The following is a 115,343-nucleotide window of genomic DNA, read 5'->3' as shown; positions in this document are numbered from 1 at the left end:
CGGCGTCGAGAATGTCGATATCGCCCACGAGCACCCCCGGATCGGCGACCACCGCGGTCAAGATACGAACCAGCCTGCGGCCGAATGCCTGCGCGGTGGTTTCCTCGAAAAGTTCTGCGGCATAGGTGAATACCGCGGCGATCTCGCCGGGCTGTCCGCCCCCCAGCTGGCGCGGTTCGACGACAAGCTGCAGATCGAACTTCGCCGGAAGTTCGCCGGAATCCATTGCCCCGACGGTCAATCCGGGCAGTTCCAGGGTGGGCTGCTCCAGATTCTGGAAGGCAAGCATCACCTGGAACAGCGGGTTCTGCGCTGCCGAGCGACCGGGCACGACGGCCTCGACGACCCGCTCGAACGGGATGTCCGCGTTGGCGAAGGCAGACAGATCTGTCTCGCGGGACAGCTCGACCAGTTGGTCGAAACTCGATGTCCGCTCGACCGGCGTGCGCAATGTCAGCGTGTTGACGAACATGCCGACCAGCTCGTCGAGCGCCTGCTCGCCGCGACCCGCGATCGGGGTGCCGATCGCGACATCCGAACTGCCCGAGAGCCGGGTCAGCAGCACGGCCAGCGCCGCGTGCACGACCATGAACAGCGAGGAACGGTGCTCGCGCGCGATGCGGATCAGACCCTCGTGCACGTCGGCCGGAATGGTGAAGCCCACCGAAGCGCCGCGGTTGGACGGCACCGGAGGTCGCGGACGATCCAGCGGCAGTTCCAGCGTGCCGGAGAATCCGGCCAGCTGTTCGCGCCAGTATGCCAATTGCCTTGCGGCGACGGAGTTCTCGTCGTCGTCGGTGCCGATGACCGCGTGCTGCCACAACGCGAAGTCGGCGTACTGCACCGCCAGCGGCGACCAGCCGGGCGCTTCGCCGCCGACCCGCGCGATGTACGCGCCCATCAGGTCGCGGGCCAGCGGCGCGAAAGAGGCGCCGTCGGCCGAAATATGGTGTGCGACAAGGACGAGGAGATGATCGTCCGCGGCGCCGTTGGCGAGCAGCGCGATCCGCACCGGAACCTGCGCGGTGACATCGAATCCGGCGGACATCAGCTCGGTGACGCGGGCGAGGACATCCGCGGGCGTCTCGACCTGGAGTCCATCCGGCAACCCCTCGGCGACGGACAGCACCTCCTGGCGCGCCTGCCCACCGACACCGGTCGTCGGGAAGCGGGTGCGCAGCGATTCGTGCCGCACCAGCACATCCTCGACGGCCAGCCGCAGCGCGGGTACGTCGAGCGTGCCGGTCAGCCGGATCGCGAAAGGCAGGTTGTAGGCCGGGGATTCCGGAGCGATCTGGTTGAGCACCCACATCCGCTGCTGTGCAAGCGACAGCGGCACCAACTCCGGCCGGGCGGCTCGCGTCAACGGCGGACGGGCCGCGGCATCGCGGCCGACGCCCGGCACGATCCTGGCCGCGAGCGCGGCGACCGTCGTCGCCTCGAACAGATCCCGCACCGCGACATTGGTTTCCAGTGCGTCGTTGATCCTGGCGACGGCACGGGTAGCCAGCAGCGAGTTACCGCCGAGGGCGAAGTAATCGTCATCGGCGCCGACCCGCTCGACACCGAGCACCTCGGCGAACACGGCGGCGACGAGCTCTTCCGACTGCGTGACCGGGGCACGGAACGTACGGGCGGTGAACGTCGGCGCGGGCAGCGCCTTGCGGTCCAGCTTGCCGCTGGTGTTCAGCGGGAAGGCCTCGAGCACCACGATCGCGGCCGGAACCATATAGGACGGCAGGACTTCCGAGATCGCGGCGAGCAACTGCTGCTGCTCGAGCTGCTGCCCCGGACGCGCCACCACATAGCCGACCAGCTGATCGCCGGTCGCCGACGCCACCACCAGCGCCGCCGCCTGGCTCACCGTCGACTGAGCAAGCAGCGCCGTCTCGATCTCGCCGAGCTCGATGCGCTGGCCGCGGAACTTCACCTGGAAGTCGGTGCGGCCCAGATATTCCAGCCTGCGCGGGTTTTCGCGCCACACCACGAGGTCACCGGTGCGATACATGCGGGCACCGGACTCGAACGGGTTGGCCACGAACCGATCCGCGGTCAGATCAGGACGGGCAACATAGCCGCGCGCCAGCTGATCGCCCGCCAGATACAGCTCGCCGACCACACCCGCCGCTGCGGGACGCAGCCGCGAGTCCAGCACGTACACCTGGGTATTCCACTGCGGCAGGCCGATCGGCACAGTGGCGAGCTCGCCGACGCGCGCCGGCCAGTAGGTCACCGACACCGCTGCCTCGGTCGGCCCATACAGGTTGTGCACGGTCGCGTCCGAGACCGCGGCGAGTGCGGTCACCGTCTCCGGCGGCAGCGCCTCGCCGATCGCGAATACATCACGCAGCGTCGGGCAGGCGCCCGGTACGGTGTGCGCGGCGAAAACGGTCAGCATCGATGGCACGAAGTCGGTGGCGGTAACACGTTGCGAGGCAATCGTTTCCGCGATGTAGGCCGGGTCGCGGTGGCCGTCGTGGGTAGCCACCACCAGCTTCGCCCCGGCACGCAGCGGCATGAAGTAGCCCCACAGCGACACGTCGAAGGTGGTGGCGGTCTTCTGCAGGTACACGTCGGCCGGCCCGAACGGATACTGCGCGAGCATCCATTCCATCTGGTTGTTGATCGCCGCATGCGAGATCGCCACGCCCTTCGGGCGACCGGTGGAACCGGAGGTGAAGATCACGTAAGCGGGATTGTCCCGCGATACCGGGCGCAGCAGCTCCGCCGCGTCGATCGGTGCGCCGGAGAAGCCGGCCAGATCCACGGTGTCCAGATGCAGCACCGTCGTATCGTCGGCAACCGCAATCGCATCCGCGGTCGTGGTCAGCACACACACCGGCGCGGCGGTGTCCAGGATGTGCGCGATCCGCTCGCTCGGGTGATCCGGGTCGAGCGGCACATACGCACCACCGGCGGCGACGATCGCGTACATGCCGACGACCAGGTCCAGCGAACGCCGAACCGCCAGGCCCACCAGCGATTCCGCGCCGACGCCCTGGCCGATCAGCAACCGGGCCAGCTTGTTGACCCGCTCGTCGAATTCGCGATAGGTCAGCTCGGCGCCCTCGTAGGCCACGGCCACCGCATCCGGCGCCGCCGCGGCCGCGCGCCGGTACCCGTCCAGCAGCAGCTCCTGCGCAACCGGCTGACGAGTGTCGTTCCAGTCCACCAGGATTCGCCGTAGCTCCGTGGGCTCCAGTAGCTCGACCGTGCCAACGGTCCGGCGCGGATCGTCGGCCATCGCGGCAAGCACCTTGATCAGGCGCTGCGCGAACCCTTCCACCGTCGCCGCGTCGAACAGGTCGACCGCGTACACGAAGGTCGCCGACATGCCGCCGGGCACACCGTCGTCCTCGCGCGGCACGACGGTCAGCTCAAGATCGAACTTCGCCATCGCGACACCGAGATCCACACCCGACACCGTGAGCCCGGGCAATTCCAGCTCGGTCTGCGCCATGTTCTGGAAGTACAGCATCACTTGGAACAGCGGATGCCGCGCCATCGAGCGCGCCGGGTCGAGCAGTTCCACCAGACGCTCGAACGGCACGTCCGCGTGTCCGAAAGCCGCGACGTCGACCTCGCGGAACTCGCGCAGCAGTTCGTCGAACGACAGGTCCGGGTTGATATCGCTGCGCAGCACAAGGGTATTGACGAACATGCCGATCAGGTCGTCCAGCGCGGCCTCGCCACGGCCGGCGACCGGGGTGCCGATCGCGATATCCCTGGTGCCGGATAGTCGCGCGAGCAGCACGGCGAGCGCGGCGTGCACCACCATGAACAGCGTCGAGTTGTGGCTCTGGGCAAGTCGATTCAGCGCCGCATGGGTGTCGGCGTCGATATCGAAGCCGAAGCCGGCGCCGCGGTTGGACATCACCGCGGGCCGCGGGCGATCGGCGGGCAGTTCCAATTGCTCGGGCAGCCCGGCCAATTCATTGCGCCAGAAGGCGATCTGCTTGGCCAGCAACGATTCCGGATCGTCCTCGGCGCCGAGCACCTCGCGCTGCCAGATCGCGAAGTCCGCGTACTGCACGTCCAGGGGCGCCGGCCGCGACCCTCCGCCGCGCGCCCGATCGGAATAGGCGGAAATCAGGTCGCGGGTGAGCGGGCCCATGGAGAAGCCGTCGGCGGCGATGTGGTGCACGATGCACACCAGCACATGCTCGGATTCGCTCAGCTGGAAGACACGCAACCGGATCGGCGGCGCTACCGGCACATCGAATCCCGCGACGGCAACGCCGATGACGAGTTCGGGCAGGTTTTCCGAGGTGGCGGGCACGACCTCGAGCTCCGGCACCGCACGGGGATCGTCGAGCGGCAGCACGAGCTGAGTGCCCTCGCCGTCGACCTCCGGGTACACCGTCCGCAACACCTCGTGGCGGGCGACCAGGTCCCGGCCAGCGGCACGCAGCGCGTCGATATCGAGCGCACCGGACAACCGCACCGCGAGCGGAATGTTGTTGACACCGCTGGCCGGATCGAACCGATTGAGGAACCACATCCGCCGCTGCGCGTACGACAGCGGAATTGGTTCAGGGCGCGCCTGCGCCCGCAGCGCGGGCACGGCCGACGCGCCGGTCTCTTCCTCGACCCGCGCGGCCAGTGCCTCGACCGTGGACGCCTCGAACATCAATCGCACCGGCACCCGCGCGTCCATGGCGCCACCGATGCGCGCCACGGCCTGGGTGGCCAACAGCGAGTTGCCGCCGAGCTCGAAGAAATCGTCGTCGGCGCCGACCCGGGCCTCCGGGTCGTCGGGAGACAGCAGCGCCGCGAACACGTCGGCGACGATCTGCTCGACCCGCGTCGAGGGCGCACGGAATTCGCGCGCCGCGAAAACCGGTTCCGGCAGCGCCGAGCGCTCGAGCTTGCCCACCGGGTTCAGTGGAATCGAGTCCAGCACCATGATGGCCTGGGGAATCATGTAGGCGGGCAACATTTCCCCGACATGTGCGGCGAGCGCGGCGGTGTCCACCGCGACCCGGTTCCCGCTGTCGTCCATGCGCGGCAGCACATACGACACCAGCGCGGTCACCCCCGAGGGCAGGTCCCGCCCAAGGGTCGCCGCGAAGTCGATATCCGGGTGATCGCTGAGCGCGTTGTCGATCTCACCGAGCTCGATGCGCAGACCACGAATCTTCACCTGGAAATCGGAGCGGCCCAAATGCTCGATATCCCCGGATTCGGTGCGCCGCACCAGATCACCGGTGCGATACAGCCGTGCCCCCGCAGTGCCTGCCTCTTCGCCGAACGGGCTGGCCACGAACCGCTCCGCGGTCAGCCCGGGCCGGCCGAGATAACCCTGCGTGACACCCGGTCCGGCCACATACAGTTCGCCGACCACGCCGACCGGAACCGGGCGCAATCGCGAATCCAGAACGAACGCACCGATACTGGCGGCGAGGGCCTTGCCGATCGTGATCGGATCGCCGACGCTCAGCGGGTCGGAGGCGGTCATGACGACGGTGCCCTCGGTCGGGCCGTAGAAGTTGTACACCTTGCGGCCGTCGCGAACCCAACGCCCGATCAACTCGGGCAGCAACCGCTCGCCGCCGATCACCAGCGAACGCAGCTCGACCAACCCGGCCGGATCGACCGAATCCAGCGCCCCCGGCGTGATCATCACGTGGGTGACCCGCTCCCGGCGCAGCAGGTCGGCGAGTTCGGCGCCACCGAACACTCCGGGCGGCGCGACCACCAGCGTCGCTCCGCTGGTGAAGGTCATGAAGAACTCCATGATGGAGAAGTCGAAGCTCGGCGAGCTCACGTGCAGCACCCGTGCGTCGCCGGTGACCTCGAGCTTCTCCCGAACGCCCGCCACCGTGGACAGGCCGGAGTGAGCGACCGCGACACCCTTCGGCCGTCCGGTGGATCCGGAGGTATAGATGATGTAGGCGAGGTGCTGTTCGGTGAGCGTGCCGAGGCGGTCGGCGTAAGAGATGGGGTGCGCGGGTCGGGTCGCGATGCGTGCGGCGTGCACGGCGTCGTCGAGTTCGATCCAGTCGATGGACGTCCCGAGCACGGCGCGGTGCGCCGCGGTGGTCAGGCCGAGGGTCGCCCCGGAGTCCGACAGGATGTATTCGATGCGATCCGCCGGATAGGACGGATCGACCGGCACGAAGGCCGCACCCGTCTTAGCGATCGCCCACATCGACACGATCGACTCGACCGAACGGGTGATGCCCACCGCGACGAAGCCGCCGGGGCCTACGCCGCGGTCGATCAGTTCACGCGCGAGCCGGGATGAGGCCTCGTCCAATTCGCGGTAGGTGAGCTCGCGCTGGTCGGCCGGATTGCCGGTCGGGTTGAACCGAATCGCCACCGAATCGGCCGCCGACTCCACCGACGCGGTCAGCAGTTGCCCGAATAGTGGGGTGCCCGACCGACGACGGCGGCTTCCGCGGACAGATCGACGAGCACCATCCATTCGAGTACTTTCACCTCATCACATAGAGCACGGCCGCGCCGCCGAACAATCCCCCACCCCAACTCCACGGGCTTTGACGCCCCGAGTCAGCGCGGTTCGAGCAATCATATAAGCAATGCGAATCACCGAGCCGGGCCTCGGCTCTTCGCGGGCACCGGCCACGACATCGATAGGCGACCGTTCGACTATCGGGCGCAATTCGTCCTACGTCGCCGCGTTTACCCTATCCGTGAGGGAGTTCACAGCCAACCTCGGCGAGTCGCCTGAACTCCGGCCTGGAACCGCGTGCTGGCGCCGAGTCGCTCCAGCAGCCGAGCGGTACGGCGCACCACCGTGCGCCGGGACATGCCGAGCCGGCGCGCGATGGTGTCGTCGGTGGCGCCGAGGCCCATCAGCGTCAGAATCGCCTTGTCGCGCTCGTCGAGTTCGTCGGCGGTCGGATTCACCGAAATCGGTGCGGCCAGCGACCACAGCACGTCGAACGTCTTGACCACCAGCCGCAGGGCCGCGGAACCGTTGATACGCAGGCCCATCGGGTCGGGTCGCCGCTCGTCGGCGTGCAGGACCAGGCTGGCCCGTTCGTCGTCGCTGATGATGAGTTTGAACGGCGGCTCCGGCAGCGTCCGCGCCTGCGCCCCACTGGCATTGGTGGACAGCGCGTGCCGCAGGCGCTCCGAATCCTGGTAAATGGTGTCCTGGTAAAGGGTTTGGTAGCGGATGCCGTCGCCGATCCTGGTCCGCTTGAGCCGGAAGAGCCGCTGCTCGCGTTCCATGTCGCTGAGATACGGCCCGCGCTCGATCACCTTCACGGTGCTGCGCGCCGCGGTCTGCATCTCCTCGAAGTCCGCCAGCATCTCTAGGCGCTCGAACACCGGCACCACGGCGCCGTTGGCGCGCGGCGAGCGCCGCACCGACCGGAAGGTCTCGCTGAGTCGCGATGCGGCGGCATGCATGAGGTTGATGCCCTGCTGCCTGCGCCGGGCCTCGGCCTCCGACAACCACTCCGGCGCGTGTGCATCCCACAGCACCTCACCCTCGGGGGTGACGATGCGCTCGGCCGCCTCCAACTCGCACAGGACTTCCAAGAGCGTTGCAGCTTCCTCGACTGCAACGCCGAGATAGTCGGCGATATCGGCCAGGCCAGATCGCGGATGATGCACCAGCACGGCGTAGGTACGGCCGTGCGGTGATCCAGGCTCGAAGATGTCACCCAACGCGGTCACCGCCAGAGCCTAAACGACCGCTTGGTATCTGCGTGGTTCCAAATAAATCAGTGTGCCGACGGGCCCCACTGCAGCGGAACACCCTTCGCGGCCAGGTACGGCATGGGGTCGATCTTCTTGCCGTTCTGATCCCAGATCTCCAGGTGCAGGTGCGGGCCGGTCGAGTTACCCCGGTTGCCGACGGTGGCGATGACATCGCCCGCGTTCACCCGCTGGCCCGCGTGCACGAACATCTCGTTCACGTGGCCATAAACCGCGGTGGTGCCGTCGTCCTGCTTCACGCGCACCCACTGGCCGAAGCCCGAGGCCGGGCCCGCCTCGATGACGGTGCCGTTGCTGACCGAATGAATCGGAGTGCCGAGTTGATCGGCGAAGTCGAGGCCGTAGTGGAACTCGCCCCACCGGCTGCCGAATCCGGAGCTGATCTCGCCGGCGACCGGGCGCACCGCGGTGGAGGGGGCAACCTGGTGCTGCACGCCCTTCACGATGTCCTCGACCTGGGCCAGCGGGCCCGCGATCTCCGGCGGCAGTCCACCGATACCGAACGGTGCCGCGACCGGCGCGGCCACCGGGGTGGCGACCTGCGGTGCGGGGGCGGGCGCAACGTCCGCGACCTGCGGCGCGGCCGCCTTGGCCTCGGCGACCGGGAGCGCGCCGGTGCCCTTGAAGCTGATCGGGGCGGCGGCCTGATCGCTGTCGTGCCCACCGGGCAGCAGCGGGGCGGCGAGGGCCGGGGCGATCTGGGTGGCGGTGCCGAGCAATGCACCGGCGGCGACCGCGACACCCGCGGCGACCTTCACCCGTTCGGCGGCGGTCGACTCGGCGCGATGCCGCGTCGGCCGACCCGAAACACCGTCGCCCATCAGGCTCATCACGGTAATAGAACTGGGGCCTACACGATGCTGCGACAAGGCTGTGTCCTAGCTTCCGACCTACATTGGTCAACGAACGCCGCGCCCAATGCCGACCGTCTTATAACGATCCGGCATGTGAACTTTGTAACGTTTCAGTGTCCGTTGTGACGGGAACTCTACCCCGTCGTGACCATTCCGCAACCTTAGGTTTCTGACCGGCAGGTGAGGCCCGGGCAACACGTCCAGATGGACGACACTGGAACCGTGATCCTCGACGAACTGAGCATCCCGATCGTGCTGGCCCCGTTGGCGGGCGGGCCCTCCACTCCTTCGTTGACCGCCGCCGTTTCCGCAGCGGGCGGATTCGGGCAGCTCGCGGCGGGTTATCTAAGCGCGGTCGATACCGCCGCCCGCCTCGCCGAGACCCGCGAACTGACCACCGCGCCGTTCGGGATCAATCTCTTCGTTCCCGGTCCGCCGACGCCGCCGGAGACCTTCGCGGACTACGTGACCGAACTCGGTGCGGCGCACGAGATCGGTACGCCGAAATACGACACCGACGACTGGGACGTCAAGCTGGATCTGCTCGTCGCCGCACCCGTCGCGGTGGTCTCGTTCACCTTCGGCTGCCCGAGCGCGGCGGAGGTGGCCCGACTGCACGCAATCGGATCGGAAGTGTGGGTGACGGTCACCTCGGCCGCCGAGGCGCGCATCGCGGTCGGGGCGGGCGCTGATGCACTCATCGCACAGGGCGCCGAGGCGGGCGGGCACCGTGCCACGTTCGTCGACCGCCCGGCCGATGACAGCAACGATCCGCTCGGCCTGCTCGCGCTGCTGCAGATCCTCACCGCGACCGTCGACCGGCCGATCGTCGCCACCGGCGGCATCACCACCGGCGCTGGCATCGCGGCCGTACTCGCGGCGGGCGCGTCCGCCGCACAACTCGGCACCGTCTTCCTGCGTTGCCCGGAGGCGGGCACCAACCCGGTGCACCGCGCTGCGCTGGCCGCCGACACCCCAACCATGCTCACCAGGGCGTTTACCGGCCGCCGCGCGCGCGGCCTGCGCAATCGCTTCATGGACGAGCACAGCGCGACCGCGCCGAGCGCCTATCCGGAAATCCATTACGCCACAGCGCCGTTGCGGGCCGCCGCCAGCGCCGCGGGCAATCCCGACGAGGTGAACCTATGGGCAGGTCAAACGCACGCCCTCGCACCAGAGTTACCGGCAGGCGAACTCGTCGGCACCCTGGCCGCCGAGACGAAAACAGCTCTGAAGAGGGCACTTTCACGACGAATCCGGGCTTGTTGACAACCACTTTCGATTAGACTTCAAGGGCATCGCATCCACCCCACCCCCGGAGGAGAGCGCCATGTCCCTCGATGTCCCCACCGCCCTACTCGAACGCGCCGAAAGCGGCGAAGTCGACGACGCGGACTTCGTCGAATGTGTTCGGAATTCGTTGCCCTACGCCTGGGAGGTAGTGAGCCGCGTGGCCGGCGAACTGCATTCGGGCACCGAAGAATACACCGACAACGTCGTACCGCCGCCAGACGAAGTGGCTCGTGGACAACTGTTGCGCGCCATGGCCTCCGACGCCATCCGCAGCGGCCTCGAGCGGCATTTCGGCGTGAAACTCGCCTTCCAGAACTGCCACCGAGTGGCGGCCTTCCCGCTGTCGGCGGTGGGCGGCGAAACCTACAGCACGTTCATCGGAACCCGTGCTCAGCTGCTGAATCAGAGCCCGGAACTCCGTAACTGCTGACCCGCAACATCGCATAAGCCCGGCGCGGCAACACAATTCGCCCGCGCCGGGTGCGATGCTGCCCGTGTCCGCTTGCGTACCGCGAACGGCAACAACCCCACGTCGCCATCGCGGAAGTGGTGACGTGGGGCTTGCCGTTTCAGGCACTCAGGAGAGCGTGGTGACCGTGAGGTCGCCGTCGGCGTACTGGGCGCGCAGGCGCTTCTTGTCGAACTTGCCGACGCTGGTCTTGGGCACCTCCGCGATGAAGGTCCAGCGCTCCGGCAGTTGCCATTTGGCGAACTTGTCGGCCAGGAAGTCGCGCAGCTCTTCGGCTTTCGCCTTGGAACCCTCGCGCAGCACGATGGCGACCAGCGGGCGCTCGTCCCACTTCTCGTCTGGCACACCGATGACCGCGGCCTCGGCGACGGCTGGGTGGCCCATCACCGCGTTCTCCAGGTCCACCGAGGAGATCCACTCGCCACCGGACTTGATCACGTCCTTGGAGCGGTCCACCAGCGTCAGGTAGCCGTTTGGGGTGATCTTGCCGACGTCGCCGGTGCGCAGCCAGCCGTCGTCGAACTTCTCCGGATCGATCGCCGATCCGTCCGGCGAATGGTAGGAACCAGTGATCCACGGTCCGCGAACTTCCAGCTCGCCCAGGGATTCTCCGTCATTGGGCAGGATGCTGCCATCGTCGCCGACCAGACGCGCTTGCACGCTCGCCGGGAAACGGCCCTGCGTGAAGCGGTAGGCCCACTCGTCCTCGCCGGTCGCCCCAGCGGGCGGATGCGCGACACTGCCCAGCGGTGAGGTCTCGGTCATGCCCCACGCGTGCAGGATGCGCACGCCGTGCTTCTCCTGGAACGCCCGCATCATCGACGGCGGCACCGCAGCGCCACCGACCACGACCGACCGCAGATGCGTGATGTCCTGCGGCTTCGCAGCCAGGCCCGCCAGCACGCCGCCCCAGATGGTCGGCACCGCCGCGGCGAAGGTGGGCCGCTGCGCTTCCATCATTTCCAGCAGTGGGCCCGGCTGCAGGAAGCGGTCCGGCATGAGCACATTCGCGCCGGACATCAGCGCCGCGTACGGCAGTCCCCAGGCGTTTGCGTGGAACAGTGGGACGATGGCCAGCACATGGTCGGCCTCGGTGAACCCCATGCTGTTCGGCGAGCACACCTGCATGGCGTGCAGCCAGTTGGAGCGGTGAGAGTACACCACGCCCTTCGGGTCACCGGTGGTGCCAGAGGTGTAACACATTGCGGCGGGGGACTTTTCGTCGATCATCGGGTAGTCGTACTCGTCCGGCTGCGCGGCGAGCAGCTCCGTGTAGGAGTGCACCTGCACACCCGCGGGCGCCTCCAGCGCGGCGGCGTCGCCGTTGGCGACGATGACGTGGCGGACCGTCTTCAGGTTCGGCAGGTACTGGGCGAACATCGGCAGCAGCGTGCCGTCGACGATCACCACCTGATCCTCGGCGTGATTGGCCACGTAGACCAGCTGTTCCGGGAAGAGCCGGATATTGAGCGCGTGCAAGACCGCGCCCATCGCGGGCACCGCGATGTAGGCGACCATGTGCTCGTTGTTGTTCCACATGAACGTGCCGACTCGGTCACCGACGCCGATTCCCAACCCGCGCAACGCATTCGCCAGCCGGGCCGACTCAGCGCCCAGCTCGCGATAGGTCATGATGCGCACATCGGTGCCGGTCCAGGTGGACACGGTGGAATCACCCGCGAACGTCGATGCGTAGCGCAGCAACGTCGCCAGCGACAACGGCTCGTCCTGCATGGTGCTCAACATCGGAACTCCTTTTCCTTCGGTGGCTGGTCTAACGCACACCGACCCTGAGCCACATCACATCGGCGATGCTACCCAACGGTAGGCCCCACGCGGCAGGACGACCGGAAAACCGAGCACGGCCTATCCGGAGGCGGGTGCCATCAGTTTTCCAGGTCAGCGGAGGGCCAGATCACGACCCGGAACGCGTCGATGGACATGGACCATGGCGACCGGACTTGCCCGGCCGATAACCGCATCCCGGCCGCAGCAGCCTCGAGCCCTACGCCACTCAGCCAGCGTGCGCAGGGTAGGCGTGGACCAAAGCAGTATCCAGTTTGGGAACGGCGTGGGTGAGGGTGTGCTCGGCGCCGTGGGCCACGCGGTGGGCGTCGGCCAGGGTGGCGGTCGGGGCGACATCCAGCTCGACATCGGCGTGCAGGCGGTGGCCGACCCAACGCATCCGGAGGCTGCGCACCCCGAGCACACCCGGCTCGGCGACCAGCGCCTCCTCGGCGGTGGCCACCAAACCCGGCTCGACACCATCCATCAAGCGGCGGAACACATCTCGCGCGGCGGTCTGCAGCACCGCCAGGATGGCGACGGTAATCAGCAGGCCGACAATCGGATCGGCCAGCGGAAACCCGAGCGCCACCCCGCTGACACCGAAAAGCACTGCCAGAGAAGTGAACCCGTCGGTGGGGCTTGTTGTCGAGGTGTTCCGAATGCTGGCCGATCCGACCAGGGTGCAGGTGCTGTGGGCGCTGGTGGAGCGGGAGTTGTCGGTGAACGATCTGGCCGGATACGTCGGGAAGCCGGCACCTTCGGTATCGCAGCATCTGGCGAAGTTGCGAATGGCCAGGCTGGTCCGAACCAGACGGTCCGGGACGACGATCTTCTACAGCGTGGAGAACGAGCACGTTCGCCGGCTCGTAATGGACGCCGTCTACAACGCCGAACACGCGGGCCCGGGTGTGCCGCCGCACCACCGCGGCGATAGGGCGATGCTCGAATTGCCCTCTCGTGATTGGGCGGTGTCGGAATGAGCCACGAGCGCAACGATTTCCGCTGGCGCGGGCTCGATCTCGGACGCCATCACGACCCCGAGCCCGACCATGTCGAAGGCCATGACCATCCACACGGTGATGGGCACGGCGACGGTTCTGCCCACGACCACCACCACCCAGGTGGCCTGCGCGGGATCCTGCGGGAGATCTTTGCGCCGCACAGTCATGATGCTGCCGACAGTGTTGATGATGCGTTGGAGGCCAGTGCTATTGGGATTCGGGCGGTGAAGATCAGTCTGATGGTGCTGGGGTTAACCGCAGTGCTGCAGGTGGTGATCGTGGAAGTGTCCGGGTCGGTGGCGTTGGCGGCGGACACTATTCACAATTTCTCGGATGCGTTGACGGCGGTGCCGCTGTGGATCGCATTCGCGCTGGGTCGGCGGGCGGCGACTCGACGCTATACCTATGGGTTCGGGCGGGCCGAGGATTTGGCCGGGTTGTTCGTGGTCGTGATGATCGCGTTGTCGGCGCTCATCGCGGGGTATGAGGCGGTTCGGCGGCTCATCGATCCGGTGCCGATCCAGCACCTCGGGTGGGTTGCCGCGGCCGGACTGATCGGGTTCGTCGGAAACGAGACTGTCGCGTTGTATCGGATCAGGGTCGGGCGGCAGATCGGGTCGTCGGCGCTGGTTGCCGACGGACTGCATGCGCGGACCTGATCTTCCGCGAGAGGCGGACCCATTGGCTCATTAACTGCATTCATACGCAGATAATAGAACACATAGCCAGACTCCGACACCCGCTGCGCCCCCATCGGACCGGTACGCCGGCGACACCCCCTGCAAAGCCGCCGACAGACCGGTCCGCCCCAGTTCGAACAGCTCACTGTCTCAGTCGTCATGACCGACCGCGCCAGCCGACAGGCAGTCGGCCGCACGCCTGGCGGGGCACCGCAGAGCCCACCCGCGGCAGCATCACCTGGCAAAACAGGGCTGGTGGGCGCGGGAGCCAGCGGCTGGCGGTAGAACAGGTGGTATGCCTGTTGATCGGATGCTGCCGACGCTGGAGGCCCGGGATCTGCTCGAGCTGACTCGCGATATTGCCGACAAGGTGCTCGAGCCGCGAGTGGTCGAGTGCGAGAAGACCGGGACGTTTCCCGACGGGGTCTTCCCGGCGCTCGGTGCGGCGGGGCTGTTGAGCCTGCCGTATCCAGAGGAAGTCGGCGGTGGCGGTCAGCCGTATGAGGTGTATCTGCAGGTGCTCGAGGAGTTGGCGAGTCGTTGGGCCGCGGTCGCGGTGGCGGTCAGTGTGCACAGTCTGTCGTGCCATCCGCTGTTCACGTTCGGCACCGATGAACAGAAGCAGCGCTGGCTGGCGGACATGCTGTCGGGCGCAACCATCGGCGCCTACAGCCTTTCCGAGGCACATGCGGGTTCCGACGCGGCGGCACTGCGGTGCCGGGCCACCGCGGTCGACGGCGGGTACCGGATCACCGGCACGAAAGCCTGGATCACCAACGGCGGCCGCGCCGACTTCTACTCCCTGTTCGCCCGCACCGGCGAGGGCCCGCGCGGCATCTCCTGCTTCCTGGTGCCGCGCGACACCGCGGGCCTGGGCTTCGGTAAGCCCGAGGAGAAGATGGGCCTGCGCGCGGTGCCGACCACCACCGCCGCCTACGACGACGTCTTCCTGCCCACCGAGCGGCTCATCGGCGATGCGGGACAAGGACTTTCGATCGCCTTCAGCGCACTGGACTCCGGCCGTCTCGGCATCGCAGCGGTCGCCACCGGCCTTGCCCAACGCGCCCTCGACGACGCCGTCGCCTACGCCAAAGAGCGAGAAGCGTTCGGCCGCCACATCATTGACCATCAGGGCCTCGGCTTCGTGCTCGCCGACATGGCCGCCGCGGTGGATTCGGCCCGGGCCACCTACCTCGACGCCGCCCGCCGCCGCGATGCCGGACTCCCCTACTCCCGCCAGTCCAGCGTCGCCAAGCTGGTCGCCACCGACGCTGCCATGAAAGTCACCACCGACGCGGTCCAGGTCTTCGGCGGCTATGGCTACACCCAGGACTTCCCGGTCGAGCGCTACATGCGTGAAGCCAAGGTCATGCAAATCTTCGAGGGCACCAACCAAATCCAGCGCCTCGTCATCGCCCGCCAACTCGCAGGCAACTAACAGCGAAGGCCGCAGGCGCTGCCACGATGGCCGAAAGTGTTGATTTCACGTCCGGCGATGTCTTCGTCGGCCCGCCTTGGAACTTCTGCTCCAGCTGGTGTGGCAATGCGGCGGGTCGGATCACCAACAACTGGCCGGGCGCCACCGCGCTCTATCGTTGGAAGACAAAGTGTCGACCTCGCGGATTACGACGACGCGCAGGCCCCACGCCTGCCGTGAGCTAGCCGGATCGGCGCCCGGCTCACCCGCCACGAAGCTCAGCTCGGTCTAAACAAGCCCCCAGTAAACTGGGAGGCGACCTAAACCAAGGACGGAAGGCGCACACGATGTTATGGGTACTGATCATCGTCGTTGTTGTGCTGGTGGCCGGATTCGTGGTGCTGCGCGCGCAGCAGACCAAGCAGCGCGCGGCGACGGAGTTCGCGGATGCCGCCGCCGATGCCCGGCAGATGATCGAACGTCTCGGCGGCCAGGTCTACAACCTGACCGGCAGTAACGACGCCGCGAAGCAGGCGCTCGCGGACGCGTCGGAGCGCCAGATCGCGGCAGGCTCGCAGATCGAACAGGCCCGCACGCCCGCTCAGGCGCGGCTGGCCAAGCAGACCGCGATCGAGGGCATGTATTACATCCGAGCCGCACGCACCGCGATGGGCATGGATCCCGGCCCCGCGGTTCCGGTGCTGGATGGCCAGGACACCGCCGGTCAGGTCACCGAGAAGCGGACGGTCGAGTACGACGGCCGGGAAGTCGCGGCCTCGCCCAATCCGTCATCGGAAACCCCGAACTACTACCCTGGCGGCCGGGTCGCCGGGCGTCCGGTGCCCGCGGGCTGGTACTCCGAGCCGTGGTGGAAGCCCGCATTGATCGGCGGCGCGTGGGGACTCGGTTCGGCGCTGCTGTTTTCGTCGCTGTTCTCCGGGATGTCCGGGGTGGGTTATGACGCGCAGGGCTTCGAAAGTGGTTACGGCGACGGCTATCAGGACGGCCTCGACGCGGGCGGCACGGATCCCGGTGGGTACGACTCGGGTGGGTACGACTCCGGTGGGTACGACTCCGGTGGCGGCGACGGCGGCAACTGGGGCGGGGACAGCGGCGGTTTCGACTCCGGCGGCGGGTTCGACGGCGGCGGGTTCGACGGCGGCTTCTGACCGCGACTCGCCAGCGATTCTGATCCCCCGCTCCCGACCAGGTAGACTCCCGGACGACCATCCCAGCCCTCGTAGCTCAGGGGATAGAGCACCGCTCTCCTAAAGCGGGTGTCGCAGGTTCGAATCCTGCCGAGGGCACAGCATCGTCGCAGCTCAGCCACGTATTTTCCGGAGGTCTACGACCTCCGCACCCGATTGAGTACGCAGTAGCGAAATTGGCCCGTGCCAAGTTCAGCCTGCTCGCCACTTCCTCGAGGTCGTCATCGAACAGGTCGGCGTAGAAATCCAGTGTCATGCTCGGTAGGGGCAGAACCTCACCTTGGCAGGAGGCAGGATGTCCATCGGCCATCTCGTGTCGGTTGGGTGACGGGTCTGGGCAGCTATGACGCGACGCGTTATAGTTGGTAGGTGATCCAGTCGTTCAAGGACAAGGAGGCGCAGAAGCTTTGGACCCAACGATCAGCAACGAAGCTCGGCAACGTGCAGAGGGTTGCACTTAGGAAGCTGACGATGCTCAATGCCGCCGCGCAGTTGGACGACTTGCGAGTGCCGCCTGCCAATCGGCTGGAAAAACTCAGAGGCGATCGTGAGGGCCAGCACAGCATCCGCATCAACGACCAATGGCGAATCTGCTTCGTATGGGAAGCAGCTGGACCGCGTGACGTACAGATCGTCGACTATCACTGAGGAGGAGAGACCATGACGACCACGACACCACTGCCTCCGACCTCTCCTGGCGAAATTCTCGCGGAAGAGTTCATGGAGCCATTGCAGATCAGCCAGAACGCGCTTGCACGGGCGCTGGATGTCCCAGCACGGCGGATCAACCAGATCGTGCATGGCAAGAGGGCCATCAGCACACAGACCGCGCTGCTGCTGGCCAGGTACTTCGGTACCACGCCCGAGTTCTGGATCAACCTTCAGACGCAATACGACCTGGTACGTGAGCGCGAGAACCTCGGCGACAAACTCAGCCGGATTGCGCCTCGCCAGTCGGTCGCCTGTTAGTTGGAGAGTACGCACGGAGTACGCAGGACTATCGTGGATACCCGAATCTGACCAACGCCACCAACAGCGAACACGCAGGTCAGGCCGACTGGTCCAACTGCACCAACTCCCACCAACACGACAAACTGGCCACAAACCGCTCTCCTAAAGCGGGTATCGCAGGTTCGAATCCTGCCGAGGGCACGGCATAACCGCAGGTCAGGGACAATTTTTACAGCTCCTGACCTGCGTCGGGCGCTATTCGGGCACATTTGCTATCGAAACGCAGCGACCCTCGTCAGCCAGTCGGAGTCCAGTGAGCGGGGTGCTGGTGAGCGCAAGACAAGAGGCCCCCTCCCTTCGTGGCAGAGAGCCTCTTGTGTTTCAGGGGATCGGTTACAGGTCGTCGTCGACCGGGACCGCGCGGCCGTCGACCACCCTGAACCGGCCGTGAACCGCCTGTAAGTGTTGGTGATGGCCGGCCCGGGGCTGGCTGACAGGATCGGTGTCGTCGCCGCAGCCTGGTGTGACTCGTGAACCGCTTTGCCTCTTCGAGTGCACTTGCCGGGATCTGTCCATCGGTTGTGGTGGCGACGCCGGCCCGGTCTTGCTTCGGTGGCTTGATCAGAAGCCTGCCCGACCCCCCGTTGCCGCGGGGTCGTGGCCCATTACAGGCCTGCCTCGAAGTGTTCCTTCCGGGCCGACGCCGACCTACGACGTCGCCCATCAGGAGGACTTTCGCCGCAATGCCTATCGTCGCAGATCAGTACGAACTCGTCATCGGTGTCGACACCCACGCCGCCAACCACGCGCTGGCGATCGTGGCCACCGCAACCGGCGCCGCAGTCGATCAGGCAAACTTCCCGGTAAGCACGGCCGGGCTGGATCGAGCCCGAGCATGGATCACACGTCGGGCTGGTGAACGGGCCACCCTCGTCGTCATCGAGGGCATCGGCTCCTATGGCGCCGGCCTGGCCGAGCGCCTGATCGCGGCGGGGTTTCCGGTAGCCGAACCCTCCGCGATGGCGGCAGCGGACCGGCGCGGCACCGGCAAAACCGACGCGCTCGACGCGGTGCGCATCGCCAGATCGGTGTTGTCCGTCGATGTCGGCCGACTACGTCGACCACGAGCAGACGGACCCCGCGTCGCCATGCGCGTTCTCGTGATCGCCCGCGAACAGATGACGTGTGAACGCACGCGAGCCGTCAACGCGTTAACCGCTCTGGTCCGCACCGTCGAGCTGGACATCGACGCACGGAAACCGTTGACGGGCAGACAGATCCAAGCCATCGCCGCATGGCGCACACGCCCGTCCGACGACGTCACCGCGCGAACGTACCGGGCCGAGGCAGTGCGGATGGCAACCAGAATCCGAGCACTCGACACCGAACTGCGTGACAATCGCAAAAGCCTCGACGCACTGGTCCAAGCCACCACGCCGGAGCTGACCGCAGTGCCCGGCGTCGGCTCCGTCGTCGCAGCGTCGGTCATGATCGCATGGTCACACCCAGGACGAGTACGGTCCGAGGCAGCGTTCGCTGCACTCGCCGGAACGTCTCCGATCCCGGCATCGTCGGGAAACACGGTGCGCCACAGGCTAAACCGCGGTGCCGATCGCCGACTGAACCGGGCGTTGACCACCATCGTCATCGTGCGTATGCGCATCGACCCCGCAACCCGCACCTACGTTGCCCGCCGACGATCCGAAGGCCGCACAACCAAAGAGATCACGCGAAGCCTCAAACGCTACGTCACCAGGCAACTCTTCCGCATCCTCACCGCTGCCCACCAAACACCCAGCAAGGCTTGACAAATATAGAAGCATCCCGTACTCATCGACCACGGACCATGTCCCGTCGTGGTGTTCCAGCCATCCGGCAGGGCGTTCGTGATCACCCTCGGGCCAGTCAGTCACAGTTCCTCCCGAAGACCGGCCGCGACGCGCTCGGCGAGGTAGAGCAGGGCCGCGCGCTTGCGCGGGCACGGTGGTTCGCAGTCCTCGTGGATCGCGACGATGCCGCTGGCGCGCTGCGGTGTGATCGGGTGGATGCGGGGGTTGTCGCAGTGGTCGTCCCGGCGGTTCATCGGACGGTCCTCACATCAGGGATGACCCGTCCGGCATCGACGAGGGTCCAAAACGCGGCGTGCTTCGCGGCGCACAGGTCGGTGGGGCATTCGCGATGCCACTGCATCGCCTTGTGCGCCCGCTCCGGGGTGTACGGGTCGGTCGGTGCTCGGTGGGACGACTCGAGCTGCCACGAGTCGCCGCGCAAAACCCCCTCGGCCGCAACGCGAATCAGGATGTCGGCCGACATCACCGCTCCGGCGGGCTGGGTATCGTCCCTGTCGATCAGCCAGGGCAGTAGGTAGCGGACGGCCAACCATAGGGCGGCTACGGCCGCGACTACGACAATGGGTGCGATCGTTTGAGCTGGCATGGGGCGCGCCACCTTGGGGTGTCGGGAGTGCGTGTCGGGCGTCTCCAGCGTGTTCCGGCACAACGTGTCCAAGCGACGACGCACGCGGCGTCAATGCGCCAATATTCAAGGCGACATTTAGGCGTCAAAGACGTAGCGTAGCGACATGGGCAACACACCGAACACGGCGCTACGTGCGGCCCGAAACGCACGCCTAATGAGCCAGGACGACCTAGGTGGCTGGTGTTTTTCGTCTGGCGTTGACCGGCTGGGTGGGGCTCGAGTTGAATGACTGGGTGACGTTGGGACGGACGCCGGGGCAGGCTGATCTTTTTCGGTCGACTGTGCATTTCTGCGAGGGTCGGGTGGCGGCGGGCTCGATTTATGGTGTGTTGCATCGGGAGTGTGTCCGGTTGTTCCCGGATGAGATGTTCGCTGATCTGTTCACCGTGGTGGGGCGTCGGTCGGTGCCGCCGATGATCGTGGCGGTGGTGATGGTGTTGCAGCGGTTGGAGGGTTTGTCGGATCGGGAGGCGGCCGACCGGTTTGCGTTCGACGCGCGGTGGAAGTACGCGGCGGGGGGTTTGGATTTCGATTATCCGGGGTTCGTGCACACGGTGTTGGTGGATATGCGGGCCAGGTTGGCGTCCTCGGATCGGCCGAACCGGATCTTCGAAGCCGTGTTGGAGGTGGCGAAGGCGGCGGGGTTGGTGGGCCGCAAGCGGGTGTTGGACTCGACGCCGTTGTATGACGCGGTGGCCACGATGGACACGGTCACGTTGATTCGTTCGGCGATCCGGTCGTTGTTGCGGGTCGCGGACCTGGCGTTGGAGGCGGAGCTTCGGTCGGTGTTGCGTCGCGACGACGACTATGTGGCGGCGGGCAAACCGGTCTGTGATTACGACGACCCCGAGGCGCGGGAAGCGCTGGTCGACGCGTTGGCCACCGACGCGCGGGCGTTGTTGGCGGTGGTGGACGGGCGTGAGTTGTCGGCGGGGATCGACCAGGCCGCGAAGTTGTTGGCGACGGTGATCGGTCAGGATCTCGACGAGGACGTCGATGGGGTGTTCGGTATCGCGCGTCGGGTGGCGAAGGATCGGGTGATCTCGATCGTGGATCCGCAGGCACGGCATGGACACAAGACCGCCGCGCGGGGTTTCGACGGCTACAAGGGGCACGTCGCGGTCGATCCGGATTCGGAGATCGTCACCGCCACCACGCCTCACTCCGGGCAACACCGGTGATGTCGACGCGGCCACCGACCTGCTCGCCGAGGACCTGCCCCACCGCGCCGACACAGAGGTCGACGACGCCGACGAGATCGACGACGCCGACGAGATCGACGAGATCGACGAGATCGACGAGATGTGCGGTGACAGCGACGGTGGGGCACCCCGCGCCGACGGCGACGAGTGTCATACGGATGGCGTTGCCGTGCAACGGTTGTCGGTGTATGGCGACGCTGCTTATGGAGCGGGGAAGCTGCTCGAGGAGTTGGAGGACGCTGACGCGGAGATCATGACGAAGGTTCAGCCCCCCGCGTCGAGGGACGGTCGGTTCGCCAAGGATCGTTTCGTCGTCGACCTGGAACATGACACGGTCACCTGCCCCAACGGGATCACCGCGGCGATCCGCCCAGCCACCGCGGATTCCGGGAACAGGGTTGCCTCGTTCGGAAAGGCATGCGCCGGTTGCCCTTTGGCGACCCAGTGCACCAGCTCCAGCAAGGGGCGCAATGTGACCATCACCCCGTATGAGGCGCAACTCGTCCGTGCCCGCACCGCCCAGGCCGATCCCGCGTGGCGTGCCGAGTACCGGGCGACCCGCCCGAAAGTCGAACGCAAGATCGGGCATCTGATGCGACGCAAGCACGGTGGTCGCCGCGCCCGTGTCCTCGGCCGCGACAAAGTCGCAGCCGATTTCTCCCTGCTCGCCGCCGCGATCAACCTCGCCAGGCTCACGGTCCTCGGCATCGCCGGCGGCCCCGACCGAACCTGGACAACCGCGACCGCCTGACAGGCCCCGCCAAGAGCTATATCCGCAGCTGTCAAGACCCATCAGCCGCCCGCCCCCATGAAACCACCAATCCGCCGAGCGACCAGATGATCCCGACACCGTCCCCACACATCCAGGGACCATTCCATGGCATCGCCCACGCCACGGATTTACCGGCTCTGATTCACAAGGCCTCGTTTAACACCAACCACCTAGCGCGGGCACTCCGCGACGTGGGATGCACCAGCGCGACCAAGCGACTCGTGCAGCGGTGGGAATCGGGTATTACCATCCACCCGCGGCCGTCCCATGCCCGAGCCCTCGAGCGGGTCATGGGCCTGCCCATCGAAACGCTTGGGTTCGGCATGGTCATGGCCGGACATAGTTTCTCCAGTAGCGACGACGGCACTGTGGTCGAATCGGCGATTGGCGATATCTCCGCCGAGGTACACCCCGCGCACAGCACAGCGCGAGCGCAACAGAAGTCCAACGGCTACAACGGGGTCTGGCTGTCTCGCTACGAGTACTACTCCAGCGGCAGGGACGCGACGTTTACCGCCGTCCACTATGTCGTCATCCTGCAGCACGACGATCGTCTGACCGTTCGCAGTCTGCCCGGTTCGGCGTCGTCGTCGATGGAGATGGATCTGACCGTTGACGGGAACGTCGTAACCGGCACATGGTCGGAACGAACCGCCTCAGAGGGTTACTACCGCGGTGCCCGCTACCATGGCGCGATCCAACTTCTGATCGAGCTGACCGGTACCCGTATGGCAGGTAAGTGGGTTGGGTTCGGCAAGAGCTTCGACATCAACAGTGGACCGTGGGAACTGGTGCTACAGGACCCGTCGACAACGAAGGCAACCGTCGACGCATTCAACCGACCGCCCGAGTTGTCCTAGACGGGCGACCCTAGCGAAAAACGCCCCCCAGCATCGCTGCTGACCCGAAAATTGAAGGTGAGGTAACCGCTTGGCCGGGGTCAGGCGGCTCCTTCGATGGGGTCGAAGCGGATGGTGAATCCCAGGGCGTTGGCTTGGCGCACGATGCGTCGCATGGCGCGTTCGGGATCCAGGCGCGCGAAGTAGTCGCCGCCGAGATCCTGGTAGTCGACGTCGTCGGTGAGCATGTGCCAGACCGCTGCCAGGGTCGAGTGTTGCAGGGCGACAAGGGCTTTCTGCTTGCCTATTCGTGGCGCGAGCCGACGGTATTTCGCGCCGAGATAGGTGCCGTCGCGGGTGCGGGCGGCGGCCAGTGCCGCGGTGCCCAACGCACCGGTCAGCCACCGGTCGCCGTGGCGGGTTTTGCCCGATCGGCGTTTGCCGGCGGATTCGTGGTGTCCGGGGCATACCCCAGCCCATGAGGCGAGGTGTCCGGCGGTGGGGAATCGGCTCATGTCGGCGCCGGTCTCGGCGATGATGACCTCGGCCACCCTCCGACCGACTCCGGGGATGGTCACCAACTGGTCAATCGTGCGGGAGAAAGGGCGCATCTGCTCCTCGATCCGTGTCGAGAGTTCCTCGATCGTCGCAGACAACTGATCGATTCGTTCCAGATGCAGCCGGCACAGGAAGGCGTGGTGTTCACCGAAGTTGCCGGTCAACGCCTCGACCAGTTGTGGGATCTTCGGGCGCATCCGCGCTTTGGCCATGTCGGCCAGCACCTGTGCGTCCTGCTCGCCGGCGATCAACGCGGCCAGCATCTGGCGGCCGGAGCGGCCCAGGATGTCGGTGGCCACGCTGGACAGTTTGATCCCGGCGTCCTCCAACTCCTTCTCCAGCCGCTGCGCCTCCCGGGTGCGTTCGGCCGTCAGCGTGGTCCGGTAGCGGGTCAGATCCCTCAGGTGCCGGATCGGTTCGGGTGGCACGAACGAGGCCCGCAACAGGCCACACTCACCCATCTGACACAGCCACGCCGCATCGGAGACGTCGGTTTTGCGGCCGGGCAGACCCTTGGCGTGGGAGGCGTTGACCAGGATCACGTTCAAACAGTCCTCCAGCAAGTAGAACGCCGCCCGCCAGTAATCCCCGGTCGCTTCCATCACCACCAGGGTCACCTCCTGCTCGACCAGCCAGTCCCGCAACTCCAGCAGGGCGTTGGTGGTCGTGGCGAACATGCGGATCTCCTGGTTGCGCGAGCGCTTACGTTTGCTCACGCTCGGTGTCCGCACGCACGCCTTGAGATCCTTCTTGCCGATGTCCAACGCGGCGCACCGCTCATGCAACAACTCCACGAACATTCCTCCGGAAACCGTGTCCTGCCAGGGGCGTCCGCCCGGAGGAGCCACAGGGATCTGAAGACTCTGATCCGCGTGCTCATGGCAACAATCGACAACTCCTGTCGGTGGCTCCCGAACCGCCATGCTGACCGACGAACTCGAGGCATCAAGGAAAATTACGGGGTTCCGGGACGAACGCGCACCCATTTTCCCGCCTCCACGGCGGGCCAGCGAAGCGGCCCGGGATGCTGACCGGAAAATGACCCAAGGTGACCAGGCGTGGCGAAGCCACCCGGCGCAGCGAAGCGGAGCCGGGTCATGTTGCGGTTGTTTACTTGTGGGTTCTGCTCAGGCGGCGGTGGCGGGCTCCAGGGTGACGGAGAAGCCCACTCGCCCGCGGCATGCAGCACATCCACGCCTCGCGCATCGCAGCCCTGACCGGCACCGACCATACGGTGGTGGCCCAGTGACCGCCTCAGCGGCAGCCGACCGACCGGACAACAATAGTCGGTGGCAGTCGCCGATCGATCCGGACCGCTATGACACGACACCCGCGCTGCGGGGCTCGGAGAAGGATGCGATCGCCGAACTCGGGCGCGACAACCTGCGTCGGCTGGCTCGTCATGATCCCGCCGCGAGGGGATGGAGGCAGATCGGTCGGCTGTTGCGGCCGCTCGACGAGGCTGCTGCCGCACTGCAGGCGCCTGCGACATCCGACCGTCGTCGGGCGGTGCTCGACGACGGTTGTGGTGTTGCTGCGCTGCGCGGAGACCGGCCGCGCCTTCTGGTCGTGGACCGACGAGGAATGGGCCGGGCTCATCGGCGCGGACCTGCACGAGTTCCGCGCGGCGATGCCGCACTGGGTCGACGACGCCGTGCGCCCTATCTGGTCGCGCACGCGTTCCTGCTCGGTGGCTTCACCGCGTTCTACCGGCTGGGCAGTTTCAGCCGACTTGCCCTGGCCTGGCACATCTTCGGCCGCGACCTGGTCGACGCCCGAGATCGGGCGAATTCGCTCGGTGCTGGCCGGCTGGGGCTACCAGTTGGGCCGCGCCGAGGACACGCTGCTGCCGACGATCGCCTGCCTGGTGTTGCTGCTCAACCGCAGCCCGCATCTCGAGGACTTGAGCACGGAGCTGTTCGAATGGATTCGGCGTGAGCGATTGCTGCCCGCCGAACGGGCCAACACCTTGTATGCCATGCAGCGGGCTGTCGCCGAACTGAGCTTCTGCGATCCGCCGCAGCAACGGACGGGCCGACACTCGGCCCGCGCCACCGGCGGCGCGCCGGAATGGGCCCGCTGGGTCGAACGCTGGCACGACACCTCGACGTTACAGTAACTCCGCGCGTTCGCGGCAGCATTCGTTCCACGCTGCTGCGAGTCGGCCGATGGTTGGAAGCCGAACACCCTGAAGCCGCCGATCCCACCGGATTGGACCTGACAGACCTGCGCAACCCGGATCGCCGCACTGGACCGGATGAAAGTCGGCGACTACGTTCAGCGCGTTATCGGGCTCAACGACCGCCTCGGCAAGCCGCTGGAAGCTCCCACGAAAGCGGGCCAGATCGCCGCGATGCGCCGATTCTTCCGGGACTGCCAGGAATGGGATTGGCTGCCAAGGCGTTTCGACCCGCAACGCGCGCTGGCCGTCCCGCACAGCATCGCTGCTTTGCTCGGCCCCGATCCCCGAGTCATCGCTGATGATGTCTGGGCGAAACTGATGTGGGCCGGGCTGAACCTGCACGCCGAGGATCTCCCGCAGTCCCACGCCGGGAACTTCTATCCGCTGGAGCTGGTTCGCGCGGTTACCTTGACCTGGCTGTTCTCCGGGCACCGCAGTGACGAGATCGCGCGGCTGCGCGTCGGCTGCATCCGCTGGCAACACGCGTCCTGCCAGTGCTTGCGCACCTTCCGCAGGTCGACCCTCCCTCGGGCGAAGGTGTTGAGCGGCCCGTAGTCGGCGTCCGGGTGTGGTGTCGTCGCGGACCTGGGCGACCAGCCGCGCCAGCGTCGTCACCCCCGGCAGCAACACGTCCCGCTCCCGCAGCCACCCCACCGCGTCCGTGAAGATCGCCTTCGGACCCGGACGTCCACGACCGGGCCGCCACCCACGCCCGCAGCTCCGCCTCGACCGCCGTGAACTCCTTCAGCCCGTAAACCCGCCGGATCTCCCACTGGTGATCCAGCTTCGTCTTGGCCCGCTCGGTGTACCGCTTCACCTGCGACGGATCAGCGATCCCAAACTGCTCGGAGACAAAGTCCAGCACCCCCACCGGCACATCGAGGGGATCCTCCAGGAACGCCCCGATCCAGCGAACAGTTACCAGTTGCAGGCTGAACCCGAGTTTGATGTGCTCGCCACGGCGGCGATCGATCAGCGCGCGGTCCTCATCATCGAGGAAGAACACCCGCTCCAAGTCTGCCTGCGACGGAACCCCCGCGTACCGGCCATAGGCCGGTGCCTCATCATCAGTCAGGAACTCAACCGGCATACGCCGCAACGTAGGGCGGACCACCACACAGACGACTCGGAGTCACTCAACCCGTTACAAGATCGACCCCTCAACGACACGCCACCCGCATCCGAACGGTGGACGGCGGTAACTCCGCCCGACCCGGCTCGCTAACGCCGTTGGCCGTGGGACTGTCAAGTTTCCGGTGTAACTGATTGATTGCTCGGTTACTTTCGTGCGGCGGACAGGCGTCCGTCGAAGGTGATCTCGAAGGCGTTGAGGGCGTCTTTCCAACGGTTGGACCAGCGTTTGCGGCCTTTGCCGGTGGGGTCGAGACTCATGACCGCGAGATAGACGCATTTGAGGGCGGCCTGCTGGTTCGGGAAGTGGCCGCGGGCGTTGACGGCGCGGCGGATGCGGGCGTTGATGGACTCGATGGCGTTGGTGGTGCAGATCAGGGTGCGGATTGCCTTGTCGAACTGCAGGAACGGCACGAACTCCGCCCATGCGTTGGTCCACAACCGGATGATCGCGGGATACCGTTTCTCCCACTTCTCGCTGAACTCGGCGAACCGGTCGAGCGCGTCGGACTCCGACGCCGCGGTGTAGACGGGTTTGAGGTCTTTCGCGATCGCGGACCAGTCCTTGCGAGAAGCGTAGTGAAAGCTGTTGCGCAGCAAGTGAACTACACAGGTTTGCACGATCGTTTGCGGCCACACCGCGCTGATCGCGTCGGGCAGGCCCTTGAGTCCGTCGCACACCATGATCAGGCAGTCGGCGACGCCGCGGGTCTTGATCTCGGTCAGCACCCGCAGCCAGTACTTCGCGCCCTCCCCGTCGCCGTGCTCCCCGGCCCACAGCCCCAGCACCTCTCGGGTGCCTTCGCGGGTCACCGCCAACGCGACATAGATCGGCCGGTTGGCGACCTGGCCGTCGCGGATCTTCACATTGACCGCGTCGATGAAGATCACCGGATACACCGAGTCCAAAGGCCGGTTCTCCCCACTCGCCCATACCCTCGATCACGCGGTCGGTGATCGTGGAAATCGTCTGCTTGGAGACATCGGCGCCGTATACCTCGGCCAGGTGCGCGGAGATCTCACCGTGGGTCAATCCCTTGGCCGACAACGACATCACCATGTCATCGACCCCCGACAGGCGGCGCTGGCGTTTCGCTACGAGCTTCGGGGCGAAGCTGCCTCCGCGGTCGCGGGGCACACTGATCTCGACCGGGCCGGTGTCGGTCAGCACCGTCTTGGCTCGCTTGCCGTTGCGGGAGTTCTCCCCGTCACGGCCGGCCGGGTCGTGCTTGCCGTAGCCGAGGTGGTCATCGAGTTCGCCTTCCAGCGCGGACTCGATCACCGCCTTCGTCAGCTGCCCCAGCAGCCCGCCCTCACCGGTCAGCCGCAAACCGTCAGCGCGGGCGCGGTCCACCATCTGCCGGATCAGGTCACCCTCCGGCGGCGCCGCTCGGGTCGCGTCCAGCTCGGCTACCATCTCCTCATTAATCACATAAGTCACAGTGAGCTCCTTCTGTCTCAGGAGTTACACCGTTTACCGTACAGTCCCTTGGCCGTTCGGTTGTTGGTCAAGGGCCGTGTTGGCCGCGGGACCGTGATCGAGGCGGCGGACTTGCGTCAAGAAATTCAGCGAAAGACGTTGTCTTGATGCTGTTCCGGCTGGTTACCGGCGTGGCGTTGGGGTCTACCCATACCGGGCCTGGCTTTCGTCGGCAGGTCCTTTCGCTTTGGTCGGCATGCTGTCCAAGCAAAGGGGTGGCCCGCTGGCCGCCGGTTGAACCGTGGCCGAAGTTCAGTTGCGGGCGCCGGCCGGGGCGGGTAGCGCATCGAGCTCGGCCAGCGCGTCGGCGGAGAGAGTCAAGTCGGCTGCGGCCGCGTTATCTTCCAGGTATGTCGGCCGCTTGGTGCCGGGGATCGGGATCACGTACCGGCCCTGGGCTAGGGTCCAGGCGAGGGCGACCTGCGCGGGCGTGGCACTGAAGCGCTCGGCGACCGCGCATACCCGCGCGACGATGGTCTGGTTCGCGGCAAGTGTGTCGGCTTGGAACCGCGGGTTGACGCGCCGCCAGTCGCCCTCGGACAGGTCGTCGACGCTGCGGATCGCCCCGGTAAGGTAGCCGCGGCCCAGCGGCGAGTACGACAGGAACGCGACGCCGTTGATCTGGCAATACGGCACCACCTCGGCAAGTGCGTCGCGGGTCCACAACGACAATTCGGACTGGACGCTCGCCACCGGATGGACCCGCGCGGCCCGCTCGATCTCCATGACGGTCACCTCGGACAACCCGATCGCGCGGACCTTGCCCGCCTGGACCTGCTCGGCCATCGCGCCCCAGGTCTCCTCCAACGGCACGTCCGGGTCGACCCGGTGAAGCTGGTACAGGTCGACATAGTCGGTGCCCAACCGGCGCAGGCTGGCTTCGATGCTTCCCCGGATGTGTTCCGGGCGCCCGTCAAGGCTGCGGGACTGCGTGGGCGAGCCCGGCACCAGCCCGACCTTGGTAGCCAGGATCACCCGGTCGCGGCGACCTGCCAGGGCCCGCCCGACCAGCTCCTCATTGGTGTACGGACCGTAGGCGTCGGCCGTGTCGATCAGCGTCACACCCAGCTCGATCGCGCGATGGATCACCCCGATCGACACGGCGTCATCCCGGCCGGTCGGGTCATAGGCGTGTGTCATACCCATACAACCCAGCCCGATCACGCCGATCTCCGGTCCCTGCTCGCCGAGCGTCGTGGTACGCATCCTGACTCCTTCCTCGAGGCACCCCGGCCGAGCCTGCCCCCGGCCGATCACGAAACAAGCCTCTCAGCTAGAGCGCACTCCAGGTCAAGCTCAATCGGCTGTAACGGGTCTCCGGCGCCAGTAGCTGCGGCAGCCGCACGGCGAAGGGCGCATCCGGGCGATCGTCCGAACGATGTGCCAGGTTGGGGTACCCCAACCGAGCACGAATGCTGATGATCATCGGCCCTCATTCGCGGTCGAATTTCCGGACGTAGTTCATCGGTTACACGCCTTTCGGGCCGCGCCCGTCGGGGTCCCGGTAGAAACGGCGCGAAAAACAACACATTTGACCCAGCCCCAGATAACGGAGTCGCTTCGCACACGGTTGAGGCGGTCGCCGCAGGTTGGCGCGCAGGCTGCCCCGGATACCTGGCTGACTGGGGCAGCTCTCATCGAGCCGCAGGGGCGCTGACCAGCTGATATACCGAACCTCGTTGTTTTCCGCGCCGTTTCTACCGAGACCTCGACTGCCCAGAACAGGGTGGACCTGCACGAACTGCGGCACCCCAACTGTCGAACTCGGGCTTACGGGCCCGTCAGTGTGTGAGGGCGGTCAGGTCGAGTTGGCGGAGGCGGTCGGGGTTGGTGAGTAGATCGAGGGCGACGATTTTTCCGTTGGTGATGGTGAAGGCCATGACCGCGTTCGGCTGTCCGTCCTGTGTGCTGATGAGGCCGGCGGTCCCGTTGACGAGTACGGGTTGCACCGATGGGGAGAGCCGGTAGAAGGTGAGTGCGCCCCCTGCTACGGCTGCGGCTCCGCGGACGACCTTCGATCCGCCTATGGGTAGTGCGCCGGTGTCGGCGCGCAGGATTACGTCGGGGTCGAGGACGGTGAGGAGCGCGTCGAAGTCGCCGTGACGTGCTGCGGCTAGGAATGCGTCGACGACCCGGCGTTGTCGGGGCAGGTCTGTGTCTGGGGCGGGGGCTCCCTGGATCCGGCCACGGGCGCGGCTGGCCAGTTTTCGGGCGGCTGCGGGGGAGCGCCCGACGATCGGGGCGATGTCTTCGTATGGGACGGCGAACATGTCATGGAGTACGAACGCCAGCCGTTCGGCGGGGTCGAGCGATTCCAGAACCACCAGTAGTGCCAGACCGATCGAGTCGGCCACCAACACCTCGTGTTCCGGGTCGGCGCCGGTCTCCGGGCTGACGATCGGGTCGGGTATGTGGGCTTCTAGGGGTTCCTCGCGGCGTGCCACGCGCGAGCGCAGCATGTCCAGACATACTCTTCCGACGACTGTGGTCAGCCATCCGCCCAGGTTCACCAGATCGCTGGCGTCGGAGCGGCTTAGCCGTATCCAAGCTTCCTGGACGGCGTCGTCGGCCTCGCTCAACGAGCCGAGCATCCGGTACGCCACAGCCTTCAGATGGCTGCGATGAGCCTCGAATTGTTTCGCGAGAAAGTCTTCCTTGCCCACAGTCACAGGTCCTCCCGGATCGTTTCGTCACTTCATTGACGAAACCGGCCCTGCCGATGTGACCGCCGGACTCGGCTGTTCAACCGGTCTTCTCGCTCATCGGTCACATTCGTCGGTCCCGATACGTCATAGCACCGGGGGCAACCTGAAGATCGAAAGGAAGACCAGTCATGGAATCACGTTCGACCACCGAGGAGAAGCCGATGCGTTCTCGTCTGTCCAACCCCATGCAGCTCGTTCCCGAACTGGCAGCCGTGTCCGGGGCACTGTTCAAGGCCACCAGCAACGGCGCGGTGCCGCAGACCACGATCAGTCTGATCCAGTTGCGGGCCGGCCAGATCGTCGGTAACACCTATCTGACCATCTTCAATTCCGACAACCTGCGTAATGCGGGAGAAGAGTCCGAGGAGAAGATCACCGCAGTGGCGACCTGGTGGGACGCGCCCTATTTCACCGACGCCGAGCGTGCCGCGCTAGCGTTGGCCGAAGCCGTACTCCAGCCGGCCACGCAGGCCGAGAGAGTGTCCGACGAGCTGTTCGCCTACGTGTCGGAGTACTACGACGCCCAGGCGCTCACGACCCTGGTGATCGCGATCGGGCAAGTGAACTTCTTCGCCGCGCTTGCCACGGTCGGCAAACCACTGGCCGGCAAGCCTGCGGCCGAGCAGTGGACATGAGACGGGCCGGCTAGGTTTCCGGTATCGCGGGGTTCGGGGAGGTCTCGAATGTGGCTTTCCCGACCTCGCTAGCGCGCCGCGCGTGAGCCGCCGTGGGGGCTTCGACCAGGTGGCCTATACCCCGAATCGGGGTCTCGGTAAAACGGCGCGGAAAACAACGAGGTTCGGTATATCAGCTGGTCAGCGCCCCTGCGGCTCGATGAGAGCTGCCCCAGATATCAGCCAGGTATCCGGGGCAGCCTGCGCGCCGACCTGCGGCGACCGCCTCAACAGTGCGCGAAGCGACTCCGCGACAGTATTTGGGGCTGGGTCAAATGTGTTGTTTTTCGCGCCGTTTCTACCGGGACCCCGACAGCAGCCAAGGTAGGCCTAAAAGCCGCCATGGACTGTTCCAGAAGTCGTTCCATACGACACCGTTCCAGAACCGCAGCAGCACAATGATTCCGGAACGATGGATCCGTAACGTCTCACACCAAATGCGAAAACTTCGCGTCAGATGCGAACGTAATCACCGCTGGTCAGGCGTGCCCACCTCACAGCCAGGACATCACCGTTGCCCCTAATGAGTTCTGGGAGTAGGCCATCGGGCAGACTCCTGGTTGGTAGCCACTGGTAGGTGAGCACTCTTTGCCCCTGGACTTCGAGTCCTGACGAAAGAGCGTGCCCCTGCCGGTCGGCCGGATGGATGGATCACTGCTGGGATGTCGTGCCCACCGCGTACTCGTGCTGGTGTGAGCACTGTTTCATTAGGTCGCTGATTCCTCCGGTGGGCTGCTGATGCTCGGGACCGCACACGGGAGCAGGAGAAGCGTTGCGTCTGTTCGTTGGAGATGACTGGGCCGAAGACCACCACGATGTGGAGATCCAGGACGAGTCCGGCCACCGGCTGGCCAAAGCACGGGTGAGCGAGGGCGTGGCGGGCATGGCTCGGCTGCACGCGATGATCGCCGGGCAGATCGGCGAGACCAACCCCGACAATGTCGAGGTACTGGTCGGGATCGAGACCGACCGCGGCCCATGGGTGAACGCCCTGGTCGCCGCCGGATATCAGGTATTCGGGGTCAACCCGCTGCAAGCCAAGGCCTACCGCAAACGGCTGGGAGTCTCCGGCGCCAAGAGCGACCCGGCCGATGCACACCTGCTGGCCGACATGGTCCGCCTCGATGCCCACCAGCTGCGGCAAGTTGCTGGGGACAGCGCCACCGCCGAGGCCATCAAGGTGATCACCCGCACCCACAAAACCCTGATCTGGGAACGGACCCGCCACACCCTGAGGTTGCGGCATGCGCTGCGTGACTACTTCCCCGCCGCGCTGGAAGCGTTCACCGACCTGGACGCCCCCGACACCCTGAAGCTGCTGACCCTCGCCCCGGACCCCGCCTCGGCCGCGGCATTGACCATCACCCGGATCAGCACCGTCCTCAAACAGGCCCGCCGCCACGGCGTCGCGGGCAAGGCCGCCAAGATCCAGGCCGCGTTGCGCACCACCCAGCTCGGCCAGCCCGCAGTGGTCACCGCCGCCTACGCAGCCTCGGTCCGGGCCCTGGCTGCGGTCCTGTCCACTCTCAACGAGCAGGTCAAGACCTTGGAAGGGCAGGTGGAGGCGCATTTTGGGGCGCACCCGGCCGCTGAGATCATCACCTCCCAGCCAGGGCTGGGGACGATACTCGGTGCCCGGGTGCTCGCAGAGTTCGGTGACGACCCCGACCGCTACGCCTCGGCCAAGAAACGCAAGAACTACGCCGGCACCTCCCCGATCACCGTCGCTTCCGGCAAACAGAAAGTCGCCCTGGCCCGCGTCGTGCACAAGGACCGGCTCATCGACGCCCTCATCAGCCAGGCCTCGATCGCCATCAGCAAATCCCCCGGAGCCCGCGCCTACTACGACAAACAACGAGCCCGCGGCCTCGCCTACAACGCCGCCCTGCGCCAACTCGCCAACCGCCTCGTCGGCATCCTGCACGGCTGCCTCAAAACCCGCACCCTCTACAACGAAGCCACCGCCTGGCCCAACCACCCTCAGCCACTCGCTACTTGACATCAAAACTCCTGGGATGTCTTTCCGACGTATTCAGTGTCATACCTCAAGGACCGCGTCGGCGAGGCGGTCGACCTGGTCCGACGATGCCACTGTGGGGTGGAAGATCAGTTGGTCGAAGCCCAGATCTCGGTAGGCGTGCATGGTTTCGCGGGCGTCCTCGGCGGAGGTGAGCATGTCGGCCGCATTGAGTTGAGCGTATTCGGGGATGAATCCGTAGTAGCGGGTGAGGTGATCCCGACCGGCCTGGGTGAGGTCTTCGTCGCCCAGGGCGAAGTTGACCGAAGCATGGATCCGGGGGCTGCCGAGGCGGCCGGCGTCCTTCCATCCGGCTCGGATGCGGTCGGCGAACGCCGACTGGGCCGGATAGTCGCGCAGTGCCCCGGCGACCCAGCCTTCGCCGACGGTGACAGCTCGCCTGATCGTGGCTTTCGACGTCCCGCCGAACAGCAGCGGAATCTGCACGGGCGCTGGGCACAAGGGAGTGTCACCGGCGACAGGTTCACCACACCATGCGCGTTGCATGACCTCGACCTGCTGGTCAAGGAGGCGTCCGCGGTCGGCGAAATCGACTCCCGCAGCGGCATAGTCGTCTTCGCGCGAGCCGACCCCGATACCGATGGCGAGGCGGTTGCCGGCGGCGTCGGCCAGGCTGGCCAGTTGCTTGGCGAGCACTGCCGGCGGGTACAGCGGTGCCAGCAGGATATTGGTGACCAGTTCGAGGTTCGTGCTGGCTCCGGCGGCGATCGCCAGCCCGACGATCGTGTCCAGGCTGGGGTAGGCGAGGCGATCGACGGTGGCGACACCGGCAAATCCGCGTTGCTCGGCGCGGCGGACCCATTCGCCCAGGACGGGCCTGGGGACACCGGCGATGTGGTTCGGTAGGCCGATTAGGACCTTCATTGGAATTCCTTTGGTGTCGTGGCATTTCGTCGAGTTCAGGTATCGCTTGTAGCCGGGGTCTTGGCGCGGGTGAACAGCGCGAGCGCCTGGGTGGACGAGTTGATCAGGGCTCGAGCACGTAGCGACCGCGCACCCCGCCCTTGGCCATGGCTCGGTGGGCGTCGGCGACCTGGTCCAACGGCACGACCGCATGCACTCGGGTCGGCAACCGGCCGGACGCGGCGCGGGTCAGCAGCTCGCCCAACCGCGGACCGTCGGGCTGCGTCACCAGCGCGTTCACCCTGATGCCGCGGTCGGCGGCCGGCACCATGTTGGGTCGGACGCCGACGAAAGTTCCGCCGTCGCGGACGAGGGCCAGGCCCCACACCTGCTGCGGCGTAGCGTCGACGATCGCGTCCCAGCCCGGCTCGGCGTGAGTGGCGAAGTCGGCGCCGAGACCGCGCACGAACTCCTCGTCTGTAGCTCGGGCCAGGCCGGTCACCTGCCAGCCGCGGTCGGGCGCGAGCGCGGCCACGTTCGCCCCGATCGCCCCGGCCGCGCCGGTCACCAGCAGCCAGTTGCCATCGGCGGGCGAGTCGCCGAGCAAGTCGACGATCTGCGCTGCACCCAGCCCGTTGAGCGGCACCGTCGACGCCGCGACCAGGTCGAGCCCGTCGGGCACCACGGCGAGACCGGCGGCAGGCACGACGAGCTGTTCGGCATAGGTGCCGAAGTCGCGGTCGAAACCGAGGACGACACCAGCGACCCGGGTGCCGACGGCCAGGTTTACCTCGGGACCGGCGGCGCGCACGGTGCCGGCGAAGTCCCAGCCCAGGCCGGTGTAGTGGGGCTGGTTGATGAGGCCCATGTCGTGGAAGAAACCGCCCACGACCCCGAGGTCGGTGGGGTTGACCGGTGCTGCGGCGACCGCGACCCGAACCTCGCCGGGTCCGGGCTCGGCGACGGGAACATCGATGATCTCGATCGAGTCAGGTCCGCTCGGGGTGCGGACGACGGCGGCGCGGAAGGTGGACATGCTCATGGTTTCACTTCTCCTGGCTTGTGTTCGGCGCTTGACCCGCTCCATTATGGAGTGGTAACTCTCTGACGGGGAGTACGAACTTCGAAGTGCGTAAGCCACCCCTCGGTAGGAAGGAGCGGTCCATGCCCACAACGACGGCGGCCCAGAAGCGGGTACAGGCGCAGGCGGACTACGACGCGTTCCTGGCGGGCTGCCCCAGCCGCCAACTACTCAACCGGATCTCCGACAAGTGGGTCGCGCTGATCCTGGCCGCGCTCGGCAGCGACGGCCCGCATCCCGGCAGCGACCGCGTCGGGATGCGGGGATGCGGTACTCCGAACTGTCGCGTCGGCTGGCCGGGGTCAGCCAGAAGATGCTCACCCAGACACTGCGCTCCCTAGAACGCGACGGCCTGCTGACCCGCACCGTAACCCCGACCGTGCCGACGACGGTCACATACGAGCTGACCGACCTCGGTCTCTCGCTCCACCACCTGATGCGCGGCATCAAAGACTGGGCAGAGGCGCACATGGACGAAGTACTCGCCAACCGTGACGACTACGACACCCGCATCATCTGAACGCTCCAATCTCGGCCATCGCGGGATACCGACCCTCGATCCGGCCACATGCCGGTCGGCCGGCTGCACTGTGCTCACGGCCCAAATGCTCGACGGACGGCGGCCACGGACCTCAGTTCGGGGCCGACTCCTGGACGTTCGCGCGCCCATTGAGCGGGCATTCGACGACGTGGCCGGTGAGGTGTGCCGCAGCTCCAGGAAGTGGAAGAACACCGTCAGCGCGGCCGCGCGGCCGGTCCGGGTCGACGGCTTCGCATCCCGCAGCACCTTCCCGAAATAGGTGTCGGCGTCGCCGGGCTGCATCTCCCACAACGGCCGCCCGAACCAATCGCGAATCAGCTCGAGGTGATTGACGTCGTTGCGGATCGTGGAGTCCACCAGCCCCGCGGAAGCACGGGCCAGCACGAACCCGGATAGCACGTCGGTCTCGAACGCAGCGATCTCGTCCTCGGTCGCTGGAGCCCGCAGCTCCCGCAGGTCGCGCACTGCCGCCAGAGCCAACCCACGCCTCCTTGCCTTCACCCACAGTGAGAAACCGTCGGTCCGATCGCATTCCGGTCGGCCGAGGCGAGAACACTTCAGTAGGAGATTCGGCGCTGAGGACGCGCGGGATGGCCCAGGTCCAGGCCGGAAAGGGCGGAGTGAGAGAAGTCGGATCGGTCAGGAACTCATCGACTGTTGGTTAGCCGTTCCCGGCCGACCGCGCGCCGAAGCTCGTCCGGTGTTTGGCGGCTGGGTCGGATCGAGTGCAGAGCGCGATGTTGTTCGGCGCGACCCGACCGGGTGTCGCATTCTCCGTCCGAGTTCGCCGAACCTGACGATTGTCGCCGCGGTGCCGCGGCATCGGCCGATGTAATGGTGGCGTGGGTGTGACCGGTCCCCGATGACGGAACCACCCGGTTTTAGAGCCAGGTTGTTTTCGATCCGTATTCAGTTGATGCCGCAGGCCACCGGGTGGTGGCTGTGGCTGCAGCGGGCAGCGTACTCGGCCGGGGTCAGATAGCCCAGCGCCGAATGTCGATGTCGTCGGTTGTGGTCTACCTTGTAGTCGCCGATGACGACGCGGGCTTCGAGCAGGCTTGTCCAGTGGTTCCGGTCGAGGCATTCTTTGCGCAGCCGACGGTTGAACGATTCGACGAATCCGTTATTCCACGGCGTGCCCGGTGGGATGTAGATGATCCCGACCCGGTTTGCGCAAAACTGTTGCAGCGCATGGGAAATCATTTCCGGCCCGTTGTCCATCCGCAACACCGTCGGCGACCCACCATGAGTGGTGAAGACCTTCTCGAGCTCGGTGACGAGCCGCTCGGCGGTGATCGAGCGTTCAACCAGATGCAATAGTGATTCACGGGTGTGTTCATCGACCATCGACGCGATCTTCACCGCTCTGCCGTCGATGGTGGAATCGAACTGAAAATCCAACGCCCACACCACCTTCGGTGCATCCGCATCGACCGGCGGCATCGACGAAACGCCGGCCCGTTTACGCGGCTGGTGCTCACGCACCTGCAGCCCTTCCTCCCGCCAGAGCCGATGCACCTTCTTCTTGTTCACCGAGCTGCCCTCGTCGAACCGCAACCGCGCCCACGCCCGCCGGAACCCGTGACACGGGTTCTTCGTAGCATACGAGCGCAGCCAGGCCCGCAAACCGGCGTCCGGATCATCCGGGGTCTGCGCGAGGGGCAGCCGCCGATACGTCGAACGAGCAAGCCCAACGACCTTGCACGCGAACCGTTCCGACACGCCCTTCACTGCTGTGAGCATGTCGACGGCACGGCGCTTGGACGCTGGGCTCAGAATTTTCCCCGGCTGATCTCCCGCAGGGCGTCCTTTTCCAGCTCCGCCTCGGCCAGCAGCCGCTTGAGCCGGGAATTCTGCTCCCGCAGCTCCTTGAGCTCCTTCGCCGCATCGGTATCCATACCGCCGTAAGAGCGGCGCCAGTTGTACAACGTCGCCGCCGACACTTCCAGCTCTGCGGCGATCTCCTCGCCCGACTTACCGGCCGCGGCCAGCTCATCGGCACGGCGCAGCTTCCGCACGATCTCCTCCGCGGAATGCCGCTTCCGTCCTCCAGCCATGATCCCAATCGTCCCTTCTGGCCCCTACCAGGGCCAACAGGACTCTAATACCGAGCGGTCTCATTCATTGGGGACGGGCCAGGTGCTGTGAAAGTGTCGGCCCCTGCAATTGGCCGATCTTCGACGACGGCGGGGCGGGCGACGCGTGCAGATGGGCGTCGCCACCGTTCATGTCGCTCCGTCCCCATCCGCCGGATCGGGGCGATTCGTGGGCGCCTCAGCGGCCCTCGAAGAACGCGCGCGGAACCTCGACGAGCATGGTGTCGATCTGTTCCTTACTGACGCCGCGTTCGAGCACGTAGGGGAACACGTCGTCGAACACGTGGGTGTAATGCCATTGCGGCAGGGCCGCCATTGCGGCGGGTTCGATCCAGTCGAGGTAGCAGCTCGCGTCCTGCGAAAGCACCATCCGGTCGGTGTAGCCGCGTCGCACCATTTCGATGAGGGTGTCCGCGCGGGCCTCGAAGGTGGTGTCGAGGTTGATGCCGAAGCGGTCCATGCCGAGGACGAAGCCGGCCTCGGCCAGTTCGGCGAGGTGATCGCAGTCGGTGGTGTCGCCGCTATGGCCGAGCACGATTCTGCCGGGGTCGACGCCTTCTTCGTCGCACATGACGCGCTTGACTTCGAGGCCGGTGCGGGAGCCCGGGTGGGTGTGCACGGTGATCGGAACGCCGGTTTCGAGGTGGGCCTTGGCAACCGCGCGCATGACCCGTTCGACTCCGGAGGTCGGCCCCTGCTGGTCGATCGCGCACTTGAGCATGCCTGCCTTGACCCCGGTGCCTGCGATACCGTCGCGGATGTCGCCGATGAACATGCCGACCATGGGGTCGGGGACCTCTGCGCCGACGATCGCGTTCAGGGCCGGGCCGCGGTAGTGGAAGTAGAACGGGACGTCGTCGTAGGTGTAGACGCCGGTGGCGACCACCAGGTTGACCGGAACCTGGTCGGCGATCTGCTGAATCCGCGGGATGTAGCGGCCGAGCCCGACCACCGTCAGGTCGACGATCGTGCGTACGCCCGCGTCGTAGGCGCCGCGCAGCCGCTGCACGGCGTCGGCGATACGTTCTTCTTCCGAACCCCATTCGGCCGGGTAGTTCTGGTGGATGTCCCCGGTAAGCACGAAGACGTGCTCGTGCATCAACGTCACTCCGAGATCGGCGGTGTCGATAGTTCCGCGGACGGTTTCGATCTGCGTCACGGTGGTTGTCTCCTTATATGGGGCAGGGTAAAAATGGGCTTCCGACAGCGAGTCCTGCGTTACCGAGTCGGAGACGGAGTCGGTCAGCCGCCGACCTGCCGCCCGGACCACACGGCAGGGTCAACTCCACCCGCACGTTTCGCTCCGAAACCGGAAGAGCGCCGATGAACACCAAAACTAGTGTAGGAGAACGCTACTGCGCATCAGCACAAGATTCGAGCATCGAGTCGATCCCGGTTGCCGATTGGCTCGTCGAGGGAGCCCACGGTCCGATGGCGAGGCTCATGACCTCAACCAACGGGCGGGCTTCAGTCGGTGCGCTGCACCGTATAGGCGAGTCGAAATACAGTCCGGCGCAACCGCCTACCCGGTAATTGGATCAAACGCATATTTCGCTGCGGTGAGTATTTCATGACGTCTCCTTTGCACACTCGCTTCGAGCTGCGCATGTGAGACATGCTACGAACTGAACTGTGAGACAGACCATATTTCCGTTGGTGTGCCCGGAAACGCGGAGGAGTCGTGATCAGGGCGGGTTGGGGCTTGCTGTGGCGCGGACTGGCCGTGTACGGCGGTGCCGTGTTGGCGCGGAATGCATGGTTTCGAACGAAGCATGAGTGTCACGACCGTGCGACTGCGGTCACGAGATGGGGCGTCGCCGAGTGACCGTCACCGTTCGGAACTCGTTGTGCTATCGATGTGGGCTCAGCGGCTGTGAACCTCTCTGGCACACGGCTCTCGGGCTGCGGGTCGGGCGAAGTATCGGCACGAGGTGCGGCCTTCGGTCAGCACAGGCGGTCCCAGCCACTACATGTCCGCCGATGCCAGTCCGAGCCTGTGCTCTGGCGCGCACGGTTCGCTGGGGTCGAGTCGTGGCCTGAAGACCTATCCTTTCGTCACCTATGCCCTGCTTGTGTTGTTATGGCAGCAGCACGACACGTCCACGTTGTCCCCCTTGTTCGACAACGGTATGAGCCGCGTGGGCTTGGTCGAGTGGCAAGGTTTGGGCGACCCGTAAGGTGAGCTGTCCGGTGTCGACGAGTGCTACGAGTTCGGAGAGTCGAGGGCCGTCGGCGAATACCTCGGCGACAAGGACTTTGGTGGCGCGGATCGGTGGCGGGGCGAAGGGGCGGACCAGGGTGATGAATGTTCCTTCGCCGCGCAGGGCATCGTGGGCTTTGATACCTAGGATAGCCGCGTCGATGACTGCGTCGACACCGCCTGGCGCCCATCGTCGTACGGTGGGACCGAGATGTTCGGTCGAGGTAAGTACCTCGTCAGCGCCGAGATCGCGAACCAGATCCTCGTCGCCGAGGCGTACAAGCGCGATGGTGCGCAGCCCGCGGATCGCCGCGAGTTCGAGGACGAAACCTCCTACCGCACCGGCCGCGCCGGTGACCAGCAGAGTTTGTCCGCGGTGCAGTTCGGTGAGTTGCAGGGCCCGGTCCGCGGTCAATGCGTTCAGCGGGAGTGTTGCCGCTTCGATCAGCGATACTGTTGTAGGTGCGGCCGCCACGGCGGACTCGTCGAGGATGACGTGCTCGGCGTGTGCGCCGGGGGCGAACAGTAGGTCTCTGAGCCCGACCACTGGATCACCGAGGGCGAACCGGCGAACACCCGGGCCGAGGGCATCGACGTGTCCTGCCACATCCCAGCCGAGTCCGACGATTGGCGCGGGTGCCATCATTCCCGCGTCTGTGAGGCGTCCCGCGCGGGTGGACAGGTCGATGGGGTTGATTGACGATGCCGCGACGCGGATACGTAGCTGTCCCTGGGTCGGTTCCGGAAGGTCGATGTCGACAAGTTCGAGGACCTCGGGTCCACCGAATTTGCGAAGAATTATCGATTTCATACAGTCGAACGTAAATTTGACTTGCTGCCTTAGGAAGTAGGTACTATCAGGTGCCTTAGGGACCAAGGAGTTCAGATGGCTACGACTACGGCGGCCGTTCGACGGGAGATTGAGCGGTCGCGCTATAACGCGAACTTGCTCGAGTGTCCTGGGCACCAAGTGCTCGCCACCATCAGCGACAAATGGGTCACGCTGATTCTCAGTGCTCTCGCCGACGGACCCCTCCGCCATAGCGAACTATCCCGAATCGTTGCCGGAGCCAGTCAGAAGATGCTGACCCAGACTCTGCGTAAGCTCGAACGCGAGGGTTTGCTGACCCGCCGGGTAACCGTGTCAGTACCCGCCCGCGTCGATTACGAACTCACCGCTCTGGGAATCGGGCTACTGCCGATCCAACGAGCGATCAAGCAGTGGGCCGAGTCCAACATCGACGAAGTCCAAGCAGCCCGCGACCGCTTCGACGAGATCAACGCGTCGAGCCATGTGGGGCCGGCGGGGATCAGCTGACGTGCCATTGCTGCAGTGGCGATCGCCTCGAAAGCGACAGTGAGCCTTTTTCATCCTTGCTGAGTAGCGCGGAGTTCGCGGTCTTGTAGAACATGGATGGCCTTGGCGAGTTGTCCGGTCTTGTGTGGGCAGCAGCGGAGTTTCCGCAGGATGCGCCAGCTTTTGAGCTGCGCGTTGGCCCGCTCTCCGGGGCCGCGTAGCTTCGCGTGGGCACGGTTGAACTGCTTTTGCGATTCGGGCTTGTTCTTGCCCTTGTACGGAGTCAGCAGTGCCTGCGCACCGTGATAGCCCTTGTCGGCCAACACAATCCAGCCGCCGCGTTCCAGCTCGTAGAGAATTCTCCAGATCCATGCCGCCTTCATATCGTGCACGCTGCCGGGCAACGCACCCGATACCCACACGATGTCACCGTCGGGTGTGGCGATGACCTGCACGTTCATCCCGTGGTGACGGTGTTTGCCGGAGTAGAAGGGCCGGTCGGCGGCGACCCGGTCGATCGCGATCAGGGTGCCGTCGAGGATCAGATAGGCATGCCCGGCGGTCTTGGCGTGCTGCAATGCTTTCCGCAGTGCCGGCGCTCGTGCGGCCAGCAACTCGACGGTCTCGGTGACATACCGCCACGCGGTGGCCGTCGATATCTCGAATCCGGCGCCCAAATCGTTGTAGGTTTCGCCTTTGCGCAGGTAAGCCAGTACGAGCAGGGCTTGCCGGCCCGGGTTGAGCCGCCGCCACACCGAGCCGATCCGGTGGCGGTGGCGGCGGATCACTCCGGCCACGTAGTCGAGGGTCTGGCGTGACAACGGCAGCGCGGACCGGTAGAAAAGCATCTGAAGCCCTTGGTGTACAGCGATTTTGGTCGACAGCTGATATACCAGGGGCTTTGCCGTTCACGTCGGCGCCACGCCGCACCAATCCGCCATGGCGACAACAACTCTCGGCTGAGGATGAAAAAGGCTCAGTGGCACCAGTGGTAGGCATACAGCCAGCCGACCGCGAGACATGCTCACGAACCTAGCTCGTGCGACCTGAAAAATGCGGTGTCGTATGGAATCTGGTCGCAGTTCGTGCTACCACCGTGGGCGTGACGGTGCGGTTCTCTTGGCGCGTCACCCGGCGAGGGCGCCGATCTTGGTGAGGTTGTGGGCGAACACTCCGTATCCGCACCAGACCGCCGCTCCGGTGCGCCCGTCCTGGCGGCTGTGGTCCCAGCCGTAGCCTCCTCTGAGGTGGCCGATGCGGCCCTCGGATCCTGTGCGCCACTTGACCAGTCGCCAGAAGCTGTGGCTGTGGTCGACAGCTCGCCGGGCCGGTGAGATCTTGGCCTTGCGTGGAATGGTGGACTTATGGACCGGCCGCGCGTCCAGATCATGCAGGCTGACCAGTCGATCCGCACCCGGCGGGCAGAACACCGTCGTTGGGGTGGCGGCCTGGTGGCTGTGGCGTGATCATGTCGTGTTTGTGAGTGGCGCAACGGGTTTGGCGGTGTCGGGTGGTGAGGGTGTGGACGGCGGCCGGTGGCAGCGGGAGTTCCTGGATCTGACGCGGGTATCGAGTCGCGGTTCGCGCGGGTGGAGATCCGCCGCACGGCGGTGAAAATGCTGGCCGGATGGTGTCGGAGCTGCCGAACAAGAACTGCTGGACGTTGCGGAGCAGGCCGGGGACACCGGCCCGGGTCGGATGCAGCACCTGCTGTCGGCGGCCGCGGTGGACGATGATGGTCTGCGAGATGACCTGCGCGACTATGTGATCGAGCATTTGGGCGATGCCGATGCGACGCTCGTGGTGGACGAAACAGGCGACATCAAGAAAGGTGTGAAATGCCGAGATCGGCATTTCACACCTTATGACGAGCCGACGGTAATGCCGAAGTGCGGCTGGGAGATTGGTTGTGAGGTTGCTGTCTGAGGCTGGTTGAGCGGCATTTCGTGGTGGTGGGTCCGGTTCGTGGTGTCTCTGGTCGATGAGTCCCATCGACGACAGGAGACGACCATGGACTCTCGAAGTGGAGCACGGCGCTGGGGACCGATCATCGTGGATGGCCCGCTGGCGCCGTTCGCCGACGGCTTGCGCCGCGAGCTGGCTGGTCAGGGATATGCCCTGGACACGGTCGGCGATCACGTGCATCTGTTGGCGGATCTGAGTGACTGGCTGTCGGGCCGGGGCCTGACCGGCGCTGGACTGACGAGCGAGGTGGCCGGAGAGTTCCTGCGCGACCGGCGCGCTCGGGGCCTCCGCATCGGAGTGACCGTTCGCGCGGTCGCGCCGATACCGGGGTATCTGCGCCGTTTGCGGGTCGCCCCACCGCATTCGGTGGCCGCTGCGGTCACGCCGCAGGATGTTCTGCTGAGCGAGTATCGCCGTTATCTGGAGTCTGAACGGGGGTTGTCCGTAGGAACGGTCACGCACTATCCGCGGTGCGCCCGGCTGTTCCTGGCATGGCTGCCTGGTCCGTGCGAGTCGTTGCCGGGGTTGTCGTCGGGCCAGGTCACCGGTTACGTCATGCAGTGGGCACAACGCCGGGAACCTCGCCCGCCGGACATGGTGACACTGCCGGCGTTGCGGTCGTTGCTGCGTTTCCTGCACGTGGCCGGGCATGTTCGGGGTCTGCTGGCTGGCGCGGTCCCGGCCGGTCGTGCCCATCCTGGTCGGCTGGGGGTGCCGCGGGCGGCGTCGGCTGACAGTATCGGGGCCGTGCTCGCGTCGTGCGACCGTGACAGCGCGGTCGGGTGTCGCGACTACGCGATCGTGTTGTCGTTGACGCGTCTGGGGTTGCGCGGCGGCGAGGTGGCACGTCTCGAACTCGCCGACGTCGGCTGGCGAACCGGAGAAGTGATCGTCCGTGGAAAGGGCGGCCGGGTCGATGTCCTGCCGCTGCCTGGTGATGTCGGCGAAGCGTGGGCGCAGTATCTGCTGCATGCGCGGCCGAAGACGACCGCCACCACGGTGTTCGTGACCATGGTCGCGCCGTTCACAGCCCTGGCGACCTCATCGGTCACTCAGGTTCTGTCCCGCGCTTGCGCTCGTGCCGGTGTCGCCCGGTTCGGGCCCCACCGGATCCGGCATGCGGTGGCGTGCGGTCTTCTCGATGCCGGAGCGTCGATGGAGGAGATCGGGCAACTGCTGCGCCACGCTCACGAACGCACCACGGCGATCTACGCCAAGGTCGACCAGGCCCGGCTGGCCGAGCTGGCCCGGCCATGCCCGCAGGGAGCCCCCCGATGACCATCCGGACCCGGGTCGAGGACTATCTGGCGATGCGCCGCGCGCTGGGCTACCGGCTACACGCCGAGGGCCGGATGCTGCTGGACTTCGCCGACCGGCTCGACGCGACCGGGCAGCGAACCATCACCGTGTCGACGGCGCTGGCCTGGGCGATCGAGTCGAGAACCGCGGCACCGGCGCACTGGTGCCGCAGGCTGGGCGTGGTGCGAGCCTTCGCCCGTCACCTGCACACGCTCGACCCGAGTTGCGAGGTCCCTCCCACCGACCTGCTATCGGGTCCCGCGCACCGGCCGACGCCGTATATCTACACCGACGAGGAGGTCGCCGCGCTCGTGCACGCGGCGCAGACCATCGCCGCACCGATGCCAGCGGCTACCTGGGGTCCCGGTAGTAATCGCGCGGAAAACAACGAAGTTGGCTGGACCAGCAGTGATGGCGGATTTTGATGCTCCAGGTCCAGTCGAAACGTCTTGAGCAGGTTGCATCCGATGCCGCGTCCACGGCGCGTGGTGCCTCGCCTCACACTGGCCGTTCGAGCAATGGGGCCGGTTCCTGCCCGAACACACCACCGCAGCCAGCATCCTCGACAACCGGAGTAGGTGCGGGTTCCTTCAACCGGATTTCGCTGGTGTCAACGCATCTCAGCAGCTCTCGGCCCGTTCGATGGCCTGATCAGACATATCCGGCAATCTGCGAGTTATTACAGGAATCCTGGAGCAGCTGCTGTAATCTGCGACACCATGCCGGATTCCGGGACACGCCCACTGTCGCTCGTTCCGGCGGCCACGCCCGATGGCGATGAAACGTCTGTGGAACCGATCCTCGAGCCGGGGCTAGCAGATGTTGTCACGCTCCAGCGGCGCAAGGCCGCCGAGGTTACTGCCGACGACGAGCAGAGTTTCTTCCTGGATACAGTCGCTGAGTATCAATGGGCCAGGGACACAGCGGGTTTGGCTGCTGCCACGCTGGATGGGCTGACCAAGCCGATCATCGAGATCTGCCAGTACTACGGTTTGGTGCCGTGGCAACTGACCCCACGCCAAGTCGACAAGTACTTCGCGGGTGTCGGCAAGCGGGCACGCTCGACGGTGCGCCGCAAGATGACCCTGATCGACAGCTACTTCGCCTTCCTCGAGCAGCGGTATGCCGGTGAGATCGCCCGCAACTACGGCGTCGGCGTGGAGTCGCCGATCGACCCGTTCAACCGGCCGACCCATCGCGGCGACTTCGGGCTGCGGATACCGCCGTCCCAGCGGGCGACACGCGAATTCTTCGGCCGCTGGCGGGAATCGCTGCCGCAGTCGCGCAAGCCGGCGATCGCCCGCCGCGACTACGTCATGGGCAAGCTCACCTACATCTCCGGCGTTCGCGCCGCCGAGCTGTGCTCGGTGAGGATCGGCGACGTTCACTGGGAGTCCGGTCAATGGGGCCGATTCCTGGTGCACGGCAAGGGAGCTCGCGGATCCGGGCCTCGCCAACGCGAGGCTTATCTGTTCGAGGAAGGCCGGGCGCTGTTGTGGTGGTATATCGAGGAAGTCCGCGCCGAATTCTGCGACGACCCAGACGATTCCGAAGCCCCACTGTTCCCGTCCGAGCGGATCCCGCAGGCCGTCGCCGCGTTGAATCTGGCCACCCCCGGCATCGCGGTCACCCCGTCGACGTTCCGGCGGGCACTGAAAGCCGTCGGCCGCCGGTTTCTCACCGGCCCAGTGACCGAGCTGCATCCACATCTACTCCGACATGCCTGCGCAACCCACAACTACGAGCGGGGAATGTCGCTCTGGGAAGTACAGAAATTATTGGGACACGATCGCCCGACCACCACTGTTTCCTACCTGGCCACCGCACACGCCGACCCGGAAACCGCGAGCCTGGCAGCAGCCGGGAGAGCGGTGCAACGACTCGTCATGGACAAAGGAACCCTGCGATGAAATGGAACCTGCGCTGGGCCGCGGCCAAACGCGACATCTGGCGGCCCAGCGAGCTGATGACCGTATTCGCCGAGGTCGGCTTCACGCCATCGCTGAGCAAAGTCGCCGCCCTCTGGAGCAACAAACCCACCACGGTCAGGCTCGATGACCTGGACAAGATATGCGCCGCACTGCAGTGCACGGTCGCCGATCTCCTGGAAGCCGAGCCCCTCACGACCGCCAATGAGCAAGAGCGGCAAACCAATCGGGCCGTCGGTGGGACGGATGAACCCGTGCGACCGACCGCCCGCCGCGGCGGGACCAAACGATCGATGCCGCCGAACTGACCCGTGACAGCGACACCGAGGAACTGGCCGATCGGGCAGTGCCCGGTCTGCCTGGGCTGGGGCGAGAGACGGCAATACACCACCTGCGCCCCCTGCGGGAAATGGCGCCGCGCCTTCCCAGAATGCAAGCCGTGCTTGCGATGTCGGCATCGCAACCATGTCAGCGACGAGGGACTCTGCCGCTCGTGCTTGCAAGTCCTGCGTGTCGACGATCCCGGATGGCTGCTCGATCCCGTGCCCGGCCGCCCGACGCAACTCACGCTGATCCTGCCGGAACTGCGCTCGTTTCGGGCCACCCCGATCGTTCTGCCCGCGAAGTGGAAAAACCCAAGTGCCGCAACGGGAAAACCCTTCCCCGACCTGGTGCCGACCCCGCAGCAACGACGGCGGCTGACCCCACGGCCTCCCGCGCCATCGATATCACCTCACCTGCTCGACCCCACGCAGATCATGCTGTTCGACGCCCGTCGAGACTGGAGTCGCTTCACCGTCGGTTCCCCCAATGCCCTGCCTGAGCTGACACCGGCAGCCACAGCCCTGCTCGAGGAGTTCCAGCAGCACGCACGAAACCACGGGTGGGGTCCGATGCCCCGCAACGCCGGGGCGATGACCTTGCGGGTCCTGCTGGGCTGGCTCGGCGCAGCCGCCCCCATCCCCGAAGCCGACATCCGTGCGGTCGCCGACCACCGCCCCAATTCCGCCATCCGACGCGTCCTGCAGTTCCTCGACGCTCACGGCATGGTCATCGCCGACCCCGCCCGCCAAGGCGACACCATCGAACGGGCCATCCAGCAGCGCATCGACACCCTTCCCGATGCCCTCGCCGATGAAATCGGTTGCTGGATAAGTGTTCTGCGTGGCGAAGGACGCCGACCACACCCACAATTCCCCTTCGCCACGATCCGCTCCTACCTGAACTGCCTGCGGCCGACGCTGGCCATCTGGACCGAGTCCGTCACCAGCCTGCGTGAGATCACCGGTCCCGACATCCAATCCGCCCTCGACCGGCAACCACCCGTCACAGCCCGCAACCTGCTCTCGGCCCTGCACAGCCTGTTCCGCGCCCTCAAACAAGAACGACGCATCTTCCGCGATCCCACCCGCGGGATCACCCTGACCGCGATGCGTCGCCTGCCCGTCCCGATTCCCACCGACCGCCTGCACGGTCTCATCGACCGCACCGAAGGGCAGATGGCCAAACTCGTCGTCGCCCTCATCGCCATCCACGGCCTGGGCAAACAAGAAACCACCCACCTGCAACTGAACGATCTCGACCTATCCGCCGGACGGCTGCTGGTTCGACGACAAACCCGACACCACACCGTCTACCTCGACGAACTCACCCACACCCTCGCGCTCGACTGGCTACACCAGCGGCGGCGCCTCTGGAGCCGAACCTCCAACCCCCACCTGCTGGTCAGCCAGGTGACCGCAGCCGATGCCACGCGCCCACCCGTCTCCCACCGGGTCATCGACATCATCTTCGAGCGGCTCGGTCTCACCCCATCCCAACTCCGCCGCGACCGCATCCTCGACGAAGCCGCACACACCGCCGACCCCGTCCACCTCATGCGCGTCTTCGGCATAACCGCCAAGACCGCCATCACCTACGTCCAAGCAGCCCACCCCGAACGCCGCTCCACCACACCCCGGTAACAACCCGCCGACGACCGCCCACATCCGCGAACCCGACCCGCTTCGACCACACACCACCCGACCACGCACGGGTTCATCGCATACCACCACCGAGAATCGGCGAACCCGCGCGCTTTCGCCTGCTCCACCACGCCACCGTCGTCATCACCGACGGCGACTCCTACCGCATGAAACACCGGACCAAGCGAGGTGAACGCCCCTGACCTAACCACCCCCACCCCCGGCAAGGGGGTGGGGACTTTCCCTGGCCACCGGCGGGGACTTCAACTTGGCCATTGACAAACCGCAGGTAATAGCCCCTTATCTAGTAACGCTACTGAACTGGGCGAACAGCGCCTCTCCAGGGAGGGTGACTCCGCGAATTATCTGCGGTAGAACACGCTCCGGCCGCTGCTCGGTCATAGCGAAACCGTTTAACGAGACTTTTCTCGAATCTGGTCACCGCCCCCCAGGACACACCGCGTCGACCACAACCACCGCAACCGACAGGAACCAAGGCACGATCACACTCACCCCGGCGTTGGCCGAGATGCAGCGTCAAGAGGACGAGATGCTGACGGCGGCGCTCAGAAGCAGAGGACTCGACAGCAACGGCGAACCGATCCGTACAACCGACAAAGGAGCGACCACGTGAACGCCTTGCCGACACAAGAGCAGATCTTCACCAACGCGGCGGCCGCAGCGCATAACGCGGCCGCAGCACTGTCGGACGTGCGCGATTGGCTGAACTCCGACTGGTCGGACCAGCAGTCGTTGACCGACGAAGCGGCCGACGCCCGCAGCGCGGTCCGCACCAAGCTCGAAAACCTCAAGGCAGAGATCTACGAGATGGAAGAGCAGCTTCGAGGCGTAGCGAAGAGCCTTCGCAGCGGCCGGTCATCCCCGGCGGACCTCTAGAGGTGGTTCATCATCGGATCGTCGTTGATGCCCGGGGCCTGCTGTATCGCGCCGAGGACCACGGCGGCCAAGTCGTCCGGCCAGTCTTCGGCCTCGATCAGGTGATGCTCGCCCGCGTACCACACCATGGTCAGGACTGCGGCCACGAGTTTCCGATGCAGATGCGCCCGCATCCCGGCATCACCGTTCCCGGCCGCTTCGGCGATCCGTTGATCCGATAAAGCGCCCAGCTCGGGACGCAAGGCACCGCGCCCGGCGAACACCATCTCCAGGCCCTGGCGTGCCCAATGATCCAGTAGCCGTTCGAATGTCTCCCAGTCCCGGCCGCCGGCCTTGACGTATTTGGAGAGCATCTGCGCGATCTCCCCGGCCTCGGTGATGGTCTCGGTGAAGGACCGCAGCAGCATGGCGGCCTGTTCATCGGTCAGATCACCGCTGCGCTTGGGCCCTCGAGCGTCACTCACCCGGTCACCGTAGCCATAGAGGGCCGCAGGGACAACGGATCCGGCGCGGCCCCTTTCTGTCGTATTCGGGTCCTCCCCCCAACCAGGGACGACGATCGGGTTCGGGAACGGGCACGCCTTCGGCCTGCCTCTCGATAGCCACGAGCTGATCGCTTTCGGCGCCAATTCGGTGAGTGCAACCCTTGCGAAAACGGCCGTTTCGGCGGCCTGACCGCCGATAAGGCCCGCCTAGCCGGATCAGGTGGCGATACCCCGACGACCCACCTCACATCGAAGACTGACCCGCTAACGAACCCGAGCCCCGTTGACCAGCAACGGGGGGCTCGGATCTTAATTTTCGGACGAATAATATTCCGCGCCGAATCAAGGTTCGCTCAGGGCCCCGATCACGTGTTCGATCGCGTCACGCGAGCACGCCAGCCGATGTTGTCGGCGGTCCAGTGGCTGGTCGGCTCCCACCCGGCGGCGTTGAGGGATTGCTCGGCGTCGGCGATCACGTCCGCGTCGTTGTAGGCGCCGACGAGGTGACCGCGGTAGATGGCGCCGGTGGGCCATTTCGGGCCGACGTCATCGACCGTCACCATCTGTCGGCGCGGCGGAAGGTCTGTCAGATCGGTCACGATATAGGCGGTGTAGTCGTGATTTGCCATGGCGCAGTCCTTACTTTTGGTTATTCGGCCTGTTCGGCGAGGTGGCGGTAGAGGGTGGCGCGGGAGACGCCGACCGACGTTGCAACGGCGTCGGGTCGCTGTCCAGCGGCCAGGGCGGCGCGGGCGGTGACCAACTGGTCGGGGGTGAGTTTGCGTGGACGACCGGCGCGGGCACCCTTCGCGGCGGCGACTTCGCGGGCGTGGGCGGCGCGCTCGTGCATGAACACCCGTTCCATGTGCGCGAACAGCGCCAGCAGGGCCACGGCGAGCTCGGCCATGGGTGAGGTGTCGCTGGTGTCGATGGGGATCGGGTCCTTGAGGGTCTTGATCCCTACGCCCTGCTCGCGCAGTTCGTGGACGATGTTGAGGCACTCGCGCAGGTTGCGGCCGTACCGGTCGAGGTTGGTGGCCACGATCCGATCGTCCTCGCGCAGCATCTGCTGCAGGCGACCCCACCCGGGGCGGTCCATAGTCGCGCCGGTCTTGCGGTCGGTGTGGATCCGCTCGTCGGGGATGCCGTACTCGCGCAGCGCGACGAGCTGCCGTTCGAGGTCCTGGTGGGTGGTCGAGACCCGGGCGTAGCCGAACTCCATCACCGCATCCCACCGACCCCGCGCGGAGTGATGGTGAGGGTGAGGGTGAGTGTGTGGTCGGCCGGAAGGACGGTGACAGGGTGGGATGGGTGCAGCCCGAGGATGAGTTCGCCGATGGTGCTCTCCGTTCGGACATTGAGGATGATGCGCGCCCCGCCTTCGAGCCGTGATTCGGTGAGCGACGCAAGTGGTCCTGTGACGACGGCGGTATCGGTCTTGACGGCGATGGTCCGGCCGATGTGGTTGTCGGTGAGGGCGCCTGCGTGGATTTCGTAGTGATCGAGATCGGGCAGGGCTCTCAGCCTGGGTGCGAGTCTTATCTCCGGCAGCTGCACGGGTCCTCCTCCAATTCGGTTATCTCATAATCTTACTCCGTAGCATATTTTCGCGACGCTATTTCGAGATAAGATTTCGAGACTTCGTGAGCTGGGAGTCCTTCGGCGGCAACTGTCGATGTTCGAAGTGCCGTTCAGCGATGTCCGAAGTACTGTTCAGTTGGGCGATAGACCCCGATGACCATGCCGGTATCGTCCCTGAGCTTCGCGGCTCGGGTGTTCGCCCGGCCTTCCCCGCTCTTGGGAAGAGGCTGATGAGACGGGCGATTTAGCCTGGTGACTCGCATCGCGGCACCCCCGACGCGGGGCCGCCCGCCGGACGGACATCGCGCCTTTCGTGGAGGTTCTTGCATGACCCGCACCACCGCGCCCCGACCGGTCGATATAGCAGCCGTCTTTCCAGCCCTGGCGCCGCTTGCCCGGACCGCGACTCGGCTGCACCCTCGCCCCGGCTCCCCTTCGTGCCACGACAGTTCCGTGGGCGGGCCCCTGTTGTGGCCAGCGGGTGAGCCCTGGCCACACTGTCACGACGTGCACACAGGCGAGGTGACGTCGCTGAAGCAGGCCCGGTCGAAGCACCAGGACCACGACACCGTCCGCGATCAGGCCGTGCCGAGCGAGGACGACTACCAATGGCAAGACACACCAGAGGATCTGGCGAGGTTTCAGCAGCTCTTCGACCCCGATCCGGTGCTACCGGAGGGCCCGGTCGCCATGTTGCCGATCGCGCAACTGTATGTCCGCGACGTTCCCGGTCTGCGAGCGCCCGCGGGCAAGGATCTGCTGCAAGTGTTGTGGTGCCCGTTCGAGCACGACGACGAACTGCTCCCCAAGACCACTGTCGTGTGGCGGTCCGCGGCCACGACCACCGACATTCTGGCCGATCCCCCCGAGCCTGTGACGGTTCAAGACGGGCTCGGGCAGTTCGTTCCCGAACCGTGCACGATCGCGCCGGAACAAGTGACCGAGTATCCCTCAGCGCTCGAGCTCGACGAGGATCTCTATGAGCAGCTGCAGCGGTGGGAGGCCGGATACCTCGGCATCGAGGTGAAGGACCTCGGTGTGTGGACCGAAAGCCCGTACCAGATGGGGCTATCCGTGGCACCCGGGTGGAAGATCGGCGGCTATGTCGCCTGGGCACGCAGCGATCCGTGGGTCGAGCCGTGCCCGGCCTGCGGGACACCCACCGAACCGGTATTGACCATCGCCTCCGCGGAATGGCAAGACGACAGCTGGGTCCCCTACGAGGACCGGCACGCCGACGGCACGGCCTCACCCACCAAGATCAACATAGGTGACGTATGGGATCTGGTCATCGGCGCCTGCCCGGCATCGCCGGAGCACCCCCACGTGCTGTTGAGGGGTTGAGCCGCCAGCGAATCCGAACATCCGCACATGCCACATGTCGCGTGTCGCGTGTTCGAAACGGGGTTTGGGATCAGATCCGCGAAAAGTCCACCACGCGTTGGGGCTATCAATACGAGCGGCCCAAGAGGTACTGCCGCGAACAATTGCCGGAGTCACTGGACCGCTGACGCGGCAGTCGCGGCGCTTGTCGGTGCGACCTCCTAGGCTCGCGGCCATATAGTCGAAGGGATTGCCATGGAAGACCCGACGGGTATCGCTGCGCTGACCAAGATCCTGCCGCCGGACCACGGTGCGGACGAGGAAATCGATTGGTCCGTGGCCGAGGCGCGATGGGGCACGCGGTTCCCACATGACTACATGGCCTTCATGTCCATTTATGGCGCTGGGGAGTTCGTCATCGCCGACGGGATCCACGGGATCGTCATCCTGATGCCGCTGCCCAAGGAGAGCATTTACCTCGACGATGAGACCTTCGAAGACGAGACGGAGAACGCCCGCAGCATCTGGGAGATGCTGCAGGCTGATCCTGGACGAGCACGACCCCTGCCCTCTCAGCATCGATCTGCGGGGCGCCCCGCTGCGCTACGTGCACAGGCTTGAAAAACAAAAGCGTTGAGCCGGACACGAAACCTCTTCTCTACCAATCGATAACGACAAACCTGCCCGATTCTCGGCGAAAATCTACGGGACCAGGCCCCCAACGACCGGACAGCAGGCCGTGAATGGGGCGCGGCGCGTACGCACCCGGCAGGCACCTGGAGCCGAGATCACCGATGGGGCAGCATCGAGCGGCCGGTGTCCGCGGCCCCGATACCGGCCGGCTGGGCCGCGCCGGGTACGGCGAGCCCGGTGTCGTACGTCAATCGGCTTCGATGACCGGCCTCGGACCTGGGAAGTCCGGCGGCAAACCGTCCGGGGGAATAGTCCCGCGCACCAACCCCGCGAGATAAGAGGTCAGGTCTCCCGCATATCCGCACCAGTCGTCGTTATGACCACTGACCAGAACCGACCACGACGTACTGTCCTCTGTCGATGTCTTCCAATTGAAGTAATCACCCTCGCAGGAACCGCCCCAGGGGAACAGTCCGCCCGGCTCGGGGAACGGAACATGACCATGCGACATCCCAGCATCACGAAGCATCGCCAAATCACCCAGTAGCTCCCGCGCGCCGCTGACGAAGTACTTCTCCTCGCCGGGGGACGGAATGCGCAGCGCCAGGAAATCGTCCACCGTGAAAGGCGGGTATGCCTCCGCGAGGGCGACGAAGTCCGGAGGCAATAGGATTCCGGTCTCGCGCCGGATGAACTCCCAGTCGATGCTTCGACGCTCGACGGACCGGATGTCCAGCAGGGCTGGAACGGCCTCCTCCAGTTCTTGCAGACTCAACACATCACCTGACTTCCCGCGACGAACGGGACCCGTAGTCCTGGCGATCCGGCACGAGAACATCTCACCAAACCGGCGATCGATCGACTCCCCCCAGCATGGGGAATCGCGAGTCTCCTGCTCAATCCGGGAAGCTGATCTTGTTCAGTGCACGTTCACGGAAGTCAGCATGAGGCGCAACACTCCGCCGCGAATTCGATGTAACTACCCGGTCAGTGACCGACCATGCACAAAATATCAACCACAGACCAGGGCCGCCTCGACCACTGCCCCGAAGGGGGTGACGGGACCGCGGCCTCCCGCCGAGCTTCTCAGGAAGCTCCGACAGATTCGTTGCCGGACAACGAATCTGCCGAATCGGACGGCACCGGATCGCCAGGCTCCGGACTCGGCGGCTCACCATGGTCGCCGGGGCCTGCCGCAACGGCGGGGTGGGATCGGATGTCGAGTACGGGTAGGCCGTGTTCGCCGGCCATGCGGTCGACCCAGTGGATGAACTCCAGGGCCGATCCGGCGAACATCCTGCGCACTCGATCCTGGAAGGCGCGCACATCATGGCCGGGCAGGAAATCGCGGGTCGAGATCTCCCCGCACCCGCAGCCGCAGGGGCGTTCGCGGAACTCGGCTTCCTCCGGCAAGTCGCAGTAGCCGACCGGATTCTGCGAGGCGTTGACTACCGGATCCGGTTTGCCGAGCCAGGCGTCGCGAACCGGGTGACCTTCGGCCAGCACCTTGCCATCGACGGCCACCCGATCCTCATGCACGGACACACCGTGGATCTCGCCAACGGCGCATACCCGACCGTCACCGATGATCAGTGCAAACTTCTCCCGCGACAAACGTTCTTAATTCGCCCTCCATACGCCCCGGCCTGCTGTCCATGCCTCCTCTTCGGTCATGCACGGGAAGTAACCGACGTAATCCCGATTCAGCGGATCGCCTGAGCTTGATTTTTAACCTCTAACTGGCAGCCGTGGTGGTCTTACCGACCGCCTGGTGTGGTGCGCGTCGGATGTTTTTTGCGCCGGGCGGGCGTCCGGGACCCGGCCGTGAGGGTTTCGGCGCGCGGGCCGGAAGAGCGGTTGTCGGGCGGAGGTGGCGAAATCCCCTGCGGACGCGGGCTGGGGTGAGGCGGCTGGGGCTGGTTGGTTTTCTCTCCCAGGGGTGGCGGAGGTCTTCGGTGAGTCCTCGGGCGAGGCGGAGTTGGGTGTGTGCGGCGATGATGAGCCAGGTCCAGCGGTCGGCGGCGGCGGAGTCGCGGATACGCGGCTTGGTCCACCCGAGGGTCTGTTTCAGGAACCGGAAGGTGTGCTCGATGTCGAAGCGCCGCAGGAAGGTTCGCCAGATTCGGTCGATAATGGCGGGGTCGGCGATGTCGGGTTGCGAACACCATAGCCACAGTGGTTTCGGGTTGCGGTCGCCGGGTAGCCGGTCCACCCGAAGCCCGATGACGACGCCCTCGATGATCGGCAGTTCCCCGTCGTGGTAGGCCCAGGATCCTCGGCGGGCGAGTTTGGGGTGCAGACGGTTCCATGCCGTCGCACGCACGGCGCCGTAGCGGTCGGTGTCGGTGGTGGTGACGACAGCGGGCTCGGGATGGGTCCCGGTGTCGGACAACGCGAAGTCGGGGCCGTGCTTGGCGGGACGGCCCCTCTTGCCCGCACGGGGTTCGGCGGGGAAGGCCAGGACGCGGTCGGAGCGTATTCGCCCGATCAGGACCACGGGCAGATCCGCGAGCTCGTATGCCAGGCATGTGATGTCGTAGCCCGCATCGAACACGATCTTGATGTGCGGGTCGCCGGGAACATGGAGGTCGGCGGCTTGCAGGCGTTGCACGACTTCCCGGATCTGGGCGGCGGTGACCTCGGTCGCGTCGTCGTCGGGGTGCAGCCGTATCGCGTCGAGGATCGTGGTCCAAGAGGTCCGGCCGGGCTCCAGCGCGGCGACGTAGGAGAACAGCCAGCCCGGGATCATCTGCGCTTGCCCCCTGCCACGGCCATAGACATGGCAGAACGATCGATCGGGGCTGGTCGCCGCGTCGGGACGCAGCCACGGACTGGCATCGACGGCCAGCATGATCGCACCTTCGTCGTCTCGCCCGACCGTGGTCGTGGCGGTGATCGCGCGCCGGAGCCGGGCGATGTCGATACTTCCGGCGTTCAGACCGTCGTAGAGGGCGCCGTGGCCGCGTCGATATTCCCCGGTCAGACACAGTCCGACCAGCGTGGTGACCGGTCCGTCGTCGCACAGCACCGCGTCGGTGAGTTCGAACAGCGCGTCGGCGCGCGCGGTCAGGCTTTCATAGAACGAATTGCGGAACGCGGCAAGCGATTCCGGTCCCGACGGGCGCGCCGACTCGACCGGACGAAATACTTCGGGCACACTGACAGGCACGGCCACCACAACTTCTCATCAGGCTCTTTAGCGGGAACCCGACGATGATGATGCGGTGGCCGCTCCATGTCACGGCGACACGCCGAAATTCGTCCCTAAATCAACACGGCAGCAACACGTTTCGATGATCGAACCGCTCCAACACCGACCCGGACGGTCGGCGGGCAGTGACCCGGAGGTTAAAAATCAAGCTGAGGTCGGGTGGCCCAGGGGGATCTCACCCCTGGGCTCCCACAGATCCGGGCGGTCGCGGTAGGGACCGCCCTTTCGGGCGGCCCCCCGCGCAGATCCCAGCGAGCGGAACTACCGCACTGGGCTCCTGCCTTGGGTGCGGGCGTCGAATCGCACGCTCGGCCATGGATGCCGGATCCGGGCCTGGGGCAGCCATCGAGTGGCGAGGCGGTCCATGCGTTCCCAGTTCAGACGGGTGCGCTGGCTGCGGCGCCGCAGCGCCCGGTACCAGTGCCTGGCCGCCTGGGTGCGGAACGCTCGTATCGCCTCACTATTGCCGGGCACGGCGTAGTAGGCGCAGTGCCCGCGCACCACGCTTGCTAGCCATCGGCCCTGCTCGGGGACGGGCTGATGCCGGTTCCGCAGCAGCTGGTCTTTGACCTCTGCCAGCTTGGCCCGCATCCGCTTTGAGACCGTGACACGGCGCAACCCGAACCGACCGTCCCTGGTCTTCCCGCCGACATCCTCGGCGTCAAACGCGGCACCCTCTACGGACACCTCGACAAGAACAGCATCGGCACCCGGACCCACTCCGGGCCCGCCGACCCACCCCCGACAACCAGTGCACCGGCCACCGCCGTGGTCGACACGGCAGACCAGGCACCGGATGTCGTGTCGGCCATCACCGAAACCGCAACCGCCACACCGCAAACCCTCGGTGTCCCGGCCGGTGATCCCATCGACGGTCGACCCGGTTCCCCGGGCGGTTCCAGCGCAGTGGTGGAGGAGGCAGCACCGAACGGCCTGTTCGACTTCGGTGAGGTCGCACCCGAACCCGATCCCATCCGGCCGCTCCCTGCGGCCGACGACAACAGTGCCAGCGAACACGCTGAAACCAGCAGCAGCACACGGGAGTTCGCTCGCGAGCGGCCGAATCTGGCGTGGCGGCTCAAGCAGACCGCTCGCATGAACCTGCCCGAGCCCCCCGCGGTCTGCCCGAACGGCACCTGCGGCTACACCGCTCTCGAGACCGCCGAACGCGGACGACTCCTCGAAGACATCAAGGTCGTCTGGCTCGAACCGGCCGACGACGGCGGCCTCATCGAGGCCCGCCACTGCCACCGGTGCCGGCCCCGCGACGTGCCGATCGCCGACATCGAGTGCGCGGCCTGCGACTGCGGCGGCCCCTTGCTCACCGGCGTCTACGCCACCGAACTCCTCGACACCGGCGAAATCCCGGCACTGGTACGGCGCTGGCTGTCGGTGCGCCGCTGGCGTGTCACCGACGCCGGGCCGGTGTGCCCGGATCACCCCGACAGCTAGTCGAGTCCGGGTTCATCGGTGAGCCCACCGAAGACCCATGCCGGGAACCCTCGCTTGAGCGCATAACGTCGAGCGATCTGTGACCAGTCCCGTGGTGGTCCGGCCTGCACCGGTGCGGCGGGCCACCAGCGGGGCGGATTCAGCAGATCGCGCCGCGGCGGCGCGGAGGGTCGCGCTGGGGGATCTCCGGGCGGCACGGGCTGGTACGGCACCGGGGCGAGTGCGGACCCGAGTTCCCCGAGTGCCGGAATGGATCGTTCGGCGGCCAGTGCCAGCGCCAACGCGGCGGCGCGCATCAGCGTCTCGGCGACATCGGAGTCCAGGCACTCATACGGTTCCAGCATCGTGATTCGACCGCGCATCGGGAGTTCGATTGTGTCCCAGATGGTTTCCAGGACCTCGCCCGTGCGGGCGCTGCATGAGAGGCGGGACACGCAGAGTTCTTCGAGCAGGCATCGCAGCAGCCGAAACCACACCCCGGCGTGCACGGTGCGGCCCGGTAGCCGCACCAGCCCGGTGGTGAGTGCTTGGTAGGTGTAGCCGTCCATCGTGGTGACCGTCTCGTCCACAGCGACCACCGGGGCGTCGCCGCCTGTGACGGCGCCGGCGCGTTCGAGGCGGCAGCGGTGCTCGACACAGCTGATCATCAGCGGCAGATCCCACACCAGGGCGCGGCCCCGGTCCGGGTCGATGGCGCAGACCGGGCAGGCCCGCGGCCTGCGCGGGTACGGCAGCCAGGGCGCGGGCCATCGGGATTTGACGCGGCGGACGATGTCGCGCTTGATGGTGCCGGGCAGCAGCAACACCGATTGGCGCCCCACGTAGTTGTCGAACAGCTGCTGTTGCTCGAACTCGCGCGGCCACAGTTTCTCGAACAGCCACGGCACCCACCCGGACAGGGTCATCGTCGCCAGCCGGGGCACCGGGACGCCGGTGCGGTCGGCGAGCGCGTCCAGCAGCGCTGGCGGCGGAAAGGTCGAGGTGACCAGGCGCATGTTCAGCCCGGAATCGGCGCACAGGTCCGCCAGCAGCACCTTCACCGGCAGCTGATAGACCGTGGCGAGCCGTTGCAGCCACGATGACAACGATTCGATCGGGCCCGGGTGCGGGTGTAGCGGCCATCGGGGCACGGTCACAACTCCAAGCGGGCGCGGATCTGGCCGAGTTCGTCGTTGTCGATCAGCACGCCCTCGTCGGGAACCTCCCACAGCGCTATCGTCTCGGCGACGCAACAGTCCAGCTCATAGGCCACCCGCCGGGATCGAACCCTTCGGCCACCAGCAGGGTTTCGGTTTCGTCGCGGGTGCGTCGGCCTGGGCACCTCAGCAGATCCTGGCGCAGGAATCGCGCGGGGATGCCCTCACCGATCAGCACGTCGCGGTGCCGGGTGGCGTGCGCCGATTTCGAATCGAGCGCGGTCAGCAGCCGCAGCACCGCGCGCGCGGCGTCGGCATCGATGCGGGCCCGCGCGTACCAGGCGTTCATCGCCTGCATGAAGTCCCGCCCGGCCCGTTCGGCAGGGGAAGGAGGAGCCGGTGGCCGTGGTGGGTCGCCGTCGTAGACGGGCAGCGGTTGCGGTTCGGTCAGCAACGAGGCGAGAGTGCCCCGGGGCCGGATGCGCCGGTCGTCGGCCAGGGATAGAGCTGTCGCGGCGGCGGTCAGCAGCTTCTCCTGGATGGGCCATTCCAGATTCTCGTAGGGCTGCCACACCGCCAGCCCGGCGCGGACCGGTTCACCGGTCGCGTCCCAGATCTGTTGGAGAAGCCGCTCCGAACCGAGGGTGATGGTGGAACCGGCGAGGCTGAGTTCGTCGAGCAGACAGCGCAGCAGCCGGAACCACACCCCGGCGTGGATCGTGCGGCCCGGCAACCGCACCGAGGCATCGATGAGGGCTTGACGGGTGTAGCCGTCCAGGGTCGCCACCGGTTCGCGGACCGGAACTGCCTCGTTGGGCTGTCCTGCTGCCTCGGCTGCGAATGCCTCGGTGTCTAGCGCCAGCCGGCAGCGGTGTTCGAGGCAGCTCACCGTGAGCGGTAACTGCCAGATCAGCGCGCGGGCCGGGTCGGGCCCGGCCGCGCACTGTGGGCACGATCGGCGTAACGGGCGTTGCGGAATCCAGGGGCCTCGCCAGCGGCGGCGATGGGTCACCTCGAAACGCGGTGCCTCCCGTGGCGCCAGCAGCACCGAATATTGGCGGACATAGGTGTAGAACCCGTCCTCGGCGTCGCGTTCGGGCAGCGGGTAGGCGTCGAACAGCCACGGCGCCCACCCGGGCAGCGTCATCGCCCGCACCTGCCCGGCCTGCACACCGGTGCGCTCGGCCAGCGCGGTGAACACCGTCGGGGGCAGATCCTCGTCGAGAACATCGCGGATGCTGACCAGCACACCGAGATTCGGGCCGAGCAGATCGGCCACCGGCACCTGGTAGATACGGGCGAGCCGGTCCAGCCACGACGACAGCGACTCCAGCGCACCCGGGGGCGGGTGCAGCGGCCAGCGGCGCGGCGGCGCTGGGCTCACGCCAGCTCGCGTTCGAACATCCGCCGCCGCTCGGTCGGCCCCGCATACTCCGCCAGCAGCAGGGTGCGCTGGTTGATGGTCTCCTCCCCGGATTCGATCGCCGCGATCGCCGCGTCCGACAACAGCGCGGTCAGCTCGCCGATCGTGCCCTCACACCGGGTGAGCAGGTACGACGCCATCTCCTCGGTCGCGATCGACGAGGACCGCCGCAGCGGGAACGACGCCGCGAAACTCGCCAGCAACGCGCACGCCTGGTCTCCGGGCTCCCACAACGGCAGCGTGAACGGCGCGAACCGATTCTCCAGCTGCGGATCCGAACGGATCGCCAAATAGGCGTCCCGAGTGCCGACCCCGACCAGCGGAACACGCAACTCGTTGCCCAGAAACCGCAGCACGTTCAAGAACTCCCGGCGCGTGTCTCCCCTCCCGGCGAGCACATTGTGCAGCTCGTCGATCACCAGCACCCGCACACCGCAAGCCCGCAGCAGGCGCAGCACCAGCTCGGCCAGCCGCGGTGCCCGCGGCCGGATCGGCGCGCCGAGGGCGGCCAGTACCGCGACATAGAAGCGCGACACCGAGGGCTCCGAGGGCATCTGCATGGTCAGCACCGGGATCTCCTCGCGATCCTCATGTGAGACCGGCGGGTGGTCGCGGCGGAACTTCTCGATGATCATCGACTTGCCGTTGTTCGTCGCGCCGATGAGCAGCAGGTTCGGCATCCGCTGCTTGCCGGGCATGCTCAGCAAGCCGTCGAGCCGGGCCAAAGCCTCGGTCGCGCGGGTGTAGCCGATCCACCGATCCGCCCGCACGTACTGGATCCGCTCAGCGTCCGGCAACATCGCCGGTCGCTGCGCGGACGGATGCAGATGCGACAGATCCACCGGCTCACCGATACTCACCACTGCTCGATCACCTCGAACGGCGCCACCGCCACCGGCTCCGCACCCAGTCCCGGCGCGGGTGGTGCCGGTGGCAGGGTTTGGGCCCGGCCGCGTGCCGGGGTCGCCTTGCGGCGTTCGGTGTTGCGGCGCGCTCGGCGGCTTGTCGCGGTCGCGTCGGCGGTGATGTGGCGCATCTGCTCGACCATCGCGAACAGCGCGTTCTCATCGATCTCGGCGCGGCCCTGCTCCCGCAACCGGGCCACCGCCGCGCGCTGCTCCCACAGGCTGATCGCCGGCCGCGACCACGTCCGGTACGGCACCTCCAGATATTCGCCGGTCTCCGGATGCAGCGCCCAGATCCGGGAGATATCGCGCGGGTCGCGGCGCAGCACCACCTTCCCCAACTGCTCCCGCCGCGCGATCAACGGCTTCAAGGCGTCGCTGTAGTACTGCACGTGATCGAGCACAAACCCGGTGCGCCGCACCGATCTGCGCTCCACCGGCAGGAAATCGACCAGGAACGCCGTCTCGTTCGTCACCGTCGGTGGCGCGCCCTGGGCAGCGACCTTCTCCGCCCACACCCCGCCCGGGGTCCGCCCGCCCAAACCGTCATGGGGTTCACCGTGATAGCAGGCCACCGCTAACGCCATCCACCGCTGCAACTCGGCAAGAGTGAGAACGGCTTTCGCGTCGCTGTCGTAGTCGCCGCGCTCGCGAGTGTCGGAAAACGTCGTACCCGGTAATTCGTGGACCATCCGCATCATCGTCCCGACCAGGCGTTCCACGATCCCGCCGTAATGCGGGGCACCCGGCGGGCGGTAGTCGATCGCGATGCCGTGCTGGTCACAACCCCGCCGCAGGGCCTCGCTCTTGAACTCCGCCGCGTTGTCGGTATACAGCTGGGCGGGTTTGCCGCTCATCGGCCACACAGCCTGCACCCCGATGCGTTCCAGCCACGCGCGTTTGTTGATCGCCATGTGCGCCAAACACAGTCCCACCGAGGTCGCCGACGGTGCCTCCAGAGTGAGCACGAACCCGGGCACGCACTTGGTGGCCTCGTCGATCGCCGCCGTCACATACGGACGCCCGATCGGCAGCCGGTGATGCTCGTCGACCACGATCACATCCGCCGGAGTGTGATCGATCTGCACCCGCTCCAACACCCCCGTCACCGGCGGCGCGGTCCCGCCGGCGGGCCTGCGGGACCGCGCCGCGCCCTGGCCCTCCCGCGCCGCCACGGCCTTCACCGGATCCAGCCTGCCGATCCGGCGTTGCACCGCCGACCGCGACGGCGGCCGCAACCCGCGCACCTTGCACTCCCGATCGATCTCCCGGCAGATCACCGCCACCGACCGCCGTTGACGGGTCAGATACCGCGCCGCAGCACCGTCCGCACAATCGCCTCCACCTCATCAGGCAGCCGCTCACCACCCCGGCCACCCGACGAACGGCGCGGCAGCAGATCCGACGCCACCCCCTCACCAGCCCGCCACCGTTTCACCAGCGCATACACCTGCCGCTGCGTCACCCCCAACTCTGCGGCAGCCTCATCGGCAGCGGCCACGCTCACCCGATCCAATCTCGCCAAACTGCCGATCACCTCCGCCCGCCGCACCGCCACCTGCCAGCGCGCCTCCTCCGCGGTCAACACACCCCGATCAGCCACCGACGAATCCCCGGCCATCCCAATCCCTCACTGAAGACGAGTACGAGCGAAAAGCACGCTACTGAACCGGAGTTCGAGACACGCCGATGATCGAAGTCCTCTTCAACCAGAACCGAACCCGCAGGTCAGTACTGAACGCGACTTCGAACAATCACAATTCGTTCCGACCGGGCCGGTGTTCAACAACCGATCATTTCTCGACACCCGCCTCCGTGATGCGGTCCCTTCGACATCGACCGACGGCGCTTCGCTCTGAACTGGCCATACCCCGGCGCCACACCCTCATCCCGCACAGACGCTCATGAAACCACCAGAGCCGCAACAACGCTCAGCAATCACCCGGAATCGGTCAATCCGACCCACCCGGGTCGGCTTAGCGCGACTTTTCGCGTCACTGGACCCCACGTGCCGACACACCCACGCCAACAACATGATCCGACCAACTGGTTGAGGGTGCCGCACAGCGGCACCCTCAACCAGAACTACCGTTTAGACACGGCCTAGTTGCAGTGCGACGGCGGCGACTTGTAGCCATTGCCCGCATTGCTGGGGTTGCTCGGGAAGTAAGTGGTACCACCCCATTCGATGCAGATCCCGGGCGCGTGTACCCGGACCGGACCGGCGTAGGTGGTGTAGTTCCCGGAATCTATCGGCCCCTGCCAGTTTCCGTTGATGAACGTCATGACCTCGGCGTCCATGTTGACCGCGGTCCCGGGCGTATTCCGCCAGGTGACAACGCAATCGGTGCTGCCGTCGTACAGCAGGTGCACGACGGCGCCGTAGATGTCGTGATGATCGATCTCGTTATAACCGGCCCCGCACACCGAGGCGGGGGTCGCGGCACCGGCCGGGCCAGCACCGGCCACGATCCCTCCCACGACGACGCCCAGCGTCATGCCTATCGCTACTGTCTTCCCCGATACCCGCATGGTTGAGGCGCTCCGTTCCGTCGAGTCTTCCGAACCATGCAGGATCATGCCTGACAGCGGCAGCCCGCGCCGCAATGCTCTTCCCACGGCCGGTAACGGGACTGTCAAGTTTCCGGTGTAACTGATTGATTGCTCGGTTACTTTCGTGCGGCGGACAGGCGTCCGTCGAAGGTGATCTCGAAGGCGTTGAGGGCGTCTTTCCAACGGTTGGACCAGCGTTTGCGGCCTTTGCCGGTGGGGTCGAGACTCATGACCGCGAGATAGACGCATTTGAGACATCCCAGGGCTTAGCTTGTCAAGCTGCGGCTTGTTGATCTTGGGTGTGGTGTGTCCAGGCGGTGGTCTCGTTGTAGAGGGTTCCGGATTTGAGGCAGCCGTGGAGGATGCCCACGAGCCGGTTGGCGACCTGACGCAGGGCGGCACGGTGGGCTAGGCCGCGGGCGCGTTGCTTGTCGTAGTAGGCGCGGGCTCCCGGCGATACGTTGAGCGCACTGAATGCTTGGGCCATCAGCGCGTCGACGAGCCGGTCCTGGTGCACGAACCGGGCCGCGACGACCTTCATTTTCCCCGAGGCGCGGGTGATGGGGCTGGTCGCGGCATAGTTCTTGCGGGCCTTGGCGCTGGCGTAGCGGGTGGGGTCGTCCCCGAACTCGGCGAGCACCCGGGCGCCGAGGATCTTGCCCAGTCCTGGCTGGGACAAGATGATCTCAGCGGCCGGGTGCCGGCCAAAATGGGCCTCGACCTCCCCTTGCAGGACTTTCACCTGCTCGTCGAGGGTGGCCAGGACCGCGACCGCGGCGCGGGTCCCTGCCGCGTAGGCCGCCGCGATGACCTGGTTGCGGCCCAGCTGCTCGCTGCGCAGGATTGCCTGGATACGGGCGGCTCTAGCGTCGAGGTCGCCGCGGCGGCCGGCCCGCTTCAGCGCGGCCCGGATCTGGTTGAGCGACAACCGCGCCGCGGCGGCCGGGTCGGGTGCCTTGCCGAGCAGCTCCAGGGCGTCGGGAGCGTCGAGGTCGTCGAACGCTTCCAAAGCGGCGGGGAAGTACTCCCGCAACGCGTACCGTAACCGCTGCGTGTGGCGGGTGCGTTCCCAGATCAACGTTTTATGTGCTCGCGCAACAACTTTCACCGCTTCTGCGGCGGGACTGTCCCCGGCGACCGGACGCAACTGGTGCGCGTCGGTACGGACCATGTCGGCAAGGGTATGCGCGTCGGCGGCATCGCTCTTCGCACCCGAAACGCTGCGGCGTTCCCGGAACCGGGCCGCCTGCAACGGGTTCACCGCGTACACCGTGTAGCCGGCCGCGATCAACGCCGCGACCCACGGGCCACGATCGGTTTCGATCCCGATCCGTACCCGCGCGGCATCGGCGTCGTCGCCGAGGTGTTCACCGATCATGGCGTGCAGCCGGGTGATCCCGGCGATCCCTTCCGGTAATCGAGCCTTGGCCAGCCGTTTCCCGGCCTCATCCATCAGCTCGACATCGTGGTGGTCCTCGGCCCAGTCATCACCGACCAGCAGCACAGCTGTTCCCTCTTCATCGTTGTCGGACACCAAATCCGGCAGCGTGCGGGAGAACGTCGGCGACCTAATGAATCGGTGCTCACGCCGTCATGCGGCAGGCACGACATCCCATCAGCGATCCATTTCTCCCGGCCGACCGGCAGGGGCACGATCTCAAAGCAGGACTCGAAGTCCGGGGCCAATCAGTGCTCACCTACCAGCCGCTACCAGTAGCGAGTCTGCCCGATCGACCGACCCGCTACATCTCATTAGGGCGGCCTGCTGGTTCGGGAAGTGGCCGCGGGCGTTGACGGCGCGGCGGATGCGGGCGTTGATGGACTCGATGGCGTTGGTGGTGCAGATCAGGGTGCGGATTGCCTTGTCGAACTGCAGGAACGGCACGAACTCCGCCCATGCGTTGGTCCACAACCGGATGATCGCGGGATACCGTTTCTCCCACTTCTCGCTGAACTCGGCGAACCGGTCGAGCGCGTCGGACTCCGACGCCGCGGTGTAGACGGGTTTGAGGTCTTTCGCGATCGCGGACCAGTCCTTGCGAGAAGCGTAGTGAAAGCTGTTGCGCAGCAAGTGAACTACACAGGTTTGCACGATCGTTTGCGGCCACACCGCGCTGATCGCGTCGGGCAGGCCCTTGAGTCCGTCGCACACCATGATCAGGCAGTCGGCGACGCCGCGGGTCTTGATCTCGGTCAGCACCCGCAGCCAGTACTTCGCGCCCTCCCCGTCGCCGTGCTCCCCGGCCCACAGCCCCAGCACCTCTCGGGTGCCTTCGCGGGTCACCGCCAACGCGACATAGATCGGCCGGTTGGCGACCTGGCCGTCGCGGATCTTCACATTGACCGCGTCGATGAAGATCACCGGATACACCGAGTCCAAAGGCCGGTTCTCCCCACTCGCCCATACCCTCGATCACGCGGTCGGTGATCGTGGAAATCGTCTGCTTGGAGACATCGGCGCCGTATACCTCGGCCAGGTGCGCGGAGATCTCACCGTGGGTCAATCCCTTGGCCGACAACGACATCACCATGTCATCGACCCCCGACAGGCGGCGCTGGCGTTTCGCTACGAGCTTCGGGGCGAAGCTGCCTCCGCGGTCGCGGGGCACACTGATCTCGACCGGGCCGGTGTCGGTCAGCACCGTCTTGGCTCGCTTGCCGTTGCGGGAGTTCTCCCCGTCACGGCCGGCCGGGTCGTGCTTGCCGTAGCCGAGGTGGTCATCGAGTTCGCCTTCCAGCGCGGACTCGATCACCGCCTTCGTCAGCTGCCCCAGCAGCCCGCCCTCACCGGTCAGCCGCAAACCGTCAGCGCGGGCGCGGTCCACCATCTGCCGGATCAGGTCACCCTCCGGCGGCGCCGCTCGGGTCGCGTCCAGCTCGGCTACCATCTCCTCATTAATCACATAAGTCACAGTGAGCTCCTTCTGTCTCAGGAGTTACACCGTTTACCGTACAGTCCCCTATGTCGTTGTCCCGCAAGCCGACCGGCTCGTCGGCGTCGCCATGCGTCACGAGACCGGCGGATCCGGTCGTGCGCAGATGTGCACCATCTGCCTGACCACTCACACCGGCTCCGGCGTATCGCTGATGACCGGCAAGGCCGGTGGTTCCGGGCGCCTGGGCAACTCGATCGGCACATATATGTGCACCGACTTGGCCTGCTCCCTCTACGCGCGCAACAAGAAACGACCCGCACTCGGCGCCCGCTACCGCGAGGACCTCACCACCGAACAGAAGACCCACCGAGTCAACACCAACATCAACGCCTTCCTCACCAGACTCTCCAGTTAGCCGCAGAATCACCCCCTTCCGGCCGCAATCGACCTCTTGCTCGGTTGAGCAAATGCTGATACTATTTTGCTCGTGCAAGCAAAAGTCAACTCGGGCAAGCAATCACAGGATCGGACGTTCACCGAGAACGCCCGGCGCGCGCAGATCGTGGACGCGGCCATCGAGGTCATCGCTGACCAGGGCTACGCCAGCGCCTCTTTCGCCAAGATCGCCAAACAGGCCGGGCTCTCCAGCACCGGCATGATCTCCTACCACTTCCAGGGCAAGGGCGATCTGATCCGCGAGGTCGTCACCCGCGTCATGGCGGTGTCGGCGGAGTTCGTCGTCGCCAAGCTCGACACCGAGGCCGGCTACCGGGGTCGCATGCTCGATTTCTTCGCTGCCAATCTGGCCCTCGTCGACGAATACCCCAAACACATGCAGGCCCTGTCGAATATCGCGGCCAACGCCGGAACCGACGACCCACACCTGTTCGGGCTGCTCGACCAATTGGGTTCGGTCTCCGCCGGTCAAGTCGACATCCTGCGAGCGGGCCAGCGCGACGGCGTATTCCGCGAGTTCGATCCGACGGTCATGGTGATGGCCATCCGCGCCGCCCTCGACGCCGCCATCGCCCATGCGGCCGTAGATCCCGGCTTCGACGCCGCGGCCACCGCCCGCGAACTCGCCGACCTGTTCGACCGCGCCACCAGGAAGGACGCATGACCATGGCTCAGCCCACCACCGCCCGGAACCTCCCCCTCGACCGCACCCCCACCCAGAAACGCGCCGCGCTACGCAGACACATTGCACGCCAAGTGATCGTGGAACTGATCCTGCCGATCGGCGCCTACTACGCACTACGCGCCGCGGGGGTCAACCCGTGGGCGGCACTTGTCGCCCCCGCCCTGCTCACCGCCCCTTTCCTCGCCTACGACGCCCTGCGCCACCGCCGAGTCGACGCCGTCGCCCTGTTCACCCTCACCATGATCGTGATCGGCACCGCCGTCTCAGTCATCACCGGCGACCCCCACACCCTGCTCGTGCGCGACAGCTGGCTCTTCGGCGCGATCGGCCTCTGGATCCTGGCGACCCTGCTCACCCAACACCCCGTGATGCGCAGCCTCGCCCGCACCATCGTCACCGTCAAAATCGGCGAAGCTGGCTACCGCGACTGGGATGCCCGCTGGGACAACGACTCCCGCTTCCGCCGCCACCTACGCGTCCTCACCGCCGTCTGGGGCGCGGGCTTCACCCTCGACGCCATCATCCGCGTCACCCTCGCCTATTCCCTTCCGCTGGATGCGATTCCACTCGCCACCACCCTGCAATGGCTGGCCGTCCTCGCGGTGCTCATCACCTTCCACACCATCTACGTCACCCGCAACGGACTGAAAGTCTGAACCGTCGCCGGGCCTTTCGCGGACTCTACTGGTAAGGGCCTGTATTCGAGTGGTCGGTATTCCATCCGATCACCCTGGCCAGATACGGGACAGTGGCCGCCCTGCCTAGGACGCGAGACGAGAAGGCCCGGCAGGAAGCCGAAGCAGAAGCCGAGCGTGCACGAACAGCAGACCCGTGGGGCAGCGCGCCGGTGCCCGGCCGCAACGACGAACCGCCTTTCTAGCCGATAGCCGTCGATTCGGTTCACTTATCGGCGGTCAGAAATCGCCTATGTGTTCGAGTGATTTCAGCTCGAAATCGGGCCCGATCCAGCCCGCTGCGAACCGTGAGTCAGGGCTCTTTGAATGGCCTCGGCTTCAGCTGGTCAGCCCAGCCACTGCACCAGCAGCAGGTGCACTTCACGTTGGGCCTCGGCCACGAGGTAGACGACTTGGCCGGCGGAGTCGGGGCCGAACAGCAGGTAGCGGACGGCACCGTCGGGGTTGGCTGCGTGTTGCGGATGCCCGGCCCATGGCTGAACCTCCAGCAAGGTCAGCACTTCGGTATAGGCCGCCAAGGATTCGACCGGAAGTGCCGCGACCTGATCGAACGTCTCCGGATCCGGGATGATTCGGTACAACCTCAGCTGGCCTGCCGTCGCGCGATCAGCGCCCGCATATCCTCGATCGAGCCCGCCTCAGGGTTGGTCCCGGCCCGTTGGATCTGCTCGGCCTTGGCCTGCAACCGGAAGTAAGCTCCCGGCTCCCGCGCCTCGGAGACGGCGATGTGCCGCCACTTGGCGAGCAGTTCGAGGATGCCGGAGAGTTCTTTGCTGCTCTTGGCTCGATCCAGCACGAGCTCCCACTCGCGATCGAACTCGGCGAGCAACGTCGCAGTCAGTGCCACGCGGATCGCTGCCGGTTCCGCCGCGGGGACACCCGTCGCGGGTTCGGGTAGCGGTGCGGGAGAGGCCATACCTCACCATATCCGGCGACACTGACGATGTCGCCGACACAACTGGGTGCACCTCCGAGGTGCTATTCGACGACGAATGCCCGGGCGGATAGCCCCTGCGCTCAAGCCTCGTCGGCCGGGCGTGTACCCAGGACATGCGACAGCCCTGGCGGATTCCGCCCGCCAGGGCTGTCGCTCGTTATCGGTGCTACCGGGCTATGGGGTGATGTCCTCGATGCGGGCGGTGGCGTCGGCGAAGAACCGCATCGCACCGGAGGCAGTGACCTTCTGCCGCCAGCCGCCCATCCGGGCATAGCCGCCTGCGTTGAGCACCTCATCGAGCGCGTCCAGGGTCACCGGGACACCAGGACTGGTCGCCACCGACTCCCACCAGCCGTCCACGCTGCGCCCTGTCACGCTGCCGTCGGCGGCGTCGTAGAAGACCTCACAGCAATAGATGTCGGCGACCGCGGCATCGGATTCGAGACGCGCAATCACGTACAGGTCCACAACCTCGGTCACCGCCCGACCTCCGGCGAGTGCAGCTGACGACGCCCCGGCAGTGGCCCGCGTCTGGGACTGAGCACGGGCTTGGGCCTGAACGTGAGCCTCCTGGGCGGCAGCCCGGTCGGTCCGGGGTCCGCTGGCTCGCCCGGAGTTGGATGCGCGGCCGGCGGCTGCTGCCTGACGTTGGGCGATGGAGTCATTACGGGCGGCGACGACCTGATCGAACTTGATCTTCCACGCCTGCTCGCGCTGCACAGCGGTCTTGCCCAGCCCTCCGGCCTGGCGGGCGCGGTCGTCGACCAGTTCCCGGATCTCGTTCCGCGCTTGTTCGCCGATGCCCGCCTGGACGAGCGCCTGGCCCAACCGACCGCGCTTGTCCGCGTAGGACTTCCGCTCGTACTCGACACCCGCCCCACGGGCGCCGCAGGCCACGATGTAGAGCGAATCCCCGATCGAGGACACCGCAGACTTGAGGCGGTCGGCCTCGCGGTAACCGATCTCGACACCGGTGGCCTCGATGCGCTGGGTGATCGCCTCACGGGTCGCGGCCGAAAGCCGGGAGGCAGGCTTGCCGACACGGTTGACGTCGGCGTCGGACTTGCTGCGCTCGTCAGCGAACAGCAGCTCCGGAAGGTGCTTGTGATCGGGGATGCGCCCGGCGTCCACATCATCGAGCACGGCCATCAACTGGGCGCGTTCCATCGCGGCCAATCCCTTGCCGCCGAGGATCGTCGCGCGCAGCTGCTCACGTTGCTCGGCCATGCGGGTGATCCGCCCGTTGACGTCGTCGGTGACGGTCATCGTCCCGCCGGAGCTGACGACCGCGCCGAGCCGACCCCGGTCCTCGGCCTCGATATTGCCGTCACCGAGATAATCGGCATCGCCGCGCAGCTCGCTGGATTCGGCGGCGTAGTCGATGATCGCTTCGCTGAGCTCGTAGCGGTCGATGTGGTCGGGCCACAGCTTGAAATCGACCTCACGTCCTGCGGCGATCTCGCTTCCGGCCTGGCGGACCTTCTGCTGATCGGCAGCAGTCATCACCGCGATCTCCTCGCCCACGACCTTGGCGGCCTTCGGATTGCCCGCGAACAACTCCAGCAGGCGCGGCACCCGCCCGCGTGCCTCCTCGCCCGGGTCGACGACGGGGGGCTGTCGAGCAGATCAACCTCGGTGGTGTTCCCGCGTAGGTAGTAGTCGGCGACGAATTCGACACGGGCCCGGTCGGTCTCGGTCAGCTTCGCCGCCGTCAGGTCGATGCCCAGACGCTCGCGGCGCTCCGCCTCACCGCGCAGGTGCGCACGCGGGTCGACTGGGGAGATCCCGATTCCGCGCCATGCTGAAAGCGCCTCGTGGACCGCGCTTTTGGCGGTGGCGGGCAGCGGCATGGCGGACACGATGTCGATCACGGCGGACTCGCGGTCCCACAGCCGCCATGCTTCCGCATGGTTCTGAGCGTCGACCGCGTCGAACTGCGGGTCGAGGCTGACGGCGAACTCCTCGGTGTCGATGAGCACGCCCCACTGTTGTTTTTCGCGCGATTACTACCGGGACCCCTACCTGCCACGCTTGATCAGTCTGATCGCTGCGAGCGGATTGCGGCTGGGCGAGACGCTCGCGCTGGACCGCGCCGACGTCGATCTGGACGATGCGATGCTCACCGTGGTCGGCAAGAACCAGCAAACGCGGTTGATCCCGCTGCACTCCACCACCGCGCAGATGCTGGGCCGTTACGCCGCACGCCGTGACCTGCTCTGCCCGGCAACCGGTTCGGCCAGCTTCTTCCTCACCACCAACGGGCACCGACCGCAGCCCAGCAGCCTGCAGCAGACCTTCGCCAAACTCCTTGTCCTGGCCGAGATCCAGACACTTCCGGGACGGCGACGTCCCAGAATTCACGATTATGCCGACCTGCGTGTTGTGCCGATCTCTGCTGAAAGGTGTTGTCGGGTGGCGTGATCGCCGCATCGAGGTCGGCATAACGGTCAGAGGCTTTCGAGGAAGGCGAGCAGTCCGTCGGGTGGTTGGTAGCGGCCTTGTTTGGTGGTGAGCGGTTTGACGCGGTCTATGGCTTGCTGTTTGTGGGTCATGTCGGCGTGGAGGTAGGCGTTGGTGGTGGCGACCTGTTGGTGTCCGAGCCAGAGGGCGATGACGGTGATGTCGTTGCCTGCCAGTAGTAGTCGCATGGCCGCGGTATGGCGCAGGGTGTGCATTGTGACGTGTTTTTCGTGCAGGGACGGACAGTCCGCGGCGGCGAGGGTGAGGTGGTGGGCGAGTCGGTGCTCGATGGCGTCGCGGCTGAGCCGCCCGCCGGTGATGGTGGGGAACAGAGGATCGGTCGGGTTGGCGGGCCTTTCTGCGAGCCATGCTTTGAGCACGGCTTTCGTGCTCCGCGTCAGGGGTGTTCGTCGTTCTTTTCTGCCTTTGCCGATGGTGTGGACGTGGGAGCCGGTGGTGAGGGTGATGTCGGCGCGGGTGAGTGCGGTGACTTCGGAAATCCGCTCATCCGGTCTGGATGGTGAGGGTGAACATGGCGTGGTCGCGTCGACCGGTCCAGGTCTGTTGGTCGCAAGCGGCCAGCAGCGCGTCGACCTCGGTGTCGGTGAGGTAGGACAGCAGGCGACGCTCGCCGCGTTTGGGTGGTATCGCCAGCACGCGTGCGATGGTCGCGGCGTGTTCGCCGGTGGCGCAGCGCGAGGTAGCCGAACAGGGAGTGGATCGCGGCGAGCCGGTTGTTGCGGGTGGTGGTCCGGTTGTGCCGCTGGTGTTCGAGGTGATGCAGGAAGTCGGCGATCAGGGGCGCGTCGAGGTCGGCGATGTCCAGCTCGCTGGGCTTTTTGCCGGTCTGCTGGGCGGCGAAGCCGAGCAGCAGACCGAAGGTGAGCTTGTAGGCGGCGATGGTGTTGGGGCCGGCGGCGCGTTGGCGGATGAGCCGTTCGGTGAACCATGCCTGCAGTGCAGGCGCGAGGGCGCTCATCGGGCTGCACCCGACGATGTGTCCAACCGGTCCGCGGCCAGCGCCATGAGCTGCGGTGACGCCTCGAGATACCAGTAGGTGTCGGCCGGGGCGATGTGCCCGAGGTAGGTCGACAAGACAGCGATGCGTTCGTCGACGGCTGCCCCGGACCGCTGCCAGCCGAGCAGTGTCCGCATGGCAAAGCTATGCCTGAGATCATGTATGCGCGGGTGGATTTCGGTGGTGGCGATGCCGGCCGAGGTCGTGATCGTCCGGAATGTTTTGCCGACACTGCTGTGGTCGAGGGCGGTGCCGGCGGTGGAGACGAAGAACGTGTCCGCCTGCGGTGCCGGACACAGGTTGTCGCGTTGGGTGGCGTAGTCGCGCAACGCGACAATCGTGCTGGGGTGCAGCGGCACCAGACGCGTGCGGTCGAGTTTGGCGTGCCGGATCGTGATGACGCCGGCGTCGAGGTCGACGTCATTACGGCGCATCGCGACGGCCTCACCGATGCGCATGCCCGTGGCAGCAAGCAGCCCGAACAAGGTTGCGTGGGTGGCAGCACGCAACGGCGCAGCGAGCGCTCGCGCCCCCGTGATCAGCCGAGCGATCTCTTCGGGTGACCACAGATAGGGGGCCGGTCGGTGCCGGTGGGCAGGGAACACCCCCGGTGGGGGTATCTCGGTGGCGGGGTCGAGGGTGACCAGCCAGGCACAGAACCGGCGAGCCACCCCCAACCGCTTGGCCCACTGGTTAGGGCCCGCGTCGGTGGATTGCTGTGCCCAGGCGATGACCGAATCGCTGGTCACCGTCCGGGTGTCGGACCGATCCAGCCAGTCCGCGAGCTGGGTCAGCCATCGGCCTTCGCGTTCGAGCTTGAACCCCAACGCCCGACGCAACCGCAGATAGTCCTGAACACGGGCATGCAATGTGCTCATCGCCGCACCTGCTCCGGCCACGGGGCGGCCAACTGCCGCAACTGCTCAACGTCCACGCGGGCGTAGATCGCCGTGGTTTGCAGACTTTGGTGCCGCAGGACCTGCGCGATCTGCGTCAACGGGACCTGCGCGGCGACCATCTCGCACGCCGCGGTGTGACGCAATCGATGCGCGCCGACCTCGGCTAGTCCCGCGCGGCGGCACGCGCGGCGCACCGTCGAGGAGACCGTGCCGGCCGCGATCGGGGCATACGGTGCCCTGGCACGCAGGAACACTTCCCTGCGATCGGTAGGTGGACGGCCCCGCCGCAGGTAGCCGGCGATCGCCTCACCCACCTCCCACGGCAGCGGCAGCCGATCGACCCGACCACCCTTCCCGCGCACCACAATCTCCTCTGCCCGCCAATCGATGTCCTCGAGCGCCAGGCCCGCCAACTCGGCGCGGCGCAGACCCAACCGAAGCAGCGTGACGATCATCGCGTAATCACCCCGCCCCACCGCGGTGCGACGATCACAACAGCGCAGCAACGCTTTCGCGTTGTCCCTCCCGATCCCCCGAGGCAGCGGTGAGCTGCGCCGTCGTCGTAGCGGCAAGCACGGCCTTCGACAGGTCGGTCTCCATCAAGCCGGTGGTGAAACAGAACCGCAGAAACGACCCCAAGCCCCGCCACGAAGTACTGGGTCGCGCTCACCGACACCGCCGCGGACTCGCGCAACACCGCCACGGTCACCTCGGCGGCCCGCACCCCGGCCAGGTCCGCTCCGCCGGGCAACCCACCCACGAACCGACGCGCGTGGCCGCAGTACCCCCGGATCGTGCCCGCCGCCAAGCCCCGCTCGGCAACCAGATAACCCTCGAACGCGGCGATCAGCGCATCCACCGGCGACATCGCCGCCTGCTGCCCAACGGCGGTCACACCCAGTTCCCGCAGCACATCCAACACGCACAACAGACCCGGACGCGACCACTGCGCACGGTGCCGCCCACCGTCGCGCTGAGCGGCGAGGAAATCCTCGACGAGCTCAACGTTCAACTCGGCCACCCCGAACCCGTTGTCCCTGAGCCAGCCGCTCAACCGCGCCAGCTGACGCAATTGGGGCACCACCGTCAGCGGCGTATAGCTGCGTCGTCTCAGCTCCCGCTCATACGCACCCGCGAACGGGGCCAACGGACCCGCGATCGAAACCCTGCTCACCCTGCTTCTCGCCCTGGCCATGACCGTCTCCTCTCTCGATAAACCGGAAGAAGACGATCCTCACGCCAACATCGTTATGCCGACCTCGATGCGGCGATCACGCCACCCGACAACACCTTTCAGCGGAGATCGGCACAACACGCAGGTCGGCATAATCGTGCTTATGCCGACGTCGGCATAACCACGACCTCCGCCACGCTTTCGCGGTCAACACGCTCATCGGCTGGTATCGGTCCGGCGCCGACGTCGCGGCCCGCATGCCGATCCTGTCGACCTTCCTGGGCCACTCAGGGGGGCCGGAGGCGACCTACTGGTATCTGCAAGCAACCCCAGAACTACTCGCCCTGGCCGCCGAGCGGCTCGAACACGATCGCAGGACATCATGACCGCGCTGGCTCCGATCATAGAGGCGTTCTTCACCGACCGGCTGATGACCCAGCAAGGCGTCAGCCCCCACACGATCGCCTCCTACCGTGACACCTTCAAACTATTGCTGGGCTACCTCCACTCCCGCACCGGCACGCTGCCGGCCCACCTGGATCTCACCGACCTCGACGCCGCCGTGATCGGGGACTTCCTGCAGCATCTGGAAGCGGTGCGGGGCAACGCCATCAGCAGCCGAAATACGCGCCTGGCGGCCATCCACTCACTGTTCCGCTACGCCAGTCTCCAGGCTCCCGAGCACGCGAACCTGATCAGCCGAGTGCTGGCGATCCAAACCAAGCGGACGACCACGACCATCGTGAATTTCTTGTCCCGCACCGAACTCGACGCCCTGCTCGCTGCTCCCGACCGCTCCACCTGGCATGGACGTCGCGACCACGCCCTGCTCGTCCTCGATGCCCAGACCGGGCTGCGGGTCTCCGAAATCACCGGCCTGACGGTCGATGATGTCCACCTCGGAACCGGCGCGCACGTCTACTGCCGGGGCAAAGGCCGCAAAGACCGGTGCACCCCGCTTACCGCTCACACCAAGCAGATCCTCACCAGCTGGCTCGACCATCACCGGCCATCAGCCGCCACCGCCCCGTTGTTCTGCACCCGAACCGGAGGCACGTTGTCACACGACGCAGTCGAACAGCTGATCAAAAGACACGCCGCCACGTCAGCAAAGACGTGTATCTCGTTGCAGGGCAAGAAGATAACACCACATACCCTGCCGCACTCCGCAGCGATGGAACTTCTCCATTCCGGCGTCGACATCACAGTCATCGCTCTCTGGCTCGGCCACGAGAGCCCGACCACCACCCGCATCTACCTGCACGCCGACATGGCCCTCAAAGAAAAAGCCCTCGCCCGAACCACTTCACCTGACACCACCCCGGACCGCTACCAGGCCCCCGACACCCTACTGGCATTCCTCGACCAACTCTGACAACCCATCGCAATGCCGCAGGCAGGCGCTGCCCACCTGCGGCATTGTGGTGCTCGTCGGCATTACCATCGGCTCGTCATAAGGCGTGCACACTGTCGGGGCGCAGCGCCAGTACACGGCACGGCCGACAGGATCGAAAACAGCCAGGTCGCGGTGTATCTCACCTACGCCACCCGCGCCGGGCACGCATTCCTCGACCGCGCCCTCTACCTGCCGAAGTCGTGGACGACCGACCCGGACCGCTGTGAGCAGGCCGGTCACCGCTCGCGCCACGATCGCGACGACCGCCATGGCGGCCACGGCCGTCGCGGTCTACGCGCCGATCGCGGTGACGTTGAAAACCTGGCGCAAGTTGCTCGCGTAGAGGCCGCCCAGCAAGTAGGCGGGGATTGCGAATCGAAATGCGAACTCGGAGAACGCTTTCGATGTCGATGAGTCGATGATCTTGCGGCGGGCGAACACGACACCCGCCCCGAAGATCAGCACGACCGGTGCCAGCTTTTCGATCGTGTCGACCATGCCGGTCACCGGCCGCTCCTCGCACCCATCACCACTGCCCTGACTCCTCTCACAGTTGCAAACCCCGAACTACCAGCAACCGCTCCAAGATCAGATTCGACCACAGCAATTCCGCGGTTTGGTTCGCAGGCCGGTGCGCATCGTCACCTTCCGCAGCCGATCGATGACCGGAATGATGAAATTCAGGCCCGGTTCCCGTATCTCGATGACCCGTCCGAGCCGGAACAACACGCTTTTTTTCATACTGGGTCACCACTCGAATCGACAGTGCCAGCGCGATCAACGCCACCACTGCCACAATGAGGCTTATTCAGGACGGTCATACGATTGGCCATCGACGCAGGTCAGAGCGGTGGGTCAGGAGCATCGGACTCTGAATAAGCCTCCATGACGATTACAACGACTACGTTCACTACTTCTTCTCCTCCCGACACGCATTCGCGTCGGCATACGACACAAGGTGATCGTCGGGGTCGTTGCCGGCGACAGCGGCGAGATAAGCTCGGTGGCCCGCGCTCGGCCACCACCGTCGTCGACGCGCTCGAGTCCGCGGGCCTCGTGGCTCGCACCCCCGATCCGTCCAACCGCCGCGGTCACCCTCACCGAGGCGGGCCGCGCCGCCCTGACCCAGATGTCGCCCGCGCGCCGGCAGGCCGCCGAGGAACTCTTCGCCGTGCTCTCCCCCGACCAGCGCGAAACCCTCCGCCACCTGCTGGCTACCCTCGACGCGAGCGCACCGACCGGCTAGTCGAGTGCGGTCCGCACCCAGTCCGCTTCGGCGCGGTCGTACTCCGCTTGCGCGGCGCGGATCGCGGCCCGGTGCCGATCGGCCCACGAGGTCAATCCCTGTAGGAACTCGTGGAGTTCGCGGGCGATATCGGTGAGGGTGTATTCGACCCGGGGTGGGACCGTCGGGTAGACGGTGCGGATGAGCAGTCCGTCGCGTTCGAGTTTGCGCAGGTTCAGGGTGAGCATGCGACGACTGATCCCCGTGATCGACCGCTGCAGCTCGGCGAATCTGACCGGGCCCTGCGCGACGGTGACCAGGATGCCTATCGTCCACTTCCGCGAAACATGGTCGAGCACTTCCGCGACCGGGCATGCCTGGTTGACCAGGACAGACTCATTGATGTGACTCTGTGACACGAAACTGCCTTCTTCCGCTGGTACAGATCGACGGCAACCATGTTTCCGGAACCAAATCACCCACGCACGCCGAGGAACTCACACACTATGCCGCGCACGATCCACCAGCTCATCGACACCGCCGAGATCATCGACACCGCCGTCGCCTACGCCACCGCTATCGACACCCGAGACTGGGACCTGCTCGGCACCCTGTTCACCGACGACGCCGTCTGGGAATACTCGGCCGCAGGCGAACGGGAATCCGGGCCAGCCGCCATCATCGCCAGGATCCGACCCAGCATCGAACGACTCGACAGCACTCAGCACATCAACACCAACCACCGAGTCATCCTCGACGGCGACGAGGCCGCGCACCACTGTTACTACCTGGCCCAACATCTCCGCCGCGGCACACCCGACGGTGAAACCTTCCTCGCCGCAGGCACGTACGAAGACCGGCTCCGCCGCACCGACACCGGCTGGCGGATCACCTCTCGCACCTTGCGCTCCACCTGGACGCAGGGCAACGCCGCCATCGTCCAGCCCTGACCGACAGCGCCTCGACCTGCTCGCGAAGGCGCCGCACCTACGCCTGCCCCGCGCCGCACACGATCGCCCGAAGACGTATCGGCGGATCGCGGCAGCCTGTCGTCGAAGGCTAGGCTGACCGCTTTGGCGGTACGAGCAAGGGCCAGACCGACAGGTGTGGGTCGTGGCACCTTGCAAACGTACCTTGATGAGCGCTTCCTGCTAGGGCCTGACGCTGGGACTCAGGTGCAGGCCTGCCAGTAGCCATCGACCGTCGCGCAGTACCGCGATGTGCGTACTCCGGAATCGGCCACCGGCCGCATTCCCCTGGTAGTCGGCCTCTTGGATGTGTCGGCCGATCGCGATCGCTGCTGTGCCGTAGTCGCGCACGCTGACCTCGTCCTGCCAGGTCAGGGATCGAGTGCGTAGGGCGCCGGTTCGGTAGCGGTCCAGCCACGCCGTCTTGTCGAGCACGAATCCGGCGGGCCCGACCAGGGCGAAATCGGCGGTGGACAGTTCGTCGAGAGCGGCAACGTCTTCGAGTTGTTCGGCCTCGGCCCAGCGCTGACAGAGTTCGCGCACCTGATCCTGGGTATTCATATCTCTCCTTCGATGGGTTGTTCGACCCGGCGGTATCCGGATCCGATGGATAGCTTCGGGGCGAGCTGGTCAGCCTGCGTTGCGATGCCCCGCCGCTCGACGGTTGATGAGTAGGCCCGCCGTAAGCGCGGCGAGGAATAGCAGCGCGGCCGCCCACGCGGCCGCGGTGGTGTAGCCGTGGACTACAGCCACGACCGGAAACTGCTGCGGGTGTCGGCTGAGGGACCGCCCAGTAGCACCCGCGGCCACGGTATTGAGGACCGCCACGCCTAACGAGCCACCGACCTGCTGGCCCGCGTTGACAGCGGCGGCGACCACCCCGGCTTGCCTAGGTGGCACGTCCGCGGTCGCAACGTTGATCGCAGGTGCGAAAACACATCCCATCCCCGCGCCGAGCAGTAACAGGGCAGGCAGCACGCCGGTGAAGTAGCGGCTGGTCGGCGTCAGCTGGGTGAGCAGCAGCATCGCGACGGCCGCAGCGAGCAGGCCGGGAACAATGAGTGCGCGTGGCGGCAGCCGGGTCGTCAGCGGTCCCGAAATGAGTTGCGCGGAGCCGAACACCGCCAGCGACAGCGGCAGGAAGGCCATCCCGGCACGCAATGGGCTGTATCCGAGCACCGATTGCAGGTAGTAGGTCAGAAACAGGGACAGCGCAAGCAATCCGGCCACCGCACTGGCCACCGTCAACCACGCCCCCGCCCGGTTCCGATCCTTGAACAGCGCCAGCGGCAGCAGTGGATCAGCGACCCTGGACTCCCACAGCCAGAACACCACCAACGCGACCGTTCCACCCACTAAAGAAACGAGCACCGACCCCGAAGTCCAGGCGGACGTCGCAGCCTGGGAGGCACCGAAGACCACTGCGGTGACACCAACGGTGATCAGAACCGCGCCGACGATGTCCAGTCTTCCCCGGTACGCCCCTCGATCGCCCGACAGCAGGTACCAGCCGCCCGCGATTACGGCGCCGACCAGAGCGATGTTGATGTAGCAGCACCAGCGCCAGCTCAGGGTCTGCGTGAGTAGCCCACCGAGCACCAGTCCGACGGCGCCACCGCCGCCCGCGATCGCACCGAAGACCGCAAATGCCTTCGCGCGCTGACGCGGATCGGTGAACGTCACGCTCACCAAGCCCAGCACCGTCGGCGCGAGCAGCGCGCCGAACACGCCTTGCGCCGCCCGCGCCGCCACCAGTACGGCGAGGTTCGGCGCGGCTCCCGCCACACCCGACGCGGCCGCGAACCCGGTCAGCCCCACCAGGAAGGCCCGCCTGCGCCCGAGCACATCGCAGACGCGGCCGCCGATCAGCAGCAACCCACCGAAGGCCAAGGTGTAGGCGGTGATCACCCACCCCCGATCGGAATCGGAAAACCCGAGGTCGGCCTGCGCGGACGGCAGGGCAACGTTCATCACCGTCGCATCGAGGGCAATCATCAACTGCGCCAACGAAACCACCACGAGCACGCTCCACCGGCGCGCACTTACCCGAGCCGACTCGTCTACATAACCAACCACGGGGCCCGAACCGACTCCCTCGAGATCCACCACGATCCTCCTCACCGAATCAGTTCAGGAAAGTTGGGCCAGTCTCGCCACGACCGCAGCCGCGACCGCCTTTTGGCCGACGATGCTCAGGTGCACGCCGTCGTCCAGATGGATTGCCGCGCCCGGTGCCGGCGTGGTGATCGAAATGGCGTCGACGGTCGGTTCCGGTAGCCCGGACACCAGGCGCGCGGTCTGCTCCATATCCGCAGCGACCCAGGCGATTTGGGCTCGCTGAAAATGCGGGAATGCGGCTGCCCGGCTTTCCTCGATCGCGATCGGAGTGAGCCAAACCCAGCGTGCCGCAGTGAGTTCGATGCCGCGGTCACGCAGTAACAGCAGATTGCGCGCCGTCTCCAGCGCGCTGACCAGTCTGGGGCCTTCGGCACCGCCCAGACGCTGGGCGTCGTTCGCGCCGAGCTGGCACAGCACCCAGTCGGGTCGGTGGAAGCTCAGGCTCGGCAGCACGCTCAGCGCTTGCGTTGTGGTGCAACCCGATACCGCCAGATTCGTCAGCTCGAGGGCGTCTTCAGGGCGTCGAATGGCCAGCAGCTGGCGCAGAATCTCGAACCAGGACAGGCGATCTGCGGTCGAACTCTCCCCCAAGGCAATGACATGCTGGCCCGATGCGAACGGGAGCCGGTCCACTTGCGCGGCCAACTCGGCATTCTCCAGCAACTCGATGGCAGCCTGTCGTGCCCGTTCGGTGAATCCAGCACGCAGATCGCGATATTCGACGGGATCGAGGCCGAAGAGCCCCGCGGTGCGTGCCTCGTCGAGCCCGTTCAGATAGGGCAGCACCTTCTCCGGCTGCTGGAATCGCACCAGCTTCTCGATCACTTCGGCATTCATATTCACTCCGTTTCGTTCCGGTCGATGACAGCGGTCGGGTGTGGGCGATGCGTCGGCAGTACGAAACCCGCGGCGATCAGCCACGCCAGTCCTGCGAATCGGGCAATTGGCAGCAGAAATGCCGCGCCGGTGAGGGTGAAGGTGAGGATGGTCGGTCCAGCGATCGCCCCGATCAGCACCCCGCTCCAGCCCAGCCGTGGCCCGAACGCCTGTCCGAGCACGCCAGACAGTGCCAACCCCACGATGAGCAGGCCGGCCGAGACGACATTGCCCGGGCCGCCGAGGAGAAACGCGAGAGTATGCAGGGCCCGCACCAACGCCGGGTCCGCGATGACTTCCGGCACGGTCAACACCCAGGTGACGATGGCGGAGCAGGCAAGGAACGCCGCAGCGAGCACGCCGCCTGCGAGGGTCACAGTGGCGCCCGTTGCCCGCAGGCCGAGGGTGTTCAGCCGGGCTGCCGCGGTCGCCGCGTAGATCACCAGCGGGATCGTGCTTGCAAACTGCAGTGTCGCACCGACCCGAACGGCATCGGGGTGGGTGGAGAAATACGCCAGCGCATCGGCGGCCGATCCGAACGGTGACGGAAATATGTCGCCTCCGGCAAGCACGGTACTGATGATGAGCCCGGCCACGAACAGGGCGGTGGTCATGATGGCGAGCACGCCGAGTGGCGGTTCGGATGGCGATTGCCGATGTCGCGTTTGCCCGGGCAAGGGTGGCGATTGCGCCATACCAGTCCATTCTCTTTACTGAATCATTCACTATAATGAACGATTGCGTGGTGTGTACGCTAGCGCAGTGACCGAAGCAAGGCAAGAGGGCGAAAACCACACACCACCACCGAACCCGCCACGCGCGGTGGCATTCCTGCTCGCCCAGATCGGCGCGCACGCGGCCCAACGATTCGCCGAACGCATCGCCGACCTCGGCCTCACACCCCCGGATGTGGGCCTACTCCGGCTGATCGCCACCAACCCGGGCCTCAGCCAACGCGCACTGGCCACCCAACTCGGCGTAGTCCCCAGCCGCGTCGTCACCCTCATCGATAGCCTCGACAGCAAAGGCCTGGTCGAACGCCGACGCAGCCCCACCGACCGCCGCAACCACGAACTCCACCTCACCCCCGCCGCCCAGCAACAACTGGCTCAGATGTGGCAACTAGCCAAAACCCACGAGACCGACCTGCTCGCAAGCCTCAACAGCAACGAATACCAACAACTCGCCACCCTGCTCGAACGCATCGCCGAGCAACAGCACCTAACCCCCGGCGTGCACCCCGGATATCAACGAATACCCCCCAGCGGGACGCCGAAATGACCTGCCGCATCACTGCGGCACGCCCTCCCGCCGCCGTCGCGGTTCCGCCAAGTACGGATCGACCGGCCCGCACGGCCACTGTCGTCACATAGTCACTCCCATTACCGTCGGCACAAATTTAGAGTCACAATAAACTTAGTGCGACAAGCGCGTCAACTGCTATCGTGAATGTGTGACGGAACTCGGCCTACGAGAGCGCAAGAAGCAGCGGACCAGGCAGCTGATCACCGAGACCGCACTGGCGTTGTTCGCCGAGCGCGGCTTCGACAACGTGGCAGTGGCCGAAATCGCCCGAGCAGCAGAAGTTTCCGAGGCAACCGTGTTCAACTACTTCCGCACCAAGGAAGCGCTGGTCTTCAGTGGGATGGAGGACTTCGGGGCTGACCTACTGGAGGCGATCAGCGCTCGGCCGCGGGGAGTGTCTGTGCTCACCGCGTTCGCCGAGTTCGTGGTGCAACCGAACGGCTTGCTGGCCGACAGTGACCCCGAGGCAATCGAGCGGCTCGCGTCGGCGGCACGGATGGCGGCAGACAGCACGGCGTTGCAGGCTCGCGAGCGGCAACTGCTCGACGAATACACCAGCAAGCTAGCCAAGCTGCTGATTGAGGAGACCGATACACGCGAAGGCGACATCACACCTTGGGTTGTGGCCAACGCGTTGATGGGCGTCCAACGAGGGTTGAAAGCGTATTTGCATCGCGAGGTGCTGGCAGGCAGACGCGGACAACCACTGATCCAGGACATGCTCACCCAAGGTAAGCGCGCGTTAGAACTACTCGAACACGGGCTGACGAGCTATCCAGAACAAGTCTCCGCACCCCCTGCCGACCGTCGCGACAGGAAGAAACGGGCAACGGATTGAGGTCCGGCCGCACCGATGTTATCGAGTGAGGTTCGACCCCGGGGCGCTCAGCGGTGGTGGTCCACGTCAGCGACAGTCGCGAACTCGCCGCTAGACAGCAGCACCGAGCTGTGGATGCCCGTGGCCGGGACGTTCGCGGTCGCGGGTCCAGCGCCGACTGCCACCGCATCCGTCGATCGGGGGCCGGAGATCCCACGCACAGACTCCGAAGAGCCTGTCGGAGCGACAGATGCAGGTGGGTCTGCGGTGATCCGCGGCAGGTCGGTCGACGCAGGCGGAATTCTGCCGCGCTTCACCCCACCGGGACTGTCGATGCTGTGGAACCGGCCGGGTGTGGTGAACTCCAGCTTCGCCACGTCGTCGGCGAAGTTCACGACATGTCTGATGATCTCGTCGCCATAATCGTCGAGCACCCTGGCGTAGCCCTTAAGCTCGTCGGGCTCGATGTGCTGGGGCACCACGAACGACCTGTCGGGTGGTGACACTCCCAGGGCACGGCTCGCGACGTCGACCCCGTTGATCATCCTGTCGATGGTGTACTCCAGAAGTTCCAGGGCCTCGGCAATCACACCGGCAACGACGTAACCCACCAGGCACTGCTGCATCTGATCACACAGCCGCCGCGCCGCCACAGTGACCGCTTCGCCGACACCGGCCAAGCCGGGCGTAGCCATGACAGCCGCGTAACTTGCAGCCAACGCCGCGAGTTCGATCAGGACCACGGCCTTCACCACGGCGATCACCTCCGCCGCCACATCCAATGCCTCCGCCACAACCTTGCACGCCCAGTCGAGCTCGACCACATACGTCGAACTCAAAGCGGCCCAGGTGGCGACCAGTCGCTCGCATGAGTATCCGGAATAGACCGATGCCATGTCCTTGACGACGCCGGACGTGGATGCGTAGGTGTTCTTGATGTTTGCAGCGAAGACACGCACCATGCCGACAAGCTGGCACACGTCGCCTTCGTCGATATCGGGATAAGGGACACCGCAAATGTCGAGGAAGAACGCGACCTCACGGGGAATCTCTACGGACACAGCCGGATCCTCGACAGACTTCGAATCAGGGTGCTCTTTCTCCTTCGCGAACGATAACGACACGGTTCCGACGATGCCGCACCATCGACCGATTCCTCACCAGCGAAGCGCACGAGGTTGCGTCGATCTCGCACCTCGCCCAGTCAACATAATATTTATGTTACTATAAATTTATTGCCGCTCTACGTCAACTGCTATCGTGAACAGGTGACGGAACTCGACCTGCCAGAGCGCGAAAGGCAGCAGACCGACCAGCCGCTTGATCGACGCTGTGGCTGCTTCTGCCGGCACCACGATGTCCTGCTCACCGGCGGCAACGACAGCCGCGGCGCTGGTGTCGATGGTTCCGGGTCAGACCTTGCTCTCGATGAGATGTGTCGCGGCACCGCTGATTCCGGCGGCTCAGATCTCGGCGGGGGTGCACAGTCCGGTGACCAGGATCAGCGGCGACCGGTTGGAGTAGTCGAAGGCAACCGGCAGCAACGCGGCCAGCGGGCTGGTCGGATCGATCACCCACCGCAACTCGACGCCGGTCTTACGCGCCCGATCGATCACCGACTCGATCCCTTTCTGGTCGTTGCCGAACTTGCCCGACCAGCACACCGTGCCGGTCTCATCGACCACGCACACATGATGGCTGGCCTTGCCGACATCGATCCCAATCCAAATCCGTTGACGCAAAGCAACTCTCACACTCCCGCCATCACATGCACAGCCCGTGCACAACCCCGCCATACGATGATCCGGTCACGGACAATCACGTTCCCGGTTCCGCTGGTGATGGTTGAAGGGTTCCGGGTGTATGGGTGAGTCGTTGCGCATAGATTCCGACCAGGCGCAGGCGCTGGTCAACGAACTCGCCGCGCTGGCCGATGCCGCACGGCAGGATCTGGCCCAGTTGAAGGACGCCCTGCAGCGGGAGCGTGCGTGCTGGGGCAACGACGAGCCGGGACGGATCATCGGCGACACCTACCAACAGGAGGCGAAGAAGGGCCTGACGGGCTTCCAGAACCTGGTCGACAACCTGCGTGGGTTGAGCGACGGGATTGTCGGCGTCACAACGACTTTCGCCAATCAGGACCAGGCAATCGCCCGCCAGATCAGCACGATCGGGCAGAACAACGACTCCGATTCGACCGGGCTCCCGTCGACCAGCCCTGCGGTCCAGCAGCCGGTAGCGCACAACGGTTCCACGCCCCGATCAGTGCCATCCTCCTACGGTTCTCAGTCGAACACCAACGGCAGGCGACGCCGCGCATGCGCACAGCCCGGCCGCGGGCCAGGGCATGAACACCGGTATCGCCGACACCTGCGACGTGTCCACTCGGTTGGCCGCGTGCTCACCGGGCACGCCGAACCGTCGGTGCTGAACGGCCCTGGCAGCAGCCGGGTTCACCGGTCGGCGACGTCGGGGTCGCGGTTCTTCGCGCAGGTCCAGCCGAGAGCTATTTGAGCATGCCGAAGGTGTGCGGCAAGGAGGATTGGGTGGCAGGCGAATCGAGTGAGCTGAACTCCGAACACCCGCTCGCCCGCGCATTGGCGGCAGAAGCTCCTGTGGGCTGGCATCAGGCGGACGCGGTCTTCGCGAAGACGGTGGCCGAAGTCGGTCATGTCGTGTATTCCGTTGGCGAGCAAACGGTGTCGATGACACCATCGGAGGAGATATTCACGATCGTCCGGGAGCAGCGGGCGATCGCGGCGCGGTCGGGTGCGGGACCGTGGTGGCGAATACTGGTGGTGCTGGCCGTTTCCGGCGAAATCGAGATCGAGTACGACTACGGCGAGGATCCGTTCCCGCCGGGACAGCTATTCAGCCCGCAGGTGCTCTACCAGTACTCGCTCGCCGGTCTGGTAACACCGGCCCCGCAGCGGATGCCGGCGGCTGAGGCGATCTCCCGGGTCCGGGACTACATCATGGGGCGGGGACTGGATACCACGGGATATCCGTTGACGGCGTTGATCGCCGAGCGGTTCAGCGTCGGCTGGATGGTGTATGTGCCGGTGCCGGAAGGGCACATCGCGATCGGCCGGGCGATCTTCTACATCGGCGACGACGGCGTGCTCGAGGCTTCGTCGTCATCCATCGCGCCCGGGATTTACCAGGCCGAGTTCCAGCAGCGGTTCACCGAACGCCACGGCGCGGTGGCCTCAGACCAGATCGCAGGAGGGTGAGGCGATGGATGACTGGGAGCGGGAAGGGCTGCGCTCAGCCAACAACGGCATGCGCAACCAGGTCGACCACATCCTCAACCAGCTCGACGAACAGCGCGCCCTCCTGTCGGAGGTCGGGGAGAAATTGGACGCGGCCCGGTGCACCGCGAAGTCGGCCGATGGCCTGGTGGAGGTGACCACCGACGCCGGCGGCGTCGTCACCGACGTGCAGTTCACCATCGAAGCCGTGCGTAGCACCCCGCAGCAACTCGGCCGGTCGGTGACCGAGGCAGCACGGGAGGCGGCGCGGCTGGCGCGCGAGCAAACCCGGGAAATGATGGCGCCGGTCACCGTTGCCATCGGCGCGATGCCGGATCTGTCGGATCTGGTGCCAGGGGCACCCAGCTTGCGTGAGCCCCGCGAACCAGGGCACGACCGGTGAGGGTTTGAGGGGTTGCCGGGCATGAGTGATTCGTTGCACGTTGATACCGACCTGGCGCAGGCGCTGGTCAACGAACTCGCCGCGCTGGCCGATTCCGCGCAGCAGGACCTGACCCAGTTGAAAGACACCCTGCACCGGGAGGGTGCGGCCTGGGGCAAAGACCAGCCGGGACTGGTCATCGGCGACACCTACGAGCCGGAAGCGAAGAAGGGACTGACGGGCTTCCAGAACCTGGTCGACAACATGCGCGGGTTGAGTGACGGGATCGCTAATGCCACAAAGACTTTCAACAACCAAGACCAGCAAAACGCCAGCCAGGTCAACGCGGCCGGGCACAACGGCTCCGGTTCGACCGGGCTCCCCTCGACCAGCCCGCCGGTCGGGCTGCCGGTAGCACAGAATGGTTCGGCACCGCAATCGGTGCCGTCGGCCTCCGTTCCTCGGTCCAACACCAACAACAACACCGCGTCTGCGGGGTCGTCGGGCTCCCCCGTCGTATCCGGGCAGCCGGGATACCAGCCCGCCGGGCACCCGAATGTGTCCCAGCAACCGGGATCCACCGGCACCAACCCGGTCGATAGCTCGCAAACACCCGACGGCGGGCAGCTCGACCCGAGCGCCACCGCCCCCGGCGCCACACCGCAAGCCGCCCCGGGCAGCACACCGCAAGCCGCCCCGGGCAGCACACCGCAGGCCGTTGCGGGCGGCACACCCCAAGCCGCCCAGGGCACTGCTACCCCGGCCGCCGCCGCGCCTGCCCCCGCTGGTGCCCGCCCGGCGACGACCCGCGCAGCGGGCACACCATGGTCGAGTCGACAAGCCGCGACGCCCGTGCCGCGGAACGTCGCCGGCACACCGTGGTCGGCTCCCGGCTCTGGCACGCCCGGTCAGGCTATCGCGCCACGCCGCAACGACGCCCAACCCGGTGCGGCGAAACCCGCCCCGTCACGCCGGGATAGCAACTCCCGCAACCCGAAACGTGTATCGGTCAAACCGGCCGGCATCCAGGTCGCGACCGACAACGCAGCCCTGGCCGCAGCGCGGGCACTTGCCGCCAGGTACGGCCTGCGCGTCGTCGGGTTCGACACCTCAGGCATCACGGAAACCACCGTCCACGAGATCGCCGCGGCCCTCGACGACATCCTCGGGAAGTACCCGTTCCTCGACCTGGGCGGGATCGAGATCACCCAACTCGATCCCGGCGAAACATCCCGGGTGACATGGGATCGGCCGACCGGTAAGACGGAAGGGGCGAAGACGGAAGGGGCGAAGACAGCGGCGTGGATCCTGCTCGATCCCAACACCGTGGCCGATCCCGCCAAACTCACCGAAATGCTCTCTGCTACACAGCGATCAGGTAAGCCGATCCCCGGATCCGAAGCGCGGCCGATGTATTCGACCGTCGTCGCGGATCTGGGCCGGATCCTCGAAGCCGGAGCGGGCCGCCAGCCCCGGCAGCTGGCGCAGCGGTCGTTGATCACCGAGTACCGGCGGATCAGTGGCCCGTGGGCGGGGGCCCAGACGTTAGCGGGGGTGGTGGCTGGTTACCGGGGGTGGCGTGCGCAGTTGGGTGGCCGCAGCATCATTGGCGGCCGGTTTAATCCGCGTGAGGCTGTGGTGGCAGGGTTCACCGAGGTCGAGTTGCGTGGCGAGGATGCGTGCGGGCCGGCGAAGGCGCTGCATCGGCTTGTGGTGGAACATGCGCGAGAGCGGTCGAGTACCCGGTGAATCTGGAATTTCCACCGGGAATGTTCCCGTGGATCCGGGATCTGGTCCTCGGGCATATGCCGGTGGGGAACCCGGCCGCGCTACGGCGCATCGCCGACGGGTGGGCGGAACCGGCGCAGCAGCTGGTTGTGAAGCGCGACAGGTTGGCGGAGTTGGCCGCTGCCCAGGCCGCTGCGGCGATCGGCGGTAGCACCGGCGACGCGATTCGTGAGCAGTTGCGGCAGCAGTCTGCCGATGTGCAGTCGATGATCGACTACTGCGACAGCATGGCGAAACTGATGTACGGCAACGCCAATTCACTCGAGTTGGAAATCTATTTGGTGTGGGCTGCGGGGATCACCCTGCTGGCGTGGGTGCTGGTGGATTTGGCGATCGGCGCTGCGGCGAAGGTGCCCCTGGATCGTGTCGAAACCGAGGCCACCATGAATTTAGCGCGGGCTGATGATGTGGTCCGGTTGGGTGGCGAGCGTGCCACGTTCTTCGCCAGGCATCCGCATTTCGCGGTGGCGTTGCGTACCGGTTTACCGGGTGCGGTGCTGGGGGGCGGGTCGTATGCGGGTGCCGAATACCTCCAGATCATGCAGGGACGAGGTGAGCCCGGGCGTCGCACATCGATGGATTGGGGTCAGGTGGGGGTGTATGCGGCCGCGGGGGCTGTGGGTGGTTTCGCTGCTGGTGAGGTCGGGCGAGTAGTCGCGCCTGTAGTCCAACGGATGGGTGGGCGGGTGCTGGCGGTGGCGGCCACCGGTGCTGTCGCCGGTAGTGCCGGCGGTGTTGCTGGCGGGTTGACCGCGTCATGGCTGACAGGGACTCCGGTAACAAGCAAGAATCTGGCGCAGATGGCGATCACCGGAGCCGCGTCCGGTATCGCCAGCGCCGTCGGTTCCGCGGCGCGGGCCGCCCGCACCGGGGTCCCGGCCGGTGTCCCGGTTGGTGGGGACCTCGCCGGGCGGGTACCGGTCGGGCGGGAGGCGACGGTGGCCCCGGAGAGACTACCGGGGGCCGGTGAGGGCCAGGCACCACGACCGGACCCGGAACTTGTGCGACAGATCAACGAAATCCCCGTCACGCTCGCCGGGGAAATGCGCCCGGGGCCCGAACAAGACGCCATAAACAGCTTCGCCCCCAACAAGAACAACCCACCGCGACCCGGCGAGGTCGTCCCCGCCGAGGGCGCCTCGCCTCCCCGGCCAAGTGAGTGGCGGAAAACCTCCCCCGAGGAACTGCAAGCGATGGCCCACGCCGAATCCCTGCGCGAACTCGCGGCCGCGAACGGTGGCGCAGACCCTACAGCGCCGGGGAAACCGGCAGGCCCGCAACATGGTTCACCGGATGCGCCGCGCCCGCCATCAGGCTCGGGCGCGACACCCCCGGGCGGGACACCCTCGGGGCCCGGGCGCGCATTCAAGGGCCCTGCCGATCTGCTGTTCGCGAAGATCAAAGACTCGGGCACACCCATCTACGGGGAAAGTCCCGTCAAAAGTCCCGGCTTCACGGCCGAACCAGCCTTGTCGGCCGGGCATCCAGCGACCGGGCAGGCACACAGCACCGAACCCGGCGCCACCACCACAAACCCGGGCAAGACCGGCGCCGACACCACGGAAGCCCCGGGCGGGCAACGTCACCATCCCATGCAAGCACCGCCCACCGAATCCGGGACCACCGCATCGGGTGGGCCGGTCGAGCACACCAGCAGCCAGGTCGGGGACCCCACCCACACCCCCGCACCCGCCCACGTCCCCGCGCCCGCAGACGTCCCCGCGCCCGGGGCTGGGCCCCCGCCCGGCGGCCAACAGGGTCATCCGACGGAATCGGGGACCCTACCGGGTGATTCGTCACACCCGGGCGGGCCCGATAACGGTGCAACGATCGCCGAGGGCGCACCCGGGGGCTGGGAGTTGGTGCCCGCCCATCAAGTGGACGCAGGCACACGTAACTGCGCCCTCGAAGCGGCGACCCAGACCGCGAAGGTGACCCGGAACCCAAATATCGATCCCTCGATACTCGCCAAGGCCGGTCCACAGGGAGTCCCTGGTGAGCTGTATGCGCAAGCACACCACGCGGATTGGGAACTGTTCCCCTCGACAGAAGCAATGGCCGCCCACGTCAAAAACACCGGCGACACCCTCTCGGCCGGTCTGCAGTTCAAAAACGATGCCGGGGCGCATGCGGTCGTGTTCTACAGGAACACCGACGGCCAAGTCGTGCTCCACGAACAAGTCGGCGACACCGTCCGTCAGTTTTCCGGTGACCACGTCCAACACTGGAAAGTCGACGCACAAGGACAACGCAGCGACGTGACCAAGACCCGCCTACCCGACGCGGTCGGGCAATGGCTGGCCAAGGTCTCACCCCACGTCTTCAGCGCCCACGCGATCCGGTTCAGAGCCGCACCCGACGCAGCCCCCCAACAACCAGCACTACGACTGGCAACCGGACAAACACCCACAGGGCCAGCACCGGACGACAACCTCGCCGGCCTGGAGCTCCTCAAACGAGACAACCTCCTTAACCTCGATTTCGACAACATCGTGGCGGATTTCAGGCGTGAGCTGGAACAGGGTGCCCACACCCCCGCAGAACCGGCAAACCCACCGCGTTCCAGTCGCGGCAGCACACCCCCGACGCCATCCGACCCCACCCCTGCGGACTCGGCCACCGCGCACACGCCTTCGCCGACACCCGTCCACGAGAGCACGCCATCGACAACACCACCCGACACGAACACCCACGTTCCACTGGTGGGCTCGCCACGGTCCGCTGAACCCACACCACCCGCGAGTTCAGTCGATCACGCGACCAACACGAACATGCCTACAACACAACCGAACTCGGCGACACCGCATCCAAGAGCCACACCCACGGCGACACCCGACACCGCACCCGCAACCATCAGCGAACCCACTGCGGCACACCCGAACTCATCTACACCACACCCGAGCCCAACACCCACAGCAGACTTCGCATCCGCAGGCATCGCCGAACCCAACCCCACTGCAGCACATACGAACCCGCCGACATCCGCGTCGAACGCGGCAACAACACACCCCACAGCCGATTCAAACACACACACCGCATCCGACCTCACGCCATCGACTCCAGCGCACTCCAATATCGACACGAACAGTCCTGCCGCGCACCCGACGGCGACCACACCGATACCACCAACCAGGCCACTGACATCGAGCCCGCACCCCAACCCCGATACCACGGGCACACCGATGACCGCGATGCAACCGTTCAGGGCCAACAGTGGACCAACCAATGTGGACACCGACGAACCCCAGAGCGAACCCGAGCAGTTTCCCGGCCCAAAACCAGCTTGGATACCGACTGGCACACCACCCGAATATTCCGACCCGAACAAACGGCCCGATGACTTGCCAATGGAAAGGCCTCCGAACTTCATCAAGGGGCCGGGCACCATCTACACGAACCCCGGCGTACCGATCCCGCCCGACGGCCCGCCAGAAAAAGCCATACCCGTCAACCCGCACCTGCCTTCCTCAGTACCGACAGAGCCGCCGGCCACGCCTCTGGTCCAACGCCCACAGCCACCGAACCCCGTACCCGACCCGAACGATGCCGACGACCCGAAGACCCCAAAGGCACCGGACGTCGAACCAGCGTTGCCACGCGACCAGGCCGAACCCGCAACTCACCTGCCCGCCACCGAGAAAGGCCCAGACGAGTCCCCCTCATCCGCCCGCTACGCCACTCCCCCGGACCCGAACACCCCCGGCGCACCACAAGATCCGACCAACCGCCCCCAACTCCACCCCGACAGCCTCGAATACCTCCCCAACACCGCCATCCCCAACGTGGGCGGACTGCCAACCACGCAACTGGCACCCCCACCCAAGCGATCAGTCCAGACGATCCGCCCAACCCCAATCGCCCAGGCATCGGCAGGCGGGGCCGACTTCCCGTCGATTCCGGTCGAAAATGCCTTTCGCGGGCCGCCCGGTGCCAGCGCACCCGCCCGCATCGATCCGCCGGATGCCGGGCCCGCGCCTGAACTCGCCATCGACCTGGAACGTGCTGGCAGCGACACGCTGCAGCATGCGATGGTCGATGGCCGGGTCACCTCGGTGAAGCTGGTCGAAGCGTACCAGCGTCGGATCCGGGCGGTGGATAGCGAGGGCCCACGCCTGAACGCGGTCCTGATACTGAACCCGGACGCAGTGAAGGATGCCGAACGGCTGGATGCGGAGCGCCGACGCGGCTACGTTCGCGGGCCGCTGCACGGGATCCCATTGCTGGTCAAGGGCAATTTCGACGTGGCCGGGCTGGCCACCACCGCAGGCGCGCTCGCGTTACGCGACTCGTTCCCGCGCGGCGACGCGTTCGTGGTGCAGTGGCTGCGAGCGGCCGGCGCGGTGATCCTCGGCCAGACCAACCTGACCGAGTTCGCGGGCTTCATCACCACGGAATGGATGCCGAACGGCTACAGCGCGCTCGGTGGGCAGGTGCTCAACGCGTACAATCCGGAGCTTGACCCTAGCGGGTCCAGCTCCGGGTCAGCGGTGGCGGCGGTAGCCGCGCTGGCTGCGATGACTCTCGGTACCGAGACCTTCGGCTCGATCATCTACCCGTCGGTGGCCAACTCGGTGGTCGGGGTGAAACCCACGGTCGGCCTGGTGAGCCGAACCGGAATACTGCCGATCTCGGCTACCCAGGACACTGCGGGCCCGATCGCCCGCTCGGTGTACGACGCAGCCGTGCTGCTTACAGCGATGACCGGAGTCGACCCGGAAGACCCTGCCACCGCAGCCAGCGTCGGCATGGCAGGCGCCGACTACACCGCGGGACTGTCGACCGACGCGCTGCGCGGCAAGCGGATCGGGGTGGTCGCCACGACAGAGACCGGTAACCTGCTGACCTCGTTCACAAACGCGCAGGCGGTGCTCAGCGCCCAGGGTGCGACCCTGCTGCCGGTCACGGTCAGCAGCACCGGGCTGCCGTCGAGCATCTTGAGCTACGAGTTCAAGCGAGACTTCCCCCGGTACACGGCCCGGTTGCCCGCGGATGCGCCGATGAAGACGCTGGACGACGTAATCCGGTTCAACCTGGCCCATGACGGCGCGGTCGAGTTCGGGCAAACATTGCTGACCAAATCCAACGACACCGACCTGGACGATCCCGCGGTGAAGGCGGAGTACCAGATCAACCGCGACACCGGTATCGCGATGGCGCGGGATCGGATCGACGCCACGCTCGCCGCAAACCGGCTGGATGCACTGCTGTTCATCGGAAACGGTGGAGCCATGCTCAGCGCCCGGGCCCTGTACCCGTCCGTCGCGCTGCCAATCGGGTACGACCCGGACAACGGCCAGCCGTCCGGAATGACCCTCGTCGGCACCGCGTACACCGAGGCTTCGCTGCTGGCCCTCGGGTACGCCTACGAGCAGGCAGCACATGCGTGGCGCCCGCCCTCCGAGGTGAACCCAGCGATGTACGACGGTACCTCGCCGGCACGGGACCACGGCCTTGAGCTGGGCAGGGGTATTGCTGCCGAGAAGTCCTCTGACTCCGACGAGCCCCGCCCCGTGAGCAACGAGCATGTCCGCGCGGAAATGGACCCGTCGTTCCCTGTCAGTGGCTCCACGCCGAATCGGAAAGCCCCGGCCGAAGGCGGGCCGCTTGCGGGTGGCATCGCCGGACCGGTGCCTCCGCATCGAGGACGGGTCCACCCCGAAGACGTGAATGATGGGCAAGCAGCCGACCCGACCGATACGCCGCCCGGAGACGTACAGGGCGTCGGGGCGTCGGGCGAACCGGCCGATACAAACCGGGATGCCGGCCCTAGTGCGGTTCGTCCGGGCGGCGGGCAGCCCCCAAGCCCAGTGGAGTTCTTCCAGGACGTCGATCCGCTCGTGCAGGCGGCCAGCGGTGACCCACGGGGTGATCGACCGTCGCGGCCAGCGGTGGCGCGGTCTGCGAGCTCGGAGGCCGTTGACCGCGATTCGCCGGCCGGGCCTGGGCCGACGCCGTGGAGCCCCTCCATTGTGGGGACCGGATCGGACACTGTCCCGCTCAGTACGCCGGGTCACTGCCCCGCCCAGCCACCCGTGCCAACGGAGTCCGACGACCGCGGGGCCGACAGGCCGACGCCCGGCCGACAAGCCGAACCGACCACGCGACCGGGCGATACGAACTCGGACAATGATGTCATCGAACTCGGCGCCCCACTGCAACCAGCAGAGGCAGCCGGGAACGCGCAGCAGGCGTCAGGACGCGGACTCCCGTTCGGGATAGTGGGCGTCGGTGACCCCTTGGGCGAGATGAAGCGGGAGACGGTGCGCGAGCGGGCGCGTGGGCTCGGGGTTTTCAAAGCCACCGGCGGTGGTTGGACCCGGGGAGGCGGGCAGCAGCCCGAACCTGAGGACGCACACGATCCTGGCGGCGCGCCCGGTGAGCTGCCTCCGAGTGTGCGTCAGGCACTCGAGCCTGAGAACGAGGCGGAGGAGGGCGTTGCTGAAGTCGATGCCCCACTCATGGACGCCGCGCTCAAGCAGCCATCCGGTCAGGATGGGGCGCAGCCCGACGACGAGGAGCCGCTGTATGTGACGGAGTGGGCGGTGTTGCGGTCGCACCCCGCCCTGCGGGATCTCCCCCGGCCGACGGAATTTCGTTGGTCCGGTGGCGATTCGGGGCGGGTCATGACCGCCGACCAAGCCGCGGCGGTTCGGGACGTGGTGATCAAAAATGGCGAATCATATTCAGGGAACAATGATACCTACCACGTGTATGCGGGTTTCGCTGTGGGCGTATTAAAGGATGTCGAGAATGACACGCACCCGCCGCTCGATTACGCCCCCTACCCCAACAAAACCAAGAATCTCACGGCGTTCGCCGCCGCGGGCATCGACCAGGTGCAGCGCACAATCTATGCCGATGAACACGGCACCATCGACCTCGCCATCACCGGCCCCCCGGTGCGCACTCTCTACCAGTCGGACATCGATCAACTGGAGCGAATACTCAAGAAAATATTTCGAGTGCCGTTGAGCAGCCTCGGGCCCTGGCCCGAGGGCCATCCGGAATCGGGAGACGTCAGGGGGCTCCTGCGGCATCGTTTCGAATACCTGGCGGGTGTCTACGAGTCTCTGCGGAGTGATCCACTGTATTGCGCGGTATTCGACGCCTTCGATCTTCCGAAACGGTTGCTCACCGGTCCGGGACTGGACTACTCGGCGTTGCCATTATGGGAAAAATTCGGCGTGCTCCACGCCGACCCAAAACCCGCAAACACAAAAAAGGTAGATGCCAAATTGTTCCTGCTGGATCCGGGTCTGCTTCAACCCGGTCCTTGGTCGTTCCAAGAAGCGATCTTTCACCATCGGAATAAGGGCGTCGGTCGAGGCCCTTATTTCGAGTACCTTCAGGTGGCGCGGGTGGTGCACGACCTGAAACGCATGACCGACCTGGCGAGGGCCGGCACGCTGGACCGCCGGGAAGCGTTCGGCCTCGTCTACTATCTAAATTCCGCGCTCGCCGATGCGCTGCCCGTCTTGGGGCGGCCACGCAGGACATTCACGGTGGACGAGACGATCAACAAGGTGCGCTCGGTCGTATCGGGGACCGATCATCACCCGCAGCCCACCGAACCGGCGCGCTCCCAGTGGCTCGAGTGGCTCGAGACAGAGAGTGAAAACCTGGCCGCGCGGCTGCAACAGGACCGGTGGAAACAATCGCACGTCGACCAGGCGAGACAGGGATTCCACCTCACCTACAGCATGCTGGTCCAGCGAATGTCGCTCATCCCCGAGGCGATCGGCCGCGATACCGTCGACATCGACATCACCATCACTGGAGACCCCGGTTCCCGCCGAATACGTGTCGCCTTCACCGACAAGCGAATCAACCCCATTTACGGGGATGATGAAGTGCGGTTTCGGGAGAACCACGATGAGTTGACGATGAACATGATCAGGGTCCTAGTGACACGCGAAAGCGGCTGGTACGCCAACCCAGACGACACCATGACTTTCTGGTTCGTCATCGACGAATCCCCGTCCGGCCACGGCGGGACTACTGCAACTACACCATGGCCGGATGCTGGGCCGCGTGGCGGCTCCGCGCGGTCGGGGCCCGGTGGGCGGCCGGCAGAGGCAGCCGGGACGAACGCGGCCGCGTCGGGGCAGGGCCGATTCGAAACACCGTGGAGCCTCGCGGGGGAAAATCCCCGGGCGGGTACTTCCGGGGGTCGCCGACCCGAAGCCACCCCGGATAAGGACCCGGGCCCGGCTCACACCGGGCCAGCTAATGGTTCCGCCGAGATACGCGAGACGGCCGATCAGGTCGGGGCAAGGCTCCGGCGGGCGCAGGCATTACGTGATGACGAGGCTGCCCGGCTCAACAAAACGCCTGGATTGGATCAGATTGACGCAGACCGGAAACGGAGAGAAGCGCTGACAGCACCATCACCTTGGAAGGCCAGCTACACCGCCAAAACCGTAGCTGACTTGTTCCAGGGGGGAAGTCGGGGACCAGTACCCGGTCCCGACATCCATCCGGTGTCGCCGAGTAAACATCCACCTGACATAAATCCGGACGCGTTGGGTCCTGGCTCGCCCGAGCTGGAACGGTTGCGTCACGAAAGTGAGCAGGGTCGCGCTGAACTGGCCGCACAGCTCAAAGTGGACCCGCGGATGTTGACTCCGCAGCGGGTGCAAGATGCGATGGAGATGGTGCAGGCCGAGATGTGGCCGGTGCGCGATCTCAACCGCTGGCAGCAAGCGATCCGAAAGGGCAGGCTCTCGGAGGTCGCGGAATGGATGGGGCGCTGGGTCCGCCAACTCGATGCCGAACACGAGATGACTACCCCCGAAGAACAGAGCCTGTCGCGGCACAACCGCGCCGAGCTGCGCACGCAACTGCGTGAATTGCTCGCAATACCGGGGCCCATCGAGTTCCGCCGTTACAGCCGCGAGAACGATCCAATAGGTGAGCTGAGACGCTTGGGCAACATGGGGGAATCCCCGGAGATCGGCCGCTTGGCCGTCGCCATACAGCGGTTCGATCTTGATACTCTGGTCCGCCGCGCCGACGAGTACAACAATGTGAAACAGCAGTTCCACACGCTCGGCATGACTGCCGATTCCATGTCGCACTCTCCGCTACCAGTCCAGATCACCTTCGACCCCGCCCCGCCGCCGCGCGAACTGTTCCTCCGGAACTTCCCCACAATCCCCGCGGAGCAAGCATTTTCCAGCGTCGCCGATATCGCTCGCTCCTTCGCACTGGACGCCCGCGGCACACACACGGTCAACGAGGTGTACGATCTGTCACTCGAATACATCGCCCCGTTCTACGCTTGGGTCGCTGACAGCATGCTCCCCCCCATGTACAAACATGTGGGCGAAAACCTGCGGGCAATGTTCGCGTACATGGGTCGAGACGCGCTCCCAATGCTTGCTGCGACATGGGGCAGGGATCCTGTATTCGCCGAGAGGCGATGCCGCCCGGTCGAGGTCTCCCGGAAAGAGATGGAGATGGTGGCGCGGGATTACGAGGCGGTGACAGGAACTCCCCTGCCTCTGGGCGAGTCGTTCCGTATGGAGCTGAAGGAGGAACTAGCCGCAAAGGTGCCCGGCTCGTTGCGCCGGTTCACCGACTTCCTGCATGAACGCGGGTTCGAGGTTGGACTACCCGGCAGCGCACTCATCGTGGTGGACAACGGCGTTATTGGCAGAACACAGGAGTTGCTGAAGCAGATCTACCCATCGACCGATATTTCGGGCGAATACGCTGTGATGACCATTTCTCCCGACGACCCCCATCCACAGAGCAAAAAAGGTCACATCTTTCACCTCCCGGCCAGCGAATGGCGGGGCGGGCAAATCTCATTCCTGCCCGACGACGAACGGCTCACCTTCCTCAACTATCGGGCAAATTGGGCCATGGAGGTATTCGGCCAAGGACCCAAGGATTCCACCGTCGCCATCACCGAGCATGGACTGGAAACAGAACCGGAGCTGATGTGGGCACGCGAATACTTCCCGGAACAGCGTGATGAGCGATTCGCGGATCCTCGCGTTGTCGAGGCCGCGAAGACAGCGATTCTGCTTGCCGTAGCACACTATTCACGCAACGGCAGCCCCGGCGATATCTACCCCTACATGCGGCAAATACGATCCTGGATCCTCAAAAACGGCACCGCCGACCCACGCTTCTCAGCGATGGCCTCGGCCCTCGCCCCGTGGCGGGGAGTTCAAGAGTCACCGGTCAGGCTGCACCCCAATGCCAGGCGCATGCCTTCGGGCACGATGCCGCCCGGGAATCCCTCGGCCGCAGAGAGGTTTTCAGCTCCTCGGCGTGGCCGCGTAGTTAAAAAGCTTGCAGATCAATAACACGTAATATAGACATTTGTTCGGCGAGTCAGATTGTACGAGTGGCTAATTGGGCTATGTCGTTGGTGGTGTTCAGCCTGGTCCTGTCGGATCGGAAGCATGGCCGACCAGGTTCAGGAGTCAATGCCGCTTAGCTCGCCCCCTGTAGAGCTGTGACCTGCGGTTTTGCGGATGGTCGTCGTTGTGTCGGCGTGATGCAGCTTTGGTTGGCCAGCCGGATGGTAGCGGGTCCGGTGTGACGGGTTCCCTTGTCTGCCTTGCGTTTTACTCGGAAGCTGTTGTGTCTGGCGCGTTTGACGACGCGGGGGTAGGAGCGGTGGCGGCGGGGGTTGAGGTGGCGTTTTGCGGTGATCTGTTCGGCGAGTTCGGTGTGGAGCTCGAGTTGGCGGTCAGGGGGAAAAACCGTCCGGGCCTGCGATGGTGTCGCGGGCGAGTCGGACGGTCTGGGTGAACTTCACGCGGTCGGGATCGATGCCGGTCTCGACCGCGGCCCGGCAGATCAGCGAGCAGATCGCGTAGTGGGCGATGAGGAATCCGTATATTTCCTGGCGGACCATGTCCGGGGTTTGCGAGCGCAGGGTTTTGGCGGGGCCGCGGAGCTGCGTCTTGATTTGCCTGTTCGCGGCTTCGTGTTCCCAGCGTTGGTGATAGGCCTCGGCCAGGATCAGCGAGGGTGCCTCGTGCGGGTCGAGGATGGTGGTGAGCAGGCAGATCAGCTCACCGCCTTCGCCACGGTCGGTGATCTCGTACTCGATGACGCGGGCGAAACGAGTCCGGTCCCAGTCCAACTCCTCCCCGGCTATGGCCGCCTCCAGCAGCTCGGCCCGCATTTTCGCCGGGGTTTTGGGCGCGAAAAGCAGTGTCACATAGGAGCCGTCACCGAGGCGGTCCACGATCGGCAGGTCCATAATGTCACCGAGACGCCACAACAGGTCGGCGTCGGTGTCGGCGCCCTGGCACCACAGTTTGAAACTGTAGAACCCCTGGTCACACACCAACATCATGCCGGGTTCGAGTAACCAGATCAGTTCGGCCGCGGCGGTGCGTTCACCGGTGCCCTTGCCCACGACCGGCCCGATCACCGCGCCCAGGCTCACATGCGAGCCGCATTCGGTCAACGTCACCACCCGTGCCTGTGGCAACACTCCCTTGCTCGGTTTACCGAATTCCGTTGCGTTGGCCTCGGTGTCGGCCACGTCGAACACCATGCCATCAATCGAGACCAGCCTGCGTCGCGCGTAGAACGCGTCCAGGGTCAGCCGCGACGCCACCGGCACCGCGATCCGCTCGAACAGTGTTTTCATCGGCTCGAACCCCAGCCGCTGCCGGGCCTGGGTGATCCCACCCGAGGTCGGCAAACTCCACTTCGGATCCCAACAACGCCAAAGCCGCAGCGGCCCAACCAGTTTCCGCATCACCCCCTCGTAGTCCACACCTGCGAACAACGCCAACGCGACCACGAAATACATCACCAAATGCGGCGGCAACGTCCCACCACGACGCTTGGGCGCCTTGCCGTGCTCGGAAATCGCCATCTCCACCGCATCACGGTCCACCACAGCGGTCAACACACCCAACGACACCTGATCGATCAACGACACCGCACCCACATCCACCACGTCGGCGACGCTAACCCCAGCACCGACACGATCCGGCACCGACACGCCCAAAAACGCTCCACACCAACCAGTCTCACAGACCAACCAGCTGGCACTACATCGCAATCATGCCGATGACCTGCGAAAACACGTCAAGCTAAGTGGCATTGGTTCAGGAGTGGCCGGGTCTGTTTGATCACCTTGTTGATGGTGGTGCGGCTGACCTCGGGTAGGTGCCAGGGGCCCGGCAAAGTCGTGAAGTGAGGCCTTGAGCTGCGGTTTCGGCGAGTCGTTGTGGCGAGTTCGTCGAGTCGTGCTCGTAGGCTGCGGCGAGCCGCCATGCCGAACCCGGTGCCGACGTTGCCAATGTAGATAAGGCGACCGTCCTCGTCGTACGCGCCGAGCGCCAGCGACCCGAAGGTGCGCGACATCATCCCGGTCCCGGGCGTCCACCCGGTCACGATCGCCTCGGTAATTCGGCGGATCGGGGTCTTGATCCACACCGGCGACCGGCGACCCGGGTGGTAGGCCGATTCGATCTCCTTGGACACGATGCCCTCGAGGTGGTGCTCGCGCGCGACTTCGAGCGTCCGATCGGCGTCGACCTCCAACCAGTGCGGCGGTCCAGAGGTCGGCCAGGCGGGCGAGTCAGATAGGGGAGCCCCGTGACATCCTCCTGTGGGGTACCCGTGGCACCACTGGACCATCGGCGAAGCGGGACAGCGAGTGCGAGCCATCGACCGGTACGCCGCACAGTACCTGCTCAGCCACGGCCCCTCGGCGACTGTGGATACATACCCCGCACTCATCACATACCTAATACCTACCGATGTGCTGCCACTACCTACGCGACGATGCTTGAGCCCCGCTGGTGAGTGTTACAGCCCTCGCGCCCCACCGCGAATTCCGATAAACCGAAGGCACCGAATAGTTACATCGTCGGACGAATTTCAGCACATGAGCACGTGGGGTCGCGCCTCTACGCGAAAGAACGACTGTTTCTTAGATCCTATGAGTTGAGACGACATGGAAGATCAAATCGAAAAACCTACAGGAATGTGTCGAGTGAGGGTGCAGTTTAAAAATCCCGACTTGGAATTATATTATCGGGACGAACGCGCAGTTGCCGAGCGTTTCGCTTCGTCTGCACGCCTGATCGGCGCAACCGTCTTAATCAGCCACGACGATTGCGACGGCCTGCGTCCCCTTCCGTGCCGCTCCTTATGGACGGAGGATCTGTGAACGAAGCCGTTGTCGGGCAAAGCTGTATCGGTCCTCCCGCCCGAGGTGGTCGCGGCAGGTTCGGACGGAGCGGATGACCGGCCGAGAGCGCAGCATGAACAGGCCCTCGGCGCGTATTAGGCGATTGCACAAACAGTCATCTGCGGACTTCGCAGATGTAGCTGCTCCGCTTACCCTCCACGACATGCGTGTCGTCGCGAGGGCCTTCGGGTTTGACAGTGTCGAGGCGCTTGTCGAGAGTCTACTCTCAGGGTGTCCATACCACGCAGGACCGACCGACCACATCAATACGTCATAGCACGACAGTCGTATTTCGTTGTGTCATGGGCGTTTTCGGTGGTATCGGGTTTGTCGTGCGCGGGTTTGGTGGCCGGCGTCAGTGGGAGGCGGGGCGCGGGCGCGGGCGCGGTGGAGGATTATCGCCAGGAGATGGCGGATCTCGGCGACTGTGATTGGGCCGAGCCCGCATAGGCTTTGGATCTGTGGCGGCGGTGACGGCGTGGGCGAGCATCGCGAGGGTGATGTGCCGGTACCATGCGGGGCCCGTAGTTCGGAGTGGTTGTAGAGGAATGCGTGGGAGACCCCGGCTTCGCGCTGGACGGCTTGGAAGGTGACGGGCTCGCCGCGTTTGAGCAGGCGCCGAATCGCTTGCTCGGCGTCGGTGGTCTTTTTGCCGGACTTGGCTTTCGCGGCGGCGACCAGGGCTGCGGTGCGGTCGGTTCGGCTGGTCACGGTCGTGTCCTCCGCAGATGGGGCCGAGGGTGAGTTGGATGCGGCCGGGGGCGCTGTCGCGGCAGCCGCCGCCCTGGACGGCGCGGCCGGGGCAGCCGGACGGGCTTCCAACAGCCGAACGAGAGCCCTCTGTTCGGCGCGGCGTTGGGTGGGCCAGACGTTGTCGTCGGGCATCGGCTGGCCGTGTCTGTTCTCGAATTCTGTTGTGGCGCGGTCGATCAGGGCGGTGGTGTCGTCGAGCTGGCGCTGCAGCGCGGCTGCGTGGGTGGCGTCGGTGGCGAAAACCGAACACGTCAAACAAACGTTGCCCTTGTCGCAGGATTGAAGCGGCGGCAGCAGGCACCAGCCGTTAGGTAGGAACCGGTCGGCGCGGCGGAATAGATGCAGACTGCCGTGGTCGTCGCGGGAGAACTGGATGCCGCTGCCGTCTGCCTTCAGCTTTACCGTCGCCAGGAACGCCTGCTCCGCGTGCTGTTCGCGGCCGCGACGTAATGCATGGCCATCGTCTGGATGGCATGCCCTGCCTAACGTTGCAGCACGTGGATCGGCAGGCCGAGCTCGGCCAGCCAGCTCAGGCGAGTGTGACGGAACCGGTGGCGCGTGACCACGGGTTGCCGCCCAGCTGCTGGCAGGTTCGCGAACGACGCGCCCGGCGCAACCGGACCAACCGCCGTCTAAAATTGCGGACATCCGCCGTCAGAGATCACGGGCAAGTCCACCGAGCAGCCGCTGGGAACTCCGGGAGCAACTGGCCGCTGCGAGAGACGGCATCCGGGGCCCGGGGAACTGCGCGACCAGCCACAACGCGGCTGCACCTGAACCCCGGCTCAGCCCGCAGACTGATGCGGCGTTGGAGTCGCCAAGGCGGCGTAGAGGAGGGCCAGGATCGCGGCGGCGGCTTCGGGGATGGGGCGGTCGGCCGCCAGGGAGTCGAAGACCTCGAAGCCGGTCAGCGTGTGCAGGATGGGGCCGAACTGCGGCCCGGCGTCGAGCCGTGTGGCGAGGACGGCGGCACCGGCGCGGCGCCGGTCATCGCGCGCCGCGATGACCTGGCCGACGTCGGGATCCAGGGCGGCCAGCCCGCGCAGGCGGCGTGTGCAGTCGCGATCCACCGCCCAGAAATCGGCGATGACCTCAACGAACGTACGAAGCCCCGCGCGGGCGTCGGGCTGACCGAACGCCTCGGCGAGACGCTCCATGCGCCCGCGCTCGGCCAGATCGTCACAGAGCGCTTCCAGCAGGCCGATCTTCGTACCAAACTGGTAGTAGACGGTTGCCCGCGAGACATCGGCCCGGCGGGCGATCGCGTCCACGGCAACCGTCCCCTTGGAGACCAGCAGATCGCGGGCGGCTGCGAGGATGCGGGCGCGGGTATCGTCCACCGCTTCGCGTCGGCGGCCCATCTCGTAGGGCCTGGGACTCATTCGCGCCTCCTGCCTGCTCGGCCGGTCGCCGGGCGCGGGCGGCCTCCTCAGTAGTATCGCCTATAACGTTTTCGGTCGACTGTCGCCCTTGCCAGGGCATCGACCAGCGCGGTCAGTATCACAAGCTCGCTGCCCCCTCGTGCGCCGAGTGCAACCCTTCGGCAGCGAGCAACTGGAAGTGGCTGCGAAACCGCCGCCTACGGCGGTCTGCCGGGTGAGGACGGCGCGGTCGTCGGTGCGGCTCGCGGCGACGGCCAGGACCAGCAGTCCGACCGAGACGCACTGGAGCAGACTCTGCAGGACGACTGCGACGTGGTTGTGCGCAAAGTAGTGCAAGATATCGGCTTTCGTACCGAACAGTGAGGGGTCTGGTCACCGATCGCACCGGGCCCGATCGGCCAGGTACAGCAGGACAAACCTCAGCGCGGCGACGAGCAGCGCGTACGCGTACATATCATCCTGCCGCGGGGTGGGCGGTGGTCACATCATCACCCGGCCGCGCTGACGTCGATCGTCTGACCCGAAAATTGAAGGTGAGGTAACCGCTTGGCCGGGGTCAGGCGGCTCCTTCGATGGGGTCGAAGCGGATGGTGAATCCCAGGGCGTTGGCTTGGCGGGTGAGCCGGCGCATCGCGGCTTGGGGGTCGCGTTTGGTGAAGTAGTCACCGCCGAGGTCGTGGTAGTCGACGTCGTTGGTGAGCATGTGCCAGACCGCGGTGAGGATCGAGTGTTCCAGGGCGACGAGGGCTTTCTTCTTCCCGAGCCGGGGGGCTAGTCGGTGGTAGCGGGCGCCGAGGTAGGTGTTTTCCTTGGTGCGGGATGCGGCCATGGCCGCGGTGCCCAGGGCACCGCCGAGCCATCGGTTGCCGTGGCGGGTCTTGCCGGATTTGTGTTTGCCGGCGGATTCGTAGTGCCCGGGGCAAACCCCGGCCCACGAGGCCAGGTGCCCGGCGGTACGGAACCTGCTCATGTCGGCGCCAGTCTCGGCGATGATCACCTCAGCGGTGCTCTGCCCGACCCCAGGGATCGTTGCCAACCGTTCAAGCTGACGGGCAAAAGGGCGCATCTCTTCCTCGATCCGCGTCGACAGCTCCAGGATCACGGCCGAGAGCTGGTCGATGCGTTCCAGGTGCAGCCGGCACAAAAAGGCGTGATGCTCCCCGAAGTTCCCGGTCAGCGCCTGCACCAGCTGCGGAATCTTCGGGCGCATCCGGGCCTTGGCCATCTCTGCCAGTACGCGCACATCGCGCTCCCCGTCGATGAGCGCCGCGAGCATCGCCCGCCCGGAAACACCGAGGATGTCGGTGGCCACACTGGACAGTTTGATGCCAGCGTCTTCGAGTTCCTTCTCCAACCGTGAGGCCTCGCGGGAACGTTCAGCCGCCAATGTCGTCCGGTAGCGGGTCAGATCCCGCAGGTGCCGGATCGGCTCCGGGGGCACGAACGAGGCCTTGAGTAGCCCGCACTCACCCATCTGACACAACCATGCCGCGTCGGACACGTCGGTCTTGCGCCCGGGCAGTCCTTTGGCGTGCGCGGCGTTGACCAGGATCACGTTCAGGCAGTCCTCCAGCAGATAGAACGCACCCCGCCAGTAATCCCCGGTGGCCTCCATCACCACAAGGGTGACCTTCTCGGCCACCAGCCAGTCCCGCAGTTCCAGCAGGGCGTTGGTGGTCGTGGCGAAGGTGCGGATCTCCTGGCGGCGTGAGCGCCCGCGCCCCGGCTTCGCGGTGCGCACACACGCTTTTAGGTCCTTCTTGCCGATGTCCAACGCGGCGCACCGCTCGTGCAACAGTTCCACGACACCCTCCCGAGACGACTGGCCGGCCTGGCACGCCCGTCCGGAGGAACCACAGGGCTAAAGAGTCTGACCCACGTGCTCGAAGCAACAATCGACAGTTCCTGTCGGTGGTCCCCAACACCATCCTGATCCACGAGCTCAAGGCATCACAGTACGATCGGCGTCCCGGACGAACGCGCCCCCATTTTCCCGCCTCCACGGCGGCCCAGCGCAGCGGCCCAGGTTCCTGATCCGAAAATAAACCCATGGTGAGTGGCTGTGGGCGGGTGAGCGGGCACGTGACAGTTCCCGGCGATGCGTAGCGAGCCGGGATGGGTCGTCACGTTTGGTGTGGTTGCAGGTCTTATTGATTAGGCGGCTCCTTCGATGGGGTCGAAGCGGACGGCGTATCCGAGGGCGTTGGCTCGGCGCACGATGCGTCGCATGGCGCGTTCGGGATCCAGGCGCGCGAAGTAGTCGCCGCCGAGATCCTGGTAGTCGACGTCGTCGGTGAGCATGTGCCAGACCGCTGCCAGGGTCGAGTGTTGCAGGGCGACAAGGGCTTTCTGCTTGCCTATTCGTGGCGCGAGCCGACGGTATTTCGCGCCGAGATAGGTGCCGTCGCGGGTGCGGGCGGCGGCCAGTGCCGCGGTGCCCAACGCACCGGTCAGCCACCGGTCGCCGTGGCGGGTTTTGCCCGATCGGCGTTTGCCGGCGGATTCGTGGTGTCCGGGGCATACCCCAGCCCATGAGGCGAGGTGTCCGGCGGTGGGGAATCGGCTCATGTCGGCGCCGGTCTCGGCGATGATGACCTCGGCCACCCTCCGACCGACTCCGGGGATGGTCACCAACTGGTCAATCGTGCGGGAGAAAGGGCGCATCTGCTCCTCGATCCGTGTCGAGAGTTCCTCGATCGTCGCAGACAACTGATCGATTCGTTCCAGATGCAGCCGGCACAGGAAGGCGTGGTGTTCACCGAAGTTGCCGGTCAACGCCTCGACCAGTTGTGGGATCTTCGGGCGCATCCGCGCTTTGGCCATGTCGGCCAGCACCTGTGCGTCCTGCTCGCCGGCGATCAACGCGGCCAGCATCTGGCGGCCGGAGCGGCCCAGGATGTCGGTGGCCACGCTGGACAGTTTGATCCCGGCGTCCTCCAACTCCTTCTCCAGCCGCTGCGCCTCCCGGGTGCGTTCGGCCGTCAGCGTGGTCCGGTAGCGGGTCAGATCCCTCAGGTGCCGGATCGGTTCGGGTGGCACGAACGAGGCCCGCAACAGGCCACACTCACCCATCTGACACAGCCACGCCGCATCGGAGACGTCGGTTTTGCGGCCGGGCAGACCCTTGGCGTGGGAGGCGTTGACCAGGATCACGTTCAAACAGTCCTCCAGCAAGTAGAACGCCGCCCGCCAGTAATCCCCGGTCGCTTCCATCACCACCAGGGTCACCTCCTGCTCGACCAGCCAGTCCCGCAACTCCAGCAGGGCGTTGGTGGTCGTGGCGAACATGCGGATCTCCTGGTTGCGCGAGCGCTTACGTTTGCTCACGCTCGGTGTCCGCACGCACGCCTTGAGATCCTTCTTGCCGATGTCCAACGCGGCGCACCGCTCATGCAACAACTCCACGAACATTCCTCCGGAAACCGTGTCCTGCCAGGGGCGTCCGCCCGGAGGAGCCACAGGGATCTGAAGACTCTGATCCGCGTGCTCATGGCAACAATCGACAACTCCTGTCGGTGGCTCCCGAACCGCCATGCTGACCGACGAACTCGAGGCATCAAGGAAAATTACGGGGTTCCGGGACGAACGCGCACCCATTTTCCCGCCTCCACGGCGGGCCAGCGAAGCGGCCCGGGATGCTGACCGGTTAAGCAGCTGTGATGGCTCGGGAGGACTGGCTGCCCCGGCGGGTGGCGGACGCTCCGTTCGCTGATTGAGAACTTGTTGCGGGTCGTCGCTGTTTAGGGATCTGTCGGCGGGGTTGTCCACGGGCTCGAGCTGCGATGACAGGAGTGAGTGGGTGACGGTTCGCCCGGAAATCTGGGGTGGGATCGAGGTCGGTAAGCCAGCGCATCACACGCAAGCGATCGATGAGGCCGGGAAGGTGGGGTTCAGCCAGAAGCTCGGCAATGACCAGGGCGCGATCGAGCAGCTGATCACCTGCGCCGGTCAAGCCGCGCAACAGGTCCGGTGGGCGATCGACTTGACCAGCCCGATGGCGTTGATGCTGATTACGGTCCTGCTGGCCGCCGACCGAGCGGTGACGTATGTGCCGGGTCGAGTAGTCAACTCCATGACCCTCGGGTTCCGTGGCGAGGGCAAAACCGACGCCAAGGATGCTCGGGTGATCGCCGAAACCGCGCGCATGCGCAGGGATTTGGCCCAGGTCACGATGCCCGACGAGCTGGTGGTCGGGCTGACCCAGCTGACCAGCTACCGCACCGATCTCATGGCCGACTGGATGGCCGGGATCAACCGATTGCGGGCGCTGCTGGGCTCGATCCCGGCCCGGGAGCCGCGTTCTACTACTTCAACCGGACCCCATTGGTCCTGGTCGCCTGGATGTGCACTCCGGCCGAGATCCGCGCAGCCGGAATTGACGGTGTCACAACGTATCTCGCCGAATACAAGGCTTGGCCTGCCGTGATCGGCAAGACCGCGACGACTGCGATCGCCGCGGACCAAGCCCAGACCATCGCATTGCCCGGCGAAGTCGACACCGCGATGCTGGTCAAACGTGTCGCGGCCAAGCTGCTCGATCTCGATCGCGGGATCAAGGACACCGACGAACTGATCACCGCCCGGTTCCGCACCCATCCATGGGCGAAGATCATCGAATCCCTGCCCGGCATGGGCCTGGGCTGGGTGCGGAGTTCTGGCCGCCACCGGCGGCGATCTCGCTGCGTTCGGCACCGCGGGCCGCCTGGCGTCCTACACCGGATTGGTGCCCGTGCCACGCGATTCCGGCCGTGTCAGCGCCAATCTGCGCCACCCGAAACGCTACAACCGGCGCCTGCGCCGGGTGTTCTTCATGGCCGCGCTGTCCAGCCTCACAGTGCAAGGGCCATCCCGGCGGTTCTACGACCGCAAACGCAGCGAACGGCTCATCCATACCCAAGCCCTTCTAGCCCGCTTCTAGCCCTGGCCCGCCGCTTGGTCGATGTGCTGTGGGCGCTGCTGCGAGACGGACGTGAATTCACCATCGACACAACCGCCCCGGTCGCAAACGCGACTTGACTTGATCATCGAGAGTCCTCCCATTCGGGCTACACTTTATTCAGACAGACTATCTGACGAAATAAATTTCGACTCCGGTCGCGCTACACACACCGGACGACGGAGAGGTGAGCTCATGAATGTTCTGGTGGTGGGTGCCGCGGGCCGCACCGGCGGCCTGCTGGCCGAACGGGCACTGCGTGAGGGCCACACCGTCACCGCACTGGCCCGCGACCCGAGCCGGGTGACCACACGCCCCGGCCTGACCGCGGTGCGCGGCGACGTACGCGATTCGGCCGATCTGGCGGCGGCTATGCCGGGGCAGAACGCGGTCGTGGTGGCACTGGGCGTGCGCGGGCGCGGCGCGACCACGGTGTTCTCCGAGGGCCTCGGCAACGTAGTCGCCGCAGCAGGGACGGCTGGGACGAGGCGGCTGATCGTCATGTCGTCGGCGGGCCTGTCCACCGACCAACTGCCGTTCTTCCAGCGCCAGGTCACCCGGCTGGTGGCATCGCGCGTCTACGGCGAAATCCACGCCGACCTGGCCCGGATGGAGGCGGTGGTGGCCGACTCGGGGCTCGATTGGACGATCCTGCGCGCGCCGATGCTCAAGGACGGCGAGCCGACGTACACGTACCAGGTATCGGTGGGCGGCCATCTCGGCAAGGCGGCCACGGCGGTGCGGGCCGACGTCGCGGACTGGATCGTACGGAACTTGGCGGAGCCGGCCACCTACCGGCAGCGAGTCGAGATTGCCGGATAGCGCCTGAGCCGCACGGGTAGTGCATGCAGCGCGCGGAGCGTACCCGACGCCCGAGCGAAACGCCAGCACGGCGGCGACGGGCGGGAAGGGCCCACCTCGGTCTGCTGCGGCAGATCGACCTCAACCTGCTGCTTGGACATCGGGGACTGCCTGGGACCGGCCCTGGTGCCTCGATGACCGGGGTGCAATTAGGGCAAGCTCCACACACGCGAGGAGCAACTCGTAGGCACACTGTCGACGATAGAGGCGAAAACCGAAAACAGCCGCCCGATCCAGCGTCAACACCCTGCACCCACGTTACGAAGAGACCTACCCAGCAGCCCTGTCCCCGTCAGCGGTCTGTCGACGCCACCAGCACCCGGCGACACCGCCCCCGGATCATGAGAAGGACAGGGGCGGGACTGGCGACCGTGGCCCCGCGTCGGGGCCAGGAACAAGGTAGCGGGGGGTGTATCAGCGGGCCGCCTGAAGGCTTTGCGGGATCGAATGACTGGGAGGTTTGGAGGCAGTGATACAGCTGGCCGAGCATCTTGTAGGCTCGTCCGATATGTCGGCAACGCGCCGTGAACGTAGTGGGGATCTGGTGACGGCTACAGATCGTTTCGTTGGTCGTGATCCGGAGCTGGACAAGATCAATAGCTTACTGCTGGGCCCGGCGCGGTTGATCACCTTGATCGGCCCTGGTGGGATCGGGAAAACACGCCTCGCAACCGAGGCTGTCCACCGATTCGGCATGGCCAGGCACACACCGGTGTACTCGGTGCGATTGGCGCGGCTGGTCAAGGGCGCCACCGCGGCCGCGGTCGAGGACGAGGTCGCGCGCTCGGTGGTTGATGCCGACTTCTCGGAGCAATCGACCTGGAATGCGATGGTCGATACGTTGACCAGCACCAACGCGGTGGGCCGCAACCTGCAGACGGTGCTGGTGATGGACAACTGCGAGCATGTCCTCGCCGGAGCTGGACAGTTGATCGCGGAGTTGCTCCAAGCCGTGCAGGGGTTGACAATCCTGGCGACCAGCCGCCAGGCCATAGGGTGGGTCGACGAGCACGTCGTGCTGGTTCCCCCACTGTCACAGGATCAGGCTGTCAACTTGTTCCGGCAGCGCGCCGAACTCACCGATCACCCCATAGCCGACACCGATCAGGTCGCCATGGCCAACCTGATCTGTCGTCATGTGAATAACCATCCGCTGTATATCCGGTTGGCAGCCGCGCGGTTGCTGCGTCAACCGTTGGCGGTGATCGTTCAGGAGTTGAGCGGCGAGGCGACCGACCAACGGATGCGGTGGTCGCATGGGCCTCGGGTGGGTGCGGAACCACGCCATCAGGGGGTTCGTGACGTCATCGCCTGGTCCTATGACCTGTGCCTGGACAAGGAACGGCTGCTTCTGGACCGGATGTCGGTCTTCGCCGCAGGCTACGACACTAACCCCGAGGACGACATCGGCTCCGCCATGGATGTGGGTACAGACCTGGAGGCCATCGAGGTAGTGTGCACCGACGACGAGACTCCCCGAGACGATGGGGACCCACCACACGATGGTGACACAGTCGTATACCTGGCGAAATGGGAGGTCGGGGGCCTGCTGGAGGGCTTGGTCGACCAGTCGCTGGTGACGGCGCACATCACGCCGACGAAGGTGCGGTACTCTCTGCTGGAAAGTATCCGAGTGTTCGCCGGACAACGGCTGAAAGAACGCTCCACCGGCGAGGTGGACGAACCAGCGCGGCTTGAACGCCGTCATCGCCGATACTATCGGGACAAAATCGTCAAAGCACAGATCAAGTGGTTCAGCCCCGGCGAGCAGAACTGGGCTCGCGTGGCATGGGACAACATCGTGACCGCGATCGAGACGAGCCTCACCTCCGGCGAGCCCGAACTCGGTTTGGAAATCTCCGCGGGCCTGGTTGCCCTGCCCATCATCAAAGGCTCACCCAGAGAAATACGCCTGTGGACCGAGCGCACACTGGAGGCGACCCGCCCACTGGCTTCGCAACCGACCGAGCTGCAAACAGCCGCCATGACCATGATCGGATGGCTTTCCGTGATGCAGAGCAGGAACGAGGACGCCGACCGGATGCTCGAGGAATGTGCGTCCATCTGCATCGGCGACCCGAAGGTCAGACAGAACTGGAGGCGGACCCCAGAAACCGACATCGGTCTGCCCGCCGCCTTCGAATTCCTGTGGGGAGCGAAACTGATGCTGACCCACCGCGATCCGAGGGCTATTACAGTGTTGGGCCGCGCCCGTGAAAAGTTCGATGCCCTCGACGATCGGGGCGGTGCGGGAAGAAGCGAACTGTACGAGGCCGTGGCTGCTGGCGCCCTCGGATCGGAAAAGCAGGCCCTGGACATCACACGGCGTCACCTCGAGAACGCCACCGGGTCCGGGTGGGCGAAGCCGTGGGCCGAGTTGGCCTGGGCAATTGCGTTGACCAAACACGGTGATCCCACCGAGGCGTTGGCCGTCGACCGCTCAGCACTGGCCTACCAGGTTGCTGCGCGTGACCAGTGGGGCGTGTCGTTCGCGTTGTATATTCGGCAATGGTCGTTGGCCCAGATCATCACCGACTTGATCGCCGCCGGAAGCACGGACCAGGCCGAACTCAGGGCGCTGGCCACCGAAACGGCTCAACTTGCCGGAGGAGCCGCAAGGCTGCGCGCGGGGCCGGGTATTAATTTCGGCGATCTAGTGCTGATAGCCCATGAAACGGACAGGGCGATCGAGGTCTCCCGCCGGGTGCTGGGACGCAAGGCGTTCGCCGACGCGTACAGGCAAGGCTCCTTGTTGCGTCCCGAATTGGGCGAGGTGCAGCGTCTGGCGCTCGGAACACTGTCCATCGACAAGGTGTCGGTAGACCATCCCGCCAGGAGGAACTCCCCATCACATTGGGACGACCTGTCGACGGCCGAGCGGCAGGTCGCGATCTTGGCCGCGGCGGGATGGACAAACACGGCGATCGCAGCCCGTCGAGGCAACTCCTCCAGAACAGTCGACGCGCAAATGGCCATGATCTTCCAGAAACTCCTGATCACCTCACGACAAGAGATCATCAAACTTGTTCCCGAAAACCACATCGACCAGGTCCGGACGGAAGCAGCCAAGCGCCCATCCCGCGCCGGCGAACGACCGCGGTAGCGACAGATCCGGTAGGGACTACCGCAATTGTTGACCAGCAACTCCTCGACCGTGTCGGCGCGGGCGAAGCGGCGCGCTGTCTCGGTTGAGTCCCAACTCCACGGCGATGGCTCTGATGCTGGTGCCCTCGGCCAGTAGGGCGTGAACGGGGTCTGCCCGGCGGTGATGCTCGGCGCCGGATCGGTGCCGGCGGCGAGGATTCCCTTGATCGTGCGGTAGCTCGGGTCACCGGCGGCGCGGGTGCAGGCCGCTTCCGGGCCCGTGCCGGATCGACCAGCGTGCGGTAATGCGCGGCCAGCTCCGCATAAGCCTTGTTGATCTTCGGGTCGTAGAGGTCAGGTTTATCGACACCGGTCTTCAGGTTGTCGGGCACCAGACGGGCCGGGACACCCCGAAGAACTGGAATGCCGCCACATGCGCTGCGCACCAAGCTGATTGGTCGGTCTTGATGACCGGGCGCACGAACGTGTGTCGTGAGCAGGGCAGCACCATCCCGAGGAGCGGCGCATGCCGGGCACATTCATCTGCGGGAAGTGGCCACCGAACAGTGCGTCCTGGATCGGTCTAGGAATCTGAGGCAACACCTGAAATGGTGTCACCGTCGCCGCACCACCAGACCTGGAACTCACCCAGCGTTCGACTCGGGCCGGTTCGACTGTCGTGCTGCACGTCGTTCATGGATGATTCCGAAATCTCCTGTAGGGAACGATGTTTCGGTATTGTTTGAATGGGTCAGTTGGTGATTCGGCCGCCAGCGACGTCGATGGTCAGTCCGGTCAGCCAGGAGGCAGCGTCGGAGGCGAGGAAGAGGGCTGTTTGAGCGACGTCGTCGGGGGTGCCCAAGCGGCGGAGCGGATGCTGGGCGGCGACCTTGTCTTGAATGTCGGTGGGCATGTTGGCCAGGACTTTCTCGGTGCCAATGGCTGAGGGTGCGATGCAGTTGATCCGGACGCCGCGCGGTCCCACCTCGGTGGCCAGGTGTCGGGTGAGCATGACGAGTCCTGCATTGGCGACGCCGTAGGCGATATTGGCTTGGCTGGGTTGGCGACCGGCCGACGAGGCCATGGTGATGATCGAGCCTCGGCCGCGTCCCAGCATGCCGGGCAGAAACGTCTGCACCGTCAGGAACGCGGAGGTCAGATCGGCGTCGATGATCTGGCGCCAACGTTGCTCGGTCAGCTCCGCTGTCGGCACTGGAAAGCCTTGGCCGCCGGCGACAGCGGCAAGGACATCGACTGGGCCGAAGCGAAGTTCAAGTTCCTCGCGAACCCCCTGCAAGGCAAGGGAATCCGTGACATCGGCGGCGGCGCTCATTGCAGTGCCGCCGGCATTGTTGATGTCCCCGACGACTGCTGCTAACGCGTCATGGTCCCGCCCGACTACACAGACCTTGGCCTGTCGAGTTGCAAAGGCCCGCGCGATCTGGGCGCCGATACCGCGTGATCCACCAGTGACGAGGACAACCTTGTCGGCCAGATCGGAATAGTTGTCGGACATGTGACTCCTTGAGTGAGGACGTGGTTGGGTTGGGTTGGGTTATCGATTGCGGGCGGTACGGGTGCGGGGCAGCAGGAAGGCGA

Annotated in this window: 100 protein-coding genes, 1 tRNA gene and 11 pseudogenes (2 of these 112 cut by a window edge); 47 read left to right on the top strand and 65 right to left on the bottom strand. The window is 65.9% G+C overall.

Annotated features, from left to right (window positions below; translation table 11 throughout):
• The 3 genes from ACV7NQ_RS22210 to ACV7NQ_RS22200 all read right to left on the bottom strand — a co-directional run.
• Window positions 1-6,427: the 5' portion of an amino acid adenylation domain-containing protein gene (locus ACV7NQ_RS22210; RefSeq protein WP_463361415.1), read on the bottom strand. Its footprint begins 917 nt before the window's first position; only the first 6,427 of its 7,344 coding nucleotides appear in the window; the start codon lies at window positions 6,425-6,427; the stop codon falls past the left edge of the window.
• Window positions 6,428-6,666: 239 nt separating this feature from the next.
• The gene (locus tag ACV7NQ_RS22205) at window positions 6,667-7,650 is read right to left on the bottom strand and encodes a DNA-binding response regulator (protein ID WP_463361414.1); all 984 of its coding nucleotides are present in this window, start codon (window positions 7,648-7,650) and stop codon (window positions 6,667-6,669) included.
• A 47-nt stretch (window positions 7,651-7,697) separates the two neighbouring features.
• Window positions 7,698-8,522, bottom strand: a complete 825-nt coding sequence (locus tag ACV7NQ_RS22200) for a M23 family metallopeptidase (RefSeq protein ID WP_463365768.1) — start codon at window positions 8,520-8,522, stop codon at window positions 7,698-7,700.
• A 228-nt stretch (window positions 8,523-8,750) separates the two neighbouring features.
• Between ACV7NQ_RS22200 and ACV7NQ_RS22195 the strand changes: the two genes are divergently transcribed.
• Together ACV7NQ_RS22195 and ACV7NQ_RS22190 are read left to right on the top strand one after the other, a co-directional pair.
• Window positions 8,751-9,815, top strand: a complete 1,065-nt coding sequence (locus tag ACV7NQ_RS22195; protein WP_463361413.1) for an NAD(P)H-dependent flavin oxidoreductase — start codon at window positions 8,751-8,753, stop codon at window positions 9,813-9,815.
• A 61-nt stretch (window positions 9,816-9,876) separates the two neighbouring features.
• Window positions 9,877-10,269: an SCO5389 family protein gene (locus ACV7NQ_RS22190; protein WP_463361412.1), complete on the top strand. Its 393-nt coding sequence runs from the start codon at window positions 9,877-9,879 to the stop codon at window positions 10,267-10,269.
• A gap of 147 nt (window positions 10,270-10,416) precedes the next feature.
• On the opposite strand, the gene ACV7NQ_RS22185 is transcribed toward ACV7NQ_RS22190, so the two are convergent.
• Both ACV7NQ_RS22185 and ACV7NQ_RS22180 read right to left on the bottom strand, forming a co-directional pair.
• Window positions 10,417-12,054, bottom strand: a complete 1,638-nt coding sequence (locus ACV7NQ_RS22185; RefSeq protein WP_463361411.1) for a long-chain fatty acid--CoA ligase — start codon at window positions 12,052-12,054, stop codon at window positions 10,417-10,419.
• Window positions 12,055-12,322: 268 nt separating this feature from the next.
• Window positions 12,323-12,772, bottom strand: a pseudogene (locus tag ACV7NQ_RS22180) (cation diffusion facilitator family transporter); the annotation flags it as partial.
• Here ACV7NQ_RS22180 and ACV7NQ_RS22175 point away from each other — a divergent pair.
• The 8 genes and pseudogenes from ACV7NQ_RS22175 (at window position 12,756) to ACV7NQ_RS22140 (ending at window position 19,161) form a co-directional block, all read left to right on the top strand.
• Window positions 12,756-13,076, top strand: a complete 321-nt coding sequence (locus tag ACV7NQ_RS22175) for an ArsR/SmtB family transcription factor (RefSeq protein ID WP_463361410.1) — start codon at window positions 12,756-12,758, stop codon at window positions 13,074-13,076. The pseudogene ACV7NQ_RS22180 and the gene ACV7NQ_RS22175 overlap by 17 nt on opposite strands.
• A pseudogene (locus ACV7NQ_RS22170) lies at window positions 13,073-13,753 on the top strand (cation diffusion facilitator family transporter); the annotation flags it as partial. The gene ACV7NQ_RS22175 and the pseudogene ACV7NQ_RS22170, both read left to right, overlap by 4 nt.
• A 319-nt stretch (window positions 13,754-14,072) precedes the next feature.
• Entirely contained in the window at window positions 14,073-15,215 is a 1,143-nt protein-coding gene (locus ACV7NQ_RS22165; protein ID WP_463361409.1) for an acyl-CoA dehydrogenase family protein, read from the top strand.
• Window positions 15,216-15,541: 326 nt separating this feature from the next.
• Window positions 15,542-16,363: a DUF1542 domain-containing protein gene (locus ACV7NQ_RS22160; RefSeq protein WP_463361408.1), complete on the top strand. Its 822-nt coding sequence runs from the start codon at window positions 15,542-15,544 to the stop codon at window positions 16,361-16,363.
• Window positions 16,364-16,428: 65 nt separating this feature from the next.
• Window positions 16,429-16,501 (top strand) — tRNA-Arg (locus ACV7NQ_RS22155).
• Window positions 16,502-16,771: 270 nt separating this feature from the next.
• Window positions 16,772-17,050, top strand: a complete 279-nt coding sequence (locus tag ACV7NQ_RS22150; protein ID WP_463361407.1) for a type II toxin-antitoxin system RelE/ParE family toxin — start codon at window positions 16,772-16,774, stop codon at window positions 17,048-17,050.
• 12 nt (window positions 17,051-17,062) lie between these two features.
• The gene (locus ACV7NQ_RS22145; RefSeq protein ID WP_463361406.1) at window positions 17,063-17,371 is read left to right on the top strand and encodes a HigA family addiction module antitoxin; all 309 of its coding nucleotides are present in this window, start codon (window positions 17,063-17,065) and stop codon (window positions 17,369-17,371) included.
• Window positions 17,372-18,096: 725 nt separating this feature from the next.
• Window positions 18,097-19,161, top strand: coding sequence for an IS110 family RNA-guided transposase (locus ACV7NQ_RS22140; protein ID WP_463361405.1), 1,065 nt, complete (start codon window positions 18,097-18,099; stop codon window positions 19,159-19,161).
• A gap of 101 nt (window positions 19,162-19,262) precedes the next feature.
• Here the strand turns inward: ACV7NQ_RS22140 and ACV7NQ_RS22135 are convergent, their stop codons facing one another.
• Window positions 19,263-19,436 (bottom strand): hypothetical protein, encoded by a 174-nt coding sequence (locus ACV7NQ_RS22135; RefSeq protein WP_463361404.1) that lies wholly within the window; start codon window positions 19,434-19,436, stop codon window positions 19,263-19,265.
• The gene (locus ACV7NQ_RS22130; RefSeq protein ID WP_463361403.1) at window positions 19,433-19,789 is read right to left on the bottom strand and encodes a hypothetical protein; all 357 of its coding nucleotides are present in this window, start codon (window positions 19,787-19,789) and stop codon (window positions 19,433-19,435) included. The genes ACV7NQ_RS22135 and ACV7NQ_RS22130 overlap by 4 nt, the downstream gene beginning before the upstream one ends.
• A 392-nt stretch (window positions 19,790-20,181) precedes the next feature.
• On the opposite strand from ACV7NQ_RS22130, the gene ACV7NQ_RS22125 reads away from it, so the two are divergent.
• The gene (locus ACV7NQ_RS22125; RefSeq protein ID WP_463357814.1) at window positions 20,182-21,012 is read left to right on the top strand and encodes a transposase; all 831 of its coding nucleotides are present in this window, start codon (window positions 20,182-20,184) and stop codon (window positions 21,010-21,012) included.
• On the opposite strand, the gene ACV7NQ_RS22120 is transcribed toward ACV7NQ_RS22125, so the two are convergent.
• Entirely contained in the window at window positions 20,975-21,187 is a 213-nt protein-coding gene (locus ACV7NQ_RS22120) for a hypothetical protein (protein ID WP_463361402.1), read from the bottom strand. The genes ACV7NQ_RS22125 and ACV7NQ_RS22120 overlap by 38 nt on opposite strands.
• Window positions 21,188-21,202: 15 nt before the next feature.
• Here ACV7NQ_RS22120 and ACV7NQ_RS22115 point away from each other — a divergent pair, with 15 nt between their 5' ends.
• Both ACV7NQ_RS22115 and ACV7NQ_RS22110 read left to right on the top strand, forming a co-directional pair.
• Window positions 21,203-21,784 (top strand): transposase, encoded by a 582-nt coding sequence (locus tag ACV7NQ_RS22115; RefSeq protein WP_463357812.1) that lies wholly within the window; start codon window positions 21,203-21,205, stop codon window positions 21,782-21,784.
• Window positions 21,785-22,026: 242 nt separating this feature from the next.
• Window positions 22,027-22,665, top strand: a complete 639-nt coding sequence (locus ACV7NQ_RS22110; RefSeq protein WP_463361401.1) for an XRE family transcriptional regulator — start codon at window positions 22,027-22,029, stop codon at window positions 22,663-22,665.
• An 80-nt stretch (window positions 22,666-22,745) separates the two neighbouring features.
• Here the strand turns inward: ACV7NQ_RS22110 and ACV7NQ_RS22105 are convergent, their stop codons facing one another.
• Window positions 22,746-23,996, bottom strand: a complete 1,251-nt coding sequence (locus ACV7NQ_RS22105) for an IS110 family RNA-guided transposase (RefSeq protein WP_463361400.1) — start codon at window positions 23,994-23,996, stop codon at window positions 22,746-22,748.
• Window positions 23,997-24,733: 737 nt separating this feature from the next.
• On the opposite strand from ACV7NQ_RS22105, the gene ACV7NQ_RS22100 reads away from it, so the two are divergent.
• Window positions 24,734-25,321, top strand: coding sequence for a hypothetical protein (locus ACV7NQ_RS22100; RefSeq protein ID WP_463361399.1), 588 nt, complete (start codon window positions 24,734-24,736; stop codon window positions 25,319-25,321).
• A 138-nt stretch (window positions 25,322-25,459) separates the two neighbouring features.
• Window positions 25,460-25,939: a hypothetical protein gene (locus ACV7NQ_RS22095; protein WP_463366116.1), complete on the top strand. Its 480-nt coding sequence runs from the start codon at window positions 25,460-25,462 to the stop codon at window positions 25,937-25,939.
• Between the two features lie 121 nt (window positions 25,940-26,060).
• Here the strand turns inward: ACV7NQ_RS22095 and ACV7NQ_RS22090 are convergent.
• From ACV7NQ_RS22090 to sigJ, 5 genes and pseudogenes are all read right to left on the bottom strand, one after another.
• Window positions 26,061-26,474 (bottom strand): annotated as a pseudogene (locus tag ACV7NQ_RS22090) (DUF4158 domain-containing protein); the annotation flags it as partial.
• Window positions 26,475-26,662: 188 nt separating this feature from the next.
• A pseudogene (locus tag ACV7NQ_RS22085) lies at window positions 26,663-27,872 on the bottom strand (IS256 family transposase).
• Between the two features lie 375 nt (window positions 27,873-28,247).
• Window positions 28,248-29,201, bottom strand: coding sequence for an aldo/keto reductase (locus ACV7NQ_RS22080; RefSeq protein WP_463361398.1), 954 nt, complete (start codon window positions 29,199-29,201; stop codon window positions 28,248-28,250).
• A gap of 67 nt (window positions 29,202-29,268) precedes the next feature.
• Window positions 29,269-29,421, bottom strand: a complete 153-nt coding sequence (locus ACV7NQ_RS22075) for a hypothetical protein (protein ID WP_463361397.1) — start codon at window positions 29,419-29,421, stop codon at window positions 29,269-29,271.
• 355 nt (window positions 29,422-29,776) lie between these two features.
• The gene (gene sigJ, locus ACV7NQ_RS22070; RefSeq protein ID WP_463365767.1) at window positions 29,777-30,658 is read right to left on the bottom strand and encodes an RNA polymerase sigma factor SigJ; all 882 of its coding nucleotides are present in this window, start codon (window positions 30,656-30,658) and stop codon (window positions 29,777-29,779) included.
• A gap of 170 nt (window positions 30,659-30,828) precedes the next feature.
• Here sigJ and ACV7NQ_RS22065 point away from each other — a divergent pair, with 170 nt between their 5' ends.
• Window positions 30,829-31,335, top strand: a complete 507-nt coding sequence (locus ACV7NQ_RS22065; RefSeq protein WP_463361396.1) for a carboxymuconolactone decarboxylase family protein — start codon at window positions 30,829-30,831, stop codon at window positions 31,333-31,335.
• A gap of 811 nt (window positions 31,336-32,146) precedes the next feature.
• Window positions 32,147-33,373: an IS110 family RNA-guided transposase gene (locus ACV7NQ_RS22060; RefSeq protein WP_463361395.1), complete on the top strand. Its 1,227-nt coding sequence runs from the start codon at window positions 32,147-32,149 to the stop codon at window positions 33,371-33,373.
• Window positions 33,374-33,412: 39 nt separating this feature from the next.
• Here the strand turns inward: ACV7NQ_RS22060 and ACV7NQ_RS22055 are convergent, their stop codons facing one another.
• The gene (locus ACV7NQ_RS22055) at window positions 33,413-34,276 is read right to left on the bottom strand and encodes an LLM class flavin-dependent oxidoreductase (protein ID WP_463361394.1); all 864 of its coding nucleotides are present in this window, start codon (window positions 34,274-34,276) and stop codon (window positions 33,413-33,415) included.
• A gap of 103 nt (window positions 34,277-34,379) precedes the next feature.
• Window positions 34,380-35,297 carry an NADP-dependent oxidoreductase gene (locus ACV7NQ_RS22050; RefSeq protein ID WP_463361393.1) on the bottom strand — a complete coding sequence of 306 codons (918 nt, stop codon included), beginning with the start codon at window positions 35,295-35,297 and terminating at the stop codon, window positions 34,380-34,382.
• A gap of 122 nt (window positions 35,298-35,419) precedes the next feature.
• Here ACV7NQ_RS22050 and ACV7NQ_RS22045 point away from each other — a divergent pair.
• A pseudogene (locus ACV7NQ_RS22045) lies at window positions 35,420-35,856 on the top strand (winged helix-turn-helix transcriptional regulator).
• Between the two features lie 930 nt (window positions 35,857-36,786).
• Here ACV7NQ_RS22045 and ACV7NQ_RS22040 read toward each other — a convergent pair.
• The 3 genes from ACV7NQ_RS22040 to ACV7NQ_RS22030 all read right to left on the bottom strand — a co-directional run bounded on the left by ACV7NQ_RS22040 (window position 36,787) and on the right by ACV7NQ_RS22030 (window position 40,984).
• Window positions 36,787-37,934, bottom strand: a protein-coding gene (locus ACV7NQ_RS22040; RefSeq protein ID WP_463358517.1) for an IS3 family transposase whose coding sequence is annotated in 2 segments (ribosomal slippage) — window positions 36,787-37,664 and window positions 37,664-37,934 — 1,149 coding nt in all. Because the reading frame shifts where the segments join, the coding sequence is not laid out codon by codon here.
• A gap of 217 nt (window positions 37,935-38,151) precedes the next feature.
• Window positions 38,152-39,132, bottom strand: a complete 981-nt coding sequence (locus ACV7NQ_RS22035; RefSeq protein ID WP_463361392.1) for a phosphotriesterase family protein — start codon at window positions 39,130-39,132, stop codon at window positions 38,152-38,154.
• A gap of 919 nt (window positions 39,133-40,051) precedes the next feature.
• Complete coding sequence (locus tag ACV7NQ_RS22030; protein WP_463361391.1) at window positions 40,052-40,984, bottom strand: NADP-dependent oxidoreductase; 933 nt, start codon at window positions 40,982-40,984, stop codon at window positions 40,052-40,054.
• A 75-nt stretch (window positions 40,985-41,059) separates the two neighbouring features.
• On the opposite strand from ACV7NQ_RS22030, the gene ACV7NQ_RS22025 reads away from it, so the two are divergent.
• On the top strand, window positions 41,060-41,491 hold the full coding sequence (locus tag ACV7NQ_RS22025) for a winged helix-turn-helix transcriptional regulator (RefSeq protein WP_463361390.1): 432 nt from the start codon (window positions 41,060-41,062) through the stop codon (window positions 41,489-41,491).
• A gap of 50 nt (window positions 41,492-41,541) precedes the next feature.
• On the opposite strand, the gene ACV7NQ_RS22020 is transcribed toward ACV7NQ_RS22025, so the two are convergent.
• The gene (locus ACV7NQ_RS22020; protein ID WP_463361389.1) at window positions 41,542-42,318 is read right to left on the bottom strand and encodes a transposase family protein; all 777 of its coding nucleotides are present in this window, start codon (window positions 42,316-42,318) and stop codon (window positions 41,542-41,544) included.
• A gap of 279 nt (window positions 42,319-42,597) precedes the next feature.
• On the bottom strand, window positions 42,598-42,900 hold the full coding sequence (locus ACV7NQ_RS22015; RefSeq protein ID WP_463361388.1) for a hypothetical protein: 303 nt from the start codon (window positions 42,898-42,900) through the stop codon (window positions 42,598-42,600).
• 185 nt (window positions 42,901-43,085) lie between these two features.
• Here ACV7NQ_RS22015 and ACV7NQ_RS22010 point away from each other — a divergent pair.
• From ACV7NQ_RS22010 to ACV7NQ_RS21980, 7 genes and pseudogenes are all read left to right on the top strand, one after another.
• Window positions 43,086-43,303, top strand: a pseudogene (locus tag ACV7NQ_RS22010) (transposase); the annotation flags it as partial.
• 177 nt (window positions 43,304-43,480) lie between these two features.
• A complete protein-coding gene (locus tag ACV7NQ_RS22005) occupies window positions 43,481-44,713 on the top strand; it encodes a tyrosine-type recombinase/integrase (protein ID WP_463361387.1) in 1,233 nt (410 codons plus the stop codon).
• Window positions 44,710-45,159: a hypothetical protein gene (locus ACV7NQ_RS22000; protein WP_463361386.1), complete on the top strand. Its 450-nt coding sequence runs from the start codon at window positions 44,710-44,712 to the stop codon at window positions 45,157-45,159. Before ACV7NQ_RS22005 ends, ACV7NQ_RS22000 begins: the two co-directional genes overlap by 4 nt.
• 363 nt (window positions 45,160-45,522) lie before the next feature.
• Window positions 45,523-46,644: a tyrosine-type recombinase/integrase gene (locus tag ACV7NQ_RS21995; protein WP_463358548.1), complete on the top strand. Its 1,122-nt coding sequence runs from the start codon at window positions 45,523-45,525 to the stop codon at window positions 46,642-46,644.
• Window positions 46,641-46,970, top strand: a complete 330-nt coding sequence (locus tag ACV7NQ_RS21990) for a helix-turn-helix domain-containing protein (protein WP_463358547.1) — start codon at window positions 46,641-46,643, stop codon at window positions 46,968-46,970. The genes ACV7NQ_RS21995 and ACV7NQ_RS21990 overlap by 4 nt, the downstream gene beginning before the upstream one ends.
• Before the next feature lie 189 nt (window positions 46,971-47,159).
• Complete coding sequence (locus tag ACV7NQ_RS21985; RefSeq protein ID WP_463361385.1) at window positions 47,160-48,626, top strand: hypothetical protein; 1,467 nt, start codon at window positions 47,160-47,162, stop codon at window positions 48,624-48,626.
• Window positions 48,627-49,256: 630 nt separating this feature from the next.
• Window positions 49,257-49,523, top strand: a complete 267-nt coding sequence (locus ACV7NQ_RS21980) for a hypothetical protein (protein ID WP_463361384.1) — start codon at window positions 49,257-49,259, stop codon at window positions 49,521-49,523.
• Here ACV7NQ_RS21980 and ACV7NQ_RS21975 read toward each other — a convergent pair.
• The 4 genes from ACV7NQ_RS21975 to ACV7NQ_RS21960 form a co-directional block, all read right to left on the bottom strand.
• Window positions 49,520-49,987: a hypothetical protein gene (locus ACV7NQ_RS21975; RefSeq protein WP_463361383.1), complete on the bottom strand. Its 468-nt coding sequence runs from the start codon at window positions 49,985-49,987 to the stop codon at window positions 49,520-49,522. The two genes, ACV7NQ_RS21980 and ACV7NQ_RS21975, sit on opposite strands and share 4 nt — an antisense overlap.
• Window positions 49,988-50,373: 386 nt before the next feature.
• Window positions 50,374-50,637 carry a hypothetical protein gene (locus ACV7NQ_RS21970; RefSeq protein WP_463361382.1) on the bottom strand — a complete coding sequence of 88 codons (264 nt, stop codon included), beginning with the start codon at window positions 50,635-50,637 and terminating at the stop codon, window positions 50,374-50,376.
• 20 nt (window positions 50,638-50,657) lie between these two features.
• Window positions 50,658-51,230, bottom strand: a complete 573-nt coding sequence (locus tag ACV7NQ_RS21965) for a recombinase family protein (protein ID WP_463361381.1) — start codon at window positions 51,228-51,230, stop codon at window positions 50,658-50,660.
• Window positions 51,230-51,565 carry a hypothetical protein gene (locus ACV7NQ_RS21960; protein ID WP_463361380.1) on the bottom strand — a complete coding sequence of 112 codons (336 nt, stop codon included), beginning with the start codon at window positions 51,563-51,565 and terminating at the stop codon, window positions 51,230-51,232. The genes ACV7NQ_RS21965 and ACV7NQ_RS21960 overlap by 1 nt, the downstream gene beginning before the upstream one ends.
• A gap of 546 nt (window positions 51,566-52,111) precedes the next feature.
• Between ACV7NQ_RS21960 and ACV7NQ_RS21955 the strand changes: the two genes are divergently transcribed.
• Window positions 52,112-52,933, top strand: coding sequence for a hypothetical protein (locus ACV7NQ_RS21955; protein ID WP_463361379.1), 822 nt, complete (start codon window positions 52,112-52,114; stop codon window positions 52,931-52,933).
• Window positions 52,934-53,167: 234 nt separating this feature from the next.
• Complete coding sequence (locus tag ACV7NQ_RS21950; protein WP_463361378.1) at window positions 53,168-53,533, top strand: SMI1/KNR4 family protein; 366 nt, start codon at window positions 53,168-53,170, stop codon at window positions 53,531-53,533.
• Window positions 53,534-53,792: 259 nt separating this feature from the next.
• Here the strand turns inward: ACV7NQ_RS21950 and ACV7NQ_RS21945 are convergent, their stop codons facing one another.
• The 4 genes from ACV7NQ_RS21945 to ACV7NQ_RS21930 form a co-directional block, all read right to left on the bottom strand.
• Entirely contained in the window at window positions 53,793-54,320 is a 528-nt protein-coding gene (locus ACV7NQ_RS21945) for a hypothetical protein (RefSeq protein WP_463361377.1), read from the bottom strand.
• A 311-nt stretch (window positions 54,321-54,631) separates the two neighbouring features.
• Window positions 54,632-55,084: a hypothetical protein gene (locus tag ACV7NQ_RS21940; RefSeq protein ID WP_463361376.1), complete on the bottom strand. Its 453-nt coding sequence runs from the start codon at window positions 55,082-55,084 to the stop codon at window positions 54,632-54,634.
• A gap of 196 nt (window positions 55,085-55,280) precedes the next feature.
• Window positions 55,281-56,720: an NF041680 family putative transposase gene (locus tag ACV7NQ_RS21935; RefSeq protein ID WP_463358523.1), complete on the bottom strand. Its 1,440-nt coding sequence runs from the start codon at window positions 56,718-56,720 to the stop codon at window positions 55,281-55,283.
• Window positions 56,721-57,017: 297 nt separating this feature from the next.
• Entirely contained in the window at window positions 57,018-57,443 is a 426-nt protein-coding gene (locus tag ACV7NQ_RS21930; protein WP_463361375.1) for a hypothetical protein, read from the bottom strand.
• 81 nt (window positions 57,444-57,524) lie between these two features.
• Between ACV7NQ_RS21930 and ACV7NQ_RS21925 the strand changes: the two genes are divergently transcribed.
• Window positions 57,525-58,208, top strand: coding sequence for a hypothetical protein (locus ACV7NQ_RS21925; RefSeq protein ID WP_463361374.1), 684 nt, complete (start codon window positions 57,525-57,527; stop codon window positions 58,206-58,208).
• Here ACV7NQ_RS21925 and ACV7NQ_RS21920 read toward each other — a convergent pair.
• The 9 genes and pseudogenes from ACV7NQ_RS21920 to ACV7NQ_RS21880 form a co-directional block, all read right to left on the bottom strand.
• A complete protein-coding gene (locus tag ACV7NQ_RS21920) occupies window positions 58,205-59,344 on the bottom strand; it encodes a TniQ family protein (protein WP_463361373.1) in 1,140 nt (379 codons plus the stop codon). The two genes, ACV7NQ_RS21925 and ACV7NQ_RS21920, sit on opposite strands and share 4 nt — an antisense overlap.
• 76 nt (window positions 59,345-59,420) lie before the next feature.
• Window positions 59,421-60,728 carry a TniQ family protein gene (locus ACV7NQ_RS21915; RefSeq protein ID WP_463361372.1) on the bottom strand — a complete coding sequence of 436 codons (1,308 nt, stop codon included), beginning with the start codon at window positions 60,726-60,728 and terminating at the stop codon, window positions 59,421-59,423.
• Window positions 60,725-61,627 (bottom strand): TniB family NTP-binding protein, encoded by a 903-nt coding sequence (locus ACV7NQ_RS21910; protein WP_463361371.1) that lies wholly within the window; start codon window positions 61,625-61,627, stop codon window positions 60,725-60,727. The genes ACV7NQ_RS21915 and ACV7NQ_RS21910 overlap by 4 nt, the downstream gene beginning before the upstream one ends.
• The gene (locus tag ACV7NQ_RS21905) at window positions 61,624-62,958 is read right to left on the bottom strand and encodes a Mu transposase C-terminal domain-containing protein (RefSeq protein WP_463361370.1); all 1,335 of its coding nucleotides are present in this window, start codon (window positions 62,956-62,958) and stop codon (window positions 61,624-61,626) included. Before ACV7NQ_RS21905 ends, ACV7NQ_RS21910 begins: the two co-directional genes overlap by 4 nt.
• Before the next feature lie 17 nt (window positions 62,959-62,975).
• A complete protein-coding gene (locus ACV7NQ_RS21900; RefSeq protein ID WP_463361369.1) occupies window positions 62,976-63,275 on the bottom strand; it encodes a helix-turn-helix domain-containing protein in 300 nt (99 codons plus the stop codon).
• Between the two features lie 500 nt (window positions 63,276-63,775).
• Entirely contained in the window at window positions 63,776-64,204 is a 429-nt protein-coding gene (locus ACV7NQ_RS21895; protein WP_463361368.1) for a hypothetical protein, read from the bottom strand.
• A gap of 137 nt (window positions 64,205-64,341) precedes the next feature.
• Window positions 64,342-64,479: pseudogene (locus tag ACV7NQ_RS21890) on the bottom strand (IS256 family transposase); the annotation flags it as partial.
• A gap of 20 nt (window positions 64,480-64,499) precedes the next feature.
• A complete protein-coding gene (locus tag ACV7NQ_RS21885) occupies window positions 64,500-65,729 on the bottom strand; it encodes an IS110 family RNA-guided transposase (RefSeq protein WP_463365766.1) in 1,230 nt (409 codons plus the stop codon).
• Window positions 65,730-65,978: 249 nt separating this feature from the next.
• Window positions 65,979-67,053, bottom strand: a pseudogene (locus ACV7NQ_RS21880) (IS256 family transposase); the annotation flags it as partial.
• Window positions 67,054-67,138: 85 nt separating this feature from the next.
• Here ACV7NQ_RS21880 and ACV7NQ_RS21875 point away from each other — a divergent pair.
• From ACV7NQ_RS21875 to ACV7NQ_RS21865, 3 genes are all read left to right on the top strand, one after another.
• Window positions 67,139-67,516 carry an FBP domain-containing protein gene (locus ACV7NQ_RS21875; RefSeq protein ID WP_463361367.1) on the top strand — a complete coding sequence of 126 codons (378 nt, stop codon included), beginning with the start codon at window positions 67,139-67,141 and terminating at the stop codon, window positions 67,514-67,516.
• 72 nt (window positions 67,517-67,588) lie between these two features.
• Window positions 67,589-68,221, top strand: coding sequence for a TetR/AcrR family transcriptional regulator (locus ACV7NQ_RS21870; protein WP_463365765.1), 633 nt, complete (start codon window positions 67,589-67,591; stop codon window positions 68,219-68,221).
• Window positions 68,218-68,898 (top strand): VC0807 family protein, encoded by a 681-nt coding sequence (locus ACV7NQ_RS21865; RefSeq protein WP_463361366.1) that lies wholly within the window; start codon window positions 68,218-68,220, stop codon window positions 68,896-68,898. Before ACV7NQ_RS21870 ends, ACV7NQ_RS21865 begins: the two co-directional genes overlap by 4 nt.
• Window positions 68,899-69,263: 365 nt before the next feature.
• Here the strand turns inward: ACV7NQ_RS21865 and ACV7NQ_RS21860 are convergent, their stop codons facing one another.
• The 4 genes from ACV7NQ_RS21860 to ACV7NQ_RS21845 all read right to left on the bottom strand — a co-directional run bounded on the left by ACV7NQ_RS21860 (window position 69,264) and on the right by ACV7NQ_RS21845 (window position 71,853).
• Entirely contained in the window at window positions 69,264-69,518 is a 255-nt protein-coding gene (locus ACV7NQ_RS21860) for a hypothetical protein (RefSeq protein WP_463361365.1), read from the bottom strand.
• A 2-nt stretch (window positions 69,519-69,520) separates the two neighbouring features.
• Entirely contained in the window at window positions 69,521-69,853 is a 333-nt protein-coding gene (locus ACV7NQ_RS21855) for a DUF6247 family protein (RefSeq protein WP_463361364.1), read from the bottom strand.
• 195 nt (window positions 69,854-70,048) lie between these two features.
• On the bottom strand, window positions 70,049-71,449 hold the full coding sequence (locus ACV7NQ_RS21850) for a hypothetical protein (protein ID WP_463361363.1): 1,401 nt from the start codon (window positions 71,447-71,449) through the stop codon (window positions 70,049-70,051).
• Window positions 71,377-71,853, bottom strand: coding sequence for a hypothetical protein (locus tag ACV7NQ_RS21845; RefSeq protein ID WP_463361362.1), 477 nt, complete (start codon window positions 71,851-71,853; stop codon window positions 71,377-71,379). The genes ACV7NQ_RS21850 and ACV7NQ_RS21845 overlap by 73 nt, the downstream gene beginning before the upstream one ends.
• Here ACV7NQ_RS21845 and ACV7NQ_RS21840 point away from each other — a divergent pair.
• The gene (locus ACV7NQ_RS21840; protein WP_463361361.1) at window positions 71,846-72,295 is read left to right on the top strand and encodes a tyrosine-type recombinase/integrase; all 450 of its coding nucleotides are present in this window, start codon (window positions 71,846-71,848) and stop codon (window positions 72,293-72,295) included. The genes ACV7NQ_RS21845 and ACV7NQ_RS21840 overlap by 8 nt on opposite strands.
• Before the next feature lie 26 nt (window positions 72,296-72,321).
• Here the strand turns inward: ACV7NQ_RS21840 and ACV7NQ_RS21835 are convergent, their stop codons facing one another.
• Genes ACV7NQ_RS21835 through ACV7NQ_RS21815 form a run of 5 tightly spaced genes read right to left on the bottom strand, consistent with a single transcriptional unit; the run spans window position 72,322 to window position 75,425 of the window.
• A complete protein-coding gene (locus tag ACV7NQ_RS21835) occupies window positions 72,322-72,801 on the bottom strand; it encodes a tyrosine-type recombinase/integrase (RefSeq protein ID WP_463365764.1) in 480 nt (159 codons plus the stop codon).
• Window positions 72,732-73,313, bottom strand: coding sequence for a site-specific integrase (locus tag ACV7NQ_RS21830; RefSeq protein ID WP_463361360.1), 582 nt, complete (start codon window positions 73,311-73,313; stop codon window positions 72,732-72,734). The genes ACV7NQ_RS21835 and ACV7NQ_RS21830 overlap by 70 nt, the downstream gene beginning before the upstream one ends.
• Window positions 73,310-74,230, bottom strand: a complete 921-nt coding sequence (locus ACV7NQ_RS21825; protein WP_463361359.1) for a tyrosine-type recombinase/integrase — start codon at window positions 74,228-74,230, stop codon at window positions 73,310-73,312. The genes ACV7NQ_RS21830 and ACV7NQ_RS21825 overlap by 4 nt, the downstream gene beginning before the upstream one ends.
• Entirely contained in the window at window positions 74,227-74,727 is a 501-nt protein-coding gene (locus ACV7NQ_RS21820; RefSeq protein WP_463361358.1) for a tyrosine-type recombinase/integrase, read from the bottom strand. Before ACV7NQ_RS21820 ends, ACV7NQ_RS21825 begins: the two co-directional genes overlap by 4 nt.
• Window positions 74,703-75,425 carry a hypothetical protein gene (locus tag ACV7NQ_RS21815; RefSeq protein WP_463361357.1) on the bottom strand — a complete coding sequence of 241 codons (723 nt, stop codon included), beginning with the start codon at window positions 75,423-75,425 and terminating at the stop codon, window positions 74,703-74,705. The genes ACV7NQ_RS21820 and ACV7NQ_RS21815 overlap by 25 nt, the downstream gene beginning before the upstream one ends.
• Before the next feature lie 382 nt (window positions 75,426-75,807).
• Here ACV7NQ_RS21815 and ACV7NQ_RS21810 point away from each other — a divergent pair, with 382 nt between their 5' ends.
• Together ACV7NQ_RS21810 and ACV7NQ_RS21805 are read left to right on the top strand one after the other, a co-directional pair.
• Window positions 75,808-76,800 (top strand): tyrosine-type recombinase/integrase, encoded by a 993-nt coding sequence (locus ACV7NQ_RS21810; protein ID WP_463361356.1) that lies wholly within the window; start codon window positions 75,808-75,810, stop codon window positions 76,798-76,800.
• 82 nt (window positions 76,801-76,882) lie between these two features.
• Window positions 76,883-77,085: pseudogene (locus ACV7NQ_RS21805) on the top strand (transposase); the annotation flags it as partial.
• A gap of 27 nt (window positions 77,086-77,112) precedes the next feature.
• On the opposite strand, the gene ACV7NQ_RS21800 reads toward ACV7NQ_RS21805, so the two are convergent.
• On the bottom strand, window positions 77,113-77,328 hold the full coding sequence (locus ACV7NQ_RS21800) for a hypothetical protein (RefSeq protein WP_463361355.1): 216 nt from the start codon (window positions 77,326-77,328) through the stop codon (window positions 77,113-77,115).
• A 40-nt stretch (window positions 77,329-77,368) separates the two neighbouring features.
• Window positions 77,369-77,608 (bottom strand): hypothetical protein, encoded by a 240-nt coding sequence (locus tag ACV7NQ_RS21795; RefSeq protein ID WP_463361354.1) that lies wholly within the window; start codon window positions 77,606-77,608, stop codon window positions 77,369-77,371.
• A gap of 98 nt (window positions 77,609-77,706) precedes the next feature.
• Between ACV7NQ_RS21795 and ACV7NQ_RS21790 the strand changes: the two genes are divergently transcribed.
• Window positions 77,707-78,171 (top strand): MarR family transcriptional regulator, encoded by a 465-nt coding sequence (locus tag ACV7NQ_RS21790; RefSeq protein WP_463361353.1) that lies wholly within the window; start codon window positions 77,707-77,709, stop codon window positions 78,169-78,171.
• Here the strand turns inward: ACV7NQ_RS21790 and ACV7NQ_RS21785 are convergent.
• Window positions 78,064-78,465, bottom strand: coding sequence for a winged helix-turn-helix transcriptional regulator (locus tag ACV7NQ_RS21785; protein ID WP_463361352.1), 402 nt, complete (start codon window positions 78,463-78,465; stop codon window positions 78,064-78,066). The genes ACV7NQ_RS21790 and ACV7NQ_RS21785 overlap by 108 nt on opposite strands.
• A gap of 87 nt (window positions 78,466-78,552) precedes the next feature.
• Here ACV7NQ_RS21785 and ACV7NQ_RS21780 point away from each other — a divergent pair, with 87 nt between their 5' ends.
• On the top strand, window positions 78,553-78,996 hold the full coding sequence (locus ACV7NQ_RS21780; protein ID WP_463361351.1) for a nuclear transport factor 2 family protein: 444 nt from the start codon (window positions 78,553-78,555) through the stop codon (window positions 78,994-78,996).
• Window positions 78,997-79,197: 201 nt separating this feature from the next.
• Here ACV7NQ_RS21780 and ACV7NQ_RS21775 read toward each other — a convergent pair whose 3' ends face one another.
• The 4 genes from ACV7NQ_RS21775 to ACV7NQ_RS21760 all read right to left on the bottom strand — a co-directional run bounded on the left by ACV7NQ_RS21775 (window position 79,198) and on the right by ACV7NQ_RS21760 (window position 82,622).
• Window positions 79,198-79,575 carry a nuclear transport factor 2 family protein gene (locus tag ACV7NQ_RS21775; RefSeq protein WP_463361350.1) on the bottom strand — a complete coding sequence of 126 codons (378 nt, stop codon included), beginning with the start codon at window positions 79,573-79,575 and terminating at the stop codon, window positions 79,198-79,200.
• A gap of 69 nt (window positions 79,576-79,644) precedes the next feature.
• Window positions 79,645-81,033 (bottom strand): DHA2 family efflux MFS transporter permease subunit, encoded by a 1,389-nt coding sequence (locus ACV7NQ_RS21770; RefSeq protein WP_463361349.1) that lies wholly within the window; start codon window positions 81,031-81,033, stop codon window positions 79,645-79,647.
• A 111-nt stretch (window positions 81,034-81,144) separates the two neighbouring features.
• Window positions 81,145-81,969: an SGNH/GDSL hydrolase family protein gene (locus ACV7NQ_RS21765; RefSeq protein ID WP_463361348.1), complete on the bottom strand. Its 825-nt coding sequence runs from the start codon at window positions 81,967-81,969 to the stop codon at window positions 81,145-81,147.
• A 2-nt stretch (window positions 81,970-81,971) separates the two neighbouring features.
• Window positions 81,972-82,622 carry a hypothetical protein gene (locus tag ACV7NQ_RS21760; RefSeq protein WP_463361347.1) on the bottom strand — a complete coding sequence of 217 codons (651 nt, stop codon included), beginning with the start codon at window positions 82,620-82,622 and terminating at the stop codon, window positions 81,972-81,974.
• 148 nt (window positions 82,623-82,770) lie between these two features.
• Here ACV7NQ_RS21760 and ACV7NQ_RS21755 point away from each other — a divergent pair, with 148 nt between their 5' ends.
• Window positions 82,771-83,289, top strand: a complete 519-nt coding sequence (locus tag ACV7NQ_RS21755) for a MarR family winged helix-turn-helix transcriptional regulator (protein WP_463361346.1) — start codon at window positions 82,771-82,773, stop codon at window positions 83,287-83,289.
• A 172-nt stretch (window positions 83,290-83,461) separates the two neighbouring features.
• On the top strand, window positions 83,462-84,151 hold the full coding sequence (locus tag ACV7NQ_RS21750; RefSeq protein WP_463361345.1) for a TetR/AcrR family transcriptional regulator: 690 nt from the start codon (window positions 83,462-83,464) through the stop codon (window positions 84,149-84,151).
• Window positions 84,152-84,198: 47 nt separating this feature from the next.
• Here ACV7NQ_RS21750 and ACV7NQ_RS21745 read toward each other — a convergent pair whose 3' ends face one another.
• Entirely contained in the window at window positions 84,199-85,191 is a 993-nt protein-coding gene (locus ACV7NQ_RS21745; protein ID WP_463361344.1) for a WXG100-like domain-containing protein, read from the bottom strand.
• A 402-nt stretch (window positions 85,192-85,593) separates the two neighbouring features.
• On the bottom strand, window positions 85,594-85,926 hold the full coding sequence (locus ACV7NQ_RS21740; protein ID WP_463361343.1) for an IS110 family transposase: 333 nt from the start codon (window positions 85,924-85,926) through the stop codon (window positions 85,594-85,596).
• 67 nt (window positions 85,927-85,993) lie between these two features.
• On the opposite strand from ACV7NQ_RS21740, the gene ACV7NQ_RS21735 reads away from it, so the two are divergent.
• Genes ACV7NQ_RS21735 through ACV7NQ_RS21715 form a run of 5 tightly spaced genes read left to right on the top strand, consistent with a single transcriptional unit; the run spans window position 85,994 to window position 99,867 of the window.
• A complete protein-coding gene (locus tag ACV7NQ_RS21735) occupies window positions 85,994-86,644 on the top strand; it encodes a WXG100 family type VII secretion target (RefSeq protein ID WP_463361342.1) in 651 nt (216 codons plus the stop codon).
• Between the two features lie 32 nt (window positions 86,645-86,676).
• The gene (locus tag ACV7NQ_RS21730) at window positions 86,677-87,363 is read left to right on the top strand and encodes a hypothetical protein (protein ID WP_463361341.1); all 687 of its coding nucleotides are present in this window, start codon (window positions 86,677-86,679) and stop codon (window positions 87,361-87,363) included.
• 4 nt (window positions 87,364-87,367) lie between these two features.
• Entirely contained in the window at window positions 87,368-87,784 is a 417-nt protein-coding gene (locus ACV7NQ_RS21725) for a YbaB/EbfC family nucleoid-associated protein (protein WP_463361340.1), read from the top strand.
• Window positions 87,785-87,805: 21 nt separating this feature from the next.
• Window positions 87,806-89,512 carry a WXG100 family type VII secretion target gene (locus tag ACV7NQ_RS21720; RefSeq protein ID WP_463361339.1) on the top strand — a complete coding sequence of 569 codons (1,707 nt, stop codon included), beginning with the start codon at window positions 87,806-87,808 and terminating at the stop codon, window positions 89,510-89,512.
• Window positions 89,509-99,867 (top strand): amidase family protein, encoded by a 10,359-nt coding sequence (locus ACV7NQ_RS21715; RefSeq protein ID WP_463361338.1) that lies wholly within the window; start codon window positions 89,509-89,511, stop codon window positions 99,865-99,867. The genes ACV7NQ_RS21720 and ACV7NQ_RS21715 overlap by 4 nt, the downstream gene beginning before the upstream one ends.
• 389 nt (window positions 99,868-100,256) lie before the next feature.
• Here ACV7NQ_RS21715 and ACV7NQ_RS21710 read toward each other — a convergent pair whose 3' ends face one another.
• The 6 genes from ACV7NQ_RS21710 to ACV7NQ_RS21685 form a co-directional block, all read right to left on the bottom strand.
• Window positions 100,257-101,531 (bottom strand): IS4 family transposase, encoded by a 1,275-nt coding sequence (locus ACV7NQ_RS21710; protein ID WP_463365544.1) that lies wholly within the window; start codon window positions 101,529-101,531, stop codon window positions 100,257-100,259.
• Between the two features lie 86 nt (window positions 101,532-101,617).
• Window positions 101,618-102,076 (bottom strand): ATP dependent DNA ligase, encoded by a 459-nt coding sequence (locus tag ACV7NQ_RS21705; protein WP_463361337.1) that lies wholly within the window; start codon window positions 102,074-102,076, stop codon window positions 101,618-101,620.
• A 952-nt stretch (window positions 102,077-103,028) separates the two neighbouring features.
• Window positions 103,029-103,736, bottom strand: a complete 708-nt coding sequence (locus ACV7NQ_RS21700; protein WP_463361336.1) for a DUF6262 family protein — start codon at window positions 103,734-103,736, stop codon at window positions 103,029-103,031.
• A gap of 530 nt (window positions 103,737-104,266) precedes the next feature.
• Window positions 104,267-104,863, bottom strand: coding sequence for a TetR/AcrR family transcriptional regulator (locus tag ACV7NQ_RS21695; protein ID WP_463361335.1), 597 nt, complete (start codon window positions 104,861-104,863; stop codon window positions 104,267-104,269).
• Between the two features lie 556 nt (window positions 104,864-105,419).
• On the bottom strand, window positions 105,420-106,667 hold the full coding sequence (locus tag ACV7NQ_RS21690; RefSeq protein WP_463359126.1) for an IS110 family RNA-guided transposase: 1,248 nt from the start codon (window positions 106,665-106,667) through the stop codon (window positions 105,420-105,422).
• Between the two features lie 350 nt (window positions 106,668-107,017).
• On the bottom strand, window positions 107,018-108,268 hold the full coding sequence (locus tag ACV7NQ_RS21685) for an IS110 family RNA-guided transposase (RefSeq protein WP_463359125.1): 1,251 nt from the start codon (window positions 108,266-108,268) through the stop codon (window positions 107,018-107,020).
• Between the two features lie 394 nt (window positions 108,269-108,662).
• Between ACV7NQ_RS21685 and ACV7NQ_RS21680 the strand changes: the two are divergent.
• From ACV7NQ_RS21680 to ACV7NQ_RS21670, 3 genes and pseudogenes are all read left to right on the top strand, one after another.
• Window positions 108,663-109,879 (top strand): annotated as a pseudogene (locus ACV7NQ_RS21680) (IS110 family RNA-guided transposase).
• A 115-nt stretch (window positions 109,880-109,994) separates the two neighbouring features.
• Window positions 109,995-110,621: an NAD(P)-dependent oxidoreductase gene (locus tag ACV7NQ_RS21675; RefSeq protein WP_463361334.1), complete on the top strand. Its 627-nt coding sequence runs from the start codon at window positions 109,995-109,997 to the stop codon at window positions 110,619-110,621.
• Window positions 110,622-111,204: 583 nt separating this feature from the next.
• Window positions 111,205-113,763: an AAA family ATPase gene (locus ACV7NQ_RS21670; protein WP_463361333.1), complete on the top strand. Its 2,559-nt coding sequence runs from the start codon at window positions 111,205-111,207 to the stop codon at window positions 113,761-113,763.
• 196 nt (window positions 113,764-113,959) lie between these two features.
• Here the strand turns inward: ACV7NQ_RS21670 and ACV7NQ_RS21665 are convergent.
• From ACV7NQ_RS21665 to ACV7NQ_RS21655, 3 genes and pseudogenes are all read right to left on the bottom strand, one after another.
• Window positions 113,960-114,324, bottom strand: a pseudogene (locus ACV7NQ_RS21665) (DDE-type integrase/transposase/recombinase); the annotation flags it as partial.
• 171 nt (window positions 114,325-114,495) lie between these two features.
• On the bottom strand, window positions 114,496-115,260 hold the full coding sequence (locus ACV7NQ_RS21660; protein ID WP_463361332.1) for an SDR family NAD(P)-dependent oxidoreductase: 765 nt from the start codon (window positions 115,258-115,260) through the stop codon (window positions 114,496-114,498).
• A gap of 39 nt (window positions 115,261-115,299) precedes the next feature.
• On the bottom strand, window positions 115,300-115,343 hold the 3' portion of the coding sequence (locus ACV7NQ_RS21655) for a DUF4386 domain-containing protein (RefSeq protein WP_463361331.1). 652 nt of this gene lie beyond the right edge of the window; the window shows 44 of its 696 coding nt (coding positions 653-696); the start codon falls outside the window, past its right edge — the gene reads right to left on this strand; it ends in the stop codon at window positions 115,300-115,302.

This window comes from Nocardia sp. Tas62D01 (genome assembly GCF_055232035.1).
This window is presented reverse-complemented; position numbering and strand designations above follow the sequence as displayed.

What these genes read in the sequence shown, in the direction of transcription:
- ACV7NQ_RS21825 (WP_463361359.1), bottom strand. Translation starts at nt 74,230, where the DNA reads ATGAGCACATTGCATGCCCGTGTTCAGGACTATCTGCGGTTGCGTCGG.
- ACV7NQ_RS21830 (WP_463361360.1), bottom strand. Translation starts at nt 73,313, where the DNA reads ATGAGCGCCCTCGCGCCTGCACTGCAGGCATGGTTCACCGAACGGCTC.
- ACV7NQ_RS22135 (WP_463361404.1), bottom strand. Translation starts at nt 19,436, where the DNA reads ATGAACCGCCGGGACGACCACTGCGACAACCCCCGCATCCACCCGATC.
- ACV7NQ_RS22005 (WP_463361387.1), top strand. Translation starts at nt 43,481, where the DNA reads ATGGACTCTCGAAGTGGAGCACGGCGCTGGGGACCGATCATCGTGGAT.
- ACV7NQ_RS21950 (WP_463361378.1), top strand. Translation starts at nt 53,168, where the DNA reads ATGGAAGACCCGACGGGTATCGCTGCGCTGACCAAGATCCTGCCGCCG.
- ACV7NQ_RS21780 (WP_463361351.1), top strand. Translation starts at nt 78,553, where the DNA reads ATGCCGCGCACGATCCACCAGCTCATCGACACCGCCGAGATCATCGAC.
- ACV7NQ_RS22075 (WP_463361397.1), bottom strand. Translation starts at nt 29,421, where the DNA reads ATGATCATCAGCATTCGTGCTCGGTTGGGGTACCCCAACCTGGCACAT.
- ACV7NQ_RS21810 (WP_463361356.1), top strand. Translation starts at nt 75,808, where the DNA reads ATGACCGCGCTGGCTCCGATCATAGAGGCGTTCTTCACCGACCGGCTG.
- ACV7NQ_RS21735 (WP_463361342.1), top strand. Translation starts at nt 85,994, where the DNA reads ATGGGTGAGTCGTTGCGCATAGATTCCGACCAGGCGCAGGCGCTGGTC.
- ACV7NQ_RS21740 (WP_463361343.1), bottom strand. Translation starts at nt 85,926, where the DNA reads ATGGCGGGGTTGTGCACGGGCTGTGCATGTGATGGCGGGAGTGTGAGA.
- ACV7NQ_RS22175 (WP_463361410.1), top strand. Translation starts at nt 12,756, where the DNA reads ATGCTGGCCGATCCGACCAGGGTGCAGGTGCTGTGGGCGCTGGTGGAG.
- ACV7NQ_RS22020 (WP_463361389.1), bottom strand. Translation starts at nt 42,318, where the DNA reads ATGCTTTTCTACCGGTCCGCGCTGCCGTTGTCACGCCAGACCCTCGAC.
- ACV7NQ_RS22160 (WP_463361408.1), top strand. Translation starts at nt 15,542, where the DNA reads ATGTTATGGGTACTGATCATCGTCGTTGTTGTGCTGGTGGCCGGATTC.
- ACV7NQ_RS21895 (WP_463361368.1), bottom strand. Translation starts at nt 64,204, where the DNA reads ATGCGGGTATCGGGGAAGACAGTAGCGATAGGCATGACGCTGGGCGTC.
- ACV7NQ_RS22140 (WP_463361405.1), top strand. Translation starts at nt 18,097, where the DNA reads ATGCCTATCGTCGCAGATCAGTACGAACTCGTCATCGGTGTCGACACC.
- ACV7NQ_RS21765 (WP_463361348.1), bottom strand. Translation starts at nt 81,969, where the DNA reads ATGAATGCCGAAGTGATCGAGAAGCTGGTGCGATTCCAGCAGCCGGAG.
- ACV7NQ_RS21695 (WP_463361335.1), bottom strand. Translation starts at nt 104,863, where the DNA reads ATGAGTCCCAGGCCCTACGAGATGGGCCGCCGACGCGAAGCGGTGGAC.
- ACV7NQ_RS21990 (WP_463358547.1), top strand. Translation starts at nt 46,641, where the DNA reads ATGAAATGGAACCTGCGCTGGGCCGCGGCCAAACGCGACATCTGGCGG.
- ACV7NQ_RS21865 (WP_463361366.1), top strand. Translation starts at nt 68,218, where the DNA reads ATGACCATGGCTCAGCCCACCACCGCCCGGAACCTCCCCCTCGACCGC.
- ACV7NQ_RS21965 (WP_463361381.1), bottom strand. Translation starts at nt 51,230, where the DNA reads ATGGAGTTCGGCTACGCCCGGGTCTCGACCACCCACCAGGACCTCGAA.
- ACV7NQ_RS22195 (WP_463361413.1), top strand. Translation starts at nt 8,751, where the DNA reads ATGGACGACACTGGAACCGTGATCCTCGACGAACTGAGCATCCCGATC.
- ACV7NQ_RS22080 (WP_463361398.1), bottom strand. Translation starts at nt 29,201, where the DNA reads ATGCGTACCACGACGCTCGGCGAGCAGGGACCGGAGATCGGCGTGATC.
- ACV7NQ_RS22065 (WP_463361396.1), top strand. Translation starts at nt 30,829, where the DNA reads ATGGAATCACGTTCGACCACCGAGGAGAAGCCGATGCGTTCTCGTCTG.
- ACV7NQ_RS22120 (WP_463361402.1), bottom strand. Translation starts at nt 21,187, where the DNA reads ATGACACTCGTCGCCGTCGGCGCGGGGTGCCCCACCGTCGCTGTCACC.
- ACV7NQ_RS22025 (WP_463361390.1), top strand. Translation starts at nt 41,060, where the DNA reads ATGGCTACGACTACGGCGGCCGTTCGACGGGAGATTGAGCGGTCGCGC.
- ACV7NQ_RS22145 (WP_463361406.1), top strand. Translation starts at nt 17,063, where the DNA reads ATGACGACCACGACACCACTGCCTCCGACCTCTCCTGGCGAAATTCTC.
- ACV7NQ_RS22000 (WP_463361386.1), top strand. Translation starts at nt 44,710, where the DNA reads ATGACCATCCGGACCCGGGTCGAGGACTATCTGGCGATGCGCCGCGCG.
- ACV7NQ_RS22095 (WP_463366116.1), top strand. Translation starts at nt 25,460, where the DNA reads ATGAAAGTCGGCGACTACGTTCAGCGCGTTATCGGGCTCAACGACCGC.
- ACV7NQ_RS21720 (WP_463361339.1), top strand. Translation starts at nt 87,806, where the DNA reads ATGAGTGATTCGTTGCACGTTGATACCGACCTGGCGCAGGCGCTGGTC.
- ACV7NQ_RS22200 (WP_463365768.1), bottom strand. Translation starts at nt 8,522, where the DNA reads ATGAGCCTGATGGGCGACGGTGTTTCGGGTCGGCCGACGCGGCATCGC.
- ACV7NQ_RS21725 (WP_463361340.1), top strand. Translation starts at nt 87,368, where the DNA reads ATGGATGACTGGGAGCGGGAAGGGCTGCGCTCAGCCAACAACGGCATG.
- ACV7NQ_RS21675 (WP_463361334.1), top strand. Translation starts at nt 109,995, where the DNA reads ATGAATGTTCTGGTGGTGGGTGCCGCGGGCCGCACCGGCGGCCTGCTG.
- ACV7NQ_RS21855 (WP_463361364.1), bottom strand. Translation starts at nt 69,853, where the DNA reads ATGGCCTCTCCCGCACCGCTACCCGAACCCGCGACGGGTGTCCCCGCG.
- ACV7NQ_RS22055 (WP_463361394.1), bottom strand. Translation starts at nt 34,276, where the DNA reads ATGAAGGTCCTAATCGGCCTACCGAACCACATCGCCGGTGTCCCCAGG.
- ACV7NQ_RS21970 (WP_463361382.1), bottom strand. Translation starts at nt 50,637, where the DNA reads ATGGCAAATCACGACTACACCGCCTATATCGTGACCGATCTGACAGAC.
- ACV7NQ_RS22165 (WP_463361409.1), top strand. Translation starts at nt 14,073, where the DNA reads ATGCCTGTTGATCGGATGCTGCCGACGCTGGAGGCCCGGGATCTGCTC.
- ACV7NQ_RS21840 (WP_463361361.1), top strand. Translation starts at nt 71,846, where the DNA reads ATGAGCACGCCCCACTGTTGTTTTTCGCGCGATTACTACCGGGACCCC.
- ACV7NQ_RS21660 (WP_463361332.1), bottom strand. Translation starts at nt 115,260, where the DNA reads ATGTCCGACAACTATTCCGATCTGGCCGACAAGGTTGTCCTCGTCACT.
- ACV7NQ_RS21760 (WP_463361347.1), bottom strand. Translation starts at nt 82,622, where the DNA reads ATGACCACCGCCCTGTTCGTGGCCGGGCTCATCATCAGTACCGTGCTT.
- ACV7NQ_RS21790 (WP_463361353.1), top strand. Translation starts at nt 77,707, where the DNA reads ATGACGATTACAACGACTACGTTCACTACTTCTTCTCCTCCCGACACG.
- ACV7NQ_RS22050 (WP_463361393.1), bottom strand. Translation starts at nt 35,297, where the DNA reads ATGAGCATGTCCACCTTCCGCGCCGCCGTCGTCCGCACCCCGAGCGGA.
- ACV7NQ_RS22030 (WP_463361391.1), bottom strand. Translation starts at nt 40,984, where the DNA reads ATGAAATCGATAATTCTTCGCAAATTCGGTGGACCCGAGGTCCTCGAA.
- ACV7NQ_RS22130 (WP_463361403.1), bottom strand. Translation starts at nt 19,789, where the DNA reads ATGCCAGCTCAAACGATCGCACCCATTGTCGTAGTCGCGGCCGTAGCC.
- ACV7NQ_RS22190 (WP_463361412.1), top strand. Translation starts at nt 9,877, where the DNA reads ATGTCCCTCGATGTCCCCACCGCCCTACTCGAACGCGCCGAAAGCGGC.
- ACV7NQ_RS21775 (WP_463361350.1), bottom strand. Translation starts at nt 79,575, where the DNA reads ATGAATACCCAGGATCAGGTGCGCGAACTCTGTCAGCGCTGGGCCGAG.
- ACV7NQ_RS22185 (WP_463361411.1), bottom strand. Translation starts at nt 12,054, where the DNA reads ATGTTGAGCACCATGCAGGACGAGCCGTTGTCGCTGGCGACGTTGCTG.